The organism is Pseudomonas sp. St386 (assembly GCF_018325865.1).
GTDB lineage: Bacteria > Pseudomonadota > Gammaproteobacteria > Pseudomonadales > Pseudomonadaceae > Aquipseudomonas > Aquipseudomonas brassicacearum.
Window position 1 is genome coordinate 3,610,355 of the sequence record NZ_AP021900.1, and the last position, 115,343, is coordinate 3,725,697.

General features: G+C 61.9%; 85 protein-coding genes and 4 pseudogenes (2 of these 89 running past the window's edge). 47 read left to right on the forward strand and 42 right to left on the reverse strand.

From position 1 onward, the window contains the following. From KI235_RS15870 to pssA, 10 genes are all read right to left on the reverse strand, one after another. A protein-coding gene (locus KI235_RS15870) for an acyl-CoA dehydrogenase (protein ID WP_003202012.1) crosses the window boundary here: on the reverse strand, positions 1-1,030 show its 5' portion. It extends 98 nt beyond the left edge of the window; the window shows 1,030 of its 1,128 coding nt (coding positions 1-1,030); it begins with the start codon at positions 1,028-1,030; its stop codon lies off the left edge, out of view. Between the two features lie 9 nt (positions 1,031-1,039). After that, positions 1,040-2,230, reverse strand: coding sequence for an acetyl-CoA C-acyltransferase (locus KI235_RS15875; RefSeq protein WP_013693402.1), 1,191 nt, complete (start codon positions 2,228-2,230; stop codon positions 1,040-1,042). A gap of 12 nt (positions 2,231-2,242) precedes the next feature. Further along, positions 2,243-3,004 carry an SDR family NAD(P)-dependent oxidoreductase gene (locus KI235_RS15880; RefSeq protein WP_003202015.1) on the reverse strand — a complete coding sequence of 254 codons (762 nt, stop codon included), beginning with the start codon at positions 3,002-3,004 and terminating at the stop codon, positions 2,243-2,245. Positions 3,005-3,020: 16 nt separating this feature from the next. Beyond that, entirely contained in the window at positions 3,021-4,685 is a 1,665-nt protein-coding gene (locus KI235_RS15885) for an AMP-binding protein (RefSeq protein ID WP_003202016.1), read from the reverse strand. Between the two features lie 262 nt (positions 4,686-4,947). Further along, on the reverse strand, positions 4,948-6,372 hold the full coding sequence (locus tag KI235_RS15890; RefSeq protein WP_223472317.1) for a glycosyltransferase family 39 protein: 1,425 nt from the start codon (positions 6,370-6,372) through the stop codon (positions 4,948-4,950). Positions 6,373-6,472: 100 nt separating this feature from the next. After that, the gene (locus KI235_RS15895; protein WP_003202020.1) at positions 6,473-6,766 is read right to left on the reverse strand and encodes a lipid-A-disaccharide synthase N-terminal domain-containing protein; all 294 of its coding nucleotides are present in this window, start codon (positions 6,764-6,766) and stop codon (positions 6,473-6,475) included. Position 6,767: 1 nt separating this feature from the next. Continuing rightward, positions 6,768-7,511, reverse strand: a complete 744-nt coding sequence (locus tag KI235_RS15900; protein WP_003202022.1) for a glycosyltransferase family 2 protein — start codon at positions 7,509-7,511, stop codon at positions 6,768-6,770. A gap of 33 nt (positions 7,512-7,544) precedes the next feature. After that, positions 7,545-8,516, reverse strand: a complete 972-nt coding sequence (locus KI235_RS15905; protein WP_038859627.1) for an NAD-dependent epimerase — start codon at positions 8,514-8,516, stop codon at positions 7,545-7,547. 321 nt (positions 8,517-8,837) lie between these two features. Beyond that, the gene (locus KI235_RS15910; protein WP_003202027.1) at positions 8,838-9,854 is read right to left on the reverse strand and encodes an AraC family transcriptional regulator; all 1,017 of its coding nucleotides are present in this window, start codon (positions 9,852-9,854) and stop codon (positions 8,838-8,840) included. 11 nt (positions 9,855-9,865) lie between these two features. Continuing rightward, the gene (gene pssA / locus KI235_RS15915) at positions 9,866-11,209 is read right to left on the reverse strand and encodes a CDP-diacylglycerol--serine O-phosphatidyltransferase (protein WP_003202029.1); all 1,344 of its coding nucleotides are present in this window, start codon (positions 11,207-11,209) and stop codon (positions 9,866-9,868) included. 121 nt (positions 11,210-11,330) lie between these two features. On the opposite strand from pssA, the gene KI235_RS15920 reads away from it, so the two are divergent. The 3 genes from KI235_RS15920 to KI235_RS15930 all read left to right on the forward strand — a co-directional run bounded on the left by KI235_RS15920 (position 11,331) and on the right by KI235_RS15930 (position 13,250). Continuing rightward, positions 11,331-11,894, forward strand: coding sequence for a TetR/AcrR family transcriptional regulator (locus KI235_RS15920; RefSeq protein ID WP_003202031.1), 564 nt, complete (start codon positions 11,331-11,333; stop codon positions 11,892-11,894). Positions 11,895-11,930: 36 nt separating this feature from the next. Further along, a complete protein-coding gene (locus KI235_RS15925; RefSeq protein WP_003202034.1) occupies positions 11,931-12,410 on the forward strand; it encodes a nuclear transport factor 2 family protein in 480 nt (159 codons plus the stop codon). 438 nt (positions 12,411-12,848) lie between these two features. Then, on the forward strand, positions 12,849-13,250 hold the full coding sequence (locus KI235_RS15930) for a hypothetical protein (RefSeq protein ID WP_003202036.1): 402 nt from the start codon (positions 12,849-12,851) through the stop codon (positions 13,248-13,250). A 36-nt stretch (positions 13,251-13,286) separates the two neighbouring features. Here KI235_RS15930 and KI235_RS15935 read toward each other — a convergent pair whose 3' ends face one another. The 4 genes from KI235_RS15935 to KI235_RS15950 form a co-directional block, all read right to left on the reverse strand. Beyond that, on the reverse strand, positions 13,287-15,710 hold the full coding sequence (locus KI235_RS15935) for a TonB-dependent receptor (protein ID WP_013693408.1): 2,424 nt from the start codon (positions 15,708-15,710) through the stop codon (positions 13,287-13,289). A 67-nt stretch (positions 15,711-15,777) separates the two neighbouring features. Continuing rightward, a complete protein-coding gene (locus KI235_RS15940) occupies positions 15,778-16,722 on the reverse strand; it encodes a FecR domain-containing protein (protein ID WP_003202040.1) in 945 nt (314 codons plus the stop codon). Then, positions 16,722-17,231, reverse strand: coding sequence for a sigma-70 family RNA polymerase sigma factor (locus KI235_RS15945; RefSeq protein WP_003202042.1), 510 nt, complete (start codon positions 17,229-17,231; stop codon positions 16,722-16,724). The genes KI235_RS15940 and KI235_RS15945 overlap by 1 nt, the downstream gene beginning before the upstream one ends. Positions 17,232-17,522: 291 nt before the next feature. Further along, the gene (locus KI235_RS15950) at positions 17,523-18,044 is read right to left on the reverse strand and encodes an SgcJ/EcaC family oxidoreductase (protein WP_013693409.1); all 522 of its coding nucleotides are present in this window, start codon (positions 18,042-18,044) and stop codon (positions 17,523-17,525) included. A gap of 174 nt (positions 18,045-18,218) precedes the next feature. Between KI235_RS15950 and KI235_RS15955 the strand changes: the two genes are divergently transcribed. From KI235_RS15955 to KI235_RS15975, 5 genes are read left to right on the forward strand one after another with little or no spacing between them, the layout of a single operon-like run. After that, positions 18,219-19,403: a sensor histidine kinase gene (locus KI235_RS15955; RefSeq protein ID WP_013693410.1), complete on the forward strand. Its 1,185-nt coding sequence runs from the start codon at positions 18,219-18,221 to the stop codon at positions 19,401-19,403. Beyond that, positions 19,400-20,068, forward strand: coding sequence for a response regulator transcription factor (locus tag KI235_RS15960; protein ID WP_013693411.1), 669 nt, complete (start codon positions 19,400-19,402; stop codon positions 20,066-20,068). Before KI235_RS15955 ends, KI235_RS15960 begins: the two co-directional genes overlap by 4 nt. After that, positions 20,065-22,377: an ATP-binding protein gene (locus tag KI235_RS15965; RefSeq protein ID WP_003202050.1), complete on the forward strand. Its 2,313-nt coding sequence runs from the start codon at positions 20,065-20,067 to the stop codon at positions 22,375-22,377. The genes KI235_RS15960 and KI235_RS15965 overlap by 4 nt, the downstream gene beginning before the upstream one ends. Next, positions 22,374-22,841: a response regulator gene (locus KI235_RS15970; protein WP_003202053.1), complete on the forward strand. Its 468-nt coding sequence runs from the start codon at positions 22,374-22,376 to the stop codon at positions 22,839-22,841. Before KI235_RS15965 ends, KI235_RS15970 begins: the two co-directional genes overlap by 4 nt. Positions 22,842-22,873: 32 nt before the next feature. Beyond that, positions 22,874-23,770, forward strand: coding sequence for a helix-turn-helix domain-containing protein (locus KI235_RS15975; RefSeq protein ID WP_013693412.1), 897 nt, complete (start codon positions 22,874-22,876; stop codon positions 23,768-23,770). 146 nt (positions 23,771-23,916) lie between these two features. Here KI235_RS15975 and KI235_RS15980 read toward each other — a convergent pair whose 3' ends face one another. The 5 genes from KI235_RS15980 to KI235_RS16000 form a co-directional block, all read right to left on the reverse strand. Then, positions 23,917-24,726, reverse strand: coding sequence for a TonB family protein (locus KI235_RS15980; protein ID WP_013693413.1), 810 nt, complete (start codon positions 24,724-24,726; stop codon positions 23,917-23,919). Further along, positions 24,723-25,169, reverse strand: a complete 447-nt coding sequence (gene tolR, locus KI235_RS15985) for a protein TolR (protein WP_003202060.1) — start codon at positions 25,167-25,169, stop codon at positions 24,723-24,725. Before tolR ends, KI235_RS15980 begins: the two co-directional genes overlap by 4 nt. A gap of 13 nt (positions 25,170-25,182) precedes the next feature. Beyond that, positions 25,183-25,890 (reverse strand): protein TolQ, encoded by a 708-nt coding sequence (gene tolQ / locus KI235_RS15990; protein ID WP_003202062.1) that lies wholly within the window; start codon positions 25,888-25,890, stop codon positions 25,183-25,185. A gap of 64 nt (positions 25,891-25,954) precedes the next feature. After that, complete coding sequence (locus KI235_RS15995; RefSeq protein ID WP_212795873.1) at positions 25,955-27,871, reverse strand: phytase; 1,917 nt, start codon at positions 27,869-27,871, stop codon at positions 25,955-25,957. A gap of 124 nt (positions 27,872-27,995) precedes the next feature. Beyond that, positions 27,996-30,518: a TonB-dependent receptor gene (locus KI235_RS16000; RefSeq protein WP_003202065.1), complete on the reverse strand. Its 2,523-nt coding sequence runs from the start codon at positions 30,516-30,518 to the stop codon at positions 27,996-27,998. Positions 30,519-30,990: 472 nt separating this feature from the next. On the opposite strand from KI235_RS16000, the gene KI235_RS16005 reads away from it, so the two are divergent. Together KI235_RS16005 and KI235_RS16010 are read left to right on the forward strand one after the other, a co-directional pair. After that, entirely contained in the window at positions 30,991-31,905 is a 915-nt protein-coding gene (locus tag KI235_RS16005) for a GGDEF domain-containing protein (RefSeq protein ID WP_212795152.1), read from the forward strand. Continuing rightward, positions 31,902-32,939: an AraC family transcriptional regulator gene (locus KI235_RS16010; protein ID WP_212795153.1), complete on the forward strand. Its 1,038-nt coding sequence runs from the start codon at positions 31,902-31,904 to the stop codon at positions 32,937-32,939. The genes KI235_RS16005 and KI235_RS16010 overlap by 4 nt, the downstream gene beginning before the upstream one ends. A gap of 45 nt (positions 32,940-32,984) precedes the next feature. Here KI235_RS16010 and KI235_RS16015 read toward each other — a convergent pair whose 3' ends face one another. The 4 genes from KI235_RS16015 to KI235_RS16030 form a co-directional block, all read right to left on the reverse strand. Then, complete coding sequence (locus tag KI235_RS16015) at positions 32,985-33,425, reverse strand: CBS domain-containing protein (protein WP_003202071.1); 441 nt, start codon at positions 33,423-33,425, stop codon at positions 32,985-32,987. A gap of 73 nt (positions 33,426-33,498) precedes the next feature. Further along, on the reverse strand, positions 33,499-33,885 hold the full coding sequence (gene nirD, locus KI235_RS16020) for a nitrite reductase small subunit NirD (protein WP_212795154.1): 387 nt from the start codon (positions 33,883-33,885) through the stop codon (positions 33,499-33,501). Then, positions 33,885-36,446, reverse strand: coding sequence for a nitrite reductase large subunit NirB (nirB, locus tag KI235_RS16025; protein WP_013693417.1), 2,562 nt, complete (start codon positions 36,444-36,446; stop codon positions 33,885-33,887). The genes nirD and nirB overlap by 1 nt, the downstream gene beginning before the upstream one ends. Before the next feature lie 585 nt (positions 36,447-37,031). Continuing rightward, the gene (locus KI235_RS16030; protein WP_003202078.1) at positions 37,032-37,655 is read right to left on the reverse strand and encodes a TetR/AcrR family transcriptional regulator; all 624 of its coding nucleotides are present in this window, start codon (positions 37,653-37,655) and stop codon (positions 37,032-37,034) included. A gap of 86 nt (positions 37,656-37,741) precedes the next feature. Between KI235_RS16030 and KI235_RS16035 the strand changes: the two genes are divergently transcribed. Further along, the gene (locus KI235_RS16035; RefSeq protein WP_003202080.1) at positions 37,742-38,368 is read left to right on the forward strand and encodes an NAD(P)H-dependent oxidoreductase; all 627 of its coding nucleotides are present in this window, start codon (positions 37,742-37,744) and stop codon (positions 38,366-38,368) included. A 2-nt stretch (positions 38,369-38,370) separates the two neighbouring features. On the opposite strand, the gene KI235_RS16040 is transcribed toward KI235_RS16035, so the two are convergent. Next, a complete protein-coding gene (locus KI235_RS16040) occupies positions 38,371-39,933 on the reverse strand; it encodes a L,D-transpeptidase family protein (protein ID WP_003202082.1) in 1,563 nt (520 codons plus the stop codon). A gap of 162 nt (positions 39,934-40,095) precedes the next feature. Between KI235_RS16040 and KI235_RS16045 the strand changes: the two genes are divergently transcribed. Beyond that, on the forward strand, positions 40,096-40,779 hold the full coding sequence (locus tag KI235_RS16045; RefSeq protein WP_003202085.1) for a murein L,D-transpeptidase catalytic domain family protein: 684 nt from the start codon (positions 40,096-40,098) through the stop codon (positions 40,777-40,779). Between the two features lie 70 nt (positions 40,780-40,849). After that, positions 40,850-41,797 (forward strand): class I SAM-dependent methyltransferase, encoded by a 948-nt coding sequence (locus KI235_RS16050; RefSeq protein ID WP_003202087.1) that lies wholly within the window; start codon positions 40,850-40,852, stop codon positions 41,795-41,797. Between the two features lie 134 nt (positions 41,798-41,931). Here the strand turns inward: KI235_RS16050 and KI235_RS16055 are convergent, their stop codons facing one another. Next, a complete protein-coding gene (locus tag KI235_RS16055) occupies positions 41,932-47,034 on the reverse strand; it encodes a DUF6543 domain-containing protein (protein ID WP_212795155.1) in 5,103 nt (1,700 codons plus the stop codon). Positions 47,035-47,166: 132 nt separating this feature from the next. Further along, positions 47,167-48,117, reverse strand: a complete 951-nt coding sequence (locus tag KI235_RS16060) for a LysR family transcriptional regulator (protein WP_003202090.1) — start codon at positions 48,115-48,117, stop codon at positions 47,167-47,169. Positions 48,118-48,240: 123 nt separating this feature from the next. On the opposite strand from KI235_RS16060, the gene KI235_RS16065 reads away from it, so the two are divergent. Genes KI235_RS16065 through aldA form a run of 4 tightly spaced genes read left to right on the forward strand, consistent with a single transcriptional unit; the run spans position 48,241 to position 52,995 of the window. Continuing rightward, positions 48,241-49,536, forward strand: a complete 1,296-nt coding sequence (locus tag KI235_RS16065; RefSeq protein WP_013693421.1) for an MFS transporter — start codon at positions 48,241-48,243, stop codon at positions 49,534-49,536. 17 nt (positions 49,537-49,553) lie between these two features. Then, positions 49,554-50,753, forward strand: coding sequence for an L-rhamnonate dehydratase (rhmD, locus tag KI235_RS16070; RefSeq protein ID WP_003202093.1), 1,200 nt, complete (start codon positions 49,554-49,556; stop codon positions 50,751-50,753). Beyond that, positions 50,750-51,550, forward strand: a complete 801-nt coding sequence (locus KI235_RS16075) for an HpcH/HpaI aldolase/citrate lyase family protein (protein WP_003202095.1) — start codon at positions 50,750-50,752, stop codon at positions 51,548-51,550. The genes rhmD and KI235_RS16075 overlap by 4 nt, the downstream gene beginning before the upstream one ends. 11 nt (positions 51,551-51,561) lie before the next feature. Beyond that, positions 51,562-52,995, forward strand: coding sequence for an aldehyde dehydrogenase (gene aldA, locus KI235_RS16080; protein WP_013693422.1), 1,434 nt, complete (start codon positions 51,562-51,564; stop codon positions 52,993-52,995). 58 nt (positions 52,996-53,053) lie between these two features. On the opposite strand, the gene KI235_RS16085 is transcribed toward aldA, so the two are convergent. The 8 genes from KI235_RS16085 to KI235_RS16120 all read right to left on the reverse strand — a co-directional run bounded on the left by KI235_RS16085 (position 53,054) and on the right by KI235_RS16120 (position 59,297). Continuing rightward, positions 53,054-53,656, reverse strand: coding sequence for a LysE family translocator (locus KI235_RS16085; RefSeq protein WP_003202101.1), 603 nt, complete (start codon positions 53,654-53,656; stop codon positions 53,054-53,056). A 54-nt stretch (positions 53,657-53,710) separates the two neighbouring features. Continuing rightward, on the reverse strand, positions 53,711-54,547 hold the full coding sequence (locus KI235_RS16090; protein WP_003202102.1) for an AraC family transcriptional regulator: 837 nt from the start codon (positions 54,545-54,547) through the stop codon (positions 53,711-53,713). A gap of 183 nt (positions 54,548-54,730) precedes the next feature. After that, positions 54,731-55,156: a heme-binding protein gene (locus tag KI235_RS16095; RefSeq protein WP_003202104.1), complete on the reverse strand. Its 426-nt coding sequence runs from the start codon at positions 55,154-55,156 to the stop codon at positions 54,731-54,733. 57 nt (positions 55,157-55,213) lie between these two features. Beyond that, a complete protein-coding gene (locus KI235_RS16100) occupies positions 55,214-55,996 on the reverse strand; it encodes an ABC transporter substrate-binding protein (RefSeq protein WP_003202106.1) in 783 nt (260 codons plus the stop codon). A gap of 144 nt (positions 55,997-56,140) precedes the next feature. After that, complete coding sequence (locus KI235_RS16105; RefSeq protein ID WP_003202108.1) at positions 56,141-56,491, reverse strand: RidA family protein; 351 nt, start codon at positions 56,489-56,491, stop codon at positions 56,141-56,143. Then, on the reverse strand, positions 56,488-57,861 hold the full coding sequence (locus KI235_RS16110) for an FAD/NAD(P)-binding oxidoreductase (protein WP_027913107.1): 1,374 nt from the start codon (positions 57,859-57,861) through the stop codon (positions 56,488-56,490). Before KI235_RS16110 ends, KI235_RS16105 begins: the two co-directional genes overlap by 4 nt. Continuing rightward, positions 57,854-58,183: a (2Fe-2S)-binding protein gene (locus tag KI235_RS16115; RefSeq protein WP_003202113.1), complete on the reverse strand. Its 330-nt coding sequence runs from the start codon at positions 58,181-58,183 to the stop codon at positions 57,854-57,856. Before KI235_RS16115 ends, KI235_RS16110 begins: the two co-directional genes overlap by 8 nt. Continuing rightward, complete coding sequence (locus KI235_RS16120) at positions 58,173-59,297, reverse strand: FAD-dependent oxidoreductase (protein WP_013693424.1); 1,125 nt, start codon at positions 59,295-59,297, stop codon at positions 58,173-58,175. The genes KI235_RS16115 and KI235_RS16120 overlap by 11 nt, the downstream gene beginning before the upstream one ends. A gap of 157 nt (positions 59,298-59,454) precedes the next feature. Here KI235_RS16120 and KI235_RS16125 point away from each other — a divergent pair, with 157 nt between their 5' ends. The 3 genes from KI235_RS16125 to KI235_RS16135 all read left to right on the forward strand — a co-directional run bounded on the left by KI235_RS16125 (position 59,455) and on the right by KI235_RS16135 (position 62,531). Then, positions 59,455-60,360: a LysR substrate-binding domain-containing protein gene (locus KI235_RS16125; RefSeq protein WP_028236845.1), complete on the forward strand. Its 906-nt coding sequence runs from the start codon at positions 59,455-59,457 to the stop codon at positions 60,358-60,360. 138 nt (positions 60,361-60,498) lie between these two features. Next, entirely contained in the window at positions 60,499-61,584 is a 1,086-nt protein-coding gene (locus KI235_RS16130) for an aromatic ring-hydroxylating dioxygenase subunit alpha (RefSeq protein ID WP_028236844.1), read from the forward strand. After that, entirely contained in the window at positions 61,581-62,531 is a 951-nt protein-coding gene (locus tag KI235_RS16135) for a PDR/VanB family oxidoreductase (RefSeq protein ID WP_003202122.1), read from the forward strand. Before KI235_RS16130 ends, KI235_RS16135 begins: the two co-directional genes overlap by 4 nt. A 148-nt stretch (positions 62,532-62,679) precedes the next feature. Here KI235_RS16135 and KI235_RS16140 read toward each other — a convergent pair whose 3' ends face one another. Together KI235_RS16140 and KI235_RS16145 are read right to left on the reverse strand one after the other, a co-directional pair. Continuing rightward, positions 62,680-63,393 (reverse strand): GntR family transcriptional regulator, encoded by a 714-nt coding sequence (locus KI235_RS16140; RefSeq protein ID WP_003202123.1) that lies wholly within the window; start codon positions 63,391-63,393, stop codon positions 62,680-62,682. A gap of 100 nt (positions 63,394-63,493) precedes the next feature. Continuing rightward, positions 63,494-64,525 carry an Ldh family oxidoreductase gene (locus tag KI235_RS16145; protein WP_003202125.1) on the reverse strand — a complete coding sequence of 344 codons (1,032 nt, stop codon included), beginning with the start codon at positions 64,523-64,525 and terminating at the stop codon, positions 63,494-63,496. 234 nt (positions 64,526-64,759) lie between these two features. On the opposite strand from KI235_RS16145, the gene KI235_RS16150 reads away from it, so the two are divergent. Further along, positions 64,760-69,592 carry a DUF6543 domain-containing protein gene (locus KI235_RS16150; RefSeq protein WP_212795156.1) on the forward strand — a complete coding sequence of 1,611 codons (4,833 nt, stop codon included), beginning with the start codon at positions 64,760-64,762 and terminating at the stop codon, positions 69,590-69,592. Between the two features lie 157 nt (positions 69,593-69,749). Next, entirely contained in the window at positions 69,750-70,751 is a 1,002-nt protein-coding gene (locus KI235_RS16155) for a FecR family protein (protein WP_013693427.1), read from the forward strand. Between the two features lie 1,751 nt (positions 70,752-72,502). Here the strand turns inward: KI235_RS16155 and KI235_RS16160 are convergent. Further along, positions 72,503-74,851: an acylase gene (locus KI235_RS16160; RefSeq protein WP_212795157.1), complete on the reverse strand. Its 2,349-nt coding sequence runs from the start codon at positions 74,849-74,851 to the stop codon at positions 72,503-72,505. Positions 74,852-74,868: 17 nt separating this feature from the next. Here KI235_RS16160 and KI235_RS16165 point away from each other — a divergent pair, with 17 nt between their 5' ends. Next, positions 74,869-75,033: a hypothetical protein gene (locus KI235_RS16165; protein WP_155252611.1), complete on the forward strand. Its 165-nt coding sequence runs from the start codon at positions 74,869-74,871 to the stop codon at positions 75,031-75,033. Positions 75,034-75,147: 114 nt separating this feature from the next. Next, complete coding sequence (locus KI235_RS16170; RefSeq protein WP_003202132.1) at positions 75,148-75,528, forward strand: hypothetical protein; 381 nt, start codon at positions 75,148-75,150, stop codon at positions 75,526-75,528. 9 nt (positions 75,529-75,537) lie between these two features. Here KI235_RS16170 and KI235_RS16175 read toward each other — a convergent pair whose 3' ends face one another. Continuing rightward, complete coding sequence (locus KI235_RS16175) at positions 75,538-75,726, reverse strand: hypothetical protein (protein ID WP_003202135.1); 189 nt, start codon at positions 75,724-75,726, stop codon at positions 75,538-75,540. A 330-nt stretch (positions 75,727-76,056) separates the two neighbouring features. Here KI235_RS16175 and KI235_RS16180 point away from each other — a divergent pair. The 21 genes and pseudogenes from KI235_RS16180 (at position 76,057) to KI235_RS16280 (ending at position 107,855) form a co-directional block, all read left to right on the forward strand. Next, positions 76,057-77,291: pseudogene (locus KI235_RS16180) on the forward strand (MFS transporter). Positions 77,292-77,316: 25 nt separating this feature from the next. Further along, positions 77,317-78,444 carry an acyl-protein synthase gene (locus KI235_RS16185; protein WP_039012069.1) on the forward strand — a complete coding sequence of 376 codons (1,128 nt, stop codon included), beginning with the start codon at positions 77,317-77,319 and terminating at the stop codon, positions 78,442-78,444. Between the two features lies 1 nt (position 78,445). Continuing rightward, positions 78,446-80,860: an acyl-CoA reductase gene (locus KI235_RS16190; RefSeq protein ID WP_028236837.1), complete on the forward strand. Its 2,415-nt coding sequence runs from the start codon at positions 78,446-78,448 to the stop codon at positions 80,858-80,860. A gap of 48 nt (positions 80,861-80,908) precedes the next feature. Next, complete coding sequence (locus KI235_RS16195) at positions 80,909-82,183, forward strand: AMP-binding protein (RefSeq protein ID WP_028236836.1); 1,275 nt, start codon at positions 80,909-80,911, stop codon at positions 82,181-82,183. After that, complete coding sequence (locus KI235_RS16200; protein WP_003202142.1) at positions 82,180-83,124, forward strand: GNAT family N-acetyltransferase; 945 nt, start codon at positions 82,180-82,182, stop codon at positions 83,122-83,124. Before KI235_RS16195 ends, KI235_RS16200 begins: the two co-directional genes overlap by 4 nt. A gap of 109 nt (positions 83,125-83,233) precedes the next feature. Continuing rightward, positions 83,234-85,228, forward strand: coding sequence for a methyl-accepting chemotaxis protein (locus tag KI235_RS16205; protein ID WP_013693434.1), 1,995 nt, complete (start codon positions 83,234-83,236; stop codon positions 85,226-85,228). A gap of 312 nt (positions 85,229-85,540) precedes the next feature. Next, the gene (locus KI235_RS16210) at positions 85,541-85,987 is read left to right on the forward strand and encodes a DUF411 domain-containing protein (RefSeq protein ID WP_013693435.1); all 447 of its coding nucleotides are present in this window, start codon (positions 85,541-85,543) and stop codon (positions 85,985-85,987) included. Further along, positions 85,987-86,421, forward strand: a complete 435-nt coding sequence (locus tag KI235_RS16215; RefSeq protein WP_003202147.1) for a YqaA family protein — start codon at positions 85,987-85,989, stop codon at positions 86,419-86,421. The genes KI235_RS16210 and KI235_RS16215 overlap by 1 nt, the downstream gene beginning before the upstream one ends. An 85-nt stretch (positions 86,422-86,506) precedes the next feature. Continuing rightward, positions 86,507-87,538, forward strand: a complete 1,032-nt coding sequence (locus KI235_RS16220) for an alpha/beta hydrolase (RefSeq protein ID WP_027911539.1) — start codon at positions 86,507-86,509, stop codon at positions 87,536-87,538. Positions 87,539-87,549: 11 nt separating this feature from the next. Further along, positions 87,550-88,512, forward strand: coding sequence for a D-2-hydroxyacid dehydrogenase family protein (locus KI235_RS16225; RefSeq protein WP_003202151.1), 963 nt, complete (start codon positions 87,550-87,552; stop codon positions 88,510-88,512). Positions 88,513-89,145: 633 nt separating this feature from the next. Beyond that, positions 89,146-90,717 carry a glycogen synthase GlgA gene (gene glgA, locus KI235_RS16230; RefSeq protein ID WP_003202154.1) on the forward strand — a complete coding sequence of 524 codons (1,572 nt, stop codon included), beginning with the start codon at positions 89,146-89,148 and terminating at the stop codon, positions 90,715-90,717. Between the two features lie 7 nt (positions 90,718-90,724). Beyond that, on the forward strand, positions 90,725-92,527 hold the full coding sequence (treZ, locus tag KI235_RS16235) for a malto-oligosyltrehalose trehalohydrolase (RefSeq protein ID WP_003202155.1): 1,803 nt from the start codon (positions 90,725-90,727) through the stop codon (positions 92,525-92,527). Next, a pseudogene (gene malQ, locus KI235_RS16240) lies at positions 92,524-94,601 on the forward strand (4-alpha-glucanotransferase). Before treZ ends, malQ begins: the two are co-directional and overlap by 4 nt. Beyond that, a complete protein-coding gene (locus tag KI235_RS16245; protein ID WP_212795158.1) occupies positions 94,598-97,384 on the forward strand; it encodes a malto-oligosyltrehalose synthase in 2,787 nt (928 codons plus the stop codon). The pseudogene malQ and the gene KI235_RS16245 overlap by 4 nt, the downstream one beginning before the upstream one ends. Before the next feature lie 20 nt (positions 97,385-97,404). Then, complete coding sequence (locus KI235_RS16250; protein ID WP_013693441.1) at positions 97,405-97,728, forward strand: DUF2934 domain-containing protein; 324 nt, start codon at positions 97,405-97,407, stop codon at positions 97,726-97,728. A gap of 243 nt (positions 97,729-97,971) precedes the next feature. Then, a complete protein-coding gene (gene glgX / locus KI235_RS16255) occupies positions 97,972-100,131 on the forward strand; it encodes a glycogen debranching protein GlgX (RefSeq protein ID WP_003202162.1) in 2,160 nt (719 codons plus the stop codon). Between the two features lie 251 nt (positions 100,132-100,382). Then, positions 100,383-101,147 carry a PIG-L family deacetylase gene (locus KI235_RS16260; RefSeq protein ID WP_003202164.1) on the forward strand — a complete coding sequence of 255 codons (765 nt, stop codon included), beginning with the start codon at positions 100,383-100,385 and terminating at the stop codon, positions 101,145-101,147. 201 nt (positions 101,148-101,348) lie between these two features. Beyond that, positions 101,349-102,149 (forward strand): endonuclease/exonuclease/phosphatase family protein, encoded by an 801-nt coding sequence (locus KI235_RS16265; protein WP_212795159.1) that lies wholly within the window; start codon positions 101,349-101,351, stop codon positions 102,147-102,149. A gap of 179 nt (positions 102,150-102,328) precedes the next feature. Further along, complete coding sequence (locus tag KI235_RS16270) at positions 102,329-104,752, forward strand: autotransporter outer membrane beta-barrel domain-containing protein (protein WP_212795160.1); 2,424 nt, start codon at positions 102,329-102,331, stop codon at positions 104,750-104,752. A 294-nt stretch (positions 104,753-105,046) separates the two neighbouring features. After that, the gene (locus tag KI235_RS16275; protein WP_003202170.1) at positions 105,047-105,961 is read left to right on the forward strand and encodes an autotransporter outer membrane beta-barrel domain-containing protein; all 915 of its coding nucleotides are present in this window, start codon (positions 105,047-105,049) and stop codon (positions 105,959-105,961) included. Between the two features lie 268 nt (positions 105,962-106,229). Beyond that, positions 106,230-107,855 (forward strand): NADP-dependent glyceraldehyde-3-phosphate dehydrogenase, encoded by a 1,626-nt coding sequence (locus KI235_RS16280; RefSeq protein ID WP_003202172.1) that lies wholly within the window; start codon positions 106,230-106,232, stop codon positions 107,853-107,855. A 19-nt stretch (positions 107,856-107,874) separates the two neighbouring features. Here the strand turns inward: KI235_RS16280 and KI235_RS16285 are convergent. Next, a pseudogene (locus KI235_RS16285) lies at positions 107,875-108,767 on the reverse strand (DMT family transporter). 133 nt (positions 108,768-108,900) lie between these two features. Here KI235_RS16285 and KI235_RS16290 point away from each other — a divergent pair. Beyond that, entirely contained in the window at positions 108,901-109,338 is a 438-nt protein-coding gene (locus tag KI235_RS16290) for an Lrp/AsnC family transcriptional regulator (protein WP_003202176.1), read from the forward strand. A gap of 137 nt (positions 109,339-109,475) precedes the next feature. On the opposite strand, the pseudogene KI235_RS16295 reads toward KI235_RS16290, so the two are convergent. Next, a pseudogene (locus KI235_RS16295) lies at positions 109,476-111,946 on the reverse strand (UvrD-helicase domain-containing protein). Between the two features lie 238 nt (positions 111,947-112,184). Between KI235_RS16295 and KI235_RS16300 the strand changes: the two are divergent. Then, entirely contained in the window at positions 112,185-112,880 is a 696-nt protein-coding gene (locus KI235_RS16300) for a pirin family protein (RefSeq protein ID WP_003202180.1), read from the forward strand. Between the two features lie 134 nt (positions 112,881-113,014). On the opposite strand, the gene pgm is transcribed toward KI235_RS16300, so the two are convergent. Together pgm and KI235_RS16310 are read right to left on the reverse strand one after the other, a co-directional pair. Then, positions 113,015-114,661 (reverse strand): phosphoglucomutase (alpha-D-glucose-1,6-bisphosphate-dependent), encoded by a 1,647-nt coding sequence (gene pgm, locus KI235_RS16305; protein ID WP_028236830.1) that lies wholly within the window; start codon positions 114,659-114,661, stop codon positions 113,015-113,017. A gap of 91 nt (positions 114,662-114,752) precedes the next feature. Beyond that, a protein-coding gene (locus KI235_RS16310) for a PLP-dependent aminotransferase family protein (RefSeq protein WP_039012086.1) crosses the window boundary here: on the reverse strand, positions 114,753-115,343 show its final stretch. The gene runs 807 nt beyond the window's last position; only the last 591 of its 1,398 coding nucleotides appear in the window; its start codon lies beyond the right edge, outside the window; its stop codon occupies positions 114,753-114,755.

Sequence of the window (115,343 nt, forward strand, 5' to 3'; positions counted from 1 at the left end):
CGTTGAGGTAACCGTAGCCGCCCAGGGTCTGCAACGCCATGGAGCAGACCTTTTCAGCCATTTCCGAGGCGAACAGCTTGGCCATGGAGGCCTCCACCAGCGCCGGTTGGCCACTGTCTCGCAGGGCGGCGGCGTAGTGCACCATTTGCCGGGCCACGGCGATCTGGGTCGCCATGTCGGCCAGGCGGAACGCCACGGCCTGGTGCTCGATGATCGGCTTGCCGAAACTGGAGCGCTCCCGCGCATAGTCCCGGGCCGCCTCGAACGCCGCGCGGGCCATGCCCACCGCTTGCGCCGCGATGCCCACGCGTCCGCCTTCCAGGTTCGCCAGGGCGATCTTGTAGCCCTCGCCCTCCTCCCCCAGGCGATTGCCCACTGGCACCTTCAAATCCTCGAAGAGGATCTGGCAGGTGTCGGAAGCGTGTTGGCCGAGTTTGTCTTCGACCCGGGCCACGCTGTAGCCCGGCGAATCGGTCGGCACGATGAACGCACTGATGCCACGCTTGCCGGCGCTCGGATCGGTCACCGCGAACACGATCACCACCCCGGCGTTCTGCCCGGACGTGATGAACTGCTTGCAACCGTTGAGCACGTAATGATCACCCTCCAGCCGCGCCCGCGTCTTGAGGCTGCTGGCGTCCGAACCGGCCTGGGGCTCGGTCAGGGCGAAGGCGCCAAGCATCGCGCCACTGGCCAGGGGCGTGAGGAATTTCGCCTTCTGCTCATCGTTGCCGAACTTGAGGATCGGCACGCAACCCACCGAGTTGTGCACGCTCATGATGGTCGAGCATGCGCCGTCGCCGGCGGCGACTTCTTCCAGGGTCATCGCGTAGGCCAGGTAACCGGTGTCACAACCACCCCACTGCTCCGGCACCAACATGCCGAAGAAGCCCAGTTCGGCCATTTCATCGATGGCTTCCCGGGGAAAACGGTGCTCGCGGTCCCATTCGGCGGCGAACGGTTTCAAGCGTTCCTCGGCGAATTGCCGAGCCATGTCGCGGATTTGGGTCTGTTCTTCAGTCGGGAGCATGGTGATTCCTTAATACAGGCATTCGACGGCCATGGCCGTGGCTTCGCCGCCGCCGATGCAAATGGCCGCGACGCCGCGCTTGAGCCCCTTCTGGCGCAACGCCGACAGCAGGGTCACCAGGATCCGTGCGCCAGACGCGCCAATCGGGTGGCCCAGCGCACAGGCACCGCCGTGGACGTTGACCTTGTCATGGGCAATCTCCAGCTTGTCCATGGTCACCAGACTCACCACGGCAAAGGCTTCGTTGACTTCGAACAGGTCGACTTGATCCAGCGACCAACCGGTCTTTTGCATCAGTTTCTTCATGGCGCCAATCGGTGCGGTGGGAAACAGGCTCGGGGTATCGGCAAACGCCGCGTGACCGTGAATCACTGCCAGGGGCTTGAGGCCACGCTGGACGGCCTGGCTCTGGCGCATCAGCACCAGCGCCGCGGCACCATCGGAAATGGAACTGGAATTGGCCGCCGTCACCGTGCCGCCCTCGCGGAATGCCGGCTTGAGCGAGGCGATCTTGTCGATCCGGGCCTTGGGTGGCTGCTCGTCGTGGCGCACGGTCACTTGTTCCTTGCCAACCATGACCTGCAACGGCACGATCTCGGCATCGAAACTGCCGTCCTTGATCGCCTGCTGGGCGCGGGTGGTGGACGCAATGGCGAAGGCATCCTGGGCCTCGCGACTGAAGCCATTGGCCTCGGCGCAATCTTCGGCGAAGGTGCCCATCAGCCGACCTTTGTCGTAGGCGTCTTCCAGGCCGTCGAGGAACATGTGGTCGAGCACCCGGCCATGGCCCATCCGGTAACCGCTGCGGGCCCGATCGAGCAGGTACGGCGCGTTGGACATGCTTTCCATGCCGCCGGCCACCACCACTTCGGCGCTGCCGGCGATGAGCATGTCATGGGCGAGGATCGCCGCTTCCATGCCCGAGCCACACATCTTGTTGAGCGTGGTGCAGCGGGTCGACTTGTCGAGGCCGGCACCCAGCGCGGCCTGACGCGCCGGTGCCTGGCCCAGGCCGGCGGCGAGCACGCAACCGAACAGCACTTCTTCAACCGCGTCGGGTGCGATGCCGGCACGCTCCACGGCGGCCTTGATGGCGGCGGCACCCAACTGCGGGGCGCTGAGGCTTTTCAGTTCGCCCTGGAAGCCGCCCATGGGTGTACGGACGGCGCTGACGATGACAATAGGATCGTTGGACATCATGAATCCTCCTGATTATTTGGCTGCCATACGCAAGGCACCGTCGAGACGGATCACCTCGCCGTTGAGCATGCTGTTCTCAATGATATGCCTGACCAGCGCCGCATACTCGGAAGGTTTCCCAAGGCGCGGCGGAAACGGCACGCCGGCGGCCAGGGAATCACGGACTTCCGGGGTCATGCCGGCCATCATCGGGGTCTCGAAAATCCCTGGCGCAATGGTCATCACCCGGATGCCAAAACGCGCCAGCTCGCGGGCGGCCGGCAATGTCAGGCTGGCGATGGCGCCTTTGGATGCAGCGTAAGCCGCCTGGCCGATCTGTCCATCGAAGGCCGCCACCGACGCGGTATTGATGATCACCCCGCGCTCGCCGTCGGCGTCTGCCTCGGTTTCGGCAATGGCCGCAGCCGCCAGGCGCAGCAGGTTGAAGCTGCCGATCAGATTGACGTTGATCACCTGGCTGAAGCTGGCCAGCGCGTGGGGACCGTTCTTGCCGAGGATCTTCTCGCCGCGCACGATACCGGCGCAGTTCACCAGACCATTGAGACCACCGAACGCATCGACCGTGGCCTTGACCGCCGCTTCAGCCGCCGCTTCGTTACTGATGTCGGCCACCACGCTCTGGCAGCCCAGTTTTTGCGCCTGGGCGGCCACGGCGTCGGCGTTGAGGTCCACCAGCATCACTTTGGCACCGGCCTTGACCAGCATTTCGCCGGTGGCCGCGCCGAGGCCGGAAGCACCGCCGCTGACGAGAAAAATCTTGTTGTCGATCTGCATCATGGTTTCCTTGGATTCAAGCTGAAACGTTCTGCGCCGCAGCCTCTTGAGCTTTGGCGATTTCCTGGTTGCGCAAGATAAAGCGCTGCAACTTGCCGCTTGGGGTTTTCGGCAAGTCGCTGACAAATTCGATTTCACGGGGATAGGCATGGGCCGCCAGGCGCTTGCGCACGTGCTGGCGCAATTCTTCGGCCAGTTCCGCAGAGGCACGGTACTGCGCGCTGAGTACCACGAAGGCCTTCACCAGCTCGGTGCGTTCCGGATCAGGCTTGCCGATCACCGCCGCTTCCACCACCGCCGCGTGTTCGATCAGCGCGCTTTCCACGTCGAACGGACCGACCCGGTAGCCGGACGTGGTAATCACGTCGTCGCTGCGGCCTACGAAACTGATGCTGCCGTCCGGGTTCAGCTCCACGGTGTCGCCGCTCAAGTAGTAGTCACCGACGAAGGCCTTGGTCGGCCCGCCTTCGTAACCGGCGAACCAGCACATGGGCGACTGGCTGCGGTCCAGTGCGAGAATGCCCGGCTGGCCTACGCCCAGCTCGCGCTGGTTTTCATCCAGCACCACGATCCGATGGCCTGGCGAAGCAAAGCCGGCCGCGCCCAGGTGCACCGGGTGTTCCAGCCCATGGTGGTTGCACAGCACCATGCCCAGTTCGGTCTGGCCGTAATGGTCGTGGATCACCACGTTCAGGTTGTCGGCGAACCAACGGATCACCTCCGGGTTCAATGGCTCACCGGCGCTGCTGACGATGCGCAGCTTGCCCTTGATCGAGCGGGCAAACTGCTCGCCACCGGCAATCAACAGGCGATAGGCCGTGGGCGAGCCGGTGAGGTTGGTGATGCCGTATTTGTTGATGACCCGGCAGGTGCTTTCCAGGGTGAACGGGCCATCGTAGAAGGTAATCGGATGCCCCATGGCCAGCGGCCCGGTCACGCCAAAATAGATGCCGTAGGCCCAGCCCGGGTCGGCGACGTTCCAGAAGGCGTCTTCGGGACGCAGGTCTACCGCGTCACGGGTGTAGTTCTGGAACGCAACGATGGCCTTGAGTGGCACCGACAGCGCCTTGGCAGGTCCTGTGGTGCCGGAGGTGAACATCAGCAGGAACGGGTCTTCGCCGGTGAGCATCAGCGGTTCGCACTGGCTGGAGTGGTTCGCCACCTCGGCCCAGAAACTGTAGTCGCCACGCACGATGCCCTGGCCCTTTTCGCCGCCGACCGTGACGATGGTGGGACAACCGGCGACTTCGTCGAGCTTGGGACGGTTGACCGCATCGGTGACGACCAAGCGCGCTCCAGAACTGCCGAGGCGGTGCTCGATGGCCTTGGGCCCGAATGCGGTGAACAACGGTTGATACACTGCCCCAATGCGCCAGGTGGCGAGCACCACGATCAGCAGTTCAGCGGTGCGCGGCAACAGACCGGCCACTTTGTCGCCCTTGCCGATGCCTTGGGCGCGCAGGAAATTGGCGAACCGCGCGGCGTTGTCCTGCAGGTCACGGTAAGTCCAAGTCGCATCGCTGCCGTCACGGCCCTCCCAGAACAAGGCGATGCGCCCTGGCAACGCATGCCGGTCGCAACACTCTACGCAGGCATTGAGCGCCTCGAGCGAGCCGTGCAGTGCAGTGTTGACGGTGTGCAGGTAATCGAACTGCGAAGTGGCGGACGAATAATCGCGCATGACCAGCATCCCTCTGTGGTTTTTATTGGTTGGGGGAACCGTGAATAGCAGGCAAATACTCGCGCCGAAGGGCTGTAGCGGCAATGGTCAAAGCTTTCAAGTTGCTTGACTGGTTTGGCCATGGTTTAGGGATGTGGTGTTGTTTAGGCACTCATCGCGAGCAAGCTCGCTCCCACAGGGGATTTGTGATGGACCTCGATTTTGTGACCACCCAAGCACCAATGTGGGAGCGAGCTTGCTCGCGATGGCGGCAGTTCAGCCGCTACAAGGGCTGCTGCCAGGCAAACGAATACACCTTCTCCGGCGTTGGCGACTGGCAGCGCTGGTTGTCCGCATCAACCCCCACCAGGAACCACTCGGCCCTTGAGGTATTGCCGACCCGGCGAGCTTTTTGCGGGTCGTAACAGCGGGCCAGGTCCCGAGCGGGCACCAGGGCGAAGGCCTGCGGGTGGCTGCGTAGCCAGGTGGCGGATTGTTCCAGGGAGTTGCCGTTATAAAAGCCGAAATGCACGATGGGTTGCTGGGCGAACAGCCAATGGCCCTCACGCCAACCCACGAGCACCAACTCGGCATTTGCAGTCATTCCGGCGACATCGCGCATCAAGGTCTGGTGGGGGTTGATGCCTTCCTTGTGGGGCTCGACGAAGCCGCGCACAAACCAGGCACACAACCACAGCGCAACCAGCACATTGAAGACCGCCCTGCCCCTTGGGCGCGCGCCAAACCAGCGGCGTAGCAGCCACGGCACAAGCGGCGCCACCACCAGAATCAACGCGGGTAACGCGGGAAAGATATACAACTTGCGTTTGCCGCTGCTCAGGCTAAAGAACACCAACACCAGCAGTACCCAACCGAGCAGCACCAGCACCCGACCGTCATGCTTGAGCAATTGTCTGCGCCAGGCCGGCACCAGCCAGGGGAGCATGAACACAATCGGCAGCCAGTACTTCGGAATCACCTGGACGAAGAAGTACCAGAAAGGTTCGCGGTGTTCCCATGCGTTGGCATAACGCCCAGCGGTCTGCTTGAACAGGATTTCCTGGGCGTACGCCAGGCTGTCGGCACTGCCCTGCGCGACAATCATCAGCAAGGGCCCCAGCCATAACGCAATGGCGGCCAATGCTACGACCAGCCCCAGCCACCAGCGTCCTGCCTGGCCAGGCATGGCCACCACCCCTTTCCAACCTTTGCGCAGCGCATAGGCGTAGGGAATCAGCATCAGCACCGGCAGAAAACCCACGCCTTTGCTGATGATCCCGAACCCCATCGCCGCACAGGCCACGTAGTACCAACGCCAGGCCGGGCCGAGCAACACGTGCCGGCACAAGCCATAGATCCCCAGGATGGTCCAGAGCGCAAGGAAACCATCGATCTGCCCGGTGCGCAGGATGCTGTAGGTCTGGTAGGTCGCGAGAAACAAGAGCGCCGCGATCACCCCCACGCGCCGTCCCCACAAGCGTCGGCCCAGGTCATACAGGCACGCGGTGGTGACGGCGCCTGCCAGCAGCGCGGGCAAGTACAGGGCAACTTTGGGCAGGTGGGTCAGTTGCACGAACAGCGCCACCGTCCACATGAACAGCGGCGGTTTGTCGGCGTAGATTTCACCGGCGCGATGGGGAATGAACCATGAGCCGTTCTGCAGCATCTCCAGGGCAACGCCAAGGAAGCGCTCCTCATCGACGTTCATCGGTTGGCGCCAGCCAAGGCCAGCGCCCACTATGATCAAGGCCAATACCACCAACGCCAGGAGCTCGAGCCGCGAGGAAGATAATCGTATCCGCACCGGTTCAGCCCTTCTTGGTCAGTTCGGGGTTTTCCTGCTCATGATGCTTGGCGATCAACTGTAAATTGCGCAGGTAAACGATAAAGCCGAAAGACTGGCCGACAATGAACACCGGGTCTTCGCGGTAAATGGCATAGGCCAGCAACAGCGCGCTACCGATGATGCTCAGGTACCAGAAGCCAACGGGAATCATGCTGCGCTTCTTGTATTCGCTGTACAGCCATTGCAGGGCAAAACGCCCGGTGAATGCCAATTGACCACCGAAGCCAACGGCCAACCACAACGATTCTCTGCCCATTTCAAACCTCGGTTTCTTGTGCGTTGACATCCAGGCGGGTGCGCTTGATCAGCCACCACACCCCGAACAGATCGACAATGCCCACCAGCGCCCGGTCCAGATTGCCGTAGTTGGACACCCCGGCCCCACGCTCACGGTGATTGACCGGTTGAACCAGCATTCGGCCGTTGTGACGGCGGATCAGCGCCGGGATAAAACGGTGCATGTGATCGAAATACGGCAGGCGCAGAAACGCCTCGCGCTCGATCAGCTTGATGCCGCAACCGGTGTCGGGCGTCTGGTCCTTGAGCAGGCTGGCGCGCAGTTTGTTGGCAAATCGCGAGGCCCAACGCTTGCTCGCCGTGTCCCGGCGGTTGACGCGATGCCCTGCCACCAGCTTGACGCCCGCGGGGGTGCCTTCGGAGCCGCGCACCAGGTCGAGCATTTTCGGCAGATCGGCCGGATCGTTCTGACCGTCGCCGTCCAGGGTTGCCAACCAATGCCCGCGTGCCACTTCAGCGGCGTGGTAGATCGAGGTGCTCTGGCCGAGGGAACGGGTGTGGCTGAGCACCCGCAATTGCTGGTAGCCACTGCCTTGTAAGGTTCTTAACTCAGCGGCGGTGGCGTCGGTGCTCCCATCGTCCACCACGATGACCTCAAAGTTCTCATTGGCCAACGCCGTGCGCACTTCTTCGAGAAGTGGGATGAGATTGCCTGCCTCGTTTTTGGCCGGAATCAGGACCGACACATAAGGGGTTTCGTGCATGATGCTCCAGAAAAGATGCTGGGAAATGAGGGGTTAGACGGCGTAATAGTCGCGGTACCAATCGACAAACGACTGCACACCGACCGGCACTGCGACCTGTGGGCGAAACCCCACCCGCTCCTCCAATTCACGAGTGTCCGCCCACGTGTTGACCACGTCGCCCGATTGCAACGGCAAGAAATTCTTTATCGCGCGGATGCCCAGCGCTTCTTCAATGCACTCGATAAACTGCAAAAGCTTCACCGGTGAGCCGAAACCGATGTTGTAGACCTTGTTGCGCACGCCCGTCTCATCGGTCGGCGGCAGCGGTATCAGCCGCACGAGGCCCTCGACGATGTCGTCGATATAGGTGAAATCGCGAGACATCGCACCGTCGTTGTAAACGTCGATGGTGCGACCGTTGAGGATGGCATCGGTGAATTTGAACGGCGCCATGTCGGGCCGTCCCCAAGGCCCATACACGGTAAAAAACCGCAGGCCGGTGGTGGGAATTCCATAGAGATGCGAGTAAGCGTGGGCCATCAGTTCATTGGCGCGCTTGGTCGCCGCATAGAACGATACGGGCTGATCGACGGGGTCGGTCGTGGCGTATGGCAGGCGGTCATTCAAGCCATACACCGAGCTGCTTGAGGCGAAGATCAGGTGCGCCGGCCGATGGGCGCGGCAGGCTTCCAATATGTTGAGGAAACCTACCAGGTTGCTTTGCGCATAAACGTCCGGGTTGTCGATGGAATAACGCACGCCGGCTTGGGCCGCGAGGTGAACGACTTGGTCGAAGGCATGTTCGGCAAACAACTCCAACAGCGCCTGCTTGTCTGCCACATCCAGCAACTGAAAGCGGAAATCGCGGCATTCGGTCAACTGAGCCAGTCGTGCCTGTTTCAGCTCGACGCTGTAGTAGCTGTTGAGGTTGTCGATGCCAATGACCTGATGGCCATCGCTGCACAGCCGCTTGGCGGTATGAAATCCGATGAACCCTGCGACGCCGGTGACGAGTACTTTCATACGTCTCGTCCTTGCGGACCTTTCCCAACGGCGTGACAGGACCTGACTTGCAAACCGACACAATCGCTACCCAAAACGGTCACTTGCATACATTACTCTGATGGATGGCCTGGCTTTTCCGGTACCTGCAGAGGCTTATATCAAACATAGATGACGGTTTTATGAGCGGTAAATGACGCGATCGACCCCCTGTGGGAGCGAGCTTGCTCGCGATGAGGGCCTGATAGTCAATGAAGAGGTGGCTGGGCCACCGCTATCGCGAGCAAGCTCGCTCCCACAAGGGGGCTTGGGCAGGCACAAGATTGGAGGCCACCCGATGGGTCAATCAGGGTCGTTGAGAATCAGGCTGCGATAATGCCCAGGGTTGGAGCCGGACCATTTGCGAAACGCCTTGTAGAAGGAGCTGGCATCGGCAAAACCCAGGCGCGAGGCGATTTCGACGAAACTGATGGAGGGCTCGGCCAGCCAGGTGATTGCCAGATCCTTGCGCACGCTGTCCTTGAGGCCCTGGTAAGTCTGGCCTTCCTCCGCCAGGCGGCGGCGCAGGGTGGACGCGGACACGCACAACTGCTGGGCCAGCGCCTCGGTTTCCGGCCACTGTTCGGCAGGCAACTGCCGCAGGTCGTGCCGGATACGGCTGGCCAGGCTTTGCGGGTTGCGGTATTTGACCAGGATGTTGGCCGGGGCCTGGGCCAGGAAGCGCTTGAGCTCATCAGCGTTGCGCCTGATCGGCAGGTCGAGGCATTCAGCCGCGAGAATCATCCGGGTGCGCGGCCGGTCAAAACGCAGGTTCTGGGAAAACATCACCCGATAGTCGTCGCAGAAATCCGGTGCCGGGCAACGCAGTTCGACGGAAAGAATGGGAATGCGCCGCCCGGCCAGCCAGCAGGCCACGCCATGGACGATCATCCAATAGGTGAAATAGGTAAAGGCCCGGCGCGGTTCCTGATCGTCTTCCAGCAGCACGATCTCCGCCAGGCTTTGCTGGCGCATCCACTGGGCCGGCAGATGTTCGAGCATCAGCGACAGAAACCCCAGCCCCGCCGTCAAGCCGCTCGCCAGCGTGGGCTGGGCCATGGCGCACTGACAGAGAAACGCCAGGCTGCCGGACTTGAGCTTGCGCGGGTCCATGCCAAAAAACTCGTCATCCAGACGCCGGGCGAGCAAACGCCAGAGCCGCGCATAGGCATGGGCCGGCACCCGCGCCTGGGTGTCGTCGAGCAACGCAGGGTCTATGCCTACCTTGTTCAGGACCTCATCGGTAGCCGCTCCGGGGGCGCAGCTCTGCAGCAGCGCCTCTCGCACCAACTGGATGGAGATGGTGTCTTTTTTCGACATGGCGCGGGTGTTCACAGGATCCGGTAAAGCAGCCGTTCTATCCGCACCCGGCTGACCCGCTTCAGGAACCTGGCCACGGCGTCGGGGTAATCCGGCAGGGTTTCCAGGTCCAGGTAACGTTCGATCCGGCGGGTGTGGCGGTAGATCTGTTCAAGCTCGGCCTGGCGCGGCGCCAGCAACTCGCCCTTGGGGTCGTCCAGCAACAGCGCGTTTTCCAGGTCCAGGCGAAAGGCCCGCGGGTTGAGGTTATTACCGGTCAGCAAGGTGTAGCGCTCGTCGATCCACATGCCCTTGAGGTGATAGGTGTTGTCCCCGTCACGCCACAGGTGCAGGTTCAATTGGCCGCTGTCGATAGCGCGCTGATGGCGTTTGGCGAAGCGCCGCAAGCTGATTTCGTAGAGGTATGGCAGCGCCGCGATGATCTTGAACGGCTCGCTTGGCGGAATGTAGAAGTCGTTGGCGGTCTTGTCGCCGACGATTATGTCGATCTTGACCCCGCGGGCCAGGGCGCGATTGAGCTCCCGGGTCACCGCCAGGGGCAGGTTGAAATACGGTGTGCAAATGGTCAGTTGCTGGCGGCTGCTGGCGATCAGTTCGCCGATCACCCGGCTCAGCGGATTGTTCTTGCCCACCCCCAGCAACGGGCTTACCGACAGGCCGCTCTTGTCGAGGCTGCCAACGCTGGTGTCATAGGTCGCGTACTTGAGGCGACTGCGCAAATCGCCGATGTCCTTGCGCAAACTGCGGGTGCTGGGCAGGTTCGGCAGATCCAGGCGGTGCACGGCCCTGGAGGTGACCAGGCCGTGCTGCACCAGGTGATGCATCGAATCGGCCAGTGCCGTGTTCTGCAGCAGGTGATAGCGGTCGTAGCGGTACTTGTCGAACTTGTGCAGGTAGACGTTATTCAGGCTGGCGCCGCTGTAGAGCACACAGTCGTCAATCACGAAGCCTTTCAAGTGCAGCACGCCGAACAGCTCGCGGGTCTGCACCGGCACGCCGTAGATCGGCACTTCGCTGGCATGGGTGCGAGTCTGCTCCTGGTACCACGCCGAGTTGCCCGGCTGCTTCTTGGCGCCGATCAGCCCGCGCTGGGCCCGCAGCCAGTCCACCACCACGACCACATCCAGTTCCGGGCGCGCGGCCTTGGCGGCATGCAAGGCATCGAGGATTTCCTGGCCGGCCTCGTCCTGTTGCAGGTACAACGCGACGATGTAGATGCGCTGGGTGGCCTGGGCGATTTTCTCCAGCAGGCAACGGCGGAATTGGGCAGCGCCATCGAGGATGGTCACCGCGTCGGCGGTCAGTGCAAAGCTGCGCAGCTTGGGCAGCAGGGAGCGTTTGAAAAGCGACGGCATAGGGCTCGCAAAAGGTCGATTCCGAAGAACGGATGAGCTTACACCATGGATGGGTTTGGGTCTTCCTGTCCTCAAGAAAAAAAGACTTGACCAAGGAGAACGATCATTCTACTTTTGTTTCATGAACGAAATCACTGGTAATGAAACACGAGACATCATCCTCGATGTCGCTGAAAAGTTGATCTATAAAAGTGGCATCGCCGCCACCGGCATGGACCTTCTGGTGAAAACCGCCGGCGTCTCCAGGAAAAGTGTCTATCGCTACTTCGCCAACAAGGACGACCTGATCGTGGCCGCCCTCAGGCGGCGGGACGAACGCTGGATGCACTGGTTCAGCACCGAGGTGGACAAGGCGCCGACCCCGACTGCACGGCTGCTCAACCTGTTCACCGTGCTCAAGGGCTGGTTCGACAGCGAAGGTTTCCGCGGCTGTGCCTTCATCAACACCAGTGGCGAAACCGGCGATCCTCAGGATCCGGTCCGCCTGGTGGCGAAGCTGCACAAACAGAAGTTGCTCGATTACATAACCCGGCTGTGCGTCGAACAAGGTGTCCAGAACCCGGACGCACTGGCCCGCCAACTGCTGATTCTGATTGACGGCGCGATTACCGTGGCGCTGGTCATGGGCGACCACAGCGCGGCTGACGACGCCCAGGACATGCTGAAGATGTTGTTACACGCCTGAGCTGTTGGACCTTGTGCAATTCATTGGAGATCCGCCATGTCTGCTTCTTCCGAAGTTCGTCCGCCGTTGCCGCCGTTCACTCGTGAATCGGCGATCGAGAAAGTTCGCCTGGCCGAAGACGGCTGGAACTCTCGTGATCCACAAAAAGTATCCCTGGCCTACACGCTGGATACTCAATGGCGTAACCGCGCCGAATTCGCCCATAACCGCGAGGAAGCCAAGGCGTTCCTGACTCGCAAATGGGCCAAGGAGCTGGATTATCGGCTGATCAAGGAGCTCTGGGCCTTCACCGATAACCGCATCGCCGTGCGCTATGCCTACGAATGGCACGACGACTCGGGCAACTGGTTCCGCTCCTACGGCAACGAAAACTGGGAGTTCGATGATCAAGGCCTGATGTACAACCGTTACGCCTGCATCAACGACATGCCGATCAAGGAAAGCGAGCGCAAGTTCCGCTGGCCGCTAGGCCGCCGGCCGGATGATCATCCGGGGTTGTCTGAGTTGGGGTTGTAACGCTTTCGACTGACCTGCCGCCATCGCGAGCAAGCTCGCTCCCACATTGGATTTTAGCGAATACACATGGTGTGTCCGACATGGAACCCCTGTGGGAGCGGGCTTGCTCGCGAAGGCGGCCTTGCAGCCGACCTGGCTCTCCCGGTCGTACACCCATCAGATCTGTGGGAGCAAAGCTTGCTCGCGAGGCGGCCTAATAGTCGACCTGGCTCTTCCGGTCGTACTCCGATCCCATTGTGGGAGCGAGCTTGCTCGCGATGACAGCGGCATATCCGACAAAGGTGCAGGCTGACTCACCGCTATCACGAGCAAACTCCCACAGCAGCGCCAGACAAGTGGCCCCTCCAACAGGCTTGACCCACATGCCGCCAGGCATCACATTGCCTGGGCCGGCGATAAGCTCGCTGTTTCGTTGTGCAGCAGATTTTTGTGGAGCCCATGACCGCGTCGATTCCGATCCGTCCCCCCTGCCCGCCCGGCGTCTGCGATTGCGGCCGTGATGCCTTGCTGCAAGCGCCTGGCAGCGACCTGCGCATCCTTTGCTTGAATCGCCAGGAAGAAAAACGCCTGCTTGAACGCCTGGAGAACATCCAGAGCCTCGACGAACTCCAGCGCCTGCAGCAACGCCTGTACGAAAACCTGGGGATCCGCCTGAGCGTCGAGCCTGGCTATAACGAAGTGCGGACCATGCGCGGCATCGCCATCGAATTCCAGGACCAGCCCGGCCTGTGCCGCAAGATTCGCCAGTCGATTCCCGCCGCCATCCGCCGTGGGCTGGAAAAACGCCCCGAAATTGCCTGGCGACTGCTGGATGCTCACGATCTGTTTCGCGACATCTGAACCCAGGCGGCTCCTTCCCTGGAGCGGCACCTGGGCCTAGAAATCCACCGTTGCGGAAATCAGGTAGGTGCGCGGGGTCGACAACGTCAATCCGGCCTCACTGTCATCCGACGCCCCGGCCGAACTCCAGTAGCGCTTGTCTGCCACGTTTTCGATGTTGGCCCGCAGGGTGACGTTCTTCTCGTCGACCTTGAATGCGTAGCGGGCGCCGACGTCGAAGCGTTCCCAGGAATCGATTTCCTTGGTGTTGGACTGGTCCAGGTACTGCGAGCTGGAGTAGATGCCCCGGCTGGTCAGGGTCAGGCCCTGTACCGTCGGCACGTCCCATTCGGCACCGAGGTTGACGTTGTACTTCGGCGTGGCGGGGGCGCGGTTGCCATCGAAGGTGCCATTGGTGGTATGGGTCAGTTCGCTGTCGATGTACATCACGCCGCCGAGCAAACGGGTTCCCTTCAGCGGTTCGCCAAACACACTCAACTCCACGCCGGTGTTTTCTCGCTTGCCGTTCGGGCCGAAGACACGCGTCGTGGCGTCGGTCGCATAGGCCGGCTGCTTGATCCGGAACAGCGCGGCGGTGACGGCGAATGGGCCGGCATCATACTTGGCGCCCACCTCGACCTGACGGCTGATGAACGGCGGGAAAATCTCATCCTCGTTCACCGACGTCGACGGCGCGATCTTGCCCTGGCTCAGGCCTTCCATGTAGTTGGCATACAGCGACAACTTGTCCGTCGCCTTGAACAGGATGCCGCCCGACGGTGAAACCTTTTCCTCATCGTAGGCAGTGTCGCCCTTGACGTTATTCGTCCAGTCGTCAACCTTCACCCGTTGCCAGCGAGCGCCGAGGGTCAGCAGCAAGCGATCGTCGAACAGCCCCAGGGTGTCGGACAACGCCACGCCACTGAAGCGGTTCTCGGTGTAGACCTTATCGTCCTGTCGCGTCGGGTTGCTCGGCGCCGGGGTCTGCACCGGTTCATACAGGTTGCTGCGACCGTTGGCGTAACGGGCGCCGCCATTTTCGAAGTCCATGTAGAAATAGCTGGCAGCCAGGTTGACCTCATGGCTCACCGGGCCGGTATGGAACCAGTTGCGCACCCCGGCTGTGGCCGTGCGGACATTTTCGTCGCGGGTAAAGTCTCGGGGCTGGACGGTGAAGTCACCCGCGTCGTTGGTGACCGAAACGTTGTGCCGAAGGAAGTCGTGCTCGCTTTTACGCGCTCCGACACCGCCATACAGCATGACGGAATCGTTGACGTCGAATTCAGCGTTCACGGTGCCGAAGGTGTCCTTGGTGCGCGCCTTGCTCCAGGACTGGGCGTAGTTGTCGCGCACATCACTGGCGTGAGGAACCTGTGCATTGGCGCCCACCTGCACGCGTTCCTGGGGCGCGTCGGTGTTACGTTCGGTGTGGCCGATGTCCGTCGAGAGTCGCAGGCGCTCACCGCGAAAATCCAGGCCCAGCACCGCCATCTCGCGGTCCACGCTCTGTTGATCCCATTCGGTGTCGCCCGCCTGCTTCACGCCATTGAAGCGAATCCCGAACTTGTCATCTTCGCCAAAGCGCCGACCGACATCCACAGCACCGCCCAGTTGGTTGTTGGAGGCATAGCTGCCGGTGAACGAGGTGATGGGCTTGTCGGTGGCACGCTTGGGCACCACATTGATCCCGCCGCCCACGCTGCCCCGCGGCGAGATACCGTTGATGAGCTGGCTCGGGCCCTTGAGGATATCGACGCGTTCGGCCATTTCCATGTCGATGGTGTAGGTCGGCAGGATGCCGTAGAGACCGTTGTACGCAACATCGCTGTTGAACAGGCTGAAACCACGAATGGTGAACTGCTCAAAGCGTCCGCCCGCCGGGTTGGTGGCGCGGACCGAGGGGTCGCTGGCGATCATGTCGCCCAAGGTGCGCGCCTGCTGGTTCTTGACCGCCGCGCTGGTGTAGGTGGTCATGCTGAACGGTGTTTCCATGAAATCCCGCGAGCCCAGCAAGCCTTGCGAACCACGGCGAGCAACCTGGCCACCGGCATACGCCGGGCTGTCCGTCGACGTCGTGGCGCCTAGAATCGAGGTGGGTGCCAGTTGCAGGCTGCCGCCTTCCGGTGCCGGCGTCAGGATATAGGCCTGCTCACCCACCGCTTGCAATTGCAGGCCCGAACCCGACAACAGCCGGGCAAACCCCTCCTCTACGCCAAACTCACCCGAAAGCCCGGCGCTGTTGCGACCACTTACCAGGGCCGGATCCACCGACAGGTTGACGCCCGCCAGCCCGGCAAACCGGGCCAACGCTGCGCCGAGGCTGCCGGCCGGCACCTGATAGCTGCGCCGGTCGGTTTCTTCGGCCAGGCTCGATGAGATAAAGAATGGGCTGGCGCTCAAGCTCAGCATGAGGCTCAGGTTCAACAGCGGACGCCAGCCGGCAAAGGCCGGGCGCAAACGCAAAGGTGCAACTGCGGACATTGGAAAGCGCTCTCATTTTTGTTCAGTTGCCTTGAATGACAAGCGAGACAAAAAAAGGGGACAGGCATCAGGCCATATTTTTGCGAAGCGTCAACGTGACCCAGTAGCGAGTGCGCATGTGCACGTCCAGCGGTAGGCTGGCCGCAAGCAGCGTGAGGATTCGGTCGGTGTTGTCCAAGCGGAAGCTGCCAGTGATTCGCAGGGCTTCCAGGGTTTCGTCCCAACGCAACACCCCGGGGCGATAGCGGCTCAGTTCCCGCAGGAAATGCCCCAGCGGCTGGTCCTGCGCAACCAATACGCCGTCACGCCAACCCAGCTGCGCCACGTCGAACGCCTTCACTGGCCCCGCGCCTGAATCCTGGATGTTGACCTGCTGGCCCGCTTCCAAGCTCAGCAATGGCCCGCGCAGGGGTTGCAGTTGTGCCGAGCCGCTGACCACCGCCACCCGGCAATCGCCCTCGCCCAAGTGCAGGCAGACCTCGCCACGAGTGATGGTGATGAGTCCATAGGGTGATTGAACGGACAGCGGCGTGCTCCCGGCAAGCCTGAGGGCCATTTCGCCGCGCACCAACACCAGGCGTCGCGCCTTGAGGTCCAGGTCGACGGCGCTGTCGGTGTTCAGTTGCAGCGCACTGCCATCGACCAGCGACCAGCGCCGTTGCTCGCCCGTGGCAGTGTGCAAATCAGCGCGCCAGGCCTCCAACGGCAGCTCTCGCCCCAGCAGCCAAGCGGTCGGGACCAATGCGGCGACGCCCAATGCGCGCTTGAGCACCTCGCGCCGAGCCAGCACTGGGCGGTCCAGGGTTGCCATGCCCAGGGACGCGGGCACCCCGGCAAAACGCTGGCGCAATCGCTGGGCCTTCTGCCAGGCCGCCTCGTGATGATCGCTGCTGTCGCGCCAGCGTTGCAGGGCCGCCGAGTCGAACGCATTCCCGTCGAACTCCATCAGGGTCAACCAGCGAGCCGCCGCCCGTGCCGCTTCGCGGGCTTCGGGTGATGGGGTCGAGCGCATCAGAAGTCCACCAACAGGCAATGTTCATAGGCCTGGGCCATGTAGCGTTTCACGGTGCGTTCGGACACTTGCAGGCGTTCGGCGATCTCGCGATAACCCAGGCCTTCAAGTTGGCTCCAGAGAAAAGCCCGCCGCACCAGGGGCGGCAGGCCATCGAGCAGTTCGTCCAGGGCTTGCAGGGTTTCCAGCAGCAGCCAGCGTTGCTCTGGCGACGGTGCGCAGGCTTCAGGCAGGCTCGCCAGAGCGTCGAGATACGCCTGTTCCAGATTGCGCCGGGTGTAGAAGTTGCTCAGCAGGCGTTTGCCAACGGTCAGCAGATAAGCCCGGGGTTCTTGCAGGTCAGCCAAGGTCTGGGAACTGGAAAGCACCCGCAGGAAGGTATCCTGGCGCAGGTCCGCCGCATCCCAGGCATTGCCCATGCGCCGCCGCAGCCAGCCTTCCAGCCAGCTACCGTGGTCACGGTACAACGCATGGAGGGAATGCTCCGTCGGCGTAACTGCATCACACATGTCCAGAAGCCTGCGCAAAGTCTTAAATGAGACTGATTCTAATTAATGTTCGCGCGTTAATCCAAGCTCTTTGTACAAAGTGTGTCTAAACACGGGGATGGAATTGATAGAGGGCCCTGTGGGAGCGAGCTTGCTCGCGATGGCGGTGCGTCAGAAACATCGATGCTGACTGATACTCCGCTATCGCGAGCAAGCTTTGCTCCCACAGAGCTGATGGTGTACGACTGCGAGAGTCAGGCCGCCTCGCGAGCAACCTCGCTCCCACAGGCAGGTCTTTAGCGAGCAGTGCTATCAGTGGCTGGCGTGCAAGGTCTTCGGCACCTCAGGCATGGCCGATGAGTGATGGTTGATGATCTTCCACTGGCCATCGAGGCGCTCATAGAGGAAGGTGTAGCGCGCCTGGACCTCGCGCTTGGAACCGTCGGCCTGTGTGAGCGTGAAGGTATAGACACCACTGTCCATCGCCGCATCGGGGCCCAGATGGCGGATCTCCCGATAGTTGATTTGCCCCACCGGTTTGCCGGCCAGGAAATGCTCGAAATAATCCTGGATCTGCGCCGGCGTGTTGCGCACCTTGTTGGAAACAGTCGGTTGCAAAATCGCATCCGGGGCATAGAGGCCGGTCACGGCGGTGGCGCTACCGGTTTGCAGCGCGGCGTTCCAGCGGTCGAACAGTGCCGCGATCTCGCGGTCATTCACATTCTTGGGCTGCTCGGCCACTGTGCGATACACATAAGGCGTAGCCTCAAGCGCCTGGACAAGCGGCGCGGCCAGCAGGAATAAAGCAGCGATGGCGCAGGTTTTCATTTTCATCAACGTGGTCCTTTGGGTTTCAATGGGTCCACTTTGCCGGCCTTCCCTGCCTTCGCCATCGGCCAACCGGTGCCAATCGCCTATGCCGTTCGGCAGATAGGCTCGGTGCCGGTGACACGTTCTAATGACGCCATCGCGAACCGCGACCGGTCCTCTTCCACGCTGGAGTTCCCCATGCAAAGCCCACCCCATGACCCCGGCAGTGCCCTGGCCATCCGCAGCCAATATCGCCAGTCGCAAAGTCGTGCCGCACGCCTGGGCCTGCTGCTGGGCACCGGCCATGAACTGACGCAGTTGCCCCTGTCGGCCATGCGCCAGCGTGCGCTGCAACGGGCGTGCGCGTTCATGGCCATGGACCATGGCCTGCTACTGGAGTGGGCGCCGGACCAGCCGTTGCGCACCCTCGCCAGCCACGGCAGCGCGGAACGACTCGAGCTGCTCGCCAACCTGGCCCAGCCACAAATGCCCGGCCCACAATGGCTGGAATCGCCCGGCAGCGCCCTGCCCCAGGTCTTGCGGGTACCGTTGCGTGCCTCCGACGGCGTAGAGTTCGGGGCGTTGTTGCTGGGCAACAGCGTGGCCCTCGGCGCGCCGGACAACGAAGACATCGAATCACTGCAATTGCTCGCGACGCTGTTGGCGGCACACCTGGAGAACAGCCGTCTGCTCGAAGCGCTCCAGGCCCGCGAACGGACCATGTCCGAGTTGGTCCACCGCTTGTTCAGCGCCCAGGAAGACGAACGCAAGCGCGTGGCCTACGACCTGCACGACGGCCTGGCGCAGAATCTCGCCGGTTTGCATCAGCGCTTGCAGGGCTTCGCCGGTCGCTGCCCGTCGCTACCGCCTGCACTGGCGAACGAGCTGCAAAGCATCCTCGACCTGGCCCAAGGCTGCGTCGGCGAAGGCCGGCAACTGATCAGCGGCCTGCGCCCCCACGTACTGGATGATTTCGGCCTGTACAAAGCCGTCGACAAGGAGGCCGATCGCCTGCGCGACGCCGGCCTGACGGTGAACTGGGCCGAACACAGCACCGCGCGCCTGCCGGGCAACACGGAGATCGCCCTGTTTCGCATTGCCCAGGAAGGCATCAACAACATTCTCAAGCACGCCCAGGCCAGCCATGTGCAGTTGGGGTTGGCGGTGGACGATGGCCACGCTTGCCTGCGAGTGGAGGACGATGGCCGTGGCTTTGCCCTGGAACAGCCCATCGAGACCAACGGCAGCTGCCATCTGGGGCTGGCCGCCATGCAGGAGCGTGCGCACTTGCTGGACGGTCACCTGAGCTGTTGCAGCCAGCCCGGTGGCGGCACCCGACTGCTGGCCAGCGTGCCGCTACCGGCCCACGGAGGACAACCATGAACCGACCTTTGCGCCTGCTGCTGGCCGATGACCACGAAGTCACCCGCACCGGGTTTATCAGCATGCTCGCCGGCAACCCGGGATTCGAGGTCGTTGGCCAGGCCCGCGACGGCCAGGAAGCCCTCGACCTGTGCGAGCGGCTACAGCCGGACATCGCGATTCTCGACATCCGCATGCCCGTCCTCAACGGTTTGGGCGCGGCGCGGATCCTGCAGCAGCGCCAGCCCGGAATCAAAGTCGTGATCTTCACCATGGATGACAGCCCCGACCACCTCGAAGCCGCCATCGGTGCGGGCGCGGTCGGCTATCTGCTCAAGGACGCCAGCCGCGATGAAGTGCTCGACGCCCTCAAACGGGTCGCCCAGGGCGAAGAGGCGTTGAACAGTTCGGTCAGCGCGCGCCTGCTGCGCCGCATGACCGAACGCGGTGCGAATGGTGCCACTCAAGTCCAGGCCCTGACCGCCCGGGAACGCCAGGTCCTGGGGCTGGTGGCCGGCGGTTTCAGCAACCGTGAAATCGGCGAGAAGCTGGGCATCGCACCCGGCACGGCCAAGGCCCACGTAGAGCGTGTCATCGGCAAACTGGGCGCCGCCGACCGGACCCAGGCCGCCGTGCGCGGCGTTGCCCTGGGCCTGGTGGCGCAACCTGCCGGGCAATGGCCATGAGGTTTCTCGCCGCCCGCCGCTGGGCCGACCTGCCCTTGCGCGGCAAGGCCCTGGTGGTGATCTCCCTGCCCCTGGTGGTCCTGCTGCTGTCGCTGGTGCTGATCTATATCACCGAACGCCAGACCGCCCGGGCCGAAGAGGATGTGCGTCGGGTGCTGCTGGTCCAGGGTGATATCCAGACAGTCCATACCCTGCTGGCCGAGGCAGCGGCCAGCGTGCGCGGCTACCTGCTGACCCGCCGCGAAGATTTCCTGCCCAGCTACGAGCAGGCTACGCCACTGATCCACGCCGCGTTGCAGCGCCTGGACCACAACATTCGCGACGCCAGGATGCGCGAACACCTAAAGACCATCACTCCGCTGATCGCCGACAAACTCGACGGTTTGCTTGCGCTGCGCAATGGCAAGCGCGACGACCCCGAGGCCATCACCGCGATCCTGATCGAAAACAAACAGGTGCTGGACGTATTGCGCGAGCAGATCAGCGCCATGCGCATACGCGAGGACGCCCTGCTCGCCGACCGCAGCGCCGCCGCCTCGGCCACGCGCATGCGCCTGTTGTTCGCCACCTTGCTGGCGGCGGTGTGCGGGCTGCTGGGGGCGATTGTCGCGGTGCTGTTCCTGTCCAAGGGCATTGTCGCCCGGGTCCAGCAGGTGCAAGGCAACGCCCAGCGCCTGGCATTGGGCCAACCCTTGTTGCCACAACCGCCGGAGCAGGACGAAATCGGCCAACTCGGCACGCGCCTGGTGGAGGCCGGGCAGTTGCTCGCCGAACGCGAGCGGGCCCTGCGCGATAACGAGGAGCGCTTGCGGCTGATCATCGATGGCGTGAAGGACTACGGGATCTTCGCCCTGGATGCCCAAGGCTACGTCACCACCTGGAACGCTGGCGCGGAACGGATCAAGGGCTACACCGAGCAGGAAATCCTCGGCCGGCATTTTTCCCTGTTCTACCTGGCCGAAGAGTGCCCGGCGCACCCGGAGATGGCCCTGCGCGAAGCCACCCGCGACGGTCATTACATGGAAGAAGGCTGGCGTTGCCGCAAGGACGGCAGCCGCTTCTGGGCCAGCGTGGTCATCACTGCGCAATACGATGGCACCGGCGCCCTGCGCGGTTTCTCCAAGATCACCCGCGACATCACCGACCGACGCGCTGCCGAGATCGCCCTGCGCACCGCCCGGGAAGAAGCCGAAAGCGCCAGCCGAGCCAAGAGCGAGTTTCTCTCGCGCATGAGCCACGAACTGCGCACGCCACTGAACGCCATCCTCGGTTTCGCTCAATTGCTGGACATGGACTCCACCGCCGGCCAACGCCCTCAGGTCAGCCACATCCTGCGGGCCGGCCAGCACTTGCTGGCGTTGATCAACGAAGTGCTGGACATTGCCCGGATCGAGGCCGGGCGCCTGCCGCTGAACATCGAACCGATCGCCCTGTCGACGGTGCTGCACGAAGCCCTGACCTTGGTTTCACCGATGGCCGCCGACGCCGGGATCCACTTGGCCGAGCTGCCAGCGCTGCCTGACGACAGCGGCGTGCTCGCGGACCGTCAGCGCCTGGTGCAAGTGCTGCTCAACCTGCTGTCCAACGCCATCAAGTACAACCGGCCCGGCGGTGAGGTGCGCATCGAAGTCAGCGTCCAGGCCCATCAGGTAAGCATCGCCGTCAACGACACCGGCCATGGCATTGCCCCGGAACAGCTGGACCAACTGTTCAAGCCTTTCGAACGCCTGGGCGCCGATCCTCAGGTCGAAGGCACTGGCCTGGGGTTGTCATTGAGCAAGAGCCTGCTGGAAATGATGCAGGGCAACCTGCAGGTCCACAGCGAACCCGGACACGGCTGCTGTTTCACCCTGCAACTGCCCGGCACCCAGGTGGTTGGCGCGCATTTGCCACCCATCGCCGCCCTGGCGGTGACGCGTTCGCCTGTGGACTATCACGGCAAAGTCCTGTGCATCGAAGACAACCTGTCGAGCCTGGCGCTGATCGAAACCCTGATGCAACGCCGGCCTGGCATCCAGTTATTGTCGAGCATGCAAGGCCAGATGGGCCTGGACCTCGCTCGCCAGCACACCCCGCAACTGATCCTGCTGGACGTCAGCCTGCCGGACCTCGAAGGCCTGGAAGTCTTGCGGCGCCTGCGCCAATCCCCGGCCACTGCCGCCACGCCCGTGCTGATGATCACCGCCGATGCCAGCGACCTGACCCACCGCGCCCTGCGTGACGCCGGCGCCACGGCGATCCTGACCAAACCTATTCATATCCAGGCCTTCCTGGGCCACCTCGAGCACTATCTACCGGAGCCCGCATGAATCGCGACTTGCGCATTCTGATCGTCGACGATCAGCGCCCCAACCTGGACCTGATGGAACAACTGCTGGCCCGCGAAGGGTTGCACAACGTGCTGAGCAGCACCGAACCGTTGCGCACGCTCGATCTGTTCAACAGCTTCGAGCCGGACCTGGTCATCCTCGACCTGCACATGCCGGCGTTCGACGGCTTTGCCGTGCTCGAACAACTCAACCGGCGGATCCCGGCCAATGACTACCTGCCGATCCTGGTGCTGACTGCCGACGCGACCCGAGACACGCGCCTGCGGGCCCTGGCCCTCGGCGCCCGGGATTTCATCAGCAAACCCCTGGACGCGCTGGAAACCATGCTGCGCATCTGGAACCTGCTGGAAACCCGTGCGCTCTATAAGGCGTTGCGCGAGTTGATTCCGTCCCAGCAGATCGAACTGTTGCGCCAGCACCGTCCCGCCGCCGGCCCGTCTTGACCTGGCGGCCGTTCCATCAAGGCATTCGATGCATGAAAGTCACTGAACGAACATCGGCAACCGGCCTGCAGGCACACATTCGCGGCGAGCGCCTGGCGACGTCCGACGGCGTATCGGCCAAGGAGATCCTGGTCGAGATCTTTGTCCGTGAGCGCAGCGAAGCACACATCGTCGTGCCGGCGGTGGCCGAACCGTTGCTCGTCTGGGTGCTGTCCGGGGAAGCCATCGTCGAGGAGCGCGTTGCCAACGAGGCGTGGGAAACGAATACCGTGGTCACTGGAGATTTTTTCCTGACCACATCCCCGGTTCCTTATGAGATGCGCTGGCAAGTGACCAGCCGCGAGCCATTTGTGGTCATGCATCTGTACCTGGGGTTGGCGTTATTGGAGCGCGCCATTGCCGAAACCGGTGGCAGCCGCGCGATCCAGCTGCGGGAAGTCTCTGGCGGGCGGGATGAAGCACTTTCAGCCTTGCTCGAACAGATTCGGGAGGAATTGACCCGGCGCGGTGAAACCAGTGCCTTGCTGATCCAGGGCGTGGCGCAATGTGTGGCGGTGCACCTGGCGCGGCATTACCGGGATGCCAATGCCGACGACATGTCCGGACGTAACGCCCTGCCCGCTTTCAAGCTCAAGCGGGTGATCCAGTTGATGGAACAACACCTGGCCGCCCCCTTCAGCCTCGGTGACCTGGCCCAGGCCATCGGCATGAGCGAATACCACTTCAGCCGCTTGTTCAAGCGCGCCACCGGGCGTTCACCTTCGCAGTACTTCATCCAGCTGAGAATGGCCCGGGCCCGGCAACTGCTGCTGGAAACCGAGCGCAGCATCATCGATATCGGCCTGGAGGTTGGCTATGGCAGCGCCAGCCATTTCTCCCAGATCTTCCGCCGTGAAGTGGGCGTGGCGCCGAGTCATTACCGCAAGTAAAACCCCTTTCGGCTGGCTGATCGACACTGACTACTGTGGGAGCGAGCTTGCTCGCGATAGGGCCGGGCCAGTCAACATTGATGACAACTGGTCCACCGCTATCGCGAGCAAGCTCGCTCCCACAGGTACTTTCTGCAGGCATGTTCTCATTTGATCCGGTAGTGAAAAGTATTGCGCACTGCCGGCACCGTCACTGCCTTGCCATCGATGATTCGCGGCTGATAACGAAACGTCTGGGCAGCGGCCAGGGACGGTCGGATGAACAATGGGTGGCAACCGTCGAGCACCTTGGGGTTATCGATCCGCCCGTCCGGCGTCACGCTGTATTCCACGGTGCAATCGCCTTCCAGGCCCTTGTCCAGGGCGCGTTGCGGATAGTCCGGGGCTTGCTTGCTCAGCGGTTGGTAGCTGCGGCTGTCGGCGACGGCCTGGCGCGCCTGCTCGGCTTGGCGTTGTTCGGCGAGTGCTTGTGCCTGCCGGACCTGCCGCTGTTGTTCAGCGGCCTGCTGCTCGGCGTCTTGCCTGCGTCGTTCGCTTTCCTGGCGTTCACGCTGCTGTTGGGCCTGTTGCTCGCGCTTTTGCTCCTCGACCCGTTTGCGGGCCAGGGCCGCCTGTTCCAGTTTCTGCGCCTGGACACGCGGGTCGACAACCGGCTGGGTGGGCGCGGGACGCGGCGCTTCTACCGGCGCCGAGGTCGGCTCGACCGATGGCGGTGCAACAGGCGCGACAGGAACCGGGACAAGGGCTTCGGGCGCTGGCGGCAGCATCACCAGTTGCGTGTGCAACACCCTGGGCGTCTCGGCAGCTGGCTTCTCCACGCTCCACCCCAGCACCAACAACGCCACCACACCCGCGTGCAGGGCCACGGCGAGCCCCGCCGCCAGGCTGTTTTTCCAAAAGCGACGGCCCAGCGCAGGTACGCTCAAGGAGGGACTGTCCATGATCATCGCCGTCATTGCGGCGCCTCGGTCACCAGCCCCAGGTTGCTCACGCCGCCCTGTTGCAACGCGGCCATGGCTGCAACGACCCGACCGTAATCGGCATGCGCGTCGGCACGGATGTACACCTGGGTATCGCTGCGCTCGGCGACGACCTGCGCCACCTTGGCGCGCATCTGCTCCAGGTCCACGGCGCTGTCGGTCTGGTGGTGGGTGTCCAGCTCACCGCCCAGGTTCCAGTAGTAACCGCCCTCGGCCTTGACCGACAGGGTGAGGATTTGCTGGCGACGGTCGTTGGCCAGTGCTTCGCTGGCGACCTTGGGCAGTTCGATCTTCACCCCCTGGGTCAGCATCGGTGCGGTGACCATGAAAATCACCAGCAGCACCAACATCACGTCGATGTACGGCACCACGTTCATTTCGGCCTTGGGACCGTGCTTGCGTTGTGGCTTGACGAGCATCTGCCCTCTCCTTTCAAGCGGCCGAGGCCAGGTTCACCGGGGCACCGTGCAGCTTGCGGTGCAGACGCGCCTGCAGCTCGTTGCCAAAGGCGTAGTACCGGGTCAGCAGGGTCTGGCCGCGAGCGGCAAAACGGTTATAGGCAATGACCGCCGGGATTGCCGCGAACAGGCCGATGGCCGTGGCGATCAACGCTTCGGCAATGCCCGGCGCCACAGTGGAAAGGCTGGCCTGTTGCACTTGGGACAGGCCGATAAAGGCATTCATGATCCCCCAGACGGTGCCGAACAAACCGATGTAGGGGCTGACCGAACCGACGGTGGCGAGAAACTGCAGGCCTTTTTCCAGCTGTATTTCCTGTTCGCTGATCGCCACTTGCAGCGCGCGCTCGACACCTTCAAGCACCACTTGCGGCGTGCTTGAAGGTTGGTTGAGCTGAGTGAAGGCCAGCACACCCGCCTGGAAAATCGGCGTGACACCACCGTCGTCTTCGCGGACCTGTGCGTGTTCCCGATACAGGGGTAGCAGATCCTGGGTGCCGCGAAAGCGCTGCATGAAACCGTTGAGCTGGCGTTCGTTGCGTTGCAATACGGCGCTGCGCTGGATGATCAAATACCAGCTCAATAGCGAGGCCAGCAGCAACGTGAGCATGACCGCCTTGACCAGCAGACTCGCGTCACTGATCAGGCCCCAGATCGTCATGTGTTCCAGAGTGGCTTGCATGGTTGAAACTCCTGTCTGGCGGTTATTCGATGAAATGTTCGTGACCGGTTGATGACAGCGTCGCTCAAGGCAGGCGCAGCGCTTTCGCCACGTCGGCCCAGGGCACGAACTTGAAGTTCTGGGTCTGCTCGGGCATGCGCTTGCGGCCGTCCTGGACCACCAGCATGCCCTGGCTCCAAGGCCCGCCGAGGTTCACCGAGGTCACCTCCAGGCCATCGGTTTGCGACGCGCCATCGATGCCCGCGGCCGCGTTCAGACCGACCCGGAAGGCGCCGCGCACGGCATAGGGAGGCTCGGCATCGAGCACCAGGTAACTGTCGTTGCCCTGGCTGGAGATCACCAGGTAGTCGTGGCCGCTGGCCTGGTACAAGGCCATGCCCTCGACGTCAGCGTGCAACGACGGGCCAACCTTGATCACACTGTTCAAGGTCGCCGGTTGGTCGGCCCGGGCATCCACTGCCCAGACGCCGACGTCCTCTTCACCGAGAAACAAGCGTTGGCGCTGCTCGTCGGCGACACAACCTTCAGGCTGGCTGTCGACGCTGAACTGGCGCACCAACTGGCCTTCCACCACGCCGTCCGGCGCGCTCAGGCGGTACTGCACGAAGCGCCCGTCCTTGCCGTTGGCGAAGGCATACAGTTCGCCTTCAGCAGGCTGGAACAGGCAGATGCCGTAGATTTCCTTCAATGACGTCGCAATCTCACCGGCTTCGCGCAACTCGCCGCTGGTGCGGTCGATGCTGAACAGGCTCAAGCTGTTGCGATCTCGGTTGCTGGCCACGGCCAGATCGACGGTTTGCGTGCCCAGCTTGAAGTTCGCCCGCACATCGACGTTATTCAGGCGCCCGACCGCCAGTTCCTGCAGCAACTTGCCTTGCAGGTCATAGGCCAGCAGGCCTTGCTTCTTGTTGGTGCCCAGCACCCGGCTCAGCCCGGGCGTCGTCGGATGCACCCAGATCGCCGGGTCATCGGCGGCGTCGCCCTGGCGGGCCACCGGTTCGCTCTGGACGATGGCAGCCACAGTGGGCAGTACCGGCGGCAAAGGCGCTGGCGTGGGTTTCCAGCTGATTTCGCCTTGGTACAGGTGTCCGTTGTCATCGTCGCGCAGCAGCACTTCAATGCCATTTTTCGTCAGCCGCGCCGCGAGATTTTCCGGTTCCTTCAGGCCCGCCAACGGCAGATTGGCTTTGGCGCTCCAACTCTCGTCCTGTTGCTGGTACACATGCAGTTGCGCCGCTTCCGGGTCCAGCCCAAACAGGTCGCCCGGCAGCACGGCCATGGCCCCGGCGCTTTGCTGGAGGTCGCCAAACGGCGCACGCATCGCCACGGGTACCCGCACGGTCTCGGCCTCTGAGGATGCCGGATAGGCCCACCAACCCACCCGCTCCTCGTTGACGAACAATTGATTGGCGCTGTCCTGCACCTGGCAGGTCTTGGCGTCCGGCGGCAATGGCAAGCCGCGCACCCGTTGCGCGCTGTCGCTCAGGCGCTCGCCATTGCCTACCAGCCATTGCTCGCCCTTGCCCTCCTCGCCGACCAGGAACACAAACAGGTTGCTCGCCTCGTCGCGATACAGGCACAGGCCGTTGACCGGGAAATCCCGCGTGGGCAGGTACAACGGCACGCCCCACTGACGGTTTTGTGGGTCGAGGCTGACCACCAGGGCTTGCTGACGCGTGCTGTCGAGGCTGGCGACCAACGCGTTCGCGCCTTGGGCACGGCTATCGAGACCTTCAAAGGTGCCCTCCAGGCGTGTCAGTTCGCGACCTTGGGCATCGAGCAAGAACAAACCTTCGCGGGCACTGGCCAGTCGCTCGGTCGTCGAAGTGCCAGGCAGGAATGCCAGGGCGTTGATCGACAGTTGCTCGGCTTGAGACCAGGGTTGCAGCTTTAGCTTGGGCGCTGGGTCAGCCGCCAGGGTGGCGGCTGATGCCAGGCTGATCGCCATCGCCAACAGGTAGCGCTTGGGTAAGAAAAACATCGTGTTCAACGGGAAAATCCTTGTCGTTCAGTCAGGCTCAAACGGGCTTGTTGCTCACTTCTATGGCCAGGGAACTCATCTGTGGGAGCAAAGTCCCCTTGCCAAAAGTGATCAGGCACGCGATTCAGAAATGGGTAAAGGTCAGCCCCAGCTTGTAGGTCGGGCCGTACTCTTCGTACTGGCCGTTGTAGGAGCGGTGGCCGGTGTAGACGAAATACGGCTCGTCGGTGAGGTTCTGGGCTTCCAGGCTCACTTGCAGGTTTTTGGTCAGCGAATAACGCGCGCTGAAGTCGACGAAGGTCTGGGCGTCGACGTGCAGGTCATGGTCGCGGTCGCTGATGGACGCCAGCTCGAACAGGTACGCGGACTTGTAGTTGGCCGACAGACGTAGGCTCAGCTTGTCGTTTTCCCAACCCAACATCAGGTTGCCGACCGTGTCCGACTGGTTCGGCAAGTCGATGCTGCGCTTGCGCTGGGTACCACTGGCTTGGTCGAAGCCTTCGATCTCGGCGTCCGAACGACTGAAGGTGGTGTTGGCGCCGAGCAGCAGGCCGTTCCAAGGTGCCGGCAGCCAGTCGAATTTTTGTGAATAGGCCAATTCCAGGCCATACAGCTTGGCGCTGTCGCCGTTGGCGTAGCTGTGGGCTTCTGAAAAATCGGTCCAGGCACCGGTGCCGGCCAGATCGGTGTTGTAGACGAAGTTCTTGATGTCCTTGTAGAACACGAAGGCCGAGACCGTGCCGGCGTGGCCCATGAAGTGCTCGATGCCCAGGTCCAGGTTGCTCGATTCCAGCGGCTTGAGCTCCGGGTTGCCGAACGTCGCCTCGTCATCGTCGATGACAAAACCCGGCGCCAATTGCCCGAAGGTCGGACGCACCACGGATTTGGTCCAGGCCGCACGCACCTGGGTGTTCTTGTCCAGCTGATAGCGCGCGTGCAGGCCCGGCAACCAGTGGTGATACTTGCGGCGGGTCTCGGTGTCGGTGAATACGCCGTCGGTGGCGCCGGTGCCCTTGGCTTCGAACTCGGTGCCTTCGTAGCGCATGCCGGCGATGAAGCGCCAGTCATCGATATCGACGGTGTTCATCAGGTATCCGGCGTTGATGTCCTCGCTCATCTTGAAGTCGTTGACTCGCGACTCCTGCTCGTCAAAAAACTCATCGCGATTCAGACCGCCGAGCAACTGCTTGATCGCGTCGGCGCTGATGCCCGGGCCGAAGCGGCCGAGGCGATAGTCCACGTTGCCTTTCTGGAACTGCCCAAGGTTCAACTGCTCGTCGGTAAACCCCAAGTCGTCGAAATCCTTGTAGACCCAGGCATTGAGGTCGTTGTCCTTGTTACGTCGGCTGACTTTGCCACCGAACTTGACCTGGGACGCATAGCCACGCAGGTCATAGTCCCGGGCCAGGTCCAGGCGCAGGTTTTTCTCGGTGTCGGTGGTCTTCTGTTCTTCCCAATCCACCTTGTCGAGGCTGAAGTTGGCCGGATCGTAGAACCCCGAGCCGATGATCGGCCGCGGTTTGTCGCTGTCGTAGAAGCCGCCGTTGAAACCGTCGATGCCTTCGAAAGTGGCGCCGGCGATGTGGCCGGGGCTGTCTTCGCTGGATTGGCTATAACCGCCCTGGCCACTCAGGGTCCAGAGCCCGAACATGCGTTCGCCACCGAGCACGTAGGATTGGATTTCCTGGGTTTCTTCACGTTGCTTGAGTTTGCGCTTGCCCTCGGCATCCCCCAGTTCACCGGCGGCTTGCGGGTCTTCGAAGGCAATGCTGGCGGCGTTGCGGGTTTCACTGTCCTTGTAGCGGCTGTACAGCGTGCGCAGGTAATAGCTGCTGAAGTCATCGGGCTTGTAGTCGAAGTTCAACCCGCCACCGGCACGCTCGCGACGGATGTCGTAGTCGCGCTGTTCGAACTCTTCGAGGCGCGAGCCTTGCTCGAAATCCCAGGCGCCGCCGGTTTCGACATTGTCTGAACCGAAGTCACGCTTCTGCCAGCTCAGCGCCGCAGCCACGCCGAAATTGTCGATGCCGTCGCCGAGGCTGAAACGATCACTGATGGCGCCGGAGAATTTCGGGCTGGTCTGGCTGGTGTTCTTGTCATAGCTGGCTTCGCTGCTGCCGGTGTAGAACAGGCCCTTGTGGTCGAAGGCCGAGAGGCTTTTGACGTCCACCGTACCGCCCAGGGAATTGGCGTCCATGTCCGGCGTCAGGGTCTTGATCACCGACAACGATTGCACCAGCTCCGAAGGCAGCACATCCAGGGCAACGGCCCGGCGTTCGCTCTCCGGGGCTGGCACCAGCGTACCGTTGATGGTCACGCTGTTGAGGTCCGGTCCCAGGCCGCGCACGCTGACAAACCGGCCTTCGCCCTGGTCGCGCTCGACGCTGACACCGGGCAGGCGCTGCACCGCTTCGGCGACGTTTTCATCCGGCAACTGCGCCACGCCGTCTGCATGCACCACGCTCTTGATGCTGTCGGCGCTGCGCTGTTCCTTGAGGGCCTGATCGATACTGGCCGCCTGGCCGACCACTTCAACGTGTTCAGTGGCCGCCTGCTCGGCGGCGCTCAGTCGCTCACTGGCAATGGCCATCGCCAATGCGGTGAACGTGAAACCGACGAGCCCGGCAGTGCTTGTGCGGTGATACATGGTGGTCCTCCCCAGGAATCCGGAAATCCGCCAGGCAATGGCCCGGCAACTGGGAGGGCACGCTAGGGGTGGGGAATGACGGTTCTGTGACAGGGTTTGGCTGCAGGGGCTGCAATCGGCTGATTTAGGGGGGCTGGAGAACCGGAATGAGCTGAAATGACCTGTTTTACAGGTTCAGGGAATCTGAAGGGCGAAGGAATTTGGCGAAACGTCGCACCGCTGTGGGAGCAAAGCTTGCTCGCGATGCAGGCGCCTCGATTCCCTGAAAAACCGCGTCGTCTTCATCGCGAGCAAGCTTTGCTCCCACAAAATTCCCTCGCCACAATGAGATAGGTGGCGATGTCATGCATGAAAAGTTCAAACTAAGGATGAGCTGATTCGACCTCCCCCACCCCATCCCCCGCCGTCACCGCACTGTCACATCCATCTGCTGTGCTGGGTCGCATTCCGCTTCTGGCAAAGGATTCCGGCCATGTTCTCCGTGCTGCGCCCGCACCGCCTCAAACTCGCCCTGCTCCTGCTGGCGGCCAACCTCGGGTTGATCCTGCACTTGGCCAGCGGCGAACTCAAACCCGTCGCCGAATGGGTCTGGCTGGACATCCTCGGCGAAGGTGGCTCGGCGCTGCTGGCGCTGGTCTGGCTGGGGTTGGTGCTGAAAAGCCGCCCGGCCGGACGGGTCACCAACTACCTGATCCTGGGCCTGGGCTGCATCTTCTTTTCCTGGTGGATCGACAGCCTTGATGAATTCATCCGCCTGCCCGACAGCATCACCTGGGACCACTGGCTCGAATCCGGGCCGATGCCGGTGGGCATGATCCTGCTGACCTTCGGCATCTATCACTGGCACCGGGAGCAACTGGCGATCAACGGGCAGATGGAAAAACGTGAGCGGCTGTTCCGCGAGCATCGCCTGTTCGACAAACTCACGCCGTTGGGCGGCGCCGACTTTCTCAAGCACGAACTGTCCGCCAGCCTGGAAGACAGTCGACGCCGCCAGCAACCCTTGTCGTTGCTGGCCCTGGACCTGGACAACTTCACGGCCATCAACCAGCGTTTCGGCCACGGCGAAGGCGATGCGGTGCTCCAGGCCGTCAGCCAGTTGCTGGTATTGAACCTGCGACGCCAGGATCTGCTCTGCCGCCTGGCCGGCGATCGCTTCGTGGTGCTGCTGCCCGACACCGGCGAGAGCCAGGCCCGGCGCCTGGCCCTGGAACTGGAAATTGCGGTGCGCAGCCTGGCCCACAAGACCCGGCAACACAGCGAACGGTTGCAATTGGTCGCCAGCACGGCGGTGGTCATGGCGTTCGACGAATCCCCCGAGGCCTTGCTCAAACGCCTGAACCTGGCGCTGGCCCAGTCCCGGACCACATTGGCGAAAAGCGCATGACGCTCAAGACGTGCTGGTACGAAACCGAAAGCCGCTTCATTCCGGGGCACTATCAGCCCGCCGCGCTGATCGACCTGGCGCTGTCGCGGGACATCGACAGCCATCGCCTGCTGCGCGGCACCGGGTTGTTTCACGACGATATCCTCGCCGGGCAGAGCCGTATCAGCCCGCAGCAGTTCCTCGGCCTGATCGACAATAGCCGGCGCCTGCTGGATGCCAGCGACAGTAGTTTCCTGTTTGGCCAGCGGCTGTTGCCGGGCCACTACGGGCCTGCGAGCCACGCCTTGCGCCACGCGCAGAATCTGCATCAGGCCCTGCAGACCCTGATCGACCAACAGGCGCTTCTCAGCCCGCTGGCCGCCCCGAGGCTGCTGTTGGACGAGCACTATGCCTATGTCCATTGGCTGGACAGCTGCGGCGCCGATGAACAATGGCGCTTCGTACTGGAGGCGAGCATGACCTCGATGGTGGCGATGAGCGCCTGGCTCAGCGGCGAACGCCTGCCCTGGCAGTGCAGCTTTCGCCACAGCGAACCGCGCTACATCGAGCAATATTGGGTGCATCTGGGTGAGCACACCCAGTTCGACCGCCCCCTGGACCTGATGCGCCTGCCCCGCCACTGCCTCGCCAAGCCCTGGCCCAACGTTTCCGCCACCGCCGGCCAGGTGGCGCGGATCGAAGCCCGGGAACAGCTCGATCAACTGGGTTTCGCTTCAAGCTTCCTGGATTGTATCTACGACTACCTGCACACTCATGTGCAGCAGACGCCCAGCCTGGAGCAGACCGCCCAGGCCTTCGCCATGAGCCCGGCAACCCTCAAGCGCAAGTTGCACAAGCACCACACCGGGTTCCAGCAACAGGTGGACCGGGTGCACACCCATGTGGCGTTGTATTTGTATCAGGTCAAGGGCTTCAGCAACGAGGAAGTGGCGCAGTACTTGCGCTTCAACGATACGGCGAACTTTCGGCGCTCATTCAAGCGCTGGACCGGCAGCACGCCGAATCTGATCCGGCAATTGCTGATGTTGGGCTGAACTGTGGGAGCAAGCCTTGCTCCCACAGATAAATTCCCTGCGGGCTCAGTGCCCGCGGATGTAATGCTCCAACTGCCGGATCAAATCCGCCTGCTCGACAATCGCCTCTTTCACCAGGTCACCAATGGACAGCAGGCCGATCAACTGCCCGTTATCCAGCACTGGCAGGTGCCGCAAGTGGCTGTCGGTCATGACTTCCATGCAGCGGTCGATGCTCTGCTGGCTGTCGGCGGTGACCACTGGCGCGCTCATGATGGTGCGCACCGTCGTCCCCACCGATGAGCGCCCCTTGAGCACCATCTTGCGCGCGTAGTCCCGCTCGCTGAACACACCCACCACCTGGCCGTCCTCGATCACCGGCAGCGCGCCGACATTTTTTTCGGCCATGATCTGCAGCGCTTCGAGCACCGTCTGCTCCGGTGCGATGCTGTGGACCTGCTGGTTTTGCACGCTCTTGAGTCTTACCAGTTGGGCGGCGGTTTTCATTACTAATCCCCAGGTTGCGAATCAAACAATAATTCGAGCTAAACCATCCCCTCGCCACAAATGGGTAAGCTGGTCAGTCTTCGCCAATCTCCACCACATCGCCATTGAACCGCACCGGCCATACCCGCAGGCTTTGCTCCGGGTACTCCAGGCAGTGGCCGTCTTCCAGGCGGAAATGCTGCTTGTACATCGGCGAGGCAATCACCAGGTCACCCTTTATGCTGCCCAACAAACCGCGGCCGATAACATTCGCACCCGACTTGGGGTCGCGATTGTCGATGGCGTACAGCGGCTTGTCCTGATGCTCGGGCAGGTACAGCAACGCCACTTGGCTGCCGTCGTGCCAGGCGACCACACCCGAGTTGGGCACCAGGTCCTCGCGGCTGCACAGGGCACGCCATTGCAAGGGTTCTTGAGCGACATCACGGACAGGAATACGAACGACGTTTGACTGGCTCATCAGAGCACCTCCTCGGTAACGGGAATCAGGTGGAGTTCGTGGGCGTGGACCGGCCGACGCTGGCCGCGCTCCCTGACGAAGTGAACATCCGGATCGCCGCGCCCGTCGTTGACGAAGGTGCGGAAACGCTTGAGTTTTTCCGGATCCTTGAGGGCATTGGCCCATTCGCATTCGTAGCGGTCGACCACCAGTTGCATCTGCGCTTCGAGCTCGGCGCCCAGGCCCAGGCTGTCGTGGATGATCACGTCCTTGAGGTAGTCCAGGCCGCCTTCCAGGCTTTCGCGCCAGACTGAGGTCCGTTGCAGCTTGTCGGCAGTACGGATGTAGAACATCAGGAAGCGGTCGATGTAGCGGATCAGCGTGGCGTCATCCAGGTCAGTTGCGAACAGCTCGGCGTGACGCGGGCGCATGCCGCCGTTGCCAGCCACGTAGAGGTTCCAGCCCTTCTCGGTGGCGATCACGCCGACGTCCTTGCTCTGGGCCTCGGCGCACTCGCGGGTGCAACCGGACACCGCGAACTTGAGCTTGTGCGGCGAGCGCAGGCCTTTGTAGCGATCCTCGATGGTCAGGGCCATCTGCACGCTGTCCTGCACGCCGTAGCGGCACCAGGTGCTGCCCACGCAGGATTTCACTGTGCGCGTGGATTTGCCGTAGGCATGCCCGGTTTCGAAACCGGCTTCGATCAGCTCGGCCCAGATGTCCGGCAACTGGTGCAACTGGGCGCCGAACAGGTCGATGCGCTGGCCGCCAGTGATCTTGGTGTAGAGGTCGTATTTCTTGGCGACCACGCCGATGGCGATCAGCTTGTCGGCGGTGATTTCCCCACCGGCGATACGCGGTACCACCGAGTAGGTGCCGTTTTTCTGCATGTTCGCCATGAAGGTGTCGTTGGTGTCCTGCAACGGCACCAGAGACGGGTCCATGATCGGCTGGTTCCAGCACGACGCCAGGATCGAGCCCACCGCCGGCTTGCACAGGTCGCAGCCGGTGTGGCCACGACCGTGCTTGGCCAGCAGTTCGTCGAAACTGATGATGCCTTCCACCCGCACCAGCGCATACAACTCCTGGCGGGTGTAGGCGAAATGTTCGCACAGGCTCTTGTCGACGCTGACGCCGCGGGCAGTCAACTCATGCTCGAACACTTGCTTGACCAGGGCCGCACAACCACCACACCCGGTACCGGCCTTGGTGTCACATTTGAGCTGGCCCAGATCAGTGCAGCCACCATCGATGGCCGAGCAGATCGAGCCCTTGGTGACATTGTGGCACGAGCAGATGGTGGCGGTTTCGGGCAGCGCCGCAGGGCCCAGGGTCGGGGCGCCTTCGGACGAGGGCAGGATCAGGCTGGCAGCGTCCTTGGGCAAGGCGATGCCGTTCTGCATGTATTGCAGCAAGGTGTCGTAGTAGCTGTTATCGCCCACCAGCACCGCGCCGATCACGCGCTTGCCGTCGGCGGCCACCACCAGTCGCCGGTAGCTGGCGCTGGTTTCGTCGATGAATTGGAAGCTGCGCGACCCCGGGGTGTTGCCATGGGCATCGCCGATGGAGCCAACGTCCACACCCAGCAACTTGAGCTTGGTCGACATGTCGGCCCCGGTGAAGGCTTCCGCGCTTTCGCCGCACAGCCGGGCCGCGACGTTGCGGGCCATCTGGTAGCCCGGGGCGACCAGGCCGAAAATGCTGCCGTTCCAGGCCGCGCATTCGCCGATGGCGTAGATGTCCGGGTCGCTGCTCTGGCAATGATCGTCGATCACCACGCCACCGCGCGGACCGATCTGCAGGTCGCTTTGGCGAGCCAGGGCATCCTGGGCACGGATGCCGGCGGAAAACACGATGAGGTCGGTTTCCAGAAAATCGTCGTCGCCGAAGTTCATCCGATAACGGTATTGCTCACCGACGCTGATGGACTGGGTGCCCTTGGACAGGTGCACGCCGACGCCCAGCTTCTCGATACGGGCCTTGAGGGCCAAGCCGCCCTGGGGATCCAATTGCACCGGCATCAGTCGGGGGGCGAATTCCACCACGTGGGCTTCCAGGCCCAGGGTCTTGAGGGCGTTGGCCGCTTCCAGGCCCAGCAGACCGCCACCGACCACCACGCCCCGACGGGCATTGCTGGCGGCGGCGCGGATCGCGTCCAAGTCCTCCAGGGTGCGATAGACCAGGCACGAATCGCCTTCGGCACCTTCAATCGGTGGCACGAACGGGTAGGAACCGGTGGCGAGCACCAGCTTGTCGTAGTGAAGGCGATCATGGGCGGTCACCACTTGATGCGCGTCACGGTCGATTTCCAGTACCGGCACACCCAGGTGCAACGTGACGCCGGGGGTCTGGTACAACGACGCTTCGCCAAGGGCCAGGGACTCGGCATCGCGGCCCGAGAAGTACTCGGACAGGTGCACACGGTCGTAGGCACGCATCGGCTCTTCGCTGAACACATGCACACGGTAATGATTGAGGGCACCGCGCTCGATCAGTTGCTCGACGCAGTGATGGCCGACCATGCCATTGCCGATCACGATCAGCGTTTGCAGCTTGTTCAGAGAAGCAACGTTGGAATTCATAAAAAGCACCCGGCAAAAGCCCATCACGATTTTGAAAGCAAAAAAAAGACGCCTGAAACCTTGCGGTTCCAGGCGTCTTTGCCTGTTCTGTGCGGTATCGGCCCGGCGACTGCGCCCCGACCTACCGTTGTCCCCCGGCCTGCTGGCACTCGATCTTCGTTGACCGACGGGGTTGCCCACTCGACTGTATTCGCGGTGGGCCTGGATAGCCTCTTGCAGCGAGCGTGCCAAACCTCGTCCAGCCCCTATTCATGGTCGCGCATTCACGGCTAATCCCCCTGTGGGAGCGGGCCTGCCCGCGAAGACGCCAGCTCTGTCACCGCAAGCTGAGTGGCGTCCGCCGCCGCTGCGCAAGCACCGCCAACTGCCTTGCGATGGTGCGAACACCTCGCCTGCGGCTTCATAAAAGTGCAGCCAGCCCTCAAGAGGGGCTTGCTCTCGATATCCGTCGGTCAGTTGGCAAAGAGGCTGAATATGCCGCCGTCATCGCGAGCAAGCTCGCTCCCACAGGGGTAAGTGGTGGTCGTGGGGTTGGGGGCGGTACAAATTTCCTGTGGGAGCGAGCTTGCTCGCGATAGCGGTAGTTCAGCTTGAAGGGGTGTCGACGGTCCTGTTCACCATTGCAACGATACTGACCAGCAGCTCTTCCTTCGCCTCGCCAGCGCTGATTTCCCCGGTGGCAGCGGCATTGGACAGTGCCTCCGCAGCCCCCAGCATCGCTCGCAAACCGGCCTGGGTGATGCCTTTCGTGCCGGCGAACGGTTCCAGCACGGCGCGGCACTTGTCGAGGAAAATCCCCTCGTATTCGCGCTTGATGCGTTCCAGCTCCGGCGTGCTGGTCAATGCCGCGATCACCCCGGGAATCTCCCGGCCTTGCAACAGCACGCATTCGACGTAGGAAGAAGCAATCACCGCCGCCCGGCTTTGCAGGGTCGCGTCGCTGGCGTCCAGGGCCGCGTCCATCAACGCGGTCTGGCGGGCGTCGAAATCCTGGTACAGCGCCGCCAGCAACCCGGACCGGGTGATGAAGTGGTCGTAGACGATGGGCTTGGTCACCCCCGCCTGATCTGCCAGCCGCGCCAGCGTCAGGGCGTCGCTGCCCTCCTCGCGCACCAGTCGCCAGGCGACATCCAGCAATTGTCGCTGCCGGTCATGCCGGGATAAACGACGACGAGGTGAAGACTGCGGATTTTCATCAGTGCTTGACATGCTAACTTTACCAACCGTAACTTACTAACCGTAACTTAACCCAGCATACCTGTCTTCCAGACTGCGTGACCAGAAGGAGTTTCGCCATGCATGCATTGATCGTTGTGGCTCACCACGACCCTCGTTCCCTCACCCACAGCCTGGCCGGAAAAATCGCCGAGGGCATCACCCGCGCCAACCCCGCCGATACGTTCGAGATCGCCGACCTGGCCGCCGAAGGCTTCGATCCGCGTTTCAGTTTCGCCGACCACGCCGTTCACCACCGCGAAGCCTTGCCGCCCGCGGATGTGCTGGCCGAACAAGCCAGGATCGATCGTGCCGATACGTTGGTGCTGGTCTATCCGATTTACTGGTGGTCCATGCCGGCGCTGCTCAAGGGCTGGATCGACCGGGTGTTTTCCAACGGCTGGGCATTCGATTTCAGCCTCGACAAGCCGTTTGTCCAACAACTGCAGCACTTGCGGGTGCACCTGGTGGCGGTCGGTGGCGCCGATGCCGACAGCTTCCAGCGCCACGGCTATGGCGAGGCGATGACCACGCAGATCGACCATGGCATTTTCGATTACTGCGGCGCCCGCGTGGTGAGTTCCCAACGTTTGCTCGAATCGGAAACCGCCGATCCGCACCAGCATTTGCAGGCCGCTAGCGTTATCGGCCAGCGGCTGTTCACGACGCTCGACGAGACCACACACGCCGCCACCGCCTGCGCTTGACCTCAGAGTGCCCGCCCCTGGGCAGCAGACAATGTCGCGTCACGAGCATAGATATCTGGGATGTACAACGGCTGGCCCTGGCTGTCCGCTTGTGCTGTCCAGTACCCCAGCAGGATCGGCACGGGCCGGGCCAACCGGAACTCATGGGTCGTCTCGCTGGCCAGCAGTGTATCGGTGCGTGCGCGTTCGGCCGGGCTTACCAGCAAGTCGCGCAAGTGCATCACTTGCTCGATCCGCACGCAGCCTGAACTGAAGGCTCGCGGACCTTTGCTGAACAGCGCCTGGCTCGGGGTGTCATGCAGGTACACCGAGAACGGATTGGGAAAGCGGATCGCCATTTTGCCCAACGGATTCTTCGGGCCTGGATCCTGGCGCAGCATGAGGTTGCCCGGGTGCTCCCAGTCGATATCCTCTGCCATCAACGGCAGGCCTTCACTGTCGAGGATCCGCAAGTTATGACGGGCGAGAAACTCCGGATCACGGCGGATCTCGGGCAGTTTGTCTTCGCGCATGATGGTGGGGGGGATGGTCCAGGTCGGGTTGAGCGTCAGTCGGGTGACGTGGGACTTGAGCAACGGTGTCTGCCGTTGCGCACGGCCCACCTGGGTGCGGGTTTGCCAGATTGGCTCGCCGCCTCGATAAACCGTCAACTGGGCCGCCGCCACGTTGACCAGGACGCTGTCGTTCTCCACGTCCTGGGCCAGCCAGCGCATGCGTTCCAGATTGATGCGCAACTGCTCGCGACGCATGGCCGGGCTGATGTTCAGCTCGGTCACGGTCCACGGCCCCACCACCCCATCGGCCTGCAGCGAATGCTGGAGCTGGAAGCTCTTCATCGCCTCCACCAGCGTGGGACTGTAGTGCTCGTCTGTCACCAACGGTGGTGTACTCAAGTAACCTTCGTTGAACAGTCGCTGGGCCAGGGCGGGTACGCGAGCGTCCTGCTTGTCCGGTTGCAGCAGCGGCCCGCCGGGCACGGGTTGCCAGTCGGATAAAGGCTGTTGCCGCAGCCGGGCATAAAGCCCGCGCAGGTTGCGATAAAGGTCAAGGTTCGGCCGGGCCTGTTCAAAGGCACTGGCGACGTTCTGCAGGCCTACCCCGGCGATGGCCAGAACCACGGCCTGGTGATCCTGTGGCGGCGGGTTGGCCTTCCATACCGGTTCCAGACGCTCTTGGGGCAAATAGCCGAAACGCAGGTCATGCAAGGCTTTCAGGTAGCGTTGGCTGATGGCGATGTCGACACAATGAGCACCCTGGTCTGCCCCCTGGGCCGGTAGGTTATAGCGGGTTGGATCCAGGCCGTCGTCGGCCAGTTGTTGCAACTGGACCTGCAACGCCCTCCGTCGTTCGTCGTCCGCCCAGGCTTCCTGGCCTGCGTTTTGCTGATAGAACGCCTGCAAGTCGAGCAACGCCTGAAAGTCGACACTTGCCGCTACTTTTGGACACGCGACCGCCAATTGCGCCAGTGTCGTCTGCACGAGCGCCGGATCGCTGTCTTCGGCTGTCGCGACCAATGGCGCAGTGAGCAATAAAAGGCTCAGGTAACATGCGGACTTTTTGAACAACTGCTTTACTCCACTCCATGGCCGTCTCGCTGACGGTAAATTTTGCGACAGGTACGACCCGCCATCATGCAAACAAACGAAATCGGACGGGATGCCGCGAACGAACACCACGCTGGAAACGCTTCGCCTGTACAGGGCTTTTTGCGCCGATTCTGTCTGGTCATGCTGGGCCTGGGCGTGATTTGCAGCCCGGCACTGGCCGAAAAGAAGACGAATTCGCAAACGCTCTACAACAGCCTCGCCCACGCAGCGCCGGAACTCAATCCCCTGGCGCTCAAAAGTGCCTTGAGCGCCATGCAATGCGCAGTCGCCAATGGCGCCAGCCAAGCCCGCCACCTGGCGGTCATCGACTACTCGCAACCCTCCACGGCCCGTCGCCTGTGGATCTTCGACCTGCGTCAGCAGAAGCTGGTATTGCGCGACCTGGTGGCCCACGGGCAAAAATCCGGGGAAAACTTCGCGACGCAATTCTCCAATCGCCTGGGCAGCTACCAATCCAGCCTGGGTCTGTTTCGCACCCAGGAAAGCTACCAGGGCACCCACGGCTATTCGCTGCGCATGGACGGCCTGGAGCCCGGTTTCAATGACCAGGCCCGTGATCGGGCAATCGTGATCCATGCCGCCGATTACGTGAACCCGTTGTGGAGCGTGCGCCAGGGACGCATCGGGCGCAGCCAGGGCTGCCCTGCCGTACGTCCCCAGGTAGCGCGCCAGGTGATCGACAAGCTCAAGGGCGGTCAATTCATGTTTTCCTGGTACCCGGACCCCAGTTGGCTCAAGCGTTCGGCGTACCTCAACTGCCAGCCGCAACAGGTTGCCAGCATTCTTGGCAGCAGTGGCAGTTAAGGTGGCAGGGATTGCGCCGGGGTAGCCTGCGGTTAAAATGCCGGCCTTTCAAATCCCTGGCGTTGCCTGAATGAATTGCGTAGCCCTTCAAACCCTTCACGCCCATTTGCTGACAGCCCTGGAGTCGGCGCCAGAAGAAACCCGGCGCCTGTTCCATGGCCGCGGTCGCTGCTGGCCGGGCCTGGAGCAAATCACTGTCGACTGGTTGCAAGGGTTGGTGCTGGTCTCGCTGTTCAAGGAGCCGGAACCCACGCACCTGGACGATTTGATCGCGACACTGCTGGCGCTCACTGCGTCGCCAGCCTGGCAACACAGCAAGGCCCATACGCTGGCGGTACAGCACCGCTACCTGCCGCAAAGCCTCACCCAATGGCTGGTGGGCGAGCCCATTGACGAATGGACCCTGACCGAAGGTGGCCTGCGTTACCGGATCGACCTGGGTAAGAAGCAGAACAACGGCCTGTTCCTCGACATGCGCTATGGCCGCGACTGGGTCCGGGCCAACGCCGAGGGCAAACGGGTACTGAACCTGTTCGCCTACACCTGTGGCTTCTCGGTGGCGGCAATCGCCGGCGGCGCCCGGCATGTGGTCAATCTGGACATGTCCCGTGCGGCCCTGAGCCGAGGTCGCGACAACCATCGACTGAACGGCCACGACCTGAGCCAGGTGAGTTTCCTCGGCCACGACTTGTTCAAGTCCTGGGGCAAGGTGATCAACAGTGGCCCGTACGACCTGGTGATCATCGATCCGCCGACCTTCCAGAAAGGCAGCTTCCTGCTGACCAAGGACTATCAACGGGTATTGCGCCGCCTGCCGGAACTGCTGACGGCCCACGGCACAGTCCTGGCCTGCAGCAACGACCCGGCCACCGGCGCGGATTTCCTCATCGACGGCGTTACCCAGCAAGCGCCGGGGCTGGTCTTCGAGAAACGCCTGGAAAATCCGCCGGAATTTCCCGACATCGATCTGGAGTGTGGCCTCAAGGCCCTGGTCTTCAAGACGACGCCTGGCCACTGACCTGCGACGCCACCAGGCCCACAGCACCTGTGTAGGAGCTGTGTAGGAGCTGTCGAGTGAAACGAGGCTGCGATCTTTCCCCAGACACCTGAGTCCCAAGCGAAAGATCAAAAGATCACAGCCTCCGGCAGCTCCTACAACGTTCCCGACGTCCACCAGGCGCTGACCAGCTCAGTCGTTATCCGACGCACCAGCGCCTCGACCTCCCGGCTCTTGAGCGAGCGATAGATCGCCATGGTACGTCGCAACTGATCTTCGGTGAGCGTCACCGGCTGGCCCGCAGTCCAATTCACATCCGCGACGGCCTCGAGTCCTGTGCGGCGCCAGACAGTACGGTCGCCCTGCGTGAAGGACTCCAGTGGGCTGGGCAGGTCGGCATCCGGTCGCGCCAGGTTATCCAGCAGCACCCGGGGCCAACGGGATGGATTCACCGGTTCACTGAACGCATCCACCAAATCGTCATCGACCGTTTCCCAGACCGCCAACCCTTCGGACCAGTCGCGAGACATCAACCCCAGGTAGGGACGCCAGGTCATTTCTCCGGTACGGGGGGATTGATCATTGTTGTTGAAAGTGTCCTGCGCGTCGCAGAGCCAGTCGATGAACGCCGCCCGCGTCATATGCGCCTGGCGCTGCTCGATGTTCGGATAACGCTCCGCCAGCATGTGGTTCCAAAAGGCGTAGTGCTCGATAAGGAAGCCTCCAAAAGGTACACCCTGCCGTTCGAGGCGAGCACGCTGGAGTGCTTCGAACATCGTGAAATGCAGTTCCAGCTCAGCAAGGTCTGGCTGTTGCCGGTCCAGACTGCGCGCTTGCAGCCGCACGCGCAGTTGCCCCAGTTGCTGATCGAAATCCGCGATCAAGTCCGGCAAGGGCGCATGAGCGTTCTGGTAGCCGATATAGTGCTGCAAAATAGCCGCCGCCCTCTGGCGATCGCCAAAGCTCAGCCCGAGAGACGAACGGGCATCGGCTTCCTGCATAGCGCCGGAGAACCAATCGATGAACCGTCGGTTTCCGGCGTTATCGCGGGCAACTTCCAAGGCCCGCTGAAGGCTGGGGGAGATATACAGCCAATCGTCGATGGTGTAGCGAAAAGCCTCGGGCACCATTGCGCGAAGGGCCTGGATTTGTGCGCTTGGCAACGGATTATCCTCCAGCCACAGCCCAACGGGATCTTCCCTCGGCCACCGGACCAGGGCAGGCAGCAGGTCATCCTGGATGTTGGCGATACGGTTTTCCCTGAGGTCGAGAATGAGCATGTCGGATGAAGGTCTCGATAACACCGTCAAAACCAGTGCCGGCACTCGATCAAGCCCGGTACTGGAAAGCTCCAGTTCCTGCAGGTTCACAAGCTCCGACAAATCCGGCAGGTCCCGGCAGTTGTTACCGCTCAGGCGCAGTTCCTCCAGGCCGACGGCCGTGCGCAGGAACGCACTGCCCTGCTGATCCAGGCGCAGACCACAGCGCGCCAGGTCCAATGTACGCAACCCGGGTAACGCGGTGATGGCCTGCAGCTCCTGGCGGGTGAAATGCAAGTTGTCAGCCCATACCAGCTCACGCAGGGAGATCAATCCGTCCAGGCGGTCGATAGCGGCGACCATGGCTGCACTGGCCCCCGCCTCCCCGCCGCTGCTGATTCCAGACAGGTGCAGCGTTCGTAAATGAAGCGCAGAACCGGCACCGAGCAGGGGCGCAAAGACATCCTCGTCCATCATGAGCGGATTGTTGCTCAGTGACAGCTCTATCAGCCCGGGCAGCTCGCCCGCGGCCATGGGCACCGCGGTGAGGTTGTTGCCTTGCAGGTGCAGCGTGTCCATGTTGGGGAACAGCCGCAGGAACGTCGAAGGGTCCTCGCTCAGGCCCATGTTCACCAGAAACAACTCTTCTATATGTTCAAAACTCGTGCTGATCGGCGGCAGACGACCGATGTTGTACCCCACCAGCCGCAATGCCAGCTCACTGCCCTCTTGACCTGGATCCGGTGCGCGTCGCCAGGCGCGGCGAATTTCCGCGGCTACGGCCCGGCGCAGCGAGAGCCGTGTCTCGGTGTCGAGGCTGTTCTCGGCCGGATGATGAGCGCCCTCATGGACCTCCCACTGACGCAGCTCATGATCCAGTGCGGTCCATTGGTTTTCCAGTTGGGCGACCAGGTTCTCCAGGCTCAGGCGCTGGCGACTGGCTTGTCTGGCCAGGGTCTCTTGAAGCCGCGCCAGTTCACTCCCGGCATAGCTTGGATAGAGTCGCTCAAGACGCGCTTCCAGGCTTCCACTCCAAACCTGCAAGGGAAGCCGTCCACGCCCGCTGAACGGATAACCCAAGCGCCCGTTCAGCCATTGCGGACGGGCGCCACGGGTGCCCAAGGGTTTTATCAGCAAATAGGGACGCAGGCCTGGCCGATCGTCAAGGGCTTGTGCGAGCAACCAGGTCCGCAGGGTGTCGCCCTGCCAGATGTTCAAGCCCAGCGCCCGGCGAGCGTCGTCCGGCAGCGCTCTGAGCAACGCCGCTTCCAGGTCCAGGGCATCGGCCAGTTCATGCCCCTCTTCGTCAAAGGAGCGGTACAGTTCGCCTTCCTGGCGGATGATTTTCAACGGCCCGGTTTCCCCCACCTCCAGCGGATTCGCAAGCTCGCGCAGAAACAGGCGCAGGCGCACCCGGCCTTGCAATTGGGGAGCGCTACCCACCAGCCCCATGATGATGCGATCCCGATCAACGCTGCTCTCACCGCGTTCCAGGGCACGCAAGGCACGGCTCAGGCGCAGCTCGCGCAGGGCTTCGGCGCATTGACTGCCCAAGCCTTCTCCCACCCGGCCCTCAGTCAGGCGCACGCGGTCCTGGCCGATGGCCTGGCTGGCTAGCTCGTTGGCCATGGATTGTGGCAAGCCCGGAAAAGCCCGGACCAGTGGGACGGCCAGGGGATCTAGCCCGATGGTACGGAGCATGGCGTCGATCACCCGCCGTGTATTGCGCTGCAGATGCCTGGCCCAGTGCCCGGCCAACAGCCGACTGCGCTCCACGGGCGGCAAGCCGAGACTGCCTTGGCCCAGCAGCGAGGTCTGTTCAGCCGTGCTCAGGCCAGCCAGGACACGCTCGGCCCACGCGTCGTGTTCCAGGTCCGCTTTGCGTAGATAGAGCGAGCGCGTGTCGGCCAGGTCACCAATGGGATGAAGGGCCACGCCGTCGTGGTAGCGCAACGTCAGGTCGCTTGGCCAACCCGGCAACTCCACAATCGTCTGGACGATGCGAAAGTGCCCGCTTTGCGGCGTTTCATTACGCAGCAACCGTTCAATGGTGTACCGCACCTGCTGCCAACACCTGACCTCGTCCAGGGTATTGGCGAGTATCGCCGGCATCGGCTGCCCCTCTACTTGCAAGTAGCGCAGATGCGCGTCGCTGATGCCGACCTGCCGCTGCATAACGAGGATCGTCCTGTCGTCCAGCTCGGCCGGCGTCTCGGCGAAGTTGCGCAACAGCTCCAGGCGGCCCCGTTGCAAGGGGTTGCGATGCGCCCATCGCCAGCCACGGGCACGACTCCACTCCAGGGGTGGGCGCACGCCTTTATGTCCCGCAGGCAGGCGCAGGTCCAAGGCATCGCCCGTGCCTTGGACTTGGAAGTAGCGGTCCTCGATTCGCACCCACGCCTCGTTTGGCGTGCGCCAGACACCCCAGGCGTCTTGCTCCGCTTCCACAGGTGGAAAGTGTCTCGCTTCAAAAGGCCTGACATCGCCATTCCACAGGCGCGTGGTGCCGTCACTCACGGGCATGGGTTCCACCGTCCCGCCGACGAACCCCAGGTAGGCACCTTGAGCAACGCCGAACAACACGTTGAAGATATGTTCGATGCCTTCCTGGGCGTGCCCTTCGTTGAAGGCCTGGATACCTTCGAAGATTTCATACACCAGCCGCACGCCCCCGACCGCTGCCGCCGTCATGCCGAGGGGCGCGCAGAACGGGAAGAAGGTCGCCGCGAGCATGAGCGTGCGCTCGACAAGGCTTTCCCAATACGCGAAGCGAGCCTGCAGCGCCTGCCAGTCCTGGTCCCGGGTCGGGACCATCAGCGCCGCGGCGTTGGCCAAGGCATGGCCACGCCATTCGTGATAGCCGGCTGGCCAAGGTGGCTCACGCAAATCACTCAAGCCCCAGGCCACCTTGGGCATGGGTATCCGAATGCGGCTGCCGTCCTCGCCCCGTTCGCCTTCGCGCCACCCCGTGATACGGGCATGGATTTCCTGTAGCACATTTGGGTGAGTCTCCAGCCGCCACTCCACTTGATCATGCAGGGCCGTCCCCAGCCAGGCCTGCAAACGCAGCGGCAGGTAGCGCATCAGGCTTTCTCGATAGCTACGTCTACGTACCCGCTCGGTCAACTCCGCAGACATGGCCTGCAAACTGGTGAATTGCTTGAGCGGTGCCACCGCATCATGGGGCATGTGCAGGACGATCGGGCGCACACCTCTGGCGTCCCCTTGCACGCCCCAATACACCCGCGCACCGAACAGCGGCACGGACAGCAGCTCCAGCGACTTGACCTCGCAGGCCAAAGGCGCAATGGACCGGGCTTGGAGTTGAATGCCGGCGTAGGCCAGCAGGCGCTCACCGGTTTCATCGAGGCGCCCGTCCAACTTTGCCTCGTAGGCGTCATGGGTGAGCAGGCTGCGTGCGTACGCCATGTAGGCGCTGGCAACGGCAGGCACCTCGGCGCCGATGCGCGGCAACCGCCGTTCAAGCACCGTGCGGTAGGCGCCACCGGCATCCATGCGCCGACACAGGCGGGCGAATTCAGCCGGGGTCGTGGGTAATAAGACGGTATCCGACGGCACGTTCCATGGGCGGAACTCTTGCGGTTTTCCCTGAATGAACAGCTGGCCCGTGTTGTCGAAATCGCTGCCGGTGACCGCCTCGGTGGGCGCGTAATTGCGCATGGCCGCTTCCACCACTGACAGCGAGGGCTCATAGCGGAAGGCGCCGCGCCTGACCCTTGCCCGGCGTATGGCATCGGCAGCACCGCCGGTGCCATTCACCGCTGGCCAGGCCTGTATTTCCGGCTGGGCTTGCAGCAAGTTGCGCGTGAAGGTCTCCGGCGCCGGCAGGTCGACAAGCAGTGCATTGAGCGCATCACTGTCACGCTGCAGTTGCTGGGCAAGGACCTTGAAACGCTCCTGGTCGGCCCGTGACGCGCGTTTCAGCCAGGTGGGCAACCTGGCCTGGATAAAATCGACATGGGTATCTTGAGTGGACATGATGGACCTCCTTCCTTGGGGTCGATTGAGCATTGGAGATGCTGAGGCACACTGAATTGATGTGCCTGCGATGCTCGCGAAAACAAGCGCTTTTTGAAACCGCCCAACCGTTGCAAGGGGTTGCGGTCCCAATCAGTCCCCCGCTCGCCCGTTTGCCTTGCTGCGCAGCAAATCGATGAACAGTCCCAACTCCCGGCTCACCGGTTCACCCTTGCGGCGCAGTAACCCGAACGGCGCCAGTTGCACATCGAGCGCCACCGGCAACGCCACCACCAGGCCCATCTTCAGGTAATCGCGCAAGGCGGTTTCCGAGAGCACCATGATCGCGTCGGTCAGTTGAATCAGTTGCTGCATGGAATACACCGAGCTGCACTCGATGATGTCCGCCGGCGTTGGCAGCGCCAGGCGTTGCAACGCCTGATCGAGGCCGATGCGCGCCGGGCTGGTTTCCGGTTGCAGGATCCACGGCCAGTCGCTGACCAGTTCGGCCAGCGCCAGTTTCTTGCGTCGCGCCAGGGGATGGCCGGCGTGGACCACTACCAGCAAACGTTCGTTGCCCAACTGTTCGAACTCGTAGTGCTCGCTGTCGGTGGCCGCGTTGCGTCGGGCGATGGCCAGGTCGATACGGCCCTGTTCCAACAACTGGATCACCTGGTCGCTGGTGTCGCCCATGATGCGGATCCGCAGTTGTGGGTTGAGGGCCTTGATGCGTGCGATGGAGTCCATCACCAGGTCCGGTGCGGCGCCCATGATGGTGCCGATCGACAGATAGCCGTAACCGCCCTGCTGACGCGCCAGCAGGTCTTCGGCGCAGCGGTCCAGGCCACTGAGGGCCAACTCGGCGAAGCGGATCAGTTCCTGGCCCAAGGCAGTCGGGCGCATGCCCCGGGGCAGGCGCTCGAACAGGTCGCAACCGAACATGTCCTCGATCTCGTGCAGCATCCGGGTCGCCGCCGGTTGCGACATGTTCAGGCTCTGGGAGGCGCGATGCAGGTTCTGGCTGGCACTCAGGGCCACCAGCATGTGCAGATGTTTATAACGCAGGCGGTTGAACAGGCTGCGGGACAGCACGGGATGGGTCATCGAGGGCCTCTTTATCGATACCTTGAGGGTATCGCTTGTTAGCGAGATTCGATTTGTAACGCATCGTTAGCCGGCCGTACAGTCCAGCCCATAAGAACAAATACCTGCTAAAGGAACCCCGCGATGAAGACTCTTCCTGCGTCTGTGCTGGCCAAGATTTCCTGGCACCTGCTGCCCTTCCTGTTGCTGATGTACATCATGGCCTTTCTCGACCGCGCCAACGTCGGGTTCGCCAAGCAAGCCTTCCAGGCCGACACCGGTATCGGCGATGCAGCGTTCGCCTTTGGCGCCGGGGTGTTCTTTGCCGGCTACGCCTTGTTGGAGGTGCCGAGCAACCTGATCCTGCACCGCGTCGGTGCCCGGTTGTGGATGTGCCGGATCATGGTGACCTGGGGCCTGGTGTCGGCGGCCATGGTCTTTGCCCACAACGAAACGAGTTTCTACGTGCTGCGCTTCTTGCTGGGCGTGGCCGAAGCCGGGTTCTTTCCCGGTGTCATCCTCTACCTCACCTATTGGTTCCCCTCGGCGGCCCGGGGCAAGGCCATGGGCTTCTTCTACTTCGGCGCGCCGCTGGCGTTCATCTTCGGCAGCCCGCTGTCGGGCCTGTTGTTGGAGCTGGACGGTTTTGTCGGTGTCCACGGCTGGCAGTGGTTGTTCGCCGTTGAAGGCCTGATGGCTTCGGCTGTGGGCATCTGGGCCTATTGGTACCTGGACAACCGCCCCGCCGATGCTAAATGGTTGACGGTCGAAGAACGCCGGCAGGTCCAGGCGTTGCTCGATGCCGAGGACCAGCACAAACAATCCCACGGCCGCAGCCTGCTCAGCGTGCTGTGCCAGCCTTCTGTGTTGTACCTGTGCCTGATTTACCTGCTCATCCAGGCCAGCGTCTATGGCGTGGTGTTTTACCTGCCGACCCAGGTCGGCGGTCTGTTGGGCAGCAAGGTCGGGCTGATGGTGGGGCTGGTCACGGCAATTCCGTGGATCTGCGCCCTGTGCGCGGCCTACCTGATTCCCGGTTACAGCGACCGCACCGGCCAGCGCCGCCGTACCGCCGCGCTGACCCTGCTGATGGCGGCCGTCGGGATCGCCTGCTCGGTGAGTGTGTCCAGCCCATTGCTGGGAATCATCGCCCTGTGCTTCGCCGCTTCCGGCTTCATCGCCGTGCAGCCGGTGTTCTGGACCTTTCCGTCCAGCTACCTGGCCGGCAGCGCGGCAGCAGCGGGTATCGCGTTGATCAATTCCTTTGGCGCCCTCGGCGGCTTTATCGCCCCGGTGCTGAAGAATTGGGCCGAAGGCGCCTTCCACTCCCCCGCCGCGGGCCTCTACCTGCTCTCTGTTACCACCGTTATCGCCGCGTTGCTGGTGCTGGGTATCCACTCGCCCGGCCAACGTGCTTCGAAGACGCCCGCCACTGTTTAACTCAAGGAGCTGCATACATGGGTATTCCCACAATCAAACACGTTCGCGCCTTCGTGCTTCGAGGCGGCGGCGCCGATTATCACGATCAGGCCGATGGCCACTGGATCGACGATCACATCGCCACGCCCATGAGCAAGTACCCGGACTACCGCCAGAGCCGCCGCAGTTTCGGCATCAATGTGCTCGGTACCCTGGTGGTGGAAATCGAAGCCAGCGATGGCACCGTCGGGTTCGCCGTGACCACCGGTGGCGAGCCCGCGGCGTACATCGTTGAAAAGCACTTGGCACGATTCGTCGAAGGCGCCCGGGTGACCGACATCGAGAAGATCTGGGACCAGATGTACCAGTCGACGCTCTACTACGGTCGCAAGGGCCTGGTGATCAACACGATTTCCGGCGTGGACCTGGCGCTCTGGGACTTGCTCGGCAAGATCCGCCAGGAGCCGGTGCATCAACTGCTCGGCGGCGCGGTGCGTGATGAATTGCAGTTCTATGCCACCGGCGCACGGCCGGACCTGGCGCAGAAAATGGGTTTCATCGGCGGCAAGATGCCTTTGCATCATGGCCCGGCCGAAGGCGAGGAAGGCCTGCGCAAGAATCTCGAAGCCCTGGCAACCATGCGCGAGCGGGTCGGCCCCGATTTCTGGCTGATGCTCGATTGCTGGATGAGCCTGGACCTCAACTACGCCACCCGGCTCGCGATCGGCGCCCACGAGCACGGTTTGAAGTGGATCGAAGAGGCGTTGCCGCCCGACGACTACTGGGGCTACGCCGCGCTGCGCAACAACGTGCCCAAGGGCATGCTGGTGACCACCGGTGAGCATGAGGCCACCCGTTGGGGCTTTCGCATGCTGCTGGAGATGGGTTGCTGCGACATCATCCAGCCGGACGTTGGCTGGTGTGGCGGCCTCACCGAACTGGTGAAGATCTCGGCCCTGGCCGACGCCCACAACGCGCTGGTGATTCCCCACGGCTCCTCGGTCTACAGCTATCACTTCGTCGCCACCCGGCATAACAGCCCATTCGCCGAATTCCTGATGATGGCGCCCAAGGCCGACGAAGTGGTGCCGATGTTCCATCCGCAACTGCTGGGCGAACCGGTGCCGGTGGAAGGCCGCATGCGCCTGTCGGTCCTTGACCAGCCTGGCTTCGGCGTGACGCTCAATCCGGATTGCCAGTTGCACCGACCTTATCACCGCGAAAGGAGCACGCCATGAACATGCCCCGCAACGCCTTCAAGGCCGCGCTCAGCTCAACACAAACCCAATACGGTATCTGGGCCGGTTTCGCCACCGGCTATGCCGCCGAGATCATCGCCGGCACCGGTTACGACTGGATGCTGATCGATGGCGAACACGCACCCAACACCGTACCCAGCGTACTCGGCCAGCTCCAGGCCGTGGCGCCCTATGCCACCGCGCCGGTGGTGCGGGCGGTGACTGGCGACGCCAACCTGATCAAGCAGTTGCTGGATGTCGGTGCCCAGACCCTGATGATTCCCATGGTCGAAACCGCCGAGCAGGCTCAGGCCCTGGTGCGTGCCATGCGTTATCCGCCCCATGGTATTCGTGGTGTGGGCGGCGGCCTGACCCGCGCCACTCGTTGGGACGGTGTGGCGAACTACCTCACCACCGCCCATGAAGAACTGTGCCTGATCGTCCAGGTGGAATCGCGCACGGGCGTGGAAAACGTCGAAGCGATCGCTGCCGTCGAGGGCGTGGACGCGGTGTTCATCGGCCCCGCCGACCTGTCCATCGGACTCGGCCATGCAGGCAACCCGGGACATCCCGAGGTACAGGAGCGCATCCGGCACGCGGTCGACGCCACCCTCGCAGCGGGCAAGGCCTGCGGCATCCTGGCGCCCAACGAAGCCGATGCGCGTCGCTATCAGGCTTGGGGCTGCCAGTTCATTGCGGTGGCCATCGACATCAGTCTGCTGCGCCAGAGCGCCCAGGCCACCCTCGCCCGCTATCGCGAACCTGCCACCGTCCAAGTGCCGTCGCGCACTTACTGAAGGAGCCTGTCATGTCATCCGTTCCTGTGTTCCAGAACTTCATCAACGGCCAGTTCACCCACAGCGAAGCGCACCTGGACGTGTACAACCCGGCCACCGGCGCATTGCTGTCCCGGGTCCCGGCCTCCACTTGCGCCGATGTCGATCAGGCCTTGGCTGGCGCCCGCGCTGCGCAGAAAGCCTGGTCGGCGAAACCGGCCATCGAGCGCGCCGGTTACCTGCGGCGCATCGCCAGCAAACTGCGGGAGAACGTTGCGCACCTGGCGCGCACCATCACCCTGGAACAAGGCAAGATCAGCGCCCTGGCCGAAGTGGAGGTGAACTTCACCGCCGACTACCTTGACTACATGGCCGAGTGGGCCCGGCGCATCGAAGGCGAAATCATCACCAGCGACCGGCCCGGGGAAAACATCTTCCTGTTCCGCAAGCCCTTGGGCGTGGTCGCGGGCATCCTGCCGTGGAACTTCCCGTTCTTTTTGATCGCCCGCAAGATGGCGCCGGCCCTGCTGACCGGCAACACCATCGTCATCAAGCCCAGCGAAGAAACCCCGAACAACTGCTTCGAATTCGCCCGGTTGGTGGCCGAAACCGACTTGCCTCCCGGCGTATTCAACGTGGTGTGTGGCGACGGCCAGGTGGGCGCGGCCCTGAGCGGCCACAAAGGCGTGGACATGATCAGCTTTACCGGCAGCGTTGATACCGGCTCGCGGATCATGACGGCGGCTGCGACGAACATTACCAAACTCAACCTGGAGCTGGGCGGCAAGGCCCCGGCCATTGTCTTGGCGGACGCTGACCTGGCGTTGGCGGTCAAGGCAATTCGCGACTCACGGATCATCAACACCGGTCAGGTCTGCAACTGTGCCGAGCGGGTCTACGTGGAGCGCAAGGTCGCCGATCAATTCATCGAACGCATCAGCGCGGCCATGTCCGCCACCCGTTACGGCGACCCGCTGGCCGAGCCCGATGTCGAGATGGGCCCCTTGATCAACCGCCAGGGCCTGGACAGCGTCGAGCGCAAAGTGCGGATCGCCCTGCAGCAAGGTGCCAGCCTGATCAGCGGAGGCCGCGTGGCAGACCGCCCCGACGGTTTCCACTTCGAACCCACCGTGCTCGCCGGTTGCAACGCCTCGATGGACATCATGCGCGAGGAAATCTTCGGTCCGGTACTGCCCATCCAGATCGTCGACGACCTGGACGAAGCGATCGCCCTGGCCAACGACTGCGACTATGGCCTGACCTCTTCGGTCTATACCCGGGACCTGGGACGCGCCATGCACGCCATTCGGGGCCTGGACTTTGGCGAGACCTACGTCAACCGCGAAAACTTCGAAGCCATGCAGGGGTTCCATGCCGGAGTGCGCAAGTCCGGGGTTGGCGGGGCCGATGGCAAGCATGGCTTGTATGAGTACACCCATACCCATGCGGTGTACTTGCAAAGCTGACCGGCGATTGCCCTTCAGGGGGAACTTCGCCCCCTGCGGGAGCCAGCGCCCTCGAGACTCAGACCACCAAGGTCAACCACGCCGATACCAGCAGCATCACCGCCATGACCCGATTGAACCGTCCCATCGCCACGGCGGAGCGGCAGAACCGTGCGGCGCCGCGGCCCAGGTAGGCCCAGGCGGTCATGCACGGGATCGAAATGGCGAAGAATGCCAGGGACAGCCAGAGAACCCGCACGGTGCGGTCGGCCTCCGCCCCCGCGAAGACGCTGACCACCGCCAACGCCATCATCCAGGTTTTCGGGTTCACCAACTGCAACCCGGCAGCCCCCGCCAAGCCCAGCCGCGGGCCTTCGACGGGACGGTCCGGGTCGATGGCCTGGGCCGGTGCGCTGAAAATCTGCCAGGCCATCCAACTCAACCAGGCGATGCCCGCCCATGAGAGCAGTGTCTGAATCGTGGCATGGCGCGCCAGCACGTCTCCCAACCCGGTGCCGACCAAAAGCACCAGCAAGGCCGCCGCCGCGCAGGCACCGAGGATGATCGGCACAGTGGTTGCCAGGCCGAAGCGCGAGCTATGGCTCAGCACCAGGATATTGGTCGGGCCCGGGGTGATGGAGGCGACAAACGCGAACAAGGCAAACGGCAGTAACTGGTCCATGGAGCAAGATCTCGGTGAATGATCGATGGCTTGATCATCCCCACGAAGCCGTGGTCAGTCTGGAACAATTGAGCAGCGCTTGCGGTAGTCCGCCGGGCTCAGGCGATAGGCGCGCTGGAACCAGCGGCCCAGGTGGCTTTGGTCGGCAAAACCGAGCATGGCCGCCACCGCCACGACGCTCTCGCCACCGGCCAGCAAGCGCCGGGCGCGGGCCAGGCGCAACTGGATCAGATAGGCATGGGGCGCCAGGCCGAAAGCCGCCTTGAACGCACGGGTCAGGCGGAAACGATCCACGCCGGTCACCTGCGCCAAGTCGTCCAGCCCGATGTCTTCGCTCAGGTGACTGTGCAGATAATCCCGGGCCTGCTGCGCCACCAATGGCAGCCGCGGATCCGGGTTGATCCGCGTCCGCCAGTGCAGGTGTTGGGTCAGGTTGGCCAACAGCGTATCGAGGGCCGTCTGGCGCACGATGCGGATCTCCTGCTCGTGCAGGCTCTGGAAGGCCATGGCCGTGGCACTCGCCAGCCGCGCATCGTCAGTCAGGGTCGCGGCAAACCCCAGTTGGGCGTTGTCCGGCGCCACGTCGAACAAGGAACGCAACTCGCGCTCCAGCCATTGAGGCTCCAGGTACAACGTGCGATAGGTAAACCCGTGGTCGTGAGGGGCGTTACCGTCATGCAGCTCGCCGGGCTCGAGCAGGAACACTTTGCCCGGCGTGCTGTTGTGCTGCTGGCGGCGGCAATGAAACTGCTGCACGCCCTGCTCGGTCACGCCCACCAGATAGGTGTCATGCCAGTGGGGATCATAGGCATGCCCCTCGAAATGCGCGCGCACGGTCTCGATACCGGACGTGGCGTCCTGCTTGAGATCGATCCAGTTGCGCGCTGTCATGCCCTATCCCGCTTGGTGAATGTGCTCTTGGCAGATTAACTGCTGATGAGGAGCGTGTCTGGAAGATTTGTGCACACCTTGTGGAGTTTGGGTCTGCTCGCGATGGCGTTCGGTATGTAGATGCATCTGTGACTGATCCACCGCTATCGCGAGCAAGCTCGCTCCCACAGGTTTATAGCCGCCTCAGGCATCCGGAGTGATCGCTGGCAACACCGTCTCCACCGCCAAACGAGCCAATTCAGCATCCTGCTCAGCCTTGACCCCAGACACCCCGATGGCACCAATGCACTGGCCGTCATGACGGATGGTCACCCCTCCTTCAAGCATGCCCTGCAGGTGCGGAGCGCTGAGAAACGCGTAACGACCACCATTGATCATGTCTTCGAAAACCTTGCTATCACGCCGTCCCATGGCGGCCGTGCGGGCTTTTTCGGTAGCGATGTAGGCCGACAACGGCGAGGCATCGTCCAGGCGCAGCAGCCCCAGGGGATGACCACCGTCGTCCACCACACAGACCGACACTGCCCATTGACGCTGGTGAGCCAGCTCCTTGGCCGCCACCAGCAATTGCGCAACGTCCTGCTCAGTGAGTACCGCTTTGGTCTTCATGAATCACTCCGTGTTGTACAACAGCAAGCCCGCGAGACAAAACCCACGGGCCGAGGATTATTCGCCGTAGATATCGAAGTCAAAGTACTTCTGGCGAATCCGGTCGTAAGTGCCGTTGGCGCGAATGGTCGCCAGCGCCTGATTGAAGCGGCTCGCCAGCGTATCGTTCTTGCGTACCGCAATGCCGATGCCCGTGCCGAAGTATTGTTCCTCGGTGAAATTGGGACCGACAAACTCGAAATCCTTGCCCTCTGGACGCTTGAGCAGGCTCTCGTCGATCACTACCGAACTGGCCATGGTCGCGTCCAGGCGCCCGCCCAGCAGGTCGAGGAATATTTCGTTTTGCGAACCATAGCGCACTACCTCGGCGCCCGCCGGGGCAAAGCGATCAGTGACATAGCGATCGAAGTTGGTCGCCCGCTGCACCCCGATCCGCTTTCCTTTGAGTTGTGCCGGAATATCGTTGATGCCACTGCCCTTGCGAAACACCAGGCGCGCCGGGATGCGGTAGTAGCGATCGGTGAAGTCCACCGACTTCAACCGCTCGGGGGTGATGGACATGGAGGAAATCACCGCGTCGACCTTCTTCACCTTGAGCGCTGGAATCAAACCGTCGAATTCCTGTTCCTGCCAGACACAACGGACCTTCATCTCGGCGCAAAGTGCCTGGCCGATGTCGTAGTCGAAACCGACGATGGCGTTGTCCGGGGTTTTCGAGGCAAAAGGCGGATAAGCCGCCTCAATGCCGATGCGCAACGATGACTCGGCGGCTTGCAGGCTCGTACCGAAAGCCAGCAGCGAGACGAGGCCCAGTTTCAAGGCGATGCGTTTAACGTTCATTCATTTGCTCCAGATGCGATGTTATTGATTTCGGACGCTCCACAGAAGTCGTCCGTTATGGCAGCAGCAATGTGAACAAGCCCGAGCGGTTACTCTGGTGGTCGCCTGCCCGGTTACAGCACAACGGTGATCCGGCCGACGGCCTCAGACCGCCGCCGTGACAATCAGCTCCAGCAAAATTTCCGGGTCGTCGAATGCCACCTGGGCCGTGGCCCGCGCTGGCGTCTGCGAGACATCGACCCACTCGCTCCACAGCGCGTTCATCGCGGCGAAATCCCGGCCCATGTCCTTCATCCAGATCTGCACACTGAGCAGCCTGTGCTTGTCGCTGCCAGACGCGGCCAGCAGCTCATCGATCCGCTGCAGCACCTGACGGGTCTGGCCCTGGATGTCCTGACTGCAATCGGTGGCCACGACGCCGCTGAGCCAGGCCACGCCGTTGTGCACGACACTGCGGCTCAGGCGTGGGTTGCTTTCGATGCGTTGAATACTCATGAAGGTTCCTCGACGGAAAGACGCTCGCCGGCCAATTGAGCGAGCGTGATGGGTTTGAGGGGCGAACGGATGCGGTAATAGCCCACCTCGGCTGGTGGCACGTGGCGGCGTTCGGCGATGATTTCAGTGACGCTCAGACCGCATTGGCGCCCCTGGCACGGGCCCATGCCGCAACGGCCGAAGGCCTTGGTCTGGTTGGGACCCAGGCAACCCAGGTCGACGTAACGGCGAATGTCGCCAGCACTGACCTCTTCGCAGCGGCACACCGTGACGTCATCAGCAGGGATGCGATTCTGGGACCGGGGGCGATACAGGGTGTCGAGCAGAGGCCGTGCGGCGCGGGCGCGGCGTAACAGCCGCTGCAGAGCGCGCGCGTGCGCCGGCTGGCCGGCGATTGCCAACGCGACCAGGCGCCCCTCCAATTGCGCCACCTGGGCCCCGCCGATGGCGCCACCGTCACCGGCGATAAAAATGCCCGGCACGCTGCTTTCACCCCATTGATTGCGGCGCGTAATCCAGCACAGTTGCTGTTCATTCCAGTCATGCTCCAGACGCAACGACCAACTGACCTGGGTGTTCGGCACCACGCCTTGATGCAACAGAATCAAATCGGCGCGAATGCGCTGCGAGCGGCCTTGACTGTCGAAGCTCAAGGCGCAGGCCCGATCCGTGCCGTCAACCTGCAGGTTGCAAGCACCGCGAAAATGCTGGACGCCGGCACGCTTGAGCTCCGTCAGCAGCCCCAGTCCTTTGAGCAGGTCGCGCCAGCCGCGCAGCGCACTGGGCACTTGCCGCCAGGCCCGCAGCAGATCGCTTCGATGGCTGGTATCCACCAGGGCTTCAAGCGCGATCCCGGCGCGCAGGTATTGCACCGCCAGCAAGTAGAGCAATGGACCACACCCGGCCAGCACCACTGGAGTGGCCGGCACCATGGCAGCGCTCTTGAGCAGGATCTGCCCGGCCCCGGCGGTCATGACGCCCGGCAAGGTCCAGCCGGGAATCGGCATCGGCCGTTCGAAGGCCCCCGTGGCAATCAACAGATGGCGCCCTTGCAAGACTTCGGCACGCCCCTCGAACAGGTAGTGCACCTGACGCTGCGGCGTCACCTGCCAGATGGCTGCGTTGGGCAGATAGCGGGCACCGCATTGCAAAAAGTCGGCGGCCAATTTCGCCCCGGCCACGTAGTCGTCACCCAACACGGCGCGTCGGCGCGCGTCAGCCTGGAGCACCTGGCGATAAATCTGCCCACCCGGGCTGGCCTGTTCATCCAGCACGACGACCGACAGGCCGTGGGCCCTGGCTTCGAGCGCAGCGCTCATTCCCGCCGGACCCGCGCCGATGATGATCAGGTCGATGACTGCATTACTCATCGCCGCCCTCCTGCCACGGTGCCAGGCAAGCGGCTCCGCGTTGGCGACGCACGCGCATGCCGGAGCGCACCGGCACCAGGCAAGCCTGGGCATTGGCTTGTCCGTCCACCTCGACCAGGCATTCGAAGCACGCGCCCATCATGCAATAAGGGGCACCGGGGCGACCGTTGATCGCGCTTTCGCGGGTGTGGCGAATGCCACAGGCCAACAGCGCCGCCGCCAGGGATACCTCGGCAGGTACCGTGAGCAGTCTGCCTTCGAATTCGATATGCACGGTGTGATCTTCCGAAGCCAGTGGCCGGAACAGACTGTCAGCCGACATGGCGCACCTCTGTTTGCAGGTTGAAACGGTGCAGCCCGAATGGCTTCACCGCCGGGTCATCGAATTCGCCGGCGATCCAGGGCGCCAGGCGCAAGGCGTGGGCGGCGGCCAGCGTCACGCCACTGTGGCAGCTGACAATCGACAGCCCCGGGCAGCCCTGGGGCATTTCGTAGATCGGAAAGCCATCGGCGCTCATCACCCGCAACGCCCCCCAGGCCCGCACCAGTCGTACCTGGCCCAACCGCGGAAAACACTGCACCGCGCGCCGGGCAATAGCCGCCATGACCTGGCTGCCGGTGCCGTCATCGAAGCCCGTCGACTCGTGGGAATCACCCAGTTGCAGCGTGCCCTCGTCGGTCTGGCGGACATACGTAGTGGGGTACTGCAGAAATGGCTCAAGCCGCTCGGTGACCAGAATCTGCCCACGGTTCGGCTGCACCGGCACGTCCAACCCTACCCTGGCCCCCAGCGTCCGATTGCCGAGGCCAGCGGCCAGGACCACCTGGCGGGCAGCCCAGCGCTGCTCTCCTGCCCGCAGTTCGAAGCCCTTGGTGCCCGTGTCGATAGCCTCGACGTGATGACCGTTGATGAGCTTGACCCCGCGAGCCTGGCAGGCGGCGTAGAGCGAGCGCAGCAGCTTGAGCGGGTTGACGTGGCCGTCCATGGGCGAAAAACAGCCGCCCACTACATCAGGCCCAATGCCGGGCAAGCGGGCGCGCAGTTGCGTGGCGTCCAGCAGTTCAAAGGGGTAGTCGCCAGCAAAGGCGTCACGCAGCCAACCCAGCCGATGACTTTCCTCGGCCATTTCCACGTCGCTCAGGCACAACTGGAAGCCACCCTGTTGGCGCAGGTGGACGTCGATGCCGGTATCGGCTTGCAACGCCGCAGCGAATCGAGGCCAGAGCGCCACCGATTCCCGCGTCCATTGCGCATAAGGGCTCATCCGGTAGCCCTTGCCCTGGACCCAAAGCAACCCAAAGTTGCCCCGGGCAGCGCGGATGGCGTCGTCGCCTTCGTCGAGCACGCTCACCTGGCGCCCGAGCAAGGCCAGCCCAAAGGCGATGGACATCCCCACCAGGCCACCTCCTACGACAATGACATCAGTTTTCTGCATGGCTTTCTTATCGCTGTTTTCGGCGCTTCTCATTCAATCAAGAGCCGGCCCATGGCTGGATTAAGTGGTTACGCTCGATCCTAGGGCCATGACAACGCCTTGAAAAATGCTTTATTTTGGCAACCTCATGTCTTTTTGTTATGGATTGGATTGGCCTATGAACCTGCGTCAGTTGGAAGCCTTTCGCGCCGTGATCCTGGGCCAGACCGTGACCCGGGCCGCCGAAATGCTGCACATCTCGCAGCCGGCGGCGACCCGGCTGATCGCCAGCCTGGAAGAGGACATCGGCTTCAGCCTGTTCGACCGGGTCAAAGGGCGACTGCAACCCACTGCCGAGGCCATGACCCTGTATCAGGAAGTGCGGCGTTCGTTGTTGGGCGTGGAGCGCATTGCGCGTACCGCCCAGGACATCCGCACGCTCAAGCGCGGTTCACTGCACATTGCCTGCGCACCGGCCATGGGTTTGTCGTTCGTGCCCCGGGCAATTGCCGCGTTCATGGCCGAACACGATCAAGTGCAGATATCGCTGGTGGTGCATTCGTCCCGGGAAGTCGTGGACCTGGTGGTGGGCCAGCGCTGCGACCTGGGCCTGATCGTGCTGCCCAATACGTACCCCAGCCCTCGCGCGGAAAAATTGCTGGCCACGCGCATGCTCTGCGCCCTGCCCGCCGGCCATCGCTTGCAGAACCAGGCGACGATCCGCCCGGAAGACTTGCAGGGCGAACCGTTCATTTCCTACCCGCAGTCGATTGCCTCGCGCCAGCACATCGATGCGATCTTCGCCGCCCATGGTGTGGACCGCGAACTACGCCTGGAAACCCAACTCTCGCTGCCCATGTGCGCGTTTGTCGAACAGGGCCTGGGCGTGGCGCTGGTGGATGCCATCAGTGCCGTCGAGTACCGCGGCCAGGGCATCGTCTTCCGGGCCTTCGAACCGGCGATAGAAATGGATTTCAGCATGCTCCTGCCCATCCAAGGGCCGGTTTCCAGGCTGCACGCCAGCTTTCTGGAGCACATGCAGCGGTTCATCGAAGCACAGGTGCCGGCGGCCTATCGGTTCTGATGTGACCGCCAATCGCCCACCAATGGATCCACTGATCAGATAAATCGGCCATTTTTCCAGCAATACCGTTGACAAATAAATTAGTTAAGAGAGTTAATGGATCCACAGACAAGAACAACATCCGCCTGGAGATCCCTCATGTACCCCAAAAATGCCTGGTACGTTGCCTGCACCCCCGATGAAATCGCCGACAAACCCCTGGGTCGCCAGATCTGTGGTGAGAAGATGGTTTTTTACCGGGGGCATGAAGGCAAGGTCGCGGCGGTGGAAGACTTCTGCCCCCATCGCGGCGCCCCGCTCTCCTTGGGTTATGTCGAAAACGGCAACCTTGTGTGCGGCTATCACGGCTTGGTGATGGGCTGCGACGGCAAGACTGTCGAGATGCCGGGGCAACGGGTACGAGGCTTCCCCTGCAACAAGACCTTTGCGGTACAGGAACGGCATGGGTTCATCTGGGTCTGGCCCGGTGACCAGGCGCTGGCCGACCCGGCGCTGATCCATCATCTGGAATGGGCCGAAAGCGATGAATGGGCCTACGGTGGCGGCCTGTTCCATATCCAGTGCGACTATCGCCTGATGATCGACAACCTGATGGACCTGACCCACGAAACCTACGTCCACGCCTCGAGCATCGGCCAGAAGGAAATCGACGAGGCGCCGCCGGTGACCACGGTCGACGGCGATGAAGTGGTCACCGCCCGGCACATGGAAAACATCATGGCCCCGCCATTCTGGCGCATGGCCTTGCGCGGCAACAACCTGGCCGATGACGTACCGGTGGATCGCTGGCAGATCTGCCGTTTCACCCCGCCCAGCCATGTGCTGATCGAAGTCGGCGTGGCCCATGCCGGCAACGGCGGTTATCACGCCGCGCCGCAATTCAAGGCGTCGAGCATCGTGGTGGATTTCATCACGCCCGAAACCGAGACGTCGATCTGGTACTTCTGGGGCATGGCCCGGCACTTCCAACCACAGGATGAAGCACTTACCGCGTCCATTCGCGAAGGCCAAGGCAAGATTTTCAGCGAAGACCTGGAAATGCTCGAACGCCAACAGCGAAACCTGCTGGACCATCCGCAACGCAACCTGCTCAAGCTCAACATCGACGCGGGCGGCGTACAGTCTCGCCGGGTACTGGAGCGCTGGATTGCACGGGAACGGGAAGCACAGGCCGGGTTGATCGCCAGCAGCCATCAACCACAGCTGGCGGAGCAACGGCCATGATCGAAGTCCACGTCGCGGCGCGACACAACGAAGCCCTCGATATCTGCAGCTACGAATTGACGCGTGTCGATGGTGAGCCGCTGCCGGCCTTCACCGCCGGCGCCCATATCGATGTGCACTTGCCCGGCGGGCTGATTCGCCAGTACTCGCTGTGCAACCACCCCGAGGAGCGGCATCGCTATCTCATCGGCGTGCTCAAGGACCCGACATCCCGCGGTGGTTCGCGCAGCCTGCATGAGCTGATCCAACCAGGTATGCGCTTGCACATCAGCGAGCCGCGCAACCTGTTCGCTCTCGCCCCGCAAGCCCGCCGCAGCCTGCTGTTTGCCGGCGGCATCGGCATTACGCCGATCCTGTGCATGGCCGAGCACCTGGCCCAGAGCGGTGCAGCGTTCGAGCTGCATTACTGCGCCCGCGCCCGCGACCGCGCGGCCTTTGTCGAGCGCCTGCGCCAGTCTCCTTATGCCGACCGGGTCTTCCTGCATTTCGATGAAGAACCTGAAACCCTGCTGGACGCCGCCAGGGTGCTGGCCGCGCCCGGTGACGACGTGCACCTCTACGTCTGCGGCCCCGGCGGATTCATGCAACACGTCCTCGACACCGCCAAGAACCAGGGCTGGCAGGAAGCCTGCCTGCACCGCGAATACTTCGCCGCCGCCCCTACCGACACCCGCGCCGATGGCAGCTTTTCGGTCAAACTGGCCCGCAGCGGCCAAGTGTTCAACGTGCCGACGGACCGCAGTGTGGTGCAGGTGTTGGAAAGCCACGGCATCGAGATTCCGATCTCGTGCGAACAAGGTGTCTGTGGCACCTGCCTGACGCGTGTACTGGAAGGTGTGCCGGAGCATCGGGACATGTTCCTGACCGAGGCTGAACAGGCCAGCAACGACCAGTTCACGCCATGTTGCTCAAGGTCCAAGACACCCGTCTTAGTACTGGACCTCTAACACCGGACACTGTGGGAGCGAGCTTGCTCGCGATGGCGTCGGTTCTGCAGCATTGATGGTGACTGACACACCGCTATCGCGAGCAAGCTCGTTCCCACAGGGGATTTGTGGTGAATGACAATCCAGCTGTTACCTGCAACCGGGCGGGTTACTCCGAGCGCAGGATCACCGTCATCCGCTCGTCAGCCAGCGTCGAGCCGAACACTTCGGCGTAGCGCAGGGTCGCGTTGGCATGCTCGCGCATGATTGCCTCGGCGCGGCCGCTCTGGCGGTTGATCAGGGCGTCGAACACCGAGTGGTGTTGCATATGGGCATAGTTGAAGCGGCGAAATTCGCCGGCCATGTTCTGGCGATCCACCGCCAGGGCGGTGACTGAGGCGAATGGCAAATGATCGTTGCGGGCCAGGGCATCGGCAATCGCCGGGTTGTGGCTGCCTTCGACGATCACTTGGTGAAAACGCATGTTGAGGTCGTGATAGACCTCCAGGTCGTCCTCGGTCACATAGCCCTTGGCGAACAGTTCATCGCCCTGCACCAGGCATTGCTCGAGTATCGCGCGGGCTTCTTCAGACAAGCCGTGCTCGGCTGTCTGCCGTGCCGCCAGGCCTTCCAGCACGCCACGCACCTCCACCGCTCCGGCGATCTGCTCGGCACTGACCGAACGCACCTGGAAACCTCGTCCGCCGAAGCGCACCAGCAACCCTTCCTGCTCCAGGGTTCGGAACGCCATGCGCACCGGCATGCGCGAAACGCCGAACAGCTCGGCCGTAGGTATTTCCATCAAGCGCTCGCCAGCGGCCAACTCGCCCGAGGCGATCATCTTGCGCAGCGCAACCAGCACCGTTTGGCCGGGCTTACTCATCCAGGCGATTCCACAGAAAAGAAGCCGTCATAGTAGAAGGCTTGGCGCAGCGTGTCACGGCAAGGCAGTGGCAGCCAGGCTGGCCGCCACAGCGGGTTGTTCAAATCCCTGCCAACTCGCGCAATTGCGCCAGGGTCTGCTCGTCCAAGCTAATCCCATGCTCATTGGATTTGCTGCGTTCGCGATGGCGACGGTCTCCCGGTAAGCGCCGCAACCCAACGCCATGCATCTGCCTGACCAACTCCTGGCTGCGCTCGGCGAAGTTTTGCCCGGCGGTCTTGCTCGGGTCGATCACGATCAACAACTGTCCGGTCCACGGGGTCTTGGCGCCCGGGTGGTCGTGCCAGTCGAATTCGAAGGAAAAATTGCCGCCAGTCAGGGCTGCCGCCAGCAATTCGACCATCATCGACAGCGCCGAGCCCTTGTGCCCACCAAAAGGCAGGAGCGCGCCACCTTCGAGAATCGCCTTGGGGTCGCGGGTCGGCTGGCCAAGGCTGTCCACGCCCATTCCTGGCGGCAACAACTCGCCCTTGCGTGCAGCAATCTGTACGTCGCCGTGGGCAATGGCGCTGGTGGCGAGGTCGAAAACAATCGGCTCACCGTCAGCCCGTGGTGCGGCGAAGGCAATGGGATTGGTGCCGAACAATGGGCGGTCCGCGCCATGGGGCACCACACACGTCATGCTGTTGACCACACTCAACGCCACCAGACCTTCATAGGCGAACGGCTCGACATCCGGCCAGAGGGCGGCAAAGTGATGGGAGTTGCGAATGGCCAGGATGGCAATGCCGGCGCTGCGGGCCTTCGCCACCAGCAATGGACGCGCTGCGGCCAGTGCGGGCTGGGCAAACCCGTTGCCGGCGTCCACGGCGACAAACCCTGACGCGACGTCCTCGACCACTGGCACGGCCTTGCCGTTGACCCAACCGCTGTCGAGTGTCGAGACATAACCGGGAATGCGAAATACCCCATGGCTGTGGGCACCGTCGCGCTCGGCCCCGGCGCAGTTTTCAGCCAGGCACCGAGCGACTTCGGTCGACGTGCCATGACGCAGGAAAATTTTCTCCAGCAAGCTCACCAGAGCATCGAAAGACAAGGTGCAAGAAGCGGCATGATCGGATGGCGCAGACATCTGAAGCTCCAGAATGATTGTTGGAGGTAGCAACAGCGTAAAGGGACCCGCCGGGTGATTAAACACCGTTTCAGGCGCGCACTGTCAATCCTTGTCCGCGGCATTTGCCCGGCCTGGCAGGTCGAAAACCAGCATGCGGTAACTATGTACCACCTTTGCTCATTCATCGTTGCCTAGTCTGGCGGCTTCCTCCATGTTCGCGCCGCTCTGAGGCGCCCTGATCGAGAAGCAACGATGCTCACTGAAACCACGCCACTTTTATTTCCCGAGGTATTGCCCCCCCATCGCCTGGACGAATTGACCGCCACCCACGGTCTGACGCAGGCAGACCTCGACTGGTTGCAGCACATCGCCCTGCCCGACCACACCCAGCGCGCAGCGCAGACACCCCCGATGTTCGCCGAAACCATTCTGTTGCAAGCCGATGAAAAATCGCCCATTGCACTGGCCGGCTGCTTTGTCCTTAGCACCTCGTCGAACAGCGCCGAAACCAGCACCCACCCGGTGTTTCTCTACACGCCAAGAGGTGGCATAAAAAAGTTCGACAACCTGGCCTCCCTCGAAGAACAGATTGACCACATGCGCCGGGACACCGCGCAACGCGACGACCTGTTCCGCCTCTTGTCGATTTCCCAGCGCAGCGAACTGAACAGCACCACTGACATCAGGCTGACCCGGCAACTCATCGAAGAGGATGTTTTCAAGACCCAGCTCGAATCCATCGAGTACGCCCAGAGCCTCAACGCCCTGGCCATGGTGAATGAACTGATCAAGTTGCCCTCCTTGAGATCAATGCTTGACCAGATCTTGAACGAGGCGCTGCCGGACCTGGATCATCGACAGATCCGCGTGGCCTTCGGCAAGGGGGCTCGCCCGGGAAATCCAAGGGCCATCCAGGTGACCGAAAGCATCCCACTGAGCGATGCCATCCTGGGCTATTTCCATCATCAGGGCTGGCCTGTCGGGCATGACATCGATCTGACTCATCCGGGGACACTTGCATCGTCCTACAGCCCGCAGCAATGGGAAAACATCATAAAGGACGTTGCCAGGAAACTGATTCCGACGCTCATCGGCTGCCTCGATGCCTTTTGGGAGAACACGACGACTCACTTCTATATGTCTCGACGCAAACTGCTTTCCCAAGTCATCCACGATGGACTCTGGGCAACCATCCTGGTCGAGCGGGAAAAAAGACAACTGACGGAGGAACAAAGTCGTGAGCTGCTCCGGCTGTTCAGACCTTCCCGTCGAGACGAGACACTGCTGTTCATCGAAACGATTCGCCTCTGGGAATATGAGCCGCACTTCGTAGAACTTGCAGGCTCCATGATGATCAGCGCCAAAGGCAACTATCTCTACACGCCCATGCATGGTCTTCAGAAAATAGACAACCATCTCGGTTTCAAGGCTGCGCTATTCGGTAACCCCGCAAGCACCGCACAAAAGGAAGCGCTCTATAGCCTGCTGAGCCTGGAAGAGCGCAACCGTTTCCTGCGGTTTGACGAGCCACAGCTTTCGGGCAAGCCACTGGATTTGCCAGTGGCCGAGTCCCTGGCGAATACCATCATCGAAAAACAGAAGAATAATCTTCATTACGCACTGGAAATGTCTCGCCAGGGCGATGTCGATATCCACCCGCTCATCGACAAGGCGTTGGATATACGCACCTTCATCAACAAAAGCCTGTTGGACCAGCCTACTGCCGGACACTGGGGCACTCATCCCGCTTTTCATGGAAGTCTGCGCCCGTCCAACTTCATGGCTGATCAGATGCAAAGAAAGGTCAAGAGTTACACCGATGTCGAAGCGGCTTTCGATAACCTCTTTACCCGGTTGCCGACCTCCCACAACGTTTCGCTGCGCAATGGGCTCAAGCAATTACTGGCTGAACTGACCAATGTTTTTTCCTTGGGGATACGTGCCGAGGCCGAACTCAGGGAACTTAACGCGAGCCTGCCGTCGATTGCGAATGACCTGATCAGAGCGGTTTTTGCCTACGATTCAGAATACCCGGACCGCGCACAACGGATAGGCGTCAGGGGCTTTCGGCCGGATGTCTATTCATTGACGCTGGCTTGTAGCGAAGATGGTCGAACGGTTTATCTACCCCTTGCCAACTGCTTTTTATTAACTGAACGCGGAGGCCTCGACACCCCCTATTCGGGCATGGCAATCCTCTGGACGCCCGCCGATGGCTTGCAGGCGTTTTCGTCTGTTGAAGTTGCCACCCAGCAATTGAATCGACACCTGCTCGACTCCCGGAAACGCTTTGGTTTGCTCGCTAATCTCACGCCGGCACAACGCCAACCTCATGGGCATTATCAACTCCAGGCGTATGAGCTGATCGAGGACAACGTGCTGGTGAATCGGATGAATTCGTTCATCAAACACTTTGAGGCCGAGCATGCTTATCTGAGCACCTTGAAGGCCGGGAGCTGGCAACTGACCGGCAAGGCACTGTCGAGAAGCCTTCAGGCATTGCTGAACAAAGGCGCGCCCACCAACCTCAAGCGCGCCTCACACATTGCCCAGGCCAACAAGCAGCAACAGCAACTCCCCGCCTGGCTCGGTACAGCGGCACTTGACGATCAACGCCTGCACGTCGAGTTGCTTGAGCAATATAAAAACAGCGTGGTCGATGGCAAGGACTATCTGGACGGTATCGAGCCGCTGCGCACCTATGTGCGTAATAAACTGAAAGCGCTGCTGAGCGCACGCTTCGCCGCAAACAACCTTGACCCCGACACCATCCAGATCACACCGAACCTTGCCATCGTCGGGCCGGCCAGTTCGCTAACCGACTTCGCCATGCATCACATCGAAGTGACCCGGGAAGGATTCAAGGTTTCTTCAACGTCCACGCAGAAACTGCCGGACGGCCTGAACGAGATCACCGTCCGGCAGATGCTGTCTTCGTTGGATATCTCCACCGACTTTAAAAATCAGGTGGCGCAGAAACTGTCCGGCACCACTGCGCAGGCCCGGCAAAGGAAAGCGGCCTTCCGCCAACAAATGCCCTGGCAGTTGCTGCAATACGCTCACGCACGCTATCTGCAACAACACCTTTCCCCCCTGGCCTTTGATTTGATCCGTCAGGTGGTGGACATGCCCGATGCCGTCGCTCGCAAAGCCGTTGACGGTGCCAACGCGTTTATTCGCCCGCTGGAGTTGATCAAGACCGACGGTGCCGTGCCGGTCAAAGTGCAGGGGCTCTACTTGATCGGTTCGAGCGTCGATGCGACAAGTCCTCAAGTCCTGTATTCGCCCTACCATGAGGGGGATCACTTCACCGAATTCAAGGATGAAAAGAGCGTCATTGCCGCATTCAATACGCCAGGGATACTTCAGGACCTGCTGATTCGCCGGCTTCCCGAGCACCAGCAGTCCACATTCAGGCACCTGTTCGCCGCCACGCTCGGGCAGCGATCGGAAATCACCCTGGCCTCGAACCCTATCCAGACCAACCTGCTCGACACATTGTTCGACGACAACGCAGCATTGTTATCGGACATGCTGACCGCGCAAACCAATGAAAATCGACAGTTTGACTGGGGAACGGTCCTGCACCTGCTCAGCTCCGGCATCAAGTTGGTCGGGGGACAGTTGTCGGGCAAACTGACTTTTATCGAAACGCTTTGGGAAAGCTACCAGGACTTCAAGGCTTCAGCCGAAGCCTTGCAGCAACATGACTGGAGAACAGGCCTGCACGACTTTATCGCTGGCGCCGCGGAGATGGTGTCGCTGGGCCTGATGAATCGCGAAGACACATTCGGCCTGCTCGATCCCGTTGAACCTCTCTCCCAAGGCGCTACGTTGGCCAATCGCTGGAAGGACATCGCTTCCACCGCCCAGATCCGAACCGACTTGAGCGTTTTCGAGGCCATGGGCATCAGCCTGTCGGACCTGCAACTGGACCTGATCGACGGAACCTACAAGGCACTGGAAAACGGCAGGCTGTACATCCCCCTCGCCGGCAAAGTCTTCCAAGTAGCGAAAGCCGGCCAAACCTGGCGAATCGTGCATGAACACGCAGAGGGGCCGTTATTGAGAAAGTCGCCTGACGGCCGGACATGGGCACTCGATCCACAACGCCAGACCATACGCTTCGGTAAAGCCGGCTCGAAGATGGCCGTCACCTACAGCGACTTCAAGGCCAAGGGTTCACTGAATATCGAAGCAAAGGGCATGGCTGAGATACGCAGGAAATATCCGTATCGTGCAAATGCAATTATGCAGGCACTGGAGACCGCGAGGTTCTATTCATTCAACGCCCTTCACAACTTTGATCAATTCAAGCGACAACCACTTGTGGGCTCTCGGCTGGATAATTTCCTGAGATTGTTTTTTGGGGTCAACAGCGTCGATGCCCGTCTTATCGGCAAGATAGAGGCGGCGATCTCGCCTATATGCCGGGCGTTGGCCGATCCATCCTGGGCGCTCCAGAATGCCGACCGCATCGTGATCGGCAACCTCAAGCACCTGGAAGATCGAGCAACCGCCTTCGTACTCGAGCCGGCAGCCGTCGGAAGAATCTATATCACGCAGTTTTTTTTCGACATGGGCTTGGACTGGTACAAGGCCGTCGTACCCGAGTTCTTCAATGTCGATGCACATGCCCAGGGAGCGACCTTCATTCACGAAATTTCCCATCAGTTGTTCAATACGTTCGACATCATCTACCTGGACGCCGCACTGCCATTTCTCGATTTGATTTCAACAGTGACTTACGCCGGAAAGTTGCAATACGACAAGCAAAAGGACCTGCAACTCAACGGGCTTTCATTGACCACGCCAAAGTCAAAACTGTTCACGCAATGGGACAGCACGGATAACACCTACAAGAAGCTGGAGCTGTTGCCTGGATACCGGCAAACCACCCGGGAAATCCTGAAGATAACCGGCGCCAGAACCATGGATAACGCTCGTGATGATTTTCTCGATCCGATTTTGCCGGACAAGCGCATCGACGTCATACTTCGCAACGCCGACTCGCTCACGCTCTTGATTTGTGAATTGGGACGCCAACTCGACTCCACTCCATCACGGCAAATTGCCGTGCCGTGAAGGGTTTGAGTGGTTGATCTTTTTTTCACGCAATGTATGCGACGGTAGGCCACGACGAATGTTTGAGAAAAAAAGGCTCATTGATGCGTAAACGCCATGACGGCTGTTCTCGGCAGCTCATGCCGAAGGTTAGAATGCGGCAAACCAGGAAGAGTCAATGACCGAACATCCCCTCTCGGAAGCCGAATACGACGCCATTACCGATGCCGCTGCCCATTGGTGCATGCGTTTGCATGCCGTCGATTGCACCGATGCCGAACGGCAGGCGTTCAAGCAATGGCACGATGCCGATCCCCTGCATGCTTTCGAATACGAAGCCATGCTGGAGATCTGGGCTGTTGCCGATCATCTGCCGCGCGTCGAGTCGGCGCCAGCCGCCCCAGCACGCCGCAGCCGGTCGCGCTGGAGTCGGTTGGCGGTCGCCGCTGCGGTGTTCGTAGTCGGCATGCCGCTGGCCGCTTACACCGGTTGGAACCTGGGCTGGGTTGCCAATTCCTACCAGCGCTTCGAAGCCGGCGCAAGCGTACGCCATGTCACCCTGGGTGACGGCAGTCAGGTCGAACTCAACCTGGGCAGTGAGCTGGTATTTGCCAACTACAAAAACGAACGCAGGGTGACGCTGAAAAAGGGTGAGGCGTTTTTTGACGTCAGCCACGACAAACAGCACCCGTTTGTCGTTCGGGCCGGCCAAGGCCAGGTGCGCGTGACCGGTACTCGCTTCAACGTATGGATGTACCAGGACCAGGTCCGGATCACGCTACTGGAGGGCTCGGTGAGGGTGACCAGCAACCAGGCGAACCCCCGTGACGGCCTGCCGCTTTCCCCGGGCATGCAGGCAAGCTACAAGGCCGGCGACCAGCAACCGCAAGTTCGTGAGACAGACCCCAACGACAGTTCGCTGGCGTGGCGCAACGGCAAGCTGGTGTTGGATAACCTCGCCCTGAGCGATGCACTGCCGCTGATCAACCGCTACCTCGACCGGCCCGTCATGCTGGCCGACAACAGCACCGGTGGCTTGCGTATCGGTGGTGTCTACAACATCAGCGAAGTGCAGAACCTGGTGCCTTCGCTGCCCAAAGTCCTGCCGGTCTATCTGACCCGGAACAAGGACGGCAACCCGGTCCTCAACTCCATCGGGCAACGACCGGCCACGAACTGAAAGCTTTTCTCTGTGGGAGCAAAGCTTGCTCGCGATAGCGGTGGGTCAGTCTGCTTTGATGTTGAACATGCCTCCGTCATCGCGAGCAAGCTTTGCTCCCACAATTTGGATCGGTGCCAGCCTGCGATTTCCCGGCCAACACAAATCCCCTGTGGGAGCAAAGCTTGCTCGCGATAGCAGAGGGACAGCTTGCCACGATGTTGAATCTGCCGCCGTCATCGCGAGCAGGCTCGCTCCCACAATTTGGATCAGTGCCAGCCTGCGATTTCCCGGCCAACAAAAATCCCCTGTGGGAGCAAAGCTTGCTCACGATAGCAGAGGGACAGCTTGCCTCGATGTTGAATCTGCCGCCGTCATCGCGAGCAAGCTTTGCTCCCACAGTTTGGATCGGTGCCAGCCTGCGATCTCCCGGCCAACACAAATCCCCTGTGGGAGCAAAGCTTGCTCGCGATAGCGGAGGGACAGCTTGCCTCGATGTTGAATCTGCCGCCGTCATCGCAAGCAAGCTTTGCTCCCACAGTTTGGATCGGTGCCAGCCTGCGATTTCCCGGCCAACACAAATCCCCTGTGGGAGCAAAGCTTGCTCGCGATAGCGGTGGGTCAGTCTGCCTTGATGTTGAACATGCCGCCGTCATCGCGAGCAAGCTTTGCTCCCACAATTTTGATCGGTGCCAGCCTGCGATTTCCCGGCCAACAAAAATCCCCTGTGGGAGCAAAGCTTGCTCGCGATAGCAGAGGGACAGCTTGCCTCGATGTTGAATCTGCCGCCGTCATCGCGAGCAAGCTTTGCTCCCACAATTTTGATCGGTGCCAGCCTGCGATTTCCCGGCCAACACAAATCCCCTGTGGGAGCAAAGCTTGCTCGCGATAGCGGTGGGACAGCTTGCCTCGATGTTGAATCTGCCGCCGTCATCGCAAGCAAGCTTTGCTCCCACAGTTTGGATCGGTGCCAGCCTGCGATTTCCCGGCCAACACAAATCCCCTGTGGGAGCAAAGCTTGCTCGCGATAGCGGTGGGTCAGTCTGCCTTGATGTTGAACATGCCGCCGTCATCGCGAGCAAGCTTTGCTCCCACAATTTTGATCGGTGCCAGCCTGCGATTTCCCGGCCAACACAAATCCCCTGTGGGAGCAAAGCTTGCTCGCGATAGCAGAGGGACAGCTTGCCTCGATGTTGAATCTGCCGCCGTCATCGCGAGCAAGCTTTGCTCCCACAATTTTGATCGGTGCCAGCCTGCGATTTCCCGGCCAACACAAATCCCCTGTGGGAGCAAAGCTTGCTCGCGATAGCGGTGGGTCAGTCTGCCTTGATGTTGAACATGCCTCCGTCATCGCGAGCAAGCTTTGCTCCCACAATTTTGATCGGTGCCAGCCTGCGATTTCCCGGCCAACACAAATCCCCTGTGGGAGCAAAGCTTGCTCGCGATAGCGGTGGGTCAGTCTGCCTTGATGTTGAACATGCCTCCGTCATCGCGAGCAAGCTTTGCTCCCACAGTTTGGATCGGTGCCAGCCTGCGATTTCCCGGCCAACACAAATCCCCTGTGGGAGCAAAGCTTGCTCGCGATAGCGGAGGGACAGCTTGCCTCGATGTTGAATCTGCCGCCGTCATCGCGAGCAAGCTTTGCTCCCACAGTTTGGATCGGTGCCAGCCTGCGATTGCCCAGCCAACAAAAATCCCCTGTGGGAGCGGGCTTGCTCGCGAAGGCGGTGGATCAGTCTACATCCAGTTTGAATGTGACCGCACACAAGCGGCTATTGCGTCGCCACCCTGCCCGTCTCATCACGCTCGCGGATAATCAGCGCCTGATAGTGCGGATCGGCCTTGATCTGCTGTTCAGTGAATGGCAGCACACTCCACTGCTTCTGCGAAAAGGCCTGGGTCTGGTCCGTCGAATACGGCGATGCCGGGTCGCTGGAGAGGGAGAATGCCAACAATCCCAGGGCCTGCGGACCTTCGCCGTCAAACGTCACCACTTGCAGATAGCTGGTCCCGCTGACCACTTCCCACTTGCCGTTCGCCCCGGGCACACTCTGGATCGCGTTGTAGATGCCCAGCTCCCCGGGACCGCCGTGAATCGGTGTCTGGCGGCTGCCGCTGCTGGCCACCTGGACGTCTTGCCATTGGCTGTTCTTCGACAACCCGGCGACCTTCACCGCCTCCACCGAAGCCAGCATGGCATCGCGCACGGCCTTGAGTACTGCCGGCCGCTCGACCGCCAGGCCACGCGGGGTGTGTTGCGGATCTTTGGGATCGAAGGCGACGCGCCATGAATCAGGTACCGCCTGCAACCGGTCCATGATGTGCTGGAAATGCACGAACCCCAGGCCGCTATTCAGGCCGGCCTTGCGATCCCAGGCCTCGAGGCTGGCACAAGCCTCGACCAATGCCGAAGCATCGGCCCCCAGGTCACCGGCGCACACGCCGAGCAGGTCCGGCATCACCTGGTCAGCCAGATAAACCTGGTCGTCCATGACCATGCGCTGCAAATCCTCCACCTTCACCGGCCCGTTCTTGGCCAACTGGCCCATCCGGTCCAGTGCAAAACGCGCCCGCAGTCCCAGCGGCTGACCTTGCTGGCTGATCAACGGGGAGTAACCGGACAGCGGCTGCGCAGGGTTGACCATCCAGGCCGAATCGTTGGAGTTCTGCACATAATCACGGCGCAGCAACTGCGGAAGCCTGTCGGCGGCATAGGTGCCTTTTTGCACGGCTTTGGAATCGATGCCCCAGGCACACTCGCTGCGAGAGCCATCCAGCACGATCAGTCGCAGCCCGGCCCGGGGATCGCTGCACCGGGCCAGTTTGTCGGCGTCGACGTTCGGCACCACCGACACGTTCATGTAAAGGCTTTGCCCCTGGTCGTCCACCGCCAGGGTATTGACCCAGGGAATGCCCTGAATCTTATGGACGGCGTCCTGCAGATCCTTGAGCGTGACCGCCTTGTTCATGGCGTACCACTGGGCCAGCACGCGATCGTTTTCCAGGTTCGCGTCCCGCAGGCTGTAGGCGAACCGGTTATCCCAGTCCAGCCGGCCAGGCCATTGCACGATCGGGCCGAACTGTGAGCCATAGACCACTCGGGAGACCGTCTGCACCCGGCCGTCAGGTTGCTTGACGTCTACCGCGACCGTTTGCTGGCTCATCGGCACAGACTTGCCGTCGAGCAGATAGCGGGTCGGGTCCTTCGGATCGAGTTGCAGGCGGTACAGGGTGAAGTGTTTCGAGCTGTCGACGGTGTGGGTCCAGGCCAGGTGCTGGCTGAAACCGATGTTGATCATCGGCAGACCTGGCAGCGCCGCGCCCATGACGTCCAGCTTGCCGGGAATGGTCAGGTGCATCTGGTAGAAACGCATGCCGCCTACCCACGGAAAATGCGGGTTCGCCAGCAACATCCCACGGCCATTGAACGAGCGCTCGCTGCCGATGGCCAACGCATTGCTGCCGCGCTCCAGGGCAAAACGCTGCTGCCGGGTTGCGGCGGCCGCGAAACCGGTGACCGGGGTGCCCGCGAGTGCGGTCGCCTGGGGCGGTTGCGCGCCGGCCAGGGCCTCGGCGAACTGGCCGACGCCCCCTTCCACCAACAGCCGGCGGGTCAACTTGACCAGGTCCAGCACCGTGATCGGCCGTACCCATTCGCTGGCACATTGTTCGGGCAGGCCTTTGGCCTTGCGTTCGACCAGCGCACGGTTGTAACCCGCCACGTAGCCTTCGACCAGTTGTTGCACCTGGGGCGTCTGGGCCTGCCAGAAACCGGAAACCGCTTGTGGCGTGTTGAGCCAACTGAAGAACAGATCGCTGACGCGGTTCTCCCGCTGCTCGAGCGTGACCTGCTCCGGCCCGAAATAGCGCGAGCGCTGGGCGTTGACCGTGACGATCTCATTGGCCAGCAGGCACAGGTTGTCCTGGGCGTAGGCGTAGCCGATGCCATAACCCAGCCCACGTTCATCCTGCGCCCGGATATGCGGTACGCCAAAACGGGTGCGACGGATCTCGGCACTGGCCTGCTGCCCATCGTCCTGCGCATTGACCACGGGGCTGAGCCCGAGGGCGATCCCCAGAAAAGCGCCTGCGAGGCCAACCCTCGATAACTGCCCGGACATTCTCACGTTCACTCCTGATGAAAACTTCAGAAACCAGGACGGCTACCGGTGCGACAGAAGACAAACACTCGGCCCGCCTGGGAAATCACATGCCGCGTGCTGAACCGGAATGTGCCTACCTTGAAAACGAACCGGATGAAAAAAAATTAATGGCTGGCGGCCTTTTGAAAGCGAGGGTTTGACGCAGCAAGGGCATTTTTTTCACATAACGGCCCTCATGATTGTGCGTCCTCGTTCGTCCTATTACAGGAGAGTATCCGTGACCTTTTCTGATCAGGCTGGTAAGGAGTTTTTGCATGCGTAACGCGCAACTGCCCATGGAGGGCAAGCCAAGGGCGACCGGCGTCTCGCTGAACGCCCCCCACCGTGTATTCGACAGGCCGGCGGAACGAGGCGGCAATGACCACATCAGGCGCTTGCTCAAGAGCTTCGGGCTCAGGACCAGCCTGATTCGTCTCAAAGTCATCGACGCGCTGCTCAAGGCCGCCCACGAAAACCGCAGCCTGGGCGTGCGCGGGGTGCACAGCCAGTTGTTGGGGCTGGACATTCCATTGTCCTTTCTCAGCGTGCGCGAGGTTTTAAAGCGCCTGTGCAGCGAGGGCGTCGTCACCCTCAATCCGGATAAAAGCTACTGCCTGCACCCCAGTGCGATGGCCGTGCTCCAGGCCGAGGATTGAAGCCGTCGCTCAGGACTTGACCTTGCGCCGCATCACGCCGTTGATCACCACCACGATGACCGCCACGGCAATGGCGATGTATTGAAACAGCTGCTCGCTGATCATGCCCTTGCCCTGCATCCACGACAGTCCAAGCATGATTGCCAGGACGACGAGGACGATCAGAATCGAGTATTTCAAACGTTGCGAATGAGTCATTTGCCAGCTTCCTGAAGTGATTCCCCTCTGCATCGCATTTGCATCTCGGCACTGCTTCACCTTTTTCGTTGCGCGATGCAAGCAGGACCCTATGGTACAGCCCTCGCGCATTTTCGCGCGACTGTAGTCGTAGGCACTGATGACCTGCTTTCATCGGGCACCGGATTATTAAGCAGCCGCCGTAAATACCTTCTGAAGGATTCATCCTACAAAAAAAGTTCCGTTTTCCCTCGCTCATACAGGGGAAGTCGCCTTACGACCGTGGACGTCACCAACGTAATCTCGAAAAAGAAGTGATTTCTTCTTTCCGAAAGCCAGCGTTGGAAACCCATGCAAAATCAGCCGATCATTTTTTCGTCCACTCGCCTGGCAGGCTTCTGCCTGGCAATCGCCGTTTTTGAACTCCTTACCTATATGGCCAGCGACCTGGTCATGCCCGCCATGCTCATGGTGACCCGGGATCTGGATGCATCCGCCGATCAAATTCCCTACGCATTCAACTTGTACCTGTTGGGCGGCATCCTGTTGCCATGGCTGATCGGCCCACTGTCGGATCGCCATGGACGGCGCCCATTCATGCTGGTCGGGTGCGCCGGATTCGTGCTGGCTTGCGCGGCGATCACCCAGGTCACCAGCATGCAAGGTTTCAATGGGCTGCGCTTGATCCAGGGGATGGGGTTGGGTTTTGTGATCGCGGTCAGCTATCCGGCCATTCAAGAGGTCTTTTGCGAGTCTACTGCGGTGAAAGTCATGGCGTTGTTGGGCAACCTGGCCCTTCTCTCGCCCCTTTTGGGACCGTTGGCTGGGGGATGCTGCTGCAATGGCTGTCCTGGCGTGAGCTGTTCATGTTGCTGACCGGCCTCGGGATGTTGAGCTGGCTAGCCTTGTGGTGGTTCATGCCGAGAAATAGCGACGCGGCTCGACTCCCCGATAACACTCCGACTACCCAACCACTCGACATGCGTTCGCTGGTCCGGCGATACGGCGCGCTACTGGGCCATGTGGGGTTCATGTCGGCCAGCATCGCGCTAGGGTTGATGAGCCTGCCGCTGATTGCCTGGATCGGCCTGTCTCCGCTGCTGTTGATCCAGGGCCAGGGCCTTTCTCCATTGCTCTACGGTATCTGGCAGATTCCGGTTTTCTCGGCAGTCATCCTCGGCAATCTGATGCTCAACGCCCTGGTGGAGCGAGTCGGCGTGCGTCGGGTGGTCGGCTACAGCCTGCTGCCCTTCTGTACCGGCCTGATCGCTTTGGTCGTTGCCAGTCAATTCGATCTATCGCTTGCCGTACTGGTCAGTGCCCTGTCGCTGTACGCGATCGGGCTCGGCATGGGCAACGCCGCGCTTTACCGACTGGCGCTGTTCACCAGCGACGACAGTAAAGGGCTGGTCTCGGCCATGGTCGGAATGATTTCGATCGCGGTGATGAGCGCGGCGAGCTCGCTGCTGGCGCTGCTGGGCGCCGGGGCGAGCCTGGAATCCTTCGCGTTGATGGTCGGCATCGCCGGCCTCGGTTGCTTGATTGCATTGCGCCTGTTTTCGGCACAACCCGCCGCTCACGTCTGAATTTGCCTGCCCTGAGGACTACCTGATGACTCACTTTCCCCATGCCGATGCGCTGTGCGCATTGCCCCAGCCCTATGGCTACGATTCGGTGCCGCCGGGACTGTTCGATAAAGCCATGGCTGAAATCAGCCGGTTTCATTGTCAGCACACGCCCGGTTATGAACATTGGCTCAACGCCAACGGGTTATGCATCAATGACTTGGAGCATCTGACTGACTGGGCGCGACTGCCGCCCATCTACGCCAGCTATTTCAAGCAAAGATTGCTGCTCAGCCCTACCGCTGAAAACGCACTCGAACTCACCTCCTCCGGCACCAGCGGCCAGAAAAGTCGTATGCGCTATGACGAGCGCAGCATGATGGCGGCCCAAGGCATGGTGGCGAAAATCTTCGAACACTACGGCTGGTCCACGCCTGATTCGCCCTGCAATTATCTTCTCTTCAGCCACGAGCCCGAAGCGGCCAACCAACTCGGCACGGCATACACCGATCAATTCCTGTGTCGCTTCGCGCCGGCCAATCGCGTTGCCTACGCCTTGCGTCGCACCGGAAAAGGTCATGAATTCGATGTGTTCGGCGTGATCAGCGCCCTGCAATCCTTCGCCGAAGAAGGCCTGCCGGTGCGGATCTTCGGTTTTCCGGCATTGTTATGGCACGTACTTGAACGCATGCAGCAAACCGCTGTACAGGACCTGAAGCTTGCCCAAGGATCACTCGTCTTCCTGGGGGGCGGTTGGAAGAAGCAGGCTGCCCAGGAAATCCCTCGCCATCAGGTCTACGCACGCATCACCCGGCAGTTGGGCATCGAGGCCCATCGGTGCCGCGACGGCTACGGCGCGGTCGAGCACGCGGTGCCTTACATCGAATGTGAACAGCATCGGTTCCACGTACCGGTCTACTCGAAAATCTTCGTGCGCCACCCCAAGGACTTCAGTGTCCAGCCGCTGGGCGAGCCAGGGTTGCTGTCGTTCGTCTCGCCCTACATCTCATCCAGTCCGGCGCACGCCGTGGTGATGAGCGACCTGGCGACGCTGCATCCGGCCGATTGCGAGTGCGGTCTGCCAACCGAGTGGTTCGAATTGCACGGGCGCGCCGGCACCAGTGCCAGCCGAAGCTGCGCCATGGCCGCCGCCGAATTGATCAAGGAAAACTGATATGTATCTCATCAACGGTCAACTGAGCGCCGAATTGACGCTCGATGCAGCACTTGAACGCCTGCAGGCGCAACTGCCCGCCCTCCTGGACTGCCCGCCCCGCATCGAAGAGGTGCTCGATTGCGCAGACGCGTTCGTACAAATGCTGCAGATGTCCGACCAAAACCCAATGCTCGACGAGGAACAGCGTCAGGCGCTGATTGCCTTCTGTGGCCGCACCCACCTGGGCCTCAAGCTTGAGCGGGAACTGGGTTCGGCCCCACGCTCGTTGCGGCGGATCGATTACGGCGATGGCCCGTTCGAAAGTTGGCAGCCCCTGGGGCTTGTGGTGCATGTGACGCCGGGCAACTCACCCTTGTTGGGATTCTGCGCGGCGCTTGAAGGCCTGTTGGCGGGTAACGTGAACTGGCTGCGCCCCAGTACTCGTGACGGCGACCTCACGGCGCGGCTGCTGGCTGCGTTCCTGGGGTGCGACTCAAGTGGCCGGTTGCGCGACTACTTGGCTGTATTGCCCGTGCCCTCCCACGAAACCGGTCGCCTTTTCGCGCTGGCACAGGGCATCAGCGCCTGGGGCGGCGAAACAGCCCTGACAGCGTTACGCGAACAGGTTCCAAGTGGCTGTCGCTGGATTGATTGGGGACATCGCATCAGCTTCGCCTATATCACGCCTCTTGCGGCAAGCGCGCAGGCGCTGGACAACCTGGTGGACGAAATCTGCCGCCTCGATCAGCAGGCATGCTCCAGCCCGCAATGGCTGCTGGTGGACAACGACGAGCCTGCCCGGATACAAGCATTGGGCGACGCTCTGGCCGCTGCTTTCGAACGGCGCGCCGGACACTGGCCCGCCCTGGAAACCACCGCGGCCGAAGCATGTGAAATCACCACCCGAACGGCACTGGCCCGCCTGGATTACAGTTTCGCAGGTCAAACCGGTCAGGTCTGGGCAGGTAACGGCTGGCGCATCCTCTGGGAACATCACCGCGAACTCCAACCTTCACCACTGTTTCGCACGCTGTTGCTACGGCCAGTGCCTGAAGGAATGCTCGCTGAAACTTTACTGCCATGGCGCAATGTGCTGCAGAGCTGTGCCCTCATCTGCGAACCGGAACGAGTACCCGCACTGGCGCGCCGCCTGATAACCGCCGGCGTAACTCGCGTGACCTCCACCGCGCAGATCCAGCAGGGCTATGACGGTGAGCCCCACGATGGCGTCTATGCGTTACAACGATTGAGTCGCCGGGTATCGGTCGGCCTCGAAGCGGAAGTTGCCAGTCACCGCGTGACGCTGGATGCTTCCCCTGGCGCGTTATCGCTTTGCCCCTCGACGCCGATCCTGGACAAGACCGCGTTCATGGCCTTGCCTGCGGCCCCTCAAGCGCAACTGTTCTTCCGCTCCGGCGGCAGCAGCGGCGCCCCCGTGCTGTCCCCCTACAGTTACCGGGATTTCGAACACCACATGCGCGCCGCCGCCGACGGACTGCGCGCGGCGGGCCTGGACCCTGCGCAGGATCGGGTCATCAATCTTTTTTATGGCGGCAGCCTGTACGGCGGATTCCTCAGTTTCACGAAAATCCTGGAACAGATGAAGGTCGTGCATTACCCCATGAGCGCACCATCGGATGACACCTTCGACGAGATTGCGAAGCTGATTGTCGATCAGCGAATCAACACGGTGGTCGGCATGCCGAGTACCTTGCATCGCCTGTTCTCCAGCCAGCAGCCGGTGCTGCAAGCGTACGGCGGCGTCCGCAAAGTCATGCTGGGTGGCGAGCACCTTGGGCAAGACAGCCACAGGTTATTGCAGCAGTGTGGCGTCGCACGCATTTGCTCAGCCATCTACGGCACCGTCGACGCAGGCCCCCTCGGTCATGCCTGCATCGCCAGCGACAATGGCGTGTTCCACCTCATGGACGGCATTCAGTCCTTGGAAATCGTCCATCTTGAACAGGATAAGCCGGTCGCTCCCGGGGAAACCGGACGCATGCTGTTCACCTCTCGCATACGCCAGGCGCGCCCCCTCCTGCGATATGAAGTCGGCGATCTGGGACGCTGGTTACCCGGCCCCTGCGCTTGTGGCCTGGAGTCGCCGAGATTCGAGTTACGCGAGCGCCACGGTCGCCTGGTACGCATCGCCACGGAGCTCATCAATACCCAGGAACTGGCCGAACGGGCGCAAGCAGCCATTCAAATCGTGCTCGACCATGGGAGTGGCGGCTGTGAACGCTTGCTGATTCGCACCGATGGCGACGCCGAAACGGTTCGACGCCAAGTGCTGGAGCTAGCACCGCTGCGCCTATCCGTCGATGCCACGCTGCTGGTCCTGGAAGTCCATTGCTGTCCGGTGGAGCACTTCGAACGTAATAAACACAGCGGCAAAGTCCCGCTGGTGATTGACCGTCGAATCCTGGCCAGTTGATCTCGCCCATTTTCGATAAGCAAACCTTCAAGCCTTGAGAAAATCCTGATGAGCGCTTCATTAGCCTATGAGCAATGGTTCAACCATATCCGCACGCACTCAGCGTTCTATAACACTCAGCTAAGCCACTTGCCCGTCCAGGGATGCGACTTCGGACAATGGCCGATTGTCGATGTAAATGAATACTGGAAAGGCAGCCATGACCTGGATACCTGGCGAGTACTGACCGATAAAGTCAGGGATGCGCTGGTTTTCAAAACCGGCGGCACGACCAGCCAAGGCAAAATGTCGGTGTACACCCACGCTGAATGGCAGATGATGCTCGACTGCTTCGGTCGCAGCCTGTCAGCCCAGCTGGTTGCAGGGGATCGAATCGCCAATCTGTTTTTTTCCGGAGACCTGTACGCCAGTTTCCTGTTTATTCACGGCGCCCTTTGCAGCTTGAATGTACCTATCACCGAGTTTCCCTTCACCGGGTCGGTAAAACTTGATCCCTTGGCCGAGGCCATCGCCGACCACCGCATCAATGTGCTGGTCGGCGTGCCTGCCCACTTGTTGGCATTCGCCAGCCATGTCAATGGACAGGGGCGAACGCTGCCACAGATCACCACCGTCCTGTTTGGCGGCGAGAACCTGTTCGAAAGCCAGATGCCGACCTTGAAGCGGGCATTTCCGCGGGCACGCTTTGCGTCGATCGGATACGCCAGCGTGGATGCCGGCCTGGTAGGCGCCAGCACAGCCGATTGCGACTTGGGCGAGCATCGCGTGTTCGACGAACAGACACGGGTGGAGATTATCGACGACCTGAGCGGTGAGGTCATCGATGCCTGCGGTCAAACCGGAAACCTGGTGGTGACCAATTTCACCCGGACCCTGATGCCCATCGTCAGGTACCCGGTGGGAGACCGGGCCAGTTGGTGCGAACCTGTCGGTACGCCACAGCGCAAGTTCGCCCTTCAAGGGCGCAGCGCACAAAGCCGTCGAGTACGGGTTGGCGTGTTGTCGCTATTCCCTGAAGAAATCAGCGGCATCGTCCGGCGCGTGGGCGGCAATCTTCAATGGCAGTTGATTATCGAGCACGTCCAGGATAATGATCACCTGCTACTCAAGTGGCTGCCCGATGCACAGGCTGACGCTGACCAAACACACTCGCGAGCGCTGAAGGACGCCTTGATCGAGCAATATCCAGGAATCGATAAACTCGACCTGAGTGTCCAGGCTTGTGCTGCGCAGGACCTGGAACGTCATCCCCGCTCCGGCAAGCATCTGTCGATCATTGATCGTCGGGTCTACGGTGCGCTGCCAGCAAGGAGCATCGGATGAGCCACTTGGTCATCAGGCCGTTCAGGCCGTCGGACAGTGCCGACACCTGCGAGCTGTTCCGCCGAGTCTATGGCGATCACTACGTCTCGCCGGACGTCTACATGCCGCAGATGATCTGCCAACATAATCTGCAGGGGCGGTGGCACTCGTTGGTCGCCATGATCGACGACCGCGTGGTCGGTCATGCTGCGCTGTGCCGCCAACAGTTGGCGACCCAAGATGCCGAGCTGGCGCTGGTGGCGGTGGATCCCGACTCGCAGGGCGGACAGATTGCCACGCGGCTGGGACAGCAACTCCTGGACCGTTGTCAGGCGCTCGGGCTTGCCAGGCTGTCGATCAAACAGGTTACGAGCCATCCCTACAGCCAACGACTGTCCCAACGGCTTGGTTTTCATGATGTCGGCCTACTGCCCGACTTCGTACCCTCGCCGTTCGCCACGGACCAGGCCGAAACCATCGTGATCGGCTGTCAGGCCATCGGTGGGGACTTTCGACCGCTGCCGCCTGTCCAGTGGCCCGCACCCTGCCAATGGCTAATGACTCCACTGGCTTCGCAGTTCGGGACCCTCCACGACGACACACCACCGGGGATTCAACCGTTACGGATAAATCATTTGCCCGGACGAGTCGACATCTTTGCCGAACGCATGGATGTCGGCCTCGTCGGGCAGCTGCGACAGCTGCCAGCCCATTGGCCGCTTTCAATCCGACTCGGACTCGGTCGGCACTTTTGCACTGACTACCACCTGCTGCGCACCGCTGGTTTCTTCTTCACAGGAATAATGCCCTGCGACACTGCGCAAGGTTGGCAGGCGTTGTTCCACCGTGTGTCACAGCCGCGCAAGCTCAATCTGGAGTCCGCCTTCATGCAACGTCTCCACGATGAATGGCAGGTCCACGCCCAAGCCTCGAAAGACACGCAAGCCAGCTCGGCCGCCTGACGCGACGTCCCCCCGCTTCGCTCAAGCTATCGGCATGGACGCCGATACAACTTGGTACGCCCATCCCAACTGTTTCTGAACGTCGCCCTCGCGCAAGGAACACACCAACATGCCATCACTGCGCACCATTCAGGCCCGCTACACGCTGTTCCTGGTTCTGTTCATCCTGGTGTTATCTATCCTGACCGTTGTCGGCATCAGCTACTTGGTCGCACCGAAATTGCGTCACACCGAGGAGCAAGTGGCGCTGAACCGCATTGCCGAGGTCGCCGAGCAGATCCAGGGCGAACTGAACAAAGTCCAGGCCCAGCAACGCAGCATCACCCAGACCATCCCGCTGCTCGACAGCGATGCCATCGACAAAGTGTTGCCGGGGCTGGTGGATCAGTATGGCGAGCTGAAAGTCTTCGGCGGCGGGATCTGGCCGTTGCCCAACCAGCGGGCCGAGGGGCGCAACAAATTCAGCACGTTCTGGCACCGCGACGCGTCCGGCAAGCTGGCGGTCAATACCTTCTGGAACAGTGACGCCGCGCCCAACTATTACGAACAACCCTGGCACAAAGGCGGCATGGCCACCCCTCCTGGCAAATGTGCCTGGGCCGCGGCCTATAAAGATGACGCCAGCGCCGAACCACGCACCAACTGCGCCATGGCCATCCAGAAAAACGGCGTGCCTTACGGTGTTTCCACCATTGACGTGACCCTGGGCTTCTTCAATGACCTGGTAGCGCGCAAGGAAGCCGACCTGGGCGCCGAGATGCTGATCGTCGAGGGCGACGGCAAAATCATCAGCAACAGTTCGCGCATCAGTGGGCCGATCGTACTGAAGAACATCAGCGAACTGGCGACCACCTCGCCATTCGCCACCCAGGTCAAGGCGGGCCTGGCCAAGCGCGACCAGCCCCTGCAACGGGTCGAGTTCGACAACAAGGGCGAGGCCAGCACGTTCTTCATGCGCCCTATCGAAGGTTCGCCGTGGTTCCTGGCGACCGCCTTGCCAACCCGCCTGATCACGGCCCAGCGCGACGATGTACTGAACACGCTTAGCCTGCTGCAGATCCCGATGGTGATCCTGCTGGTGTTGATACAGCTTTACGCTATCCGTCAGTTGACCCACCGCATGAAGGTCCTCAAAGGCAACATCGACGCCTTGTCCACTGGCGATGCCGACCTGACCCGACGCATCACCATCCGGGCCGAGGACGAGCTGGGAGCGATCGGCCATTCGGTCAACCGCTTCATCGCTTACCTGCAAAGCATGATCGGCGAAGTCACCCAGGCCACGGGCGCCATGGCGTCGAGCCTGGGCGATCTGCAGCGGACCTCGGCCCACACCAGCGAAATCCTGATGCGCCACGCCTCGGAAACCGACCAGACCGTGACTGCCATTACCCAGATGAGCTCCACGGCTGAAAGCGTCGCGCAAAACGCGGCCGAGACCGCGGCGTTCACCCAACGCGCCAATGAGCATGCCGATCGCTCCCGCGTGGTGGTTGGTGAGGCGTCCAACAGTGTGGTGGCTCTGATCGATGAAGTGGCCAGCGCCACCCGCAAGGTCGAAAGCATGCAACAGGATGCCCAGCGCATCACCGAGATCCTCGGCGTCATCGGCGCCATCGCCGGGCAGACCAATCTGCTGGCCCTCAACGCGGCCATTGAAGCCGCCCGGGCCGGTGAGCAAGGCCGTGGTTTTGCCGTGGTGGCCGACGAAGTACGCGCCCTCGCTGCCCGCACCCAGGCCAGCACATCGGAAATCAACGAAATGCTGGCCCGCCTGACCCAAGGCGTGAGTTCGTCGGTCGCAGCCATGGAAAATACCCAGGCCAGTTGCCAGTCAGCCGCCGATGCCACCTCTCGAGTCAACTCGGGCCTGGACGAAATGGCCGGCTCCGTCAGTCAGATCAACAGCCTGAGCACCCAGATCGCCACCGCCGCCGAGCAACAGAGCGCGGTGACCGAGGAGATCAATCGCAGCATGGTGCAAATCCGTCACATGGTGGAGGAGTTGGTGGAGGGCGGCCTGGCCAGCGAGGCCAATACCCGGCAACTGCTGGAGGCCAACACGCGTGTGAATGCGATCATGGGGCGGTTCAAGGTGCGCTGAGGCGTCTCCATTCTCCTGTGGGAGCGGGCTTGCTCGCGATGGCGGCCTGACAGCCGGCCTGGCTCCCCCGGTCGTACACCCATCAGACCTGTTTGAGCAGGACCTGTGGGAGCAAAGCTTGCTCGCGATGGTGGTGGGTCAGCCTCCATGGGTGTCGAATGGGCTGATGCCTTCGCGAGCAAGCTCGCGCCCACAGGACTTTATTCACCCCTGCAACCTGACAATTCTGTAATCCCCGCCTCAGCCCCCCGTCAGCTCGCGCTCGCTACTCTGTTATCCTCCCTCCAAACCGTTCGATACGAGACCACCGCCATGGCCCATCCCCTGCACCTGCTCGCCTTGAGCGCCCTGTTCATGACCACCCTGGCCCAGGCGGCCGAATCGGTCACCATTGATGTACACCGCGATGCCAATTGCGGCTGTTGCAAAAAGTGGATCTCGCATCTGCAAGCAAACGGCTTCAAGGTCAACGACCATGTCGAGGCCGACATGAGTTCGGTCAAGCAACGCCTGGGCGTGGCGCCGAACCTGCGTTCCTGTCACACCGCCGAGATCAACGGCAAATTCGTCGAAGGCCATGTCCCGGCCGACCAGGTGCTGGCGCTGAGCAAGCGCGATGACCTGCTCGGTGTCGCCGCGCCGGGCATGCCCATGGGCTCGCCCGGCATGGAAATGGACGGCATGAGCGATGCCTACCAGGTCATCGGCTTGAAGAAAGACGGGACCCAAACCGTAGTGGCGGATTACCCGGCGCACTGATGGGCGAAGCCTATATCGGCTTGTTCCTGGCGGCTTTCGGTGCGGCGACCCTGTTACCGTTGCAATCGGAGGCCGTGTTGGTTGGCTTGTTGCTCAGCGAGCGCCATCTGGTCTGGCTGTTGCTGGCGGTTGCCACGCTCGGCAATGTCCTCGGCTCGCTGGTGAACTGGTGGCTGGGCTCGCGGCTGGAGCACTTCAAGGATCGGCGCTGGTTTCCTGTCAGCCCGGCCCACCTGGACAAGGCTCGCGTGCATTACCAACGCTTCGGTCACTGGTCGCTGCTGCTCAGCTGGCTGCCGATCATCGGTGATCCGTTGACCCTGGTGGCCGGGGTGATGGGCGAACCGTGGCGGCGTTTCCTGTTGCTCGTAAGCCTTGCCAAGGGTTTGCGCTATGGCGTTCTCGCCCTGGCGACCCTGGGCTGGATGGACTGAACGTTCTGGCTGTTGGGTTGCCTGTGGTTAATGTCGCCATAATCGGGCCGCGCCAGGATCGGCGGCGGCCACAAGGAGATTGACCATGCCCCGCACCACCGCGCGCTGGTTGCCCAGCCTGTTCCTCACCGCCGCCCTGCCCCTGTTCGCCCAGGCCGCCAACCCGCCCGAAGGCCCGGCCTACGGAGCGCAGTTGGAGGGTTTCGAATACCCCTACACCCTCAAGCACTTCGCCTTCCAGTCCCAGGGCCAGTCGTTGCAGATGGGTTATATGGATGTGCCAGCCCAAGGCAAGGTCAATGGCCGCACGGTGGTGCTGATGCACGGCAAGAATTTCTGCGCCGCCACCTGGGGCGATTCGATCAAGGTGCTCAGCGAAGCCGGATACCGGGTCATCGCGGCGGATCAGGTCGGCTTCTGCACATCGAGCAAACCCGAGCATTACCAGTACAGCTTCCAGCAACTGGCGAGCAACACCCAGGCCTTGCTCAAGGCCCTCGGCGTACAGAAAGCCGTCCTCCTCGGCCATTCCACCGGCGGAATGCTCGCCACCCGCTACGCCTTGCAGTTTGCCGACGAGGTCGAACGCCTGGCCATGGTCAACCCCATCGGCCTGGAAGACTGGAAAGCCTTGGGCGTACCCTATCGCACCGTGGACCAATGGTACGCGCGGGAGCTGAAAGTCAACGCCGAGGGTATCCGCAACTATGAGCGCACGACCTATTACGCAGGCCGCTGGAAACCTGAGTTCGAGCGCTGGGTAGACATGCTCGCCGGCTTGAACAAGGGCCCCGGTCATACGCAAGTGGCGTGGAACTCGGCGCTGATCTACGACATGATCTTCACCCAGCCGGTCTATTACGAGTTCAAGGACCTGACGGTACCCACCCTGCTGCTGATCGGCACCTCGGACACCACCGCCATCGGCAGCGACATCGCGCCGCCGGCGGTCAAGGCCACGCTGGGTCATTACGAGGTATTGGGCAAGCAGGCCGCCCGGCTGATTCCCCGCTCGACCCTGGTGGAGTTCCCCAATCTGGGGCATGCCCCGCAGATGGAAGAGCCGGATCGGTTCCACAAGGCCCTGTTGAGCTGGCTGGACAAACCCATTCCCTGACGAGGTGTTCCATGGCGGTGCAAATAGCAGTCATAGACGATTGGCAAGATGTGGCACGTGGCGTGGTGGACTGGTCGGTGCTGGACAGCGTCGGCCAGGTGACGTTTCTCCATGACTATCCCGCTGACCGCGACACCCTCGCCGAGCGCTTGCAGCGCTTCGAGGTGATCTGCGTGATGCGTGAACGCACCTTGTTCGACGAAGGCCTACTGCGTCGCCTGCCCAATCTCAAGCTGTTGCTCACTGGCGGCATGCGCAATGCCGCCCTGGACCTGAAGGCTGCCGCCGAGCTGGGCATCCAGGTGTGCGGCACCGACAGCTACAAGCATGCCACGCCCGAACTGACCTGGGCACTGATCATGGCCCTGACCCGCAACCTGGTGCAGGAAGCCAACGCCCTGCGCGCCGGCCTGTGGCAGCAAGGCTTGGGCGGCGACCTGCACGGCAAGACGCTGGCGATCCTCGGCCTGGGCAGCATCGGTACGCGGGTGGCGCAGTTCGGCCAGGTGTTTGGCATGCGGGTCATCGCCTGGAGCCAGAACCTCAGCGCCGAGCGCGCCGCCGAAGTGGGCGTGACCTACGTGAGCAAACAGGCATTGTTCGAGCAGGCCGACATTCTGTCGATTCACCTGGTACTCGGCGAACGTACCCGCGGCCTGGTGGATGCCCAGGCCCTGGCCTGGATGAAACCCGAGGCACTGCTGGTCAACACCTCCCGCGGGCCGATCGTCGATGAAACCGCCCTGATCGACGCGCTGCAACACAAGCGCCTGGCCGGCGCCGCCCTGGACGTATTCGCCCAGGAACCTTTGCCCGCCACCCATCCGTTCCGAACCCTGGATAACGTATTGGCCACACCACATGTGGGCTACGTCAGCCGGCAGAATTACCAGCGGTTCTATTCGCTGATGATCGAAGACCTGCTGGCCTGGGCGGCGGGCCAGCCGATTCGGTTGCTGACGCCGGCAGCCTGAACCTAAAGCATCAACACATCTTCCCTTGTGGGAGCGAGCTTGCTCGCGATAGCGGCGGACCAGTTGCAAGGTTTGTGACTGGCACACCGCTATCGCGAGCAAGCTCGCTCCCACAGGAGACATTGTGTTTTATTGGCCATCAAAACGCCTCCACCCCACCCGCCCTCCAATGGTGCATCACGCCATTCCATCGCGCACGCCGATGAAACAACGCCGTTCCCTTACACCCTTTTGGTTTCAGAGAACTGCACTTCGTCGGTGCGTATCCCCCTTTGTCATGTAAGAGATTGCCGACAAAAACCGTGATTGTCGGACAATGCGACGAACCGAGCCGCACCGCTCTACGTTCTGACCTAGACTGCCTAACCGGGGGGAAAACCAACCGGTCATCCAGACGAAAAAAAGTCGAAACTTTTCGCAACGGCGACAGGTCAGGTTAGAGGTAGGGCAACCGCGACTGGTGCAGTCCTTGCACTAGTCATTGCAACAGCTCCTTCAGCTGATTCGCTTCGCCGCATTGGGTAGCCGTTCGGTTTCCTTGCGTTGCGCTTGTGCGCCTGGCCGCAGGATTTGGCCAATGAAACAACAGCTCTGGCGCTTGCCGGAAACAGATCGAGAAAATGGGAGATATTTATGATCAGTGCTGCCTTGGAACCACAACAAGTCCGTTCTCAACTACCGCCCGCGGCCGAATCGCCAACGGCACCGGTGCTGGCCACCGGCGGCAAGGCACTGCTCCCCGTCGTTCGACAGAATCCCAACCGCAAGAAAGTATTGTTCGTCACCTCGGAAATCGCCGACCTGGTAAAGACCGGCGGCCTGGGCGATGTCTCCTCCGCACTGCCTCGGGCCATGGCCGGGCTGCATGATGTCCGGGTGCTGATCCCCGGTTATCCGCAAGTGATGAACAGCGGCAATCCGATCCACATCATCGGCGAACTGGGCGGCCACGCAGCGCTGCCGCCCTGCAAGATCGGGCGCATGGACATGGCCGACGGCCTGGTGATCTACGTCCTGATCTGCCCGGAACTCTTTGCCCGCGAAGGCTCCCCCTACGGTGCCAACAACGGTCGCGACTGGCCCGACAACCACATTCGCTTCGCCCGCCTGGGCCTGGCCGCGGCCGACATCGCCGCCAACCTTGCGCAGATCCACTGGTGCCCGGACCTGGTCCATGCCCACGACTGGCCAGCCGGGTTGGCGCCGGCCTATATGCACTGGCGCGGGCAACGCACCCCGACCCTGTTTACCATTCACAACCTGGCGTACCAGGGCGTCGTCAGCCTGGCCTCCTGCCCGGAGCTGGGCATCCCCGAACACGCCCTGCAACAGGAAGGCATGGAGTTCTACGGCAAACTGTCGTTTCTCAAAGCCGGGATGGCTTACTCCAGCCATATCACCACCGTCAGTGCCACCTACGCCCAGGAGATCACCACCCCGGCGTTTGGTTGCGGGCTCGACGGTTTCCTCGCGGCCAAGACCCAGCAAGGCTTGCTCAGCGGCATCCCCAACGGCATCGATGAAAGCTGGGATGCAGCCACCGACACGCACCTGTTCCGTCAGTTCGCCATGGGCGACTGGGAAGGCAAGGCGGTCAACGCGTCCCATGTGCGTGAGCTGTTTGGTCTCGACGACTCCACTGGCCCGCTGTTCGCCGTGGTTTCGCGCCTGGTCTACCAGAAAGGCCTGGACCTGACTGAAGCGGTCGCCGAGTTCATCGTCGAGTCTGGCGGCCAGATCGCCATCATCGGCCGTGGCGAACCGGAGGAAGAACAGGCCATGCGTGAACTGGCACTGCGCTTCCCCGGACGCATCGGTGTGCGTATCGGCTTCAACGAAACCGACGCGCGGCGGATGTTCGCCGGCAGCGACTTCCTGCTGATGCCGTCGCGCTACGAGCCCTGCGGCTTGAGCCAGATGTACGCCCAGCGCTTCGGCTCGCTGCCGGTGGCGCGCAATACCGGAGGGTTGGCGGACACCATCGAAGATGGCATCACCGGCTTCCTGTTCGATGAGTCCACCGTGGAAAGCTACAAACAGGCCTTGAGCCGGGCCTTCAAAGTCTTCGAGTTCCCCGACCTGCTCAACGCCATGCGCTGCCGGGCCATGTCGGCGCCGTTCAACTGGTGCAAGGCCGTGGAACCCTATGCCGAACTCTACGAACAGCTGGTGGCTAAGTCACTGGGAAAATCGGCCAGACAATGAGGTAACAATGACGTCAAGGACGCCTGAGACATGGACCCACGGGGCGGTCATGCTGGATGACGAGCACACCCGCTTCGCCCTCTGGGCCCCGGATGCATTTTTTGTCAGTGTCGAGCTCGACACTGGAGATTCAATACCGCTACTGCCCCAAGCCGACGGCTGGTTCATGATCCAGACCCGTTGCCCCGCCGGCACCCGCTACCGCTACAACATCGATGGCGAGCTGGAGGTGCCGGACCCGGCCTCTCGCGCCCAGGCCGGCGACATTGACCGCCACAGCGTGGTGGTCGACCCGCATGCCTACCCATGGCGACACACCCAATGGTCCGGTCGCCCCTGGCACGAAGCCGTAATCTACGAGTTGCACGTGGGTGCCCTGGGTGGTTTCGACGGCGTCGAACTACATCTGGCACACCTGGCCGGATTGGGTATCACCGCCATCGAGCTGATGCCATTGGCGCAGTTTCCCGGTGATCGCAACTGGGGCTACGATGGCGTCCTGCCCTACGCCCCCCAGGCTTCCTACGGGACGCCCGAACAGCTCAAGCATCTGATCGACAGTGCCCACGGTCATGGGCTCTGCGTCATCCTCGATGTGGTCTACAACCACTTCGGCCCCGATGGCAACTACCTGCACCGCTATGCCAAGGGCTTCTTCCGTGAAGACAAGCACACGCCCTGGGGCGCGGCGATTGATTTCCGGCGCCGCGAAGTGCGGGACTTCTTCATCGACAATGCACTCATGTGGCTGCTGGAGTACCGTTTCGACGGCCTGCGCCTGGACGCGGTACACGCCATTGAGGACCCGGACTTTCTCCAGGAACTGGCGACCAGGGTGCGTGAGCAGGTGGACCCGATCCGGCATGTCTGGCTGACCGTGGAAAACGAACACAACCAGGCCCACCTGCTGGAGCACGGCTACGACGCCCAGTGGAACGACGACGGGCACAATGCCTTGCACGTGCTGCTGACCGGTGAGACCGACGCCTACTACGCCGACTATGCCGAGCAGCCGACCGAACAACTGGCCCGTTGCCTGAGCCAGGGTTTCGTCTTCCAGGGCCATCTCAATCGCCATGGCGAAGCCCGGGGCGAGCCCAGCGGCCATCTGCCGCCGAGCGCGTTCGTGCTGTTCCTGCAGAACCATGACCAGATCGGCAACCGTGCCCTGGGCGAACGCCTGCATCAGCTCGCCGCGCCCCAGGCCCTGCAAGCAGCGACAGTCTTGTTGCTGTTATCACCGATGATCCCGCTGCTGTTCATGGGCGATGAGGTGGCGGCCGAACAACCGTTCCTGTTCTTTACCAGCCACCACGGCGAGCTGGCAGAGCTGGTGCGCGAAGGCCGACGCAACGAGTTCAAGGCCTTCAGTGCCTTTGCCGATCCGCAGAAGCGCGAACGAATTCCCGACCCCAACGCCGCCAGCACCTTCGAAGCTTCACGCCCAAGCCTGGAATCGCAAGGTCCGGAGCAGCAGGCCAACGAGGCGCTGTATCGGCAACTGCTGAAAATCCGCCGTGAAGAGATCGTCCCGCGCCTGCCCGGTGCCCAGGCCCTGGGCACCGATGTGCTGGGCCATGGCGCCATCAGCGCACGCTGGCGGTTGGGCGATGGCAGCGTGTTGCGCATCGATTTCAACCTCGGCGATCAGCCCGTCGAACACAACGCCCCGGAAGAGGCACGCATTCTTTTCGAACATCCGCAGCAGGTCATGGGTCTGTTGCAACAGGGCGTCCTTGCGCCCTACAGCGCGCTGGTCAGTCTGACGCAGGCGACAACCTTGCCCAACATCACTGGAGAGCGCCTATGAGCGACGCGCAACTGGAAATCCTCGCCAGCCGAGCGGGACTGGCGGTGGATTGGATCGATGCCAATGGCCGGGCCCAGAAAGTCTCGCCGGCCGTCTTGCGTTCGGTCCTCACCGGCCTGGGCCATCCAGCCGGCAGCGCCCAGGAAATCGACGCCAGCCTGCTGCAGTTGCAGGAAGCTCAACAGAACCATCAATTGCCACCGCTGATCACCGCCGACGTCGGGGTCAGCCTGGACTTGAGCCGCTACTTCGAGGCCGGGACACCCTGCGAAATCAAACTCGAAGATGGCGCGACACTGAACCTGAACCTCGATGCCGATGCCAAGCTGCCGGGGATGGTCCCGGTGGGTTATCAGCACATCAGCATCCAGGACCAGCATTTCACCCTGGCCGTCGCGCCGGCCCGTTGCTACAGCGTGGCCGATGCGGTGGACGACCCTACGCCACGGGCCTGGGGCCTGAGCGCGCAACTGTATGCCCTGCGCCGCCCGGTGACGGTGGCTTCGGTGACACCCAGGCTTTGGAGGAGCTGGCGCGGGTGGCCGGCGAGCGCGGCGCCGAGGCCGTTGCCATCAGCCCGATGCACGCGATGTTCAGCAGCGACACCGGGCGCTACAGCCCCTACTCACCGTCGAGCCGACTGTTTTTCAACAGCCTGTACGCCGCGCCGGGAACCATCCTCGGTGAACGCGCGCTGCGCACCGCCATCGACGCCACCGGCCTGACCAATCAACTGCGCACCCTGGAGGAGCAACCGCTGATCGACTGGCCGGTCGCTGCCCAGGCCAAGCAGAAGATCCTGCGGGCCCTGTACGACGGCTTCAGCCTGGGTGAGCATCCGCTGCATGAAGACTTCAGCAGCTTCCGCCACACCAGCGGCGAAGCCCTGGAAAATCATTGCCGCTTCGAGGCCTTGCAGGCCGAACGCGCCGCCCGGGGTGAAAGCCTCGACTGGCGCCACTGGCCGGAAGAATGGCGCGACCCGCGCAGCCCCGCCCTGGCCCATTTCGCCGAGGAAAATGCCGATGAGATCGGCTTCTACGCTTTTTGCCAATGGTTGATCGCCCGCTGCCTGGAGCGCGCCCAGAGCGCAGCCAGATCCAGCGGCATGGGCATCGGTCTGATCGCCGACCTGGCGGTGGGTGCCGATGGCGGTGGCAGCCAGGCCTGGAGCCGGCAGGACGAACTGCTCGCCTCGCTGACCGTGGGCGCCCCGCCGGACATTCTCAACCGCTCCGGCCAAGGCTGGGGGATCTCGGCATTTTCCCCGGAAGGCCTGGTGCGCAACGGCTTTCGCGCCTTCATTGAAATGCTGCGGGCCAACTTCGCCCACGCCGGTGGCTTGCGCATCGACCATGTCATGGGCTTGCAACGGCTCTGGGTAATCCCTAACGACGCCCCACCTTGCGATGGCGCCTACCTGTATTACCCGGTAGACGACCTGCTGCGCCTATTGGCGCTCGAATCCCATCGGCACCAGGCCATCGTGCTCGGCGAAGACCTCGGTACCGTGCCCGACGGCCTGCGGGACAAACTCATTGCCCGCTCGATCCTGGGCATGCGCGTGCTGTTGTTCGAACAGGACAACACCCACTTCAAGCCCATTCTCGACTGGCCGGACAATGCCCTGGCCACCACCAGCACCCATGACTTGCCGACGCTCAATGGCTGGTGGCACGGTCACGACATCGACTGGAACGCCCGGCTGGACCTGATCGATTCCCATACCGAAATGGACTGGCGCAAACACCGCGAGCGCGAACGCGAAGGCCTGCGCCACGTGCTGAACCAGGACCCGCAGAACTTTCGCGAAGAACACCGCGAGACCGACCAGGTGCTCGACGCCAGCGTGCGCTTTCTCGGTCACACCCGCGCACCGCTGGTGTTGTTGCCGCTCGAAGACGCCCTGGGCATCGAGGAACAGGCCAACCTGCCGGGCACCATCGACACCCACCCCAATTGGCGCCGCCGCCTGGCCGGGCAAAGCCAGGCGTTGCTGGATCACCCGGACGCTGCCCGGCGTCTGGAAATACTCGCCTGTGCGAGACTTCAGGCGAACGAGCGTGACCGATGAAACAGACGTTGATCCAACCCCTGCGGGCAACATTGCGCCTGCAGTTTCATAAAGGCTTCACCCTGGACGATGCCATCCCCCAGGTGCCGTACTTCGCCTCGCTGGGCATCAGCCACATTTATGCCTCGCCGCTGCTCAAGGCCCGGGCCGGGTCCATGCACGGCTACGATGTCGTCGACCCCACCCTGGTCAACCCCGAACTGGGCGGCGAAGTCGCGCTCAAGCGCCTGGTCGCGACCTTGCGCGAGCATCGGATGGGCTTGATCCTCGACATCGTGTCCAATCACATGGCCGTCGGCGGCAATGACAACCCCTGGTGGCTGGACTTGCTGGAATGGGGGCGCCTGAGCCCCTACGGTGAGTTCTTCGACATCCAGTGGCACTCCCCCGACCCACTGATGGAAGGCCAATTGCTGCTGCCGTTCCTCGGCAGCGACTACGGCGTGGCGTTGCAGGAAGGCACCTTGCAACTGCACTTCGATGCCAGCCAAGGCAGCTTCTACGTCGAGCACTACGAACACCGCTTCCCGATTTGCCCGATGCACTACGGCGAACTGCTCAAACCCACCGAAACCTTGCCTGCCGAGCAAACCGAATCGCTCAAGACCCTGGCCGAGCGCTTTACCACGCTGAATTACCAGACCGATGCCCATACCCTCGCCCGCCCGCTGCAGAAAGAGTTGCAGGACCTGGCAGCACAAGCGGACATCCTCACCGCCATCCAGAACAACCTGGCTGGCTACGACTCTACCCAACCCGAAGGCTTCGAACGCCTGCATCAATTACTCGAGCGCCAGAGTTACCGCCTCGCCAGCTGGCGCACGGCGGCGGACGACATCAACTGGCGGCGCTTTTTCGATGTCAACGAACTGGGTGGGCTGCGGGTCGAGCGTCCGGCGGTCTTCGAGGCGACCCATGCCAAGATTTTCCAATTGATCGGCGAAGGCCTGGTGGACGGTTTGCGGATCGATCACATCGACGGCCTTGCCGACCCTCGCGGTTACTGCCGCAAATTGCGCAGACGCGTCGATTCACTGTCGCCGACCCGACACCTGCCGATTTTCGTCGAGAAGATCCTTGGTGATGGCGAGACCTTGCGGCGGGACTGGAACATCGACGGCAGCACCGGTTACGAATTCATGAACCAGGTCTCGCTGCTCCAGCATGACCCGGCCGGTGCCGCCCCCCTCGCCGAATTCTGGAGCCGGCACAGCGAGCGGCCAGCGCACTTCATCGAAGAAGCCCGCCTGGCCCGCCAGCAGATTCTCAACGGATCCCTGGCCGGAGACTTCGAAAGCGTCGCCCAGGCCCTGCTGCAAGTGGCCCGGGACGACGTGATGACCCGCGACCTGACCCTGGGCGCGATTCGGCGAGCCTTGCAGGAACTGATCGTGCATTTCCCGGTGTATCGCACCTACATCACGCCCCTGGGGCGCTCGGCCGAAGACGAGGTGTTTTTCAACCAGGCCCTGGAAGGCGCCCGGCAAACCCTCAGCGAAGCCGACTGGCCGGTGCTCGACTGCCTGGCCGGCTGGCTCGGTGGGATGCCCTGGCGGCAACGTCCGTGCGGCAACCAGCGTAAACGCCTGCGCCATGCCTGCGTGCGCTTCCAGCAACTGACCTCGCCGGCCGCCGCCAAAGCGGTGGAGGACACCGCGCTCTATCGCTCGGCGGTGCTGTTGTCACGCAATGACGTGGGCTATGACACCGAGCGCTTCAGCGCCCCGCCTCAGGTGTTCCACCACGCCTGCCTCGAGCGGCTCGAGCATTTTCCCGACAACCTGATCACCACCGCCACCCACGACCACAAGCGCGGCGAAGACACCCGCGCCAGGCTGGCGGTGCTCAGCGAACGCGCCGATTGGTACATTGCCTGCGTGGAGCAATGGCGCATCCTCTCGCCTTCGCTGCACAGTGACCCGGCGGCGCCCTCGGCCGGTGATGAACTGATTCTGTACCAGGCACTGCTCGGCAGTTGGCCGCTGGACCTCGACCTCCAGGACCACAAGGCCCTGGCCGAGTACAACGAGCGCCTGTGGCAATGGCAACGCAAGGCCCTGCGCGAAGCCAAGCTGCAAAGCAGCTGGGCGGCGGTCAACGACGCCTATGAGCAAGCCACCCAGATGTTCCTCGAACGGCTACTGCTGGGAAATGAGGGGTTGCCCTTGCGCAGCGCCATCGCCGAGGCGGTCCAGGCCATCGCCCCGGCGGGCGCCCTCAACAGTCTGGCGCAAACTTTGCTGCGCATGACCGTACCCGGCGTACCGGACCTGTACCAAGGCAACGAGTTCTGGGATTTCAGCCTGGTGGATCCGGATAACCGTCGTCCGGTGGATTTCCAGGCACGCCGCGAGGCGTTAGGGGCCGACAGCACGCCAGCCGCGTTGATACGCGATTGGCGTGACGGCCGAGTCAAACAGGCATTGATCGCCAGGACACTGGCCGTGCGAGCCGAGTATCCGCAGCTATGGCGCCAGGGACGCTACCAGCCGCTGGAAGTGCTCGGCGAGCAAGCCGAAAGAGTATTGGCCTTCATGCGCGAAGACTCGCAACAACGGGCGATCATTGTTGTACCTGTCCATGCGGCGCCGTTGCTGGAAAACAGTGCCGTGCCGCTGGTGGCTGCGTCGGATTGGGGCGATACCCGTGTGTCGTTACCGTTCGCCGCCAAGGATGAAAAACTGAAGGGACTTTTTTCAAGCGCAACAGTCACACCCCAAGGGGAGCTGCTGATCAGCACCGCGCTGGGGAATTTCCCGGTCAATGTCTTTATCCAACCTTGAGTTGAATCAGGAGCACTGCGATGAGTACCGACGATAAACGCATTCGCGAATTCGCCTATCAGATCTGGGAGTCCGAGGGTAAGCCCGCCGGGCAGGAGAACCGCCACTGGGAGATGGCGCGCAAACTGGCCGAAGCCGAAGCGCTGGCGCCCAGCAAGCCACCCAAGGCGGCGAGCAAATCAGCGGCCAGCAAAACCGATGGCGCCAAGCCCGCTGCCGCCAAGAGCACCACGGCCAAGACAGCGGCAAAAACCACCACGCCCAAGGCCAAGCCTGCGGCCAAAGCGGCTGCGACCACCGCAGACAAGAAGCCGCGGGCCACACGCAAGCCGCCGGCGGTTTGATTCATCCTATCGGTCTCCTCGTCAGGTGGGAGCAACGCCTGCTCGCGAAACAGGTGCCTCGATTTCGGCAGGCGCGCATCGCTTCCTCGCGGGCAAGCCTTGCTCCCACAGAGAAGCAACTTTGTCCCACATAGCGGGGCGGTGCGACGTTTCGCTAAATCCCCTCGCCACAAGTGAAGGGTGGAGCCACCCACCCCAAGTGAACCGCATCGCTGAATCTGTCTGTCTTTTGCAGGAGCAACTATGACCCGTCCAAAAAAAAACACGCCGCCGCCCGTGATCGAGGCTTCGCGGATTCGTGAAGGGCTGCCTTTTCCACTGGGTGCAACCTGGGATGGCCTCGGGGTCAATTTCGCGCTGTTTTCAGCCAATGCCACCAAGGTCGAACTGTGCATCTTCGATGATGCCGGCGAAGTCGAACTCGAACGCATCGAGCTGCCGGAGTACACCGACGAGATTTACCACGGCTATCTGCCGGATGCCCACCCGGGCTTGATCTATGGCTACCGGGTCTACGGTGCATACGACCCGGCGAACGGCCACCGTTTCAACCCGAACAAGCTGCTGATCGACCCGTATGCCAAGCAACTGGTCGGCCAGTTGAAGTGGTCCGAAGCCCTCTTTGGCTACACCATCGGCCATCCCGATGGCGACCTCAGTTTCGATGAGCGCGACAGCGCCCCGTTCGTCCCCAAGTGCAAGGTCATCGATCCTGCGCACACCTGGGGTCACGACCATCGCGTCAGCGTCCCCTGGGACAAGACCATCCTGTATGAGACCCATGTGCGCGGCCTCACCATGCGTCACCCTTCGGTGCCCGAGAACCTGCGCGGTACGTTCGCCGGGCTGATGGTCGACGATGTGCTGGAGCATATCCGCAAGCTGGGTGTCTCGTCGGTGGAACTGCTGCCCATCCATGCCTTCGTCAATGACCAGCACTTGCTGCACAAAGGCATGACCAACTACTGGGGTTACAACAGCATCGCCTTCTTTGCCCCGGACCCACGCTACCTGGCCAGCGGCAAGATCGCCGAGTTCAAGGAGATGGTCGCCCACCTGCACGAGGCCAACCTGGAAGTCATCCTCGACGTGGTCTACAACCACACCGCCGAAGGCAACGAACAGGGCCCCACCCTGTCCATGCGCGGCATCGATAACGCCTCGTACTACCGGCTGATGCCCGACGACAAACGCTATTACATCAACGATTCCGGCACCGGTAATACCCTGGACCTGAGCCATCCTTGCGTGCTGCAAATGGTCACCGACTCCCTGCGCTATTGGGCCACGGAGATGCACGTCGACGGCTTCCGCTTCGACCTGGCGACCATTCTGGGCCGTTACCATGACGGCTTCGACGAGCGCCACAGCTTCCTCGTGGCCTGTCGCCAGGACCCGGTGCTGCGCCAGGTAAAAATGATCGCCGAGCCCTGGGACTGCGGCCCCGGGGGCTACCAGGTGGGACGCTTCCCGCCGGGCTGGGTCGAGTGGAACGACAAATTCCGCGACACGGTGCGGGCCTTCTGGAAGGGCGACGACGGCCAGCTTGCCGATTTCGCCAGCCGAATGACGGCCTCGGGCGAGATGTTCAACCAGCGTGGCCGGCGTCCGTACGCCTCGGTGAACTTCGTCACCGCCCATGACGGTTTCACCTTGCATGACCTGGTGTCGTACAACGACAAGCACAACGAGGCCAACGACGAGAACAACCAGGACGGCAGCAATAACAACCTGTCCTGGAACCATGGCGTCGAAGGGCCGACGGACGATCCAGAGATCAACGCGCTGCGTCATCGGCAGATGCGCAACTTCTTCGCCACCCTGCTGCTGGCCCAAGGCACGCCGATGATCGTCGCTGGCGACGAATTCGCCCGTACCCAGCACGGCAATAACAACGCCTATTGCCAGGACAGCGAGATCGGTTGGGTCAATTGGGACCTGAGCGAGGATGGCGCGGCGCTGCTCAAGTTCGTCAAGCGCCTGATCAAGTTGCGCCTGACCTATCCGATCCTGCGGCGCGGGCGGTTCCTGGTGGGTAACTACAACGAGGACATTGGCGTCAAGGACGTCACCTGGCTGGCCCCGGACGGCAGCGAAATGACCATTGAGCAATGGCAGGACAGCCATGGTCGCTGCCTCGGCATGCTGATGGACGGCCGCGCACAGGAGACCGGCATTCGACGCAAGGCCGGCGATGCGACGCTGCTGCTGGTGGTCAACGCCCACCATGACATCGTCAACTTCCGCTTGCCGGAAGTCCCCGAGGGCAGCTTCTGGACCTGCATGGTCGACACCAACCAGCCGACCGTTCGTGGACAAGAGCGCTTCGATTTCGATTCCGAATATTCCGTCACCGGGCGCTCGCTGCTGCTGTTCGAGCTGCAACGCGAAGAAGAGGAATGAAGTACCGTTTGTAAACAGCCAGAGAGACCGCAAGGACGCGGTTTTTTCGATGTACACAGCCCAGTTTGAAGAAAAAAATGCAGTTCAGACACACATCTCGCAAGACGAATCGACCGACATGGTCAATACTTCACATGCGGTAGTCTCCAGGATTCGGAGCGCTGTGAATCGCAGCCATACCCACGCGGGCGTCATCGGACAGTAGGCCCGGTAGATGGCTGGAAGGTTGAACACACACAAGGACGTCTCTCATGAAGCCCGCCTCTCGCTTGCCCGGCCGACAGCATCCGCAAATCTGGAACAGTGCTGCGCAACTGGCCGATATCCCGATCATCAGTACCCAGACGCTCATTCCAGCCGGCGCCCGCGCCGTCGTCCTCTCCCCGCATCCGGGCGATGAGATCGGCGCCTGTGGCGGATTGCTGCAGTTGCTGAACAACCTGGATCAACCCATGTTGCTGATCTCGGTCTCCGATGGAGCCTTGGTCCACCCCGGTTCACCGTTGTGGACCGATGAGCGCCTGCGTACACACCGCCCTCACCCGCAGGAAAGCGTGGACGCCCTGCATCGCCTGGGCATAGCCGCCCATGGCCTGCAATGGGTGCGCGGCGGCTTCCCGGAAAAGGCCCTGGCCGAACACGAGGCCGAGCTCACCGACTTTATTGCGCGTCACCTGCGCCCCGGTGACGTGGTGTTCAGCACCTGGCGCCAGGATGGCGACAGCGACCACGAGACCGTCGGGCGCGCCGGTGCCCTGGCTGCCGACAGGATCGGGGTGGCGTTCAACGAACTGCCGGTATGGGCCTGGCACTGGCCGGTCCGCGAGCAAAATAAAATCCCCTGGCACCGGGCCCGCAAACTGCGCCTGGATGTCTGGACTACCGCCCGCAAGCGTCACGCCATGCATGCTTACGTCAGCCAACTCAACGGCGAGCCGGCGAGCGGCATCGCCCCGCTGGTGCCCAGGGTCATCCTGGATCGGATGGGCATGCCGTATGAGATTGTCTTCATCTGAACACGTGCCTGTGATGGCGGTGGTTCAGATACACCGCTATCGCGAGCAAGCTCGCTCCCACAGGAGATGTTGCATACCCCCGCAAATCCAATGTGGGAGCGAGCTTGCTCGCGAAAGCGATCGGCAAGGACATGAAAAATCCGGAACTGCCGACACCCCGGGTCAGTCGCATGAACAGGTACGTCTGATTCAGGAGCGAACGTGACTCAAGATCCCGATTGGCGGCCCGTCGAACCAATGCCATCGGAACTGCCTGCGGCGGTTCATCGGCTGCGGATCCTGACGGTCAATACCCATAAGGGTTTCACCGCCCTCAACCGTCGCTTCATCCTGCCCGAATTGCGCGAAGCGGTGCGCAGTACCGGTGCCGACCTGGTGTTCCTGCAAGAGGTTCTCGGCGAACATGACCGCCACGCGTCACGCTACGACAACTGGCCCCGGACCTCCCAGTACGAATTCCTCGCCGACAGCATGTGGAGCGACTTCGCCTACGGCCGCAATGCGGTCTACCCCGATGGCCACCATGGCAACGCCTTGCTCTCCAAATACCCGATCCGCCAGTTCCGCAATCTTGATGTGTCCATCACCGGCCCGGAGCGGCGCGGGTTATTGCACTGTGTGCTGGATGTGCCCGGGCACGTCGCTGTCCATGCGATCTGCGTGCACCTGAGCCTTTTGGAAAGCCATCGCCAATTACAGCTCAAACTGCTCTGCCAACTGCTCGATTCGCTGCCCGAGGATGCCCCGGTGATCATCGCCGGCGACTTCAACGATTGGCAACTACGTGGCAACCTCGCCCTCGCCCGTCGTGGTTATCTGCATGAAGCCTTCGAGCTCCACCACGGTCGCCCCGCCAGGACCTATCCGGCCCGCTTCCCACTGTTGCGCCTGGACCGTATTTACCTGCGCAACGCCAGCAGCCACGCCCCGCAAATCCTGGGCAACAAACCCTGGACGCACCTGAGCGACCACCTGCCGCTTTCGGTGGAAGTGCATTTGTAGGGTGGGTCTTTTCTGTTCGTTCTGCGCACGGACCTGTAAGTTCTGACAGTAGCGACGCTGGCTTTTCATTGCTAGGGTGCCATCCCATACAGCGAGCGTTGCCAGGCCCTGTGTGCCATCTGTCGTGCAACCGATGCTGAAACCGGCATTTGCGAAATGCCGATGCAGAGGGATAGCACATGATTCGGCACGATAAAGGATTCAATCGGCTGTTCAACGCCGTGTGGATATCAACCCCCTTCCTGTTACCCGTCCCGGCCGCCATGGCCGCTTGCACGCTGACGCCAACCGCAGGCGATGACGCTTATGTCTGCGACAGCGGCACCAGCCCCGGGCTGACGGACCTTTCGGGTAACAACAGCTTGACAATGCCCGCCAACGGCAGTGGTCTCATTAGCGGCGACGTCACATTCGGTACCGGCGTCGACCGCATCGTGATCAATGCCAACGGCGTGATTGACGGTGATGTCGAGCAAGGCTCGGCAGCCGACGATTTCGTCATGAATGGCGGCCGGATCTTGTCCCTGGCCCAGGGGGAAGGCCTCGATACGTTCCTGATGACCGGCGGGACCATCGTCGACGCGTTCGAAGATGGCGACATTGCGAAGATGACCGGCGGCACTATCGGCCGGGTCGACATGAAACTCGATGACAACGTCTTCGATATGTCCGGTGGAAATATCATCGGCAACCTGGTGACCGGTTTCGGCCAGGACACCATCATCCTCTCCGCAGGCCGCATCGGCGGCAATGTCAGTGTCAGCGGCGGCAATGACAGCATCACCGTCAGCGGTGGTGAGATTCTCGGCGAGGTCCGGGCCAGCGCGGGCGATGACCAGTTTCAGTGGAGCGGCGGACTCATTCATTCGGCCGTCCTGATGGGCGACGGTAGCGACACCGCGTTATTGAGCAACCTCGATGAAAGCCTGCTCGCCACTACACCCAGCGTGGACGGTGGGTTGGGCCAGGACGCGTTGACGTTCAGTGGCAGCACCTCCAGCACCGGCGCTCGCTACCTCAATTGGGAAACAGTCAACCTCACCCAAGGCTCGCGACTGGACCTTGACGACACCCTGACCTTGGGTGACAGCGCCACCGCCACCGGGACGCTCAACATAGACTCCGGCAGCACGCTAACGTCGACCCAAGGCGTCATTGCCCCTTTTACTGCCGGTCAGTTGACGACGCTCAACAACGCTGGCGTGGTGGACCTCGCACAGGGCAACACCCGCACCAACGATACCCTCACCGTCCAGGGCAACTACGTCGGCAACAACGGCCAGTTGCACCTGCAAACGGTACTTGGCGCCGACAACTCCCCCAGTGACAAGCTGGTGGTCAATGGCGGGACACTCACAGGCAGTACCGCCATTACGGTCACGAACCTGGGCGGCACGGGCGCACAGACGGCCCAGGATGGCATCGAAGTGGTCCAGGCCCAAGGCGGCGCGGTCAGTGATAGCGGCGCCTTTTCGTTGGCACAATCGGTCTCGGCCGGGGCATTCGATTACCGCTTGTTCAAGGGCGGCGTAACCGGCAATGAAAACAACTGGTACCTGCGTTCCACTGTGGTCGCCGGACCGATAGCGGCGCCCAGCCCGACGTTGCCCGTGCTGCCGGCTGCAATACCCGGCGCGGCGCCCATCCCTCTGTACCGGCCGGAAGTGCCGACCTGGTCGGTATTGCCCCCGGCGGCGGCACAACTGACCCTGATGGCCCTGGGCACGTTCCATGACCGCCAGGGCGACCAGCACCTGCTCACGGAAAACGGCGCGTTCGGCGCAGGTTGGGGCCGGGTCTATGGCAAGGACCTGGAACAAACCTGGGCCGGCACGGTGACGCCGCGGTTCGACGGGTCGATCAAGGGTTTCCAGGTGGGCAATGACCTGTACAGCTCGCCGCTGTCCAGTGGACAGACCCAACGCATCGGTTTCTTCGTCGGCCATACCGAATTGAACGGCGACGTCGATGGTTTCAACCTGGGTTTCAAAGGCCGACGCGCCGGCAAGATAGAACTCGACGGCGACAGCTACGGGCTCTACTGGACGCTCACCGATCCCTCTGGCGGCTACGTCGACGCCGTGGTGATGGGCACGCGACTGGACGGCGACAACCGCTCCGAACGCGGGCTGAAAATTGACAATCGCGGGCACGCCCTGACCCTGTCGGCGGAAGCCGGTTACCCCTTCGCGGTGGTCACCGACTGGGTCCTGGAACCCCAGGTGCAGATCATCCACCAGAAGGTCTCCCTGGACACGCAAGACGACGAGGTCTCAAAGGTAGAGTTCGACTCCGACAGTGCCTGGACCGGTCGCCTCGGCGCTCGCCTAAAGGGCCGCTACCAGGTCAGCGGCATGCCCGTGGAGCCATACCTGCGCGCCAACCTCTGGCACACGTTTTCCGGTACCGATACGGTGACGTTCGACGACACTGAACGGGTCAAGACCCAACAACGCGCGTCCACTGGCGACCTGGGCGTAGGCGTCATCGTGAGCCTGGCGCCCACGGTCAGCGTGTACGCCGGAGCGGACTACAGCGCCAACCTCGACAGCAGCCAGCAACGCAGTGTGGCGGGCAATCTCGGTGTACGGGTCAGTTGGTAGCCAGCCTCTGCGACGATGATTTGACGCCCAAACGCAGACCTTAATAAGCATTTTAAATCAGTGTCTTATTGCCTCTGATTTCATCTTGCCATTCATCGTTCATTTTCTTGACGCAGCGCCATCGGTCTTCTTGACTACACCGTACTACCCCCGGAAATACAGTCAGGGGCAGGCCTCTGGAACCCGCCAAGACGGGCCGCCAGAGGCTTGCCTCAATCCATTCGGTCGCCCCTCATTCGGGGTAGGAGAGACGCCAAAAAGCGAGAAATGCATGCGATTGCAAGGCAGACCCCCATGAAAACTTCCCTCCGTCCGCAAGAGATCTCCATCACCTTCCACACCCTTTCTACTTCGTTGTTGCTGCTTTCCTCCATGGAGGTACAGGCCTGGCCTGACGAAGAAACAACACAGCCCTGGTATGGCCGAGCCCAGTCCAGCAACCGCAATACCGCAACCATCGGCAGCGACCCCGCCTCCGACAAGAGCTCTGCCCTGTTCACATTGCGAAACGACAGCGGTCATACCCAGCGCATGGGCCTGATCAGCGGGCAAAACCAGATCATTTCAACGGGCAGTGGCCTGCTGGTGACGCCCGCGATGGCCGAACCGGGCAAAGACGCCCTGAACCTGAAAGGCTCGAGTCTCGGCGCCTATTGGAGCCTGACCAGCCCCGCAGGCTGGCACGTGGACCTGAGCGCCAGCGGCGGCCGGGTCAATGGCTACAGCCGCACCGAACAAGGCCAGCGCCAGGCCACCGAAGGCAATGCGGTGACGCTGTCCGTCGAAGGGGGCTTTGCGATTGGCATCGGGACCCACTGGGTCGTCGAACCCCAGGCCCAACTGATCAACCAACGCATCACCCTCGACACACCGAATGCCGAGAGCGGCACCGGCAATGAACTGAACAGCTGGAGCGGCCGCGTCGGTGCGCGACTCAAAGGCAATTACCGAGTCAACAGCCTCGGCATGGAGCCCTATGTGCGAACCAACTTGTGGCACACCGTCCAGAGCGCCGATACCTTGTCCCTGGATAAGGTCGACAAGATCAGCAGCAGCCGAAAATCCTCCACCGTCGAAGTCGGCCTGGGCCTGGTGGCACGGGTCACGCCGACGGTAAGCCTGTATGTCAGCGCCGACTACAGCAGTGACGTCGACGACAACGACCTCAACGGCATCATTACCAGCATGGGGGTGCGGATGCGCTGGTAATGCCAATTCTGTAATCGATAGCCCCGCGTGCAGGAACTGTGTAGGAGCTGTCGAGTGCAGCGAGGCTGCGATCTTTCCCCAAACGCTTGAGCCTCAAGCGAAAGATCAAAAGATCAAAAGATCGCAGCCTTCGGCAGCTCCTACATCAACACGGCGCAAGCAATCTGCCGCCACTTAAAAAACACCTCCATTAAGGCGTATAACGCTAAAAGCGATTCATACCTGCAAGCCGTCTGCCCCTGGCTCATTTCATTGATGGAGTAACGACATGACCACCGACCCCTTCCTCGCCAACCTTTTTCCCGACGCCGCCGACATCCCGGAGGCCTATCGCCTCGAAGGCCGGATCGAACAGCGCGAATACCTGGTCGACGGCGTCCTGGAAACCTGGCAAGGGCCGCTGGCCGTCGTCCGCAGCCCCGTTTACGTGACGGGTGAACTGGGCGATGAGCAAGTGATTCTCGGCAGCACGCCGCTGCTGGATGCCGAGACCGCCCTCACCGCCCTGGACGCTGCCGTGCGGGCTTACGATCGCGGCCAGGGCCAGTGGCCAACGATGCGCGTCGCCGAGCGCATCCGCCATGTGGAAACCTTCCTGGCGCGCATGCGCGAGCAACGTGAGGCCGTGGTCAAGTTGCTGATGTGGGAAATCGGCAAGAACCTCAAGGACTCCCAGAAGGAATTCGACCGCACCTGCGACTACATCGTCGACACCATCAACGCCCTCAAGGAGCTGGACCGGCGCTCCAGCCGTTTCGAGCTGGAACAGGACACCCTCGGACAGATCCGGCGCGTGCCCCTGGGCGTGGCCTTGTGCATGGGCCCCTACAACTACCCGCTGAACGAAACCTTCACCACGCTGATCCCGGCCTTGATCATGGGCAACACCGTGGTGTTCAAGCCGGCCAAGCTCGGCGTCCTGCTGGTACGGCCATTGCTCGAAGCCTTCCGCGACAGCTTCCCGGCAGGCGTGATCAACGTAATCTACGGCAGCGGCCGGGAAACTGTCAGCGCGCTGATGGCCAGCGGCAAGATCGACATCTTCGCCTTTATCGGCACCAACAAGGCGGCCAGTGACCTGAAGAAGCTTCACCCGCGGCCACACCGCTTGCGTGCCGCCCTGGGACTGGATGCGAAGAACCCTGGCCTGGTGCTGCCAGACGTCGACCTGGACAACGCAGTCAACGAGGCACTGACCGGCTCGCTGTCATTCAACGGCCAGCGCTGCACGGCGCTGAAAATCCTGTTTGTCCATGAGGATGTGGCGCCGGCGTTCATCGAGAAGTTCAACGCCAGGCTCGCCACCCTGAAACCCGGCATGCCCTGGGAGGACGGCGTGGCGCTGACGCCGTTGCCCGAAGCGAGCAAAGTCGATTACTTGCATTCGCTGGTCGCCGATGCGCTGGCCAAGGGTGCAGAAGTGAAGAACGCCCACGGCGGCGAATCGCGAAGCTCGTTTTTCTACCCGGCGGTGCTGTATCCGGTGAACACAGCGATGCGGGTCTACCATGAGGAACAGTTCGGCCCGGTCGTACCCATCGTGCCGTACCGCGACCTCAATACCGTAATCGACTACGTGCTGGAGTCCGACTTCGGCCAGCAGCTCAGCATTTTCGGCACCAACCCGGCACAAGTCGGCAAGCTGGTCGACACCTTCGCCAACCAGGTCGGACGCATCAACATCAACGCCCAGTGCCAACGGGGCCCGGACACGTTCCCGTTCAATGGCCGGAAGAATTCGGCCGAGGGCACCTTGTCGGTCCACGATGCGCTGCGCACCTTTTCCATCCGCACGCTGGTGGCAACCAAGTTCCAGGACAACAACAAGGCGTTGATCAGCGACATTATCCGTGAGCGGGATTCCAACTTCCTGACCACTGACTACATCTTCTGATCCACGCCCGAACGGTGGGCTACGACAGGGCTGGGCGCCGCGACTTGATGCCCCAGCCCTGTTGCATGCCGGCAGCCGCCAGCAGGATCGCCGCCACGCCCAACCATTGCAGCGGCTCCAGGCGATGGCCGAAGGCGAACCAGTCGACGAAGATCGCTGCGATGGGATAGATGAACGACAGCGCACCGGTCAATGCAGTCGGCAAACGTTGTATGGCGCTGTACAGCAACACGTACATCACGCCGGTGTGCACCACGCCCAGGATCAACAGACTGACCCAGGCCTGGGGTGTTGCGGCAATGCCGAGAAGTTCGCCCAGGGCGCCAGCAGCAACACGCCGGTGCTGACCTGGATCAGCGCGATCAGATGAGGTGGCGTGCCGGTCAGGCGCTTGATGATCAACGCCGCGATGGCGTACAGCAATGCGGCCCCCAGCGCCAAGGCAATGCCCAGCAGATAGTCGCCGCCACCCTGCCCTTGCTCACCATGGGCACTGACGATGGCCAGCATCCCGAGAAACGACACCGCCAGCCAGAACAGTTTCTGCGCGGTGATTTTTTCCCCCAGGAACAACGCCGCCAACCCCACCAACATGAACGGCTGGACGTTGTACACCGCCGTGCCGATGGCGATCGAGGCACGGGAATAGGAGGCAAACAGCAATACCCAGTTGCCGACGATCGCTACACCGCTGAGGACCGCCAGCAGGAACGTGGTACGGGTGAGGATGCCGGGGCGCAAAAAGCCGAAACCGGCGCAGATCAGCAGCAAGGTCACGGCGCCGAACACGCAGCGCCAGAACACCACATCCAGCACCGGCAGGCCGGAAACCAGCACGAACCAACCAATGGTTCCGGAGATCAGCATGGCGGCAGTCATTTCCAGCGAACCGCGGCGTAAGGTCTTGTCCATCTTCAGGCTCCTTCAGCAAGTGGGCACAGTATGCCGAGCCGACGGGGGGCTTCTCCATGGTTTGAAAAAGGCTAAACTGCGATTTGACCTTTTTTATCAAGGCAACTTCACACATTCGCCTAATGGAGTTGAAATGACTGACGATATTGACCAGATCCTCATCAGTGCCCTGATGGAAGATTCCCGACGTTCCCTCAAGGCCTTGGCAAACCTCAGTGGCCTGTCCTCCCCCAGTGTCGCCGAGCGCCTTCGCCGGCTCGAAGAACGTGGCGTGCTCAGGGGCTACACCGTTGAGGTGGACCCCAAGTGCTTCGGCTATCAACTCCAGGCCATCGTGCGTATCCGCCCGCTGCCGGGGCAGTTGCAGGAAGTGGAGCGGCAGATCCAGGCCATCGCCGAATTCACCGAATGCGACAAGGTAACCGGCGACGACTGCTTCATCGCCCGCCTGCACGTGCGCTCGATGGAACAGCTGGATACCTTGCTGGACAAACTCAATGTCCACGCCGAGACCAATACGGCCATCGTCAAGAAAACACCCGTCAAGCGACGGTTGCCGCCGATGGCGTAAGAACGTACCCCCCCGTGGGAGCGAGCTTGCTCGCGAAGAGGCCAGCATATTCAACACCCTCGTCGACTGTGACATCGCCTTCGCGAGCAAGCTCGCTCCCACAGGGTTACGCTTGCAACGGATAGACACACCAAGCCTTATCCTTTACGAACACGGCGATGGTCAGCGAAAAAGGGCTTATCCGTGGCAATACGATCCGAGGCCTTGGGCCCATTGGCCGCCTGGCCGTCCTGGCCATCGACGTACCAGTAACAGTGCTGCACCGCACGCGTGATGCCCACATACGCCAGGCGCAGGATTTCGTCCTTTTGCGCCGAGTCGTAAGGTTCGGCGTCACCGTCCTGGCCTAGCCCGGCCATTCGATAGACCTGGTTCTTGTAGGGTGAACTGCTCAGGTGCTGGCAGTCGCCCAGCAGGAACACCGCATCGGCCTGGAGCCCCTTGGCACTGTGGTAAGTCATTTGCCTGAGCCGTCGCGCGTCGTACGGCAAGCTAGAATCAACATTAACTGTTGGCTGAATATACTTTTCTATCAATAGCTTATCGCTACTTTTTCGATACAACATCAAGATCGAATCGCCGTTGCGATAGTGCTCATCCAGTCGCCGCGCCAACCCTTCGTCGTCGCGATCCAACACATTCACCGGGCTCAACGAGCGAGACACGCCACTGGCCTTGGCCTTCTTGCCTGGGATAGCCGCAGCGGCGCGAACAATATGCTCGGCCGCATCGATGATGTGTTGGTGGCTGCGGTAGTTGTCAGTGAGCATGACCCGGGTCGTCGTCGGCGACGGGAATTGCTTGTTGAATGCCATGAAATAGCTCGGCGAGCTGCCGCGCCAGCCATAGATTGATTGCCAATCGTCCCCTACACACAACAATGAAGAGCGTTGGGCGCCGCGCCCCACGTGCATCGCGGGACCACGGCTGCGTATTTCCCGAAGACTGGCGCGCAGCCAGGAGACGATCTGCGGCGACACGTCCTGGAACTCGTCGACCATCAGGTGCGAAAGCGGCCTGAGCAACGCATCCCCAGCAACTTGAAATTTTCCGGCGAATGTTCGCTGAACAGCGCAAACATGCGGTTGTAGGTCATGACCGGCGGCGATTGGTCGAGCAGATGGTCTTCGAATGCCCGCCAGTAGCGACTCAGCGCTTCGAAGAAATACCGATCGGGATCATCCTGGGCAAAGGACATCCGCCCCACGGCATCCGGGACGTCGAGGCCCAGGTTCTCGATAAAGCCTGCCGCCGCAACAAAGCAGTCCAGCAATGGCGCTGAACCCAGCTCGCCCTTGACCTTGTAGTCGAACCCAGGCCCGGCGCTGGCATCGCCGGCCATTGACGCTAATACACGTTTTGACGCCTCATAACTTTCCAGCCAGATCAGTGGCTTACGGCAAAAAGCTTGAAACAAGGTGCGCTTTACCGCCCATTCCGCGCGGATGCTCAACTTGGCGCCCGGACGATTGAGCCGGGCATCTTCCCGTGGATCGAACCCCAGTATCACCCAGGCATCCAGGGAAGGCGCGTAGCCATGACAGTGGAACGTCGAACCATTGATTTCGAACGTTTGTCGCTTCGGCTCGATACCCTTGATCGGCCAGGCACCGGCGCGGAACCACAGGTCTTCGACGGCATCGCACAACTCTTCGTCGCGCTGGGCTGCCAGTTCGGTCACGGCGACGCGCTTTTGCACATCCGGGTGATCGCGTTCCAGCTCCTTGAGTTGCAGCGCGTGGCGGGACAACGGCAGGATCAGCTCACGGAAACGCGCGTCACGCTGGTAAAGGTTGTAATAACAGGCGTTGAGTTGCTGGCGCTGGGCGTCGTTGATGCGCAAATCAAAGGGATTGCCCTGGGCATCATCGTCACCCGCTTCGGCGCGATGACTCTGGGTCTCGAACGCCTGGAGTCGTTCGAACCCTGGCAGGCTGCGAACCATGGGCAAGATGCGCGAATGGAATGTCCGCACCAGGTCACGGGCTTCCTTGAGGCTGACGGTTCGCCCCCACAGGGCAAACACTTCGATCAGTTTCTGGATGAAATCCTTGCGCGATTCCCGGGTAAACGTCACCACGGTCATCGAGTCCAGTTCGAAACCCAGGTAATGGGACAACAGCACAATGCGCAGTACCAGGGTGGTGGATTTGCCCGCCCCGGCCCCGGCGACCACCGAGGTCGAGGGCGTGTCGCTGAAAATCATCTTCCATTGCGCGGCGCTCGGTTGTGCATGCGCCGGCAGCAATCGGGTGACATCTGTCTTGATGCGTTTCTTCAGCTCGGCGGTCAGCGGCAGGCGCCAGTCATCGAACAGCAGATCATCGACCTGCGGTGCCGGATGCTCCGTGCTGCGCGAATCACGGATCAACAGGACCTGACGACCCTCCTCAAGTCCTTCGGCCCGGCCTTCCTTGTAGCCATAGTCAAAACCAGCGGTATGACCGCTGCGGAAACCGTCGGCCTGGCCATGCAACCAGGAAGCGCGATGTTGGGCTCGCAGGCGTGTCAGGCCATGGCCGAAGAACCGGGCTGCCAGGCGCTTGAACAGCGGCATCTGGGCCAGGGATAAAAGCTCGGGGGGAAGATCGGGAGTGTGTTGCGCCACGCTGATGACTCCGGGTGTTCATGAACCATGACGGCTATGGTGTCTGTATTTGCCGCCGGGTTCCACCCAAAAGCTTTTAAGTCATGGGTTTAGGCGATGAAGTGAAAGTTGGCTCGCGATTTTATATCTAAATACACGATAACTTTGACGCGTTTTTTACGCTTTTTATCGATGTGTTCCTTAGCGAAAATAGCCCCATCAACCATCGCTTTCGCTGCTCAGCGAAAAGGACACGAACATGCTCGAACTCAGGCCCTTCGCCACCTTGGGCGCCGCCAACCACGGTTGGCTGGATGCCCACCATCATTTTTCGTTCGCCGAATATTACGACCCACGGCGCATGAACTGGGGCAACTTGCGGGTCTGGAACGATGATGTTATCGCCCCTGGCAGCGGTTTTCCCCAACACCCGCACCGGGACATGGAAATCATCACCTATGTGCGCGAAGGCGCGATCAGCCACCAGGACAATCTGGGTAACAAGGGCCGCACGGAGGCCGGTGATGTACAGGTCATGAGCGCGGGCACCGGGATTGCCCATAGCGAGTACAACCTGGAATCGACGGCCACCCGCATTTTCCAGATCTGGATCATCCCCAACGAAGAAGGCCTGGCACCGTCATGGGGCGCCAAGCCGTTTCCCAAGGACTCGCGCGAAGGCTTCGTGACCTTGGCCAGTGGCAAGGCCGGCGATGACCAAAGCCTGCGCATTCGCGCCGACGCACGACTGGTAGCGGCCAATCTCAAGGCGGGTGAAAGTGCGGAGTATCGGCTGGACGCCGCACGTCGAGCTTATCTTGTGCCGGCAACTGGATTGATAGAAATCAATGGTTTGCGCGTACAAGCTCGAGACGGTGTTGCGATTGAAGATGAGCGGATATTGCGGGTGACCGCCATTGAAGACAGCGAAATCGTGCTCGTCGACCTCGCTTGATTGATCTTGTGGTGAGAGGAATTTGTGTGGGAGCAAAGCTTGCTCGCGAAACGGGCCTCGCGTTAAAGACCGCATCGCCTGGATCGCGGGCAAGCCTTGCTCCCACATAGTTGGGACAAGGCTTGCCGACGGTGTCACTTGCTGGTGATAGCCCCATCCACCAACGTTTGCGCCTCAGCCACCAATTGCTTGAGGTGCGCGTCGCCAATGAAGCTTTCGGCGTAGATCTTGTAGATATCCTCGGTCCCGGACGGGCGTGCCGCAAACCAGCCGTTTTCAGTCATGACCTTCAGGCCGCCAATGGCCTGATCATTGCCCGGCGCGTGACTGAGGATGTGCTGGATCTTCTCCCCGGCCAATTCGGTAGACGTCACCTGATCGGGCGACAGCTTGCTCAATAGCGCCTTCTGTTGCGGGCTGGCCTTGGCATCGACGCGTACCGAGAACGGTTCGCCCAGCTCGTCAGTCAACGCGCGGTAGGCCTGGCTCGGGTCGCGACCGGTGCGCGCCGTCATTTCAGCTGCCAACAGCGCCGGGATCAGGCCGTCCTTGTCGGTACTCCAGACTCCGCCGTCCTTGCGCAGGAACGAAGCACCGGCACTTTCTTCACCGCCAAAGCCCAGGGAACCATCGAACAGGCCGTCGGCAAACCACTTGAAGCCCACCGGCACTTCATAGAGGCGGCGACCCAGGCGCTTGGCCACGCGATCGATCAGGCCGCTGCTGACCACGGTCTTGCCCACCGCGGCATCGGCGAGCCATTGCGGGCGATTCTGGAACAGGTAGTCGATGGAGACCGCCAGGTAGTTGTTCGGCGCCAACAGGCCGCCAGACGGCGTCACGATGCCATGACGGTCATGGTCCGGGTCGCAGGCAAAGGCCACGTCGAAGCGGTCCTTCAGACCAATCAACCCTTGCATCGCATGGCTGGAAGACGGGTCCATGCGGATCTGCCCGTCCCAGTCGACGGTCATGAAACGGAAGGTGGAATCCACGTGAGTGTTCACCACTTCCAGGTCCAGGCGGTAATGCTCGGCAATGGCCGGCCAGTAGCGCACGCCTGCGCCACCCAACGGATCGACGCCCAAATGCAGCCCGGCGGTGCGGATGGCATCGAAATCGATGACATTGATCAGGTCCGCCACGTAGGTGTTGACGTAGTCGTGACGGTGGGTGGTGTCGGCCTTCAGGGCTTGCTCGTAGCTGACGCGCTTGACGCCGGCGAGCTGGTCGGCCAGCAGTTCGTTGGCCTTGGCTTCGATCCATTTGGTGATGTGGGTATCGGCCGGGCCACCGTTGGTAGGGTTGTACTTGTAGCCGCCGCTTTGCGGTGGGTTGTGGGACGGCGTGATGACGATGCCGTCCGCCAGGCCCGAGGTGCGGCCACGGTTGTAGCAGAGAATGGCGTGGGAAACCGCTGGTGTCGGGGTGTATTCATCGCCCTCGGCGATCATGACGGTTACACCGTTGGCCGCGAATACTTCCAGCGCACTGGCACCCGCCGGGGTCGATAGCGCGTGAGTGTCGATGCCGACGAACAGTGGCCCGTTGATGCCCTGGGCTTCGCGGTACAGGCAGATCGCCTGGCTGATGGCCAACACGTGCCACTCGTTGAAGCCCAGGTCGAAGGAGCTGCCACGGTGCCCGGAGGTGCCAAAAGCCACGCGCTGGGTTGCAACCGAGGCATCGGGTCGGCCGGTGTAGTAGGCCGTCACCAGTCGCGGGATATCGATCAACAACTCTGCCGGTGCCGGCTTGCCCGCAAATGGACTGACTGTCATGCAAAACCTCTGAGTGGAGTGGCTCGGTAAATGGAGTGCAGTTTACTGACAGTTCGACCATGGCGCGATGGGTTCGATCCATTGCCGCCGATTACGCTTGTTCGAGCCTCAAGGCGTCGGCCAGCGCGCAGAGCGCAGCGTCCATGTCCTGCGGCCCGTTCAGGGCGTGGGTCAGGCGCATATGTTGTGCATACAGGCCCTGGAGGCTGAACAACTCCCCCGGCGCGATGACGATTCGCTGGGCAAGCAGCCGATGGAAAACCCGTCGCAAGTCGACCCGTCGCGTCGACTGCATCCAGATCGTCGCACCACCTTGAGGTTCTGCCCATTGCAGGCTATCCCCTAGCCGCTCGCGCAGCAATTGCGTAGTCGAAACCGCGCTTTCACGCAGCAGGCGCCGCAACACCAGCAAGTGCTGGTCAATCCGACCGTTGCTGTACAGCCGGGCGATGGCTTTCTGGCGGATCGGCGACAAGCGAAACGCTCGCAACAGGAAATGTCGCTGCAGGTGCAGGGTCAACTGGCGCGACAACACGTAGCCATACGGCGCCTCTGGCCCGATGGTTTTCTCGAACGTCGAATAGACGATCAGCCGGTCCGGGTCGAGCAAGTCTCGAAAAGGCGTCATCCTTGCCTCGAACGCCAGGTCTGTATGGCTGTCGTTCTCCAGCACCCAAGTCCC

Coding starts and splice junctions, on each gene's coding strand:
- KI235_RS15875 (WP_013693402.1), bottom strand. CDS start 2,230: ATGATGTCCAACGATCCTATTGTCATCGTCAGCGCCGTCCGTACACCC.
- KI235_RS15880 (WP_003202015.1), bottom strand. CDS start 3,004: ATGCAGATCGACAACAAGATTTTTCTCGTCAGCGGCGGTGCTTCCGGC.
- KI235_RS15885 (WP_003202016.1), bottom strand. CDS start 4,685: ATGCGCGATTATTCGTCCGCCACTTCGCAGTTCGATTACCTGCACACC.
- KI235_RS15890 (WP_223472317.1), bottom strand. CDS start 6,372: ATGAACGTCGATGAGGAGCGCTTCCTTGGCGTTGCCCTGGAGATGCTG.
- KI235_RS15895 (WP_003202020.1), bottom strand. CDS start 6,766: ATGGGCAGAGAATCGTTGTGGTTGGCCGTTGGCTTCGGTGGTCAATTG.
- KI235_RS15900 (WP_003202022.1), bottom strand. CDS start 7,511: ATGCACGAAACCCCTTATGTGTCGGTCCTGATTCCGGCCAAAAACGAG.
- KI235_RS15905 (WP_038859627.1), bottom strand. CDS start 8,516: ATGAAAGTACTCGTCACCGGCGTCGCAGGGTTCATCGGATTTCATACC.
- KI235_RS15910 (WP_003202027.1), bottom strand. CDS start 9,854: ATGTCGAAAAAAGACACCATCTCCATCCAGTTGGTGCGAGAGGCGCTG.
- pssA (WP_003202029.1), bottom strand. CDS start 11,209: ATGCCGTCGCTTTTCAAACGCTCCCTGCTGCCCAAGCTGCGCAGCTTT.
- KI235_RS15920 (WP_003202031.1), top strand. CDS start 11,331: ATGAACGAAATCACTGGTAATGAAACACGAGACATCATCCTCGATGTC.
- KI235_RS15925 (WP_003202034.1), top strand. CDS start 11,931: ATGTCTGCTTCTTCCGAAGTTCGTCCGCCGTTGCCGCCGTTCACTCGT.
- KI235_RS15930 (WP_003202036.1), top strand. CDS start 12,849: ATGACCGCGTCGATTCCGATCCGTCCCCCCTGCCCGCCCGGCGTCTGC.
- KI235_RS15935 (WP_013693408.1), bottom strand. CDS start 15,710: ATGTCCGCAGTTGCACCTTTGCGTTTGCGCCCGGCCTTTGCCGGCTGG.
- KI235_RS15940 (WP_003202040.1), bottom strand. CDS start 16,722: ATGCGCTCGACCCCATCACCCGAAGCCCGCGAAGCGGCACGGGCGGCG.
- KI235_RS15945 (WP_003202042.1), bottom strand. CDS start 17,231: ATGTGTGATGCAGTTACGCCGACGGAGCATTCCCTCCATGCGTTGTAC.
- KI235_RS15950 (WP_013693409.1), bottom strand. CDS start 18,044: ATGAAAATGAAAACCTGCGCCATCGCTGCTTTATTCCTGCTGGCCGCG.
- KI235_RS15955 (WP_013693410.1), top strand. CDS start 18,219: ATGCAAAGCCCACCCCATGACCCCGGCAGTGCCCTGGCCATCCGCAGC.
- KI235_RS15960 (WP_013693411.1), top strand. CDS start 19,400: ATGAACCGACCTTTGCGCCTGCTGCTGGCCGATGACCACGAAGTCACC.
- KI235_RS15965 (WP_003202050.1), top strand. CDS start 20,065: ATGAGGTTTCTCGCCGCCCGCCGCTGGGCCGACCTGCCCTTGCGCGGC.
- KI235_RS15970 (WP_003202053.1), top strand. CDS start 22,374: ATGAATCGCGACTTGCGCATTCTGATCGTCGACGATCAGCGCCCCAAC.
- KI235_RS15975 (WP_013693412.1), top strand. CDS start 22,874: ATGAAAGTCACTGAACGAACATCGGCAACCGGCCTGCAGGCACACATT.
- KI235_RS15980 (WP_013693413.1), bottom strand. CDS start 24,726: ATGACGGCGATGATCATGGACAGTCCCTCCTTGAGCGTACCTGCGCTG.
- tolR (WP_003202060.1), bottom strand. CDS start 25,169: ATGCTCGTCAAGCCACAACGCAAGCACGGTCCCAAGGCCGAAATGAAC.
- tolQ (WP_003202062.1), bottom strand. CDS start 25,890: ATGCAAGCCACTCTGGAACACATGACGATCTGGGGCCTGATCAGTGAC.
- KI235_RS15995 (WP_212795873.1), bottom strand. CDS start 27,871: ATGTTTTTCTTACCCAAGCGCTACCTGTTGGCGATGGCGATCAGCCTG.
- KI235_RS16000 (WP_003202065.1), bottom strand. CDS start 30,518: ATGTATCACCGCACAAGCACTGCCGGGCTCGTCGGTTTCACGTTCACC.
- KI235_RS16005 (WP_212795152.1), top strand. CDS start 30,991: ATGTTCTCCGTGCTGCGCCCGCACCGCCTCAAACTCGCCCTGCTCCTG.
- KI235_RS16010 (WP_212795153.1), top strand. CDS start 31,902: ATGACGCTCAAGACGTGCTGGTACGAAACCGAAAGCCGCTTCATTCCG.
- KI235_RS16015 (WP_003202071.1), bottom strand. CDS start 33,425: ATGAAAACCGCCGCCCAACTGGTAAGACTCAAGAGCGTGCAAAACCAG.
- nirD (WP_212795154.1), bottom strand. CDS start 33,885: ATGAGCCAGTCAAACGTCGTTCGTATTCCTGTCCGTGATGTCGCTCAA.
- nirB (WP_013693417.1), bottom strand. CDS start 36,446: ATGAATTCCAACGTTGCTTCTCTGAACAAGCTGCAAACGCTGATCGTG.
- KI235_RS16030 (WP_003202078.1), bottom strand. CDS start 37,655: ATGTCAAGCACTGATGAAAATCCGCAGTCTTCACCTCGTCGTCGTTTA.
- KI235_RS16035 (WP_003202080.1), top strand. CDS start 37,742: ATGCATGCATTGATCGTTGTGGCTCACCACGACCCTCGTTCCCTCACC.
- KI235_RS16045 (WP_003202085.1), top strand. CDS start 40,096: ATGCTGGGCCTGGGCGTGATTTGCAGCCCGGCACTGGCCGAAAAGAAG.
- KI235_RS16050 (WP_003202087.1), top strand. CDS start 40,850: ATGAATTGCGTAGCCCTTCAAACCCTTCACGCCCATTTGCTGACAGCC.
- KI235_RS16055 (WP_212795155.1), bottom strand. CDS start 47,034: ATGTCCACTCAAGATACCCATGTCGATTTTATCCAGGCCAGGTTGCCC.
- KI235_RS16060 (WP_003202090.1), bottom strand. CDS start 48,117: ATGACCCATCCCGTGCTGTCCCGCAGCCTGTTCAACCGCCTGCGTTAT.
- KI235_RS16065 (WP_013693421.1), top strand. CDS start 48,241: ATGAAGACTCTTCCTGCGTCTGTGCTGGCCAAGATTTCCTGGCACCTG.
- rhmD (WP_003202093.1), top strand. CDS start 49,554: ATGGGTATTCCCACAATCAAACACGTTCGCGCCTTCGTGCTTCGAGGC.
- KI235_RS16075 (WP_003202095.1), top strand. CDS start 50,750: ATGAACATGCCCCGCAACGCCTTCAAGGCCGCGCTCAGCTCAACACAA.
- aldA (WP_013693422.1), top strand. CDS start 51,562: ATGTCATCCGTTCCTGTGTTCCAGAACTTCATCAACGGCCAGTTCACC.
- KI235_RS16085 (WP_003202101.1), bottom strand. CDS start 53,656: ATGGACCAGTTACTGCCGTTTGCCTTGTTCGCGTTTGTCGCCTCCATC.
- KI235_RS16090 (WP_003202102.1), bottom strand. CDS start 54,547: ATGACAGCGCGCAACTGGATCGATCTCAAGCAGGACGCCACGTCCGGT.
- KI235_RS16095 (WP_003202104.1), bottom strand. CDS start 55,156: ATGAAGACCAAAGCGGTACTCACTGAGCAGGACGTTGCGCAATTGCTG.
- KI235_RS16100 (WP_003202106.1), bottom strand. CDS start 55,996: ATGAACGTTAAACGCATCGCCTTGAAACTGGGCCTCGTCTCGCTGCTG.
- KI235_RS16105 (WP_003202108.1), bottom strand. CDS start 56,491: ATGAGTATTCAACGCATCGAAAGCAACCCACGCCTGAGCCGCAGTGTC.
- KI235_RS16110 (WP_027913107.1), bottom strand. CDS start 57,861: ATGAGTAATGCAGTCATCGACCTGATCATCATCGGCGCGGGTCCGGCG.
- KI235_RS16115 (WP_003202113.1), bottom strand. CDS start 58,183: ATGTCGGCTGACAGTCTGTTCCGGCCACTGGCTTCGGAAGATCACACC.
- KI235_RS16120 (WP_013693424.1), bottom strand. CDS start 59,297: ATGCAGAAAACTGATGTCATTGTCGTAGGAGGTGGCCTGGTGGGGATG.
- KI235_RS16125 (WP_028236845.1), top strand. CDS start 59,455: ATGAACCTGCGTCAGTTGGAAGCCTTTCGCGCCGTGATCCTGGGCCAG.
- KI235_RS16130 (WP_028236844.1), top strand. CDS start 60,499: ATGTACCCCAAAAATGCCTGGTACGTTGCCTGCACCCCCGATGAAATC.
- KI235_RS16135 (WP_003202122.1), top strand. CDS start 61,581: ATGATCGAAGTCCACGTCGCGGCGCGACACAACGAAGCCCTCGATATC.
- KI235_RS16140 (WP_003202123.1), bottom strand. CDS start 63,393: ATGAGTAAGCCCGGCCAAACGGTGCTGGTTGCGCTGCGCAAGATGATC.
- KI235_RS16145 (WP_003202125.1), bottom strand. CDS start 64,525: ATGTCTGCGCCATCCGATCATGCCGCTTCTTGCACCTTGTCTTTCGAT.
- KI235_RS16150 (WP_212795156.1), top strand. CDS start 64,760: ATGCTCACTGAAACCACGCCACTTTTATTTCCCGAGGTATTGCCCCCC.
- KI235_RS16155 (WP_013693427.1), top strand. CDS start 69,750: ATGACCGAACATCCCCTCTCGGAAGCCGAATACGACGCCATTACCGAT.
- KI235_RS16160 (WP_212795157.1), bottom strand. CDS start 74,851: ATGTCCGGGCAGTTATCGAGGGTTGGCCTCGCAGGCGCTTTTCTGGGG.
- KI235_RS16165 (WP_155252611.1), top strand. CDS start 74,869: ATGAAAACTTCAGAAACCAGGACGGCTACCGGTGCGACAGAAGACAAA.
- KI235_RS16170 (WP_003202132.1), top strand. CDS start 75,148: ATGCGTAACGCGCAACTGCCCATGGAGGGCAAGCCAAGGGCGACCGGC.
- KI235_RS16175 (WP_003202135.1), bottom strand. CDS start 75,726: ATGACTCATTCGCAACGTTTGAAATACTCGATTCTGATCGTCCTCGTC.
- KI235_RS16185 (WP_039012069.1), top strand. CDS start 77,317: ATGACTCACTTTCCCCATGCCGATGCGCTGTGCGCATTGCCCCAGCCC.
- KI235_RS16190 (WP_028236837.1), top strand. CDS start 78,446: ATGTATCTCATCAACGGTCAACTGAGCGCCGAATTGACGCTCGATGCA.
- KI235_RS16195 (WP_028236836.1), top strand. CDS start 80,909: ATGAGCGCTTCATTAGCCTATGAGCAATGGTTCAACCATATCCGCACG.
- KI235_RS16200 (WP_003202142.1), top strand. CDS start 82,180: ATGAGCCACTTGGTCATCAGGCCGTTCAGGCCGTCGGACAGTGCCGAC.
- KI235_RS16205 (WP_013693434.1), top strand. CDS start 83,234: ATGCCATCACTGCGCACCATTCAGGCCCGCTACACGCTGTTCCTGGTT.
- KI235_RS16210 (WP_013693435.1), top strand. CDS start 85,541: ATGGCCCATCCCCTGCACCTGCTCGCCTTGAGCGCCCTGTTCATGACC.
- KI235_RS16215 (WP_003202147.1), top strand. CDS start 85,987: ATGGGCGAAGCCTATATCGGCTTGTTCCTGGCGGCTTTCGGTGCGGCG.
- KI235_RS16220 (WP_027911539.1), top strand. CDS start 86,507: ATGCCCCGCACCACCGCGCGCTGGTTGCCCAGCCTGTTCCTCACCGCC.
- KI235_RS16225 (WP_003202151.1), top strand. CDS start 87,550: ATGGCGGTGCAAATAGCAGTCATAGACGATTGGCAAGATGTGGCACGT.
- glgA (WP_003202154.1), top strand. CDS start 89,146: ATGATCAGTGCTGCCTTGGAACCACAACAAGTCCGTTCTCAACTACCG.
- treZ (WP_003202155.1), top strand. CDS start 90,725: ATGACGTCAAGGACGCCTGAGACATGGACCCACGGGGCGGTCATGCTG.
- KI235_RS16245 (WP_212795158.1), top strand. CDS start 94,598: ATGAAACAGACGTTGATCCAACCCCTGCGGGCAACATTGCGCCTGCAG.
- KI235_RS16250 (WP_013693441.1), top strand. CDS start 97,405: ATGAGTACCGACGATAAACGCATTCGCGAATTCGCCTATCAGATCTGG.
- glgX (WP_003202162.1), top strand. CDS start 97,972: ATGACCCGTCCAAAAAAAAACACGCCGCCGCCCGTGATCGAGGCTTCG.
- KI235_RS16260 (WP_003202164.1), top strand. CDS start 100,383: ATGAAGCCCGCCTCTCGCTTGCCCGGCCGACAGCATCCGCAAATCTGG.
- KI235_RS16270 (WP_212795160.1), top strand. CDS start 102,329: ATGATTCGGCACGATAAAGGATTCAATCGGCTGTTCAACGCCGTGTGG.
- KI235_RS16275 (WP_003202170.1), top strand. CDS start 105,047: ATGAAAACTTCCCTCCGTCCGCAAGAGATCTCCATCACCTTCCACACC.
- KI235_RS16280 (WP_003202172.1), top strand. CDS start 106,230: ATGACCACCGACCCCTTCCTCGCCAACCTTTTTCCCGACGCCGCCGAC.
- KI235_RS16290 (WP_003202176.1), top strand. CDS start 108,901: ATGACTGACGATATTGACCAGATCCTCATCAGTGCCCTGATGGAAGAT.
- KI235_RS16300 (WP_003202180.1), top strand. CDS start 112,185: ATGCTCGAACTCAGGCCCTTCGCCACCTTGGGCGCCGCCAACCACGGT.
- pgm (WP_028236830.1), bottom strand. CDS start 114,661: ATGACAGTCAGTCCATTTGCGGGCAAGCCGGCACCGGCAGAGTTGTTG.